The organism is Streptococcus sp. 29887, assembly GCF_032595075.1.
In the GTDB taxonomy this organism is placed as follows: domain Bacteria; phylum Bacillota; class Bacilli; order Lactobacillales; family Streptococcaceae; genus Streptococcus; species Streptococcus iners.
In genome coordinates this window covers 2050831-2166173 of sequence record NZ_CP118735.1, presented here as the reverse complement: position 1 = coordinate 2166173, position 115343 = coordinate 2050831, and the positions used below count along the sequence as shown (strand labels likewise).

Annotated in this window: 102 protein-coding genes, 2 tRNA genes, 1 other RNA gene, 3 pseudogenes and 2 CRISPR repeat arrays (2 of these 110 only partly in view); of the genes and pseudogenes, 87 read left to right on the top strand and 21 right to left on the bottom strand. The window is 43.6% G+C overall.

Features of this window, described 5'->3' with window-relative positions; genetic code table 11:
- From PW252_RS10485 to PW252_RS10425, 13 genes are all read left to right on the top strand, one after another.
- Nucleotides 1-27 carry the final stretch of a BglG family transcription antiterminator gene (locus PW252_RS10485; RefSeq protein WP_248049270.1) on the top strand. 1662 nt of this gene lie to the left of the window's left edge, so 27 of the gene's 1689 nt are visible here — the last part of the coding sequence; the start codon falls outside the window, past its left edge; its stop codon occupies nt 25-27.
- Nucleotides 28-158: 131 nt separating this feature from the next.
- A complete protein-coding gene (ulaG, locus tag PW252_RS10480; protein WP_029943848.1) occupies nt 159-1250 on the top strand; it encodes an L-ascorbate 6-phosphate lactonase in 1092 nt (363 codons plus the stop codon).
- A 102-nt stretch (nt 1251-1352) separates the two neighbouring features.
- Nucleotides 1353-3323: a transketolase gene (gene tkt, locus PW252_RS10475; protein ID WP_248049272.1), complete on the top strand. Its 1971-nt coding sequence runs from the start codon at nt 1353-1355 to the stop codon at nt 3321-3323.
- A 353-nt stretch (nt 3324-3676) separates the two neighbouring features.
- Nucleotides 3677-4198: a tRNA adenosine(34) deaminase TadA gene (gene tadA, locus PW252_RS10470; RefSeq protein ID WP_248049274.1), complete on the top strand. Its 522-nt coding sequence runs from the start codon at nt 3677-3679 to the stop codon at nt 4196-4198.
- A 41-nt stretch (nt 4199-4239) separates the two neighbouring features.
- An RNA gene (ffs, locus tag PW252_RS10465) (signal recognition particle sRNA small type) lies at nt 4240-4335 on the top strand.
- 213 nt (nt 4336-4548) lie between these two features.
- Nucleotides 4549-5091 carry a hypothetical protein gene (locus PW252_RS10460; RefSeq protein WP_248049276.1) on the top strand — a complete coding sequence of 181 codons (543 nt, stop codon included), beginning with the start codon at nt 4549-4551 and terminating at the stop codon, nt 5089-5091.
- Between the two features lie 81 nt (nt 5092-5172).
- Nucleotides 5173-6522: a glucose-6-phosphate isomerase gene (locus PW252_RS10455; protein WP_248049278.1), complete on the top strand. Its 1350-nt coding sequence runs from the start codon at nt 5173-5175 to the stop codon at nt 6520-6522.
- A 66-nt stretch (nt 6523-6588) separates the two neighbouring features.
- Nucleotides 6589-7329, top strand: a complete 741-nt coding sequence (locus PW252_RS10450) for a metallophosphoesterase (RefSeq protein WP_248049280.1) — start codon at nt 6589-6591, stop codon at nt 7327-7329.
- Nucleotides 7330-7443: 114 nt separating this feature from the next.
- Nucleotides 7444-8283 (top strand): hypothetical protein, encoded by an 840-nt coding sequence (locus tag PW252_RS10445; protein ID WP_248049282.1) that lies wholly within the window; start codon nt 7444-7446, stop codon nt 8281-8283.
- Between the two features lie 107 nt (nt 8284-8390).
- Nucleotides 8391-9089 carry a 2,3,4,5-tetrahydropyridine-2,6-dicarboxylate N-acetyltransferase gene (gene dapD / locus PW252_RS10440; RefSeq protein ID WP_024376132.1) on the top strand — a complete coding sequence of 233 codons (699 nt, stop codon included), beginning with the start codon at nt 8391-8393 and terminating at the stop codon, nt 9087-9089.
- A gap of 9 nt (nt 9090-9098) precedes the next feature.
- Nucleotides 9099-10226, top strand: coding sequence for an N-acetyldiaminopimelate deacetylase (locus tag PW252_RS10435; RefSeq protein ID WP_248049284.1), 1128 nt, complete (start codon nt 9099-9101; stop codon nt 10224-10226).
- Between the two features lie 41 nt (nt 10227-10267).
- Nucleotides 10268-10810: a 5-formyltetrahydrofolate cyclo-ligase gene (locus PW252_RS10430; RefSeq protein WP_248049286.1), complete on the top strand. Its 543-nt coding sequence runs from the start codon at nt 10268-10270 to the stop codon at nt 10808-10810.
- Complete coding sequence (locus PW252_RS10425) at nt 10794-11471, top strand: rhomboid family intramembrane serine protease (RefSeq protein WP_248049289.1); 678 nt, start codon at nt 10794-10796, stop codon at nt 11469-11471. Before PW252_RS10430 ends, PW252_RS10425 begins: the two co-directional genes overlap by 17 nt.
- A gap of 25 nt (nt 11472-11496) precedes the next feature.
- On the opposite strand, the gene galU is transcribed toward PW252_RS10425, so the two are convergent.
- Nucleotides 11497-12402: a UTP--glucose-1-phosphate uridylyltransferase GalU gene (gene galU / locus PW252_RS10420; RefSeq protein ID WP_248049290.1), complete on the bottom strand. Its 906-nt coding sequence runs from the start codon at nt 12400-12402 to the stop codon at nt 11497-11499.
- A 14-nt stretch (nt 12403-12416) separates the two neighbouring features.
- Nucleotides 12417-13433, bottom strand: a complete 1017-nt coding sequence (locus tag PW252_RS10415; protein ID WP_248049292.1) for an NAD(P)H-dependent glycerol-3-phosphate dehydrogenase — start codon at nt 13431-13433, stop codon at nt 12417-12419.
- Between the two features lie 226 nt (nt 13434-13659).
- Here PW252_RS10415 and PW252_RS10410 point away from each other — a divergent pair, with 226 nt between their 5' ends.
- Genes PW252_RS10410 through PW252_RS10400 form a run of 3 tightly spaced genes read left to right on the top strand, consistent with a single transcriptional unit; the run spans nt 13660 to nt 17593 of the window.
- Complete coding sequence (locus tag PW252_RS10410) at nt 13660-14109, top strand: MarR family winged helix-turn-helix transcriptional regulator (RefSeq protein WP_172013982.1); 450 nt, start codon at nt 13660-13662, stop codon at nt 14107-14109.
- Nucleotides 14102-15808 (top strand): ABC transporter ATP-binding protein, encoded by a 1707-nt coding sequence (locus tag PW252_RS10405; RefSeq protein WP_248049294.1) that lies wholly within the window; start codon nt 14102-14104, stop codon nt 15806-15808. The genes PW252_RS10410 and PW252_RS10405 overlap by 8 nt, the downstream gene beginning before the upstream one ends.
- Nucleotides 15809-17593 carry an ABC transporter ATP-binding protein gene (locus PW252_RS10400; RefSeq protein WP_248049296.1) on the top strand — a complete coding sequence of 595 codons (1785 nt, stop codon included), beginning with the start codon at nt 15809-15811 and terminating at the stop codon, nt 17591-17593.
- 88 nt (nt 17594-17681) lie between these two features.
- Here the strand turns inward: PW252_RS10400 and PW252_RS10395 are convergent, their stop codons facing one another.
- The 3 genes from PW252_RS10395 to PW252_RS10385 all read right to left on the bottom strand — a co-directional run bounded on the left by PW252_RS10395 (nt 17682) and on the right by PW252_RS10385 (nt 20722).
- Nucleotides 17682-18476, bottom strand: a complete 795-nt coding sequence (locus PW252_RS10395) for a formate/nitrite transporter family protein (RefSeq protein WP_105159328.1) — start codon at nt 18474-18476, stop codon at nt 17682-17684.
- A gap of 392 nt (nt 18477-18868) precedes the next feature.
- The gene (locus tag PW252_RS10390; protein ID WP_248049298.1) at nt 18869-20104 is read right to left on the bottom strand and encodes an NAD(P)H-dependent oxidoreductase; all 1236 of its coding nucleotides are present in this window, start codon (nt 20102-20104) and stop codon (nt 18869-18871) included.
- Nucleotides 20105-20119: 15 nt separating this feature from the next.
- A complete protein-coding gene (locus PW252_RS10385) occupies nt 20120-20722 on the bottom strand; it encodes an NADPH-dependent FMN reductase (protein ID WP_024391582.1) in 603 nt (200 codons plus the stop codon).
- Between the two features lie 127 nt (nt 20723-20849).
- Between PW252_RS10385 and PW252_RS10380 the strand changes: the two genes are divergently transcribed.
- Nucleotides 20850-21209, top strand: coding sequence for a YbaN family protein (locus PW252_RS10380; RefSeq protein WP_024384177.1), 360 nt, complete (start codon nt 20850-20852; stop codon nt 21207-21209).
- On the opposite strand, the gene PW252_RS10375 is transcribed toward PW252_RS10380, so the two are convergent.
- Nucleotides 21193-21357 carry a hypothetical protein gene (locus tag PW252_RS10375; RefSeq protein WP_248049300.1) on the bottom strand — a complete coding sequence of 55 codons (165 nt, stop codon included), beginning with the start codon at nt 21355-21357 and terminating at the stop codon, nt 21193-21195. The two genes, PW252_RS10380 and PW252_RS10375, sit on opposite strands and share 17 nt — an antisense overlap.
- Before the next feature lie 46 nt (nt 21358-21403).
- Between PW252_RS10375 and PW252_RS10370 the strand changes: the two genes are divergently transcribed.
- From PW252_RS10370 to PW252_RS10340, 7 genes and pseudogenes are all read left to right on the top strand, one after another.
- The gene (locus PW252_RS10370; RefSeq protein WP_248049302.1) at nt 21404-21940 is read left to right on the top strand and encodes a hypothetical protein; all 537 of its coding nucleotides are present in this window, start codon (nt 21404-21406) and stop codon (nt 21938-21940) included.
- Between the two features lie 18 nt (nt 21941-21958).
- A complete protein-coding gene (locus PW252_RS10365; RefSeq protein WP_248049304.1) occupies nt 21959-22945 on the top strand; it encodes a virulence RhuM family protein in 987 nt (328 codons plus the stop codon).
- A gap of 19 nt (nt 22946-22964) precedes the next feature.
- On the top strand, nt 22965-23408 hold the full coding sequence (locus PW252_RS10360) for a dUTP diphosphatase (RefSeq protein ID WP_002939955.1): 444 nt from the start codon (nt 22965-22967) through the stop codon (nt 23406-23408).
- A gap of 6 nt (nt 23409-23414) precedes the next feature.
- Nucleotides 23415-23948: pseudogene (locus PW252_RS10355) on the top strand (histidine phosphatase family protein).
- A 6-nt stretch (nt 23949-23954) separates the two neighbouring features.
- A complete protein-coding gene (radA, locus tag PW252_RS10350) occupies nt 23955-25322 on the top strand; it encodes a DNA repair protein RadA (RefSeq protein ID WP_248049307.1) in 1368 nt (455 codons plus the stop codon).
- A gap of 123 nt (nt 25323-25445) precedes the next feature.
- Nucleotides 25446-25940: pseudogene (locus PW252_RS10345) on the top strand (beta-class carbonic anhydrase).
- A gap of 201 nt (nt 25941-26141) precedes the next feature.
- Nucleotides 26142-26897, top strand: coding sequence for a TIGR00266 family protein (locus PW252_RS10340; protein ID WP_105118602.1), 756 nt, complete (start codon nt 26142-26144; stop codon nt 26895-26897).
- 1881 nt (nt 26898-28778) lie between these two features.
- On the opposite strand, the gene PW252_RS10330 is transcribed toward PW252_RS10340, so the two are convergent.
- The gene (locus PW252_RS10330) at nt 28779-32012 is read right to left on the bottom strand and encodes a midas domain-containing protein (RefSeq protein ID WP_316716742.1); all 3234 of its coding nucleotides are present in this window, start codon (nt 32010-32012) and stop codon (nt 28779-28781) included.
- A gap of 46 nt (nt 32013-32058) precedes the next feature.
- Here PW252_RS10330 and PW252_RS10325 point away from each other — a divergent pair, with 46 nt between their 5' ends.
- A complete protein-coding gene (locus tag PW252_RS10325) occupies nt 32059-32250 on the top strand; it encodes an LPXTG cell wall anchor domain-containing protein (protein WP_316716863.1) in 192 nt (63 codons plus the stop codon).
- A gap of 67 nt (nt 32251-32317) precedes the next feature.
- Here the strand turns inward: PW252_RS10325 and PW252_RS10320 are convergent, their stop codons facing one another.
- Complete coding sequence (locus PW252_RS10320; RefSeq protein ID WP_248043812.1) at nt 32318-33574, bottom strand: ISL3 family transposase; 1257 nt, start codon at nt 33572-33574, stop codon at nt 32318-32320.
- 269 nt (nt 33575-33843) lie between these two features.
- Here PW252_RS10320 and PW252_RS10315 point away from each other — a divergent pair, with 269 nt between their 5' ends.
- The 6 genes from PW252_RS10315 to mmuM all read left to right on the top strand — a co-directional run bounded on the left by PW252_RS10315 (nt 33844) and on the right by mmuM (nt 40310).
- Nucleotides 33844-34290: a LytTR family DNA-binding domain-containing protein gene (locus PW252_RS10315; protein ID WP_125265876.1), complete on the top strand. Its 447-nt coding sequence runs from the start codon at nt 33844-33846 to the stop codon at nt 34288-34290.
- Between the two features lie 4 nt (nt 34291-34294).
- Nucleotides 34295-34942 carry a hypothetical protein gene (locus tag PW252_RS10310; protein ID WP_172049843.1) on the top strand — a complete coding sequence of 216 codons (648 nt, stop codon included), beginning with the start codon at nt 34295-34297 and terminating at the stop codon, nt 34940-34942.
- Between the two features lie 86 nt (nt 34943-35028).
- On the top strand, nt 35029-36309 hold the full coding sequence (locus PW252_RS10305) for an MFS transporter (RefSeq protein ID WP_248049406.1): 1281 nt from the start codon (nt 35029-35031) through the stop codon (nt 36307-36309).
- A gap of 71 nt (nt 36310-36380) precedes the next feature.
- Nucleotides 36381-37835, top strand: a complete 1455-nt coding sequence (gene gltX / locus PW252_RS10300; protein WP_248049408.1) for a glutamate--tRNA ligase — start codon at nt 36381-36383, stop codon at nt 37833-37835.
- A gap of 138 nt (nt 37836-37973) precedes the next feature.
- Nucleotides 37974-39350, top strand: a complete 1377-nt coding sequence (locus PW252_RS10295; protein ID WP_248049410.1) for an amino acid permease — start codon at nt 37974-37976, stop codon at nt 39348-39350.
- Between the two features lie 12 nt (nt 39351-39362).
- Nucleotides 39363-40310: a homocysteine S-methyltransferase gene (gene mmuM / locus PW252_RS10290; protein WP_248049412.1), complete on the top strand. Its 948-nt coding sequence runs from the start codon at nt 39363-39365 to the stop codon at nt 40308-40310.
- 49 nt (nt 40311-40359) lie between these two features.
- On the opposite strand, the gene PW252_RS10285 is transcribed toward mmuM, so the two are convergent.
- Entirely contained in the window at nt 40360-40860 is a 501-nt protein-coding gene (locus tag PW252_RS10285) for an NUDIX hydrolase (protein WP_248049414.1), read from the bottom strand.
- Nucleotides 40861-40980: 120 nt separating this feature from the next.
- On the opposite strand from PW252_RS10285, the gene PW252_RS10280 reads away from it, so the two are divergent.
- From PW252_RS10280 to PW252_RS10205, 16 genes and pseudogenes are all read left to right on the top strand, one after another.
- Complete coding sequence (locus tag PW252_RS10280; protein ID WP_248049415.1) at nt 40981-41844, top strand: VOC family protein; 864 nt, start codon at nt 40981-40983, stop codon at nt 41842-41844.
- A gap of 42 nt (nt 41845-41886) precedes the next feature.
- Nucleotides 41887-42173, top strand: a pseudogene (locus tag PW252_RS10275) (argininosuccinate lyase); the annotation flags it as partial.
- Nucleotides 42174-42471: 298 nt separating this feature from the next.
- A complete protein-coding gene (rnpA, locus tag PW252_RS10270) occupies nt 42472-42831 on the top strand; it encodes a ribonuclease P protein component (RefSeq protein ID WP_105117249.1) in 360 nt (119 codons plus the stop codon).
- Nucleotides 42815-43627, top strand: a complete 813-nt coding sequence (locus PW252_RS10265) for a membrane protein insertase YidC (protein WP_248044077.1) — start codon at nt 42815-42817, stop codon at nt 43625-43627. The genes rnpA and PW252_RS10265 overlap by 17 nt, the downstream gene beginning before the upstream one ends.
- Nucleotides 43628-43651: 24 nt before the next feature.
- Nucleotides 43652-44638: an RNA-binding cell elongation regulator Jag/EloR gene (jag, locus tag PW252_RS10260; RefSeq protein ID WP_248049418.1), complete on the top strand. Its 987-nt coding sequence runs from the start codon at nt 43652-43654 to the stop codon at nt 44636-44638.
- Nucleotides 44639-44806: 168 nt separating this feature from the next.
- On the top strand, nt 44807-44944 hold the full coding sequence (gene rpmH / locus PW252_RS10255) for a 50S ribosomal protein L34 (RefSeq protein ID WP_002939016.1): 138 nt from the start codon (nt 44807-44809) through the stop codon (nt 44942-44944).
- An 84-nt stretch (nt 44945-45028) separates the two neighbouring features.
- Nucleotides 45029-45802: a TatD family hydrolase gene (locus PW252_RS10250; RefSeq protein ID WP_248049419.1), complete on the top strand. Its 774-nt coding sequence runs from the start codon at nt 45029-45031 to the stop codon at nt 45800-45802.
- A 16-nt stretch (nt 45803-45818) separates the two neighbouring features.
- Nucleotides 45819-47225, top strand: a complete 1407-nt coding sequence (locus tag PW252_RS10245) for a PIN-like domain-containing protein (protein ID WP_248049420.1) — start codon at nt 45819-45821, stop codon at nt 47223-47225.
- Nucleotides 47207-47809, top strand: a complete 603-nt coding sequence (gene rnmV / locus PW252_RS10240; RefSeq protein ID WP_248049421.1) for a ribonuclease M5 — start codon at nt 47207-47209, stop codon at nt 47807-47809. Before PW252_RS10245 ends, rnmV begins: the two co-directional genes overlap by 19 nt.
- Complete coding sequence (locus tag PW252_RS10235) at nt 47806-49959, top strand: AAA family ATPase (RefSeq protein ID WP_248049422.1); 2154 nt, start codon at nt 47806-47808, stop codon at nt 49957-49959. The genes rnmV and PW252_RS10235 overlap by 4 nt, the downstream gene beginning before the upstream one ends.
- The gene (gene rsmA, locus PW252_RS10230; protein WP_248049423.1) at nt 49950-50825 is read left to right on the top strand and encodes a 16S rRNA (adenine(1518)-N(6)/adenine(1519)-N(6))-dimethyltransferase RsmA; all 876 of its coding nucleotides are present in this window, start codon (nt 49950-49952) and stop codon (nt 50823-50825) included. Before PW252_RS10235 ends, rsmA begins: the two co-directional genes overlap by 10 nt.
- Complete coding sequence (locus PW252_RS10225; RefSeq protein WP_248049425.1) at nt 50822-51607, top strand: YdcF family protein; 786 nt, start codon at nt 50822-50824, stop codon at nt 51605-51607. The genes rsmA and PW252_RS10225 overlap by 4 nt, the downstream gene beginning before the upstream one ends.
- A 151-nt stretch (nt 51608-51758) precedes the next feature.
- A complete protein-coding gene (locus PW252_RS10220) occupies nt 51759-53489 on the top strand; it encodes a hypothetical protein (RefSeq protein WP_248049427.1) in 1731 nt (576 codons plus the stop codon).
- Between the two features lie 12 nt (nt 53490-53501).
- Entirely contained in the window at nt 53502-55946 is a 2445-nt protein-coding gene (locus PW252_RS10215) for an LTA synthase family protein (protein WP_248049429.1), read from the top strand.
- A gap of 142 nt (nt 55947-56088) precedes the next feature.
- Entirely contained in the window at nt 56089-57666 is a 1578-nt protein-coding gene (locus tag PW252_RS10210; protein WP_248049431.1) for an ATP-binding cassette domain-containing protein, read from the top strand.
- A gap of 19 nt (nt 57667-57685) precedes the next feature.
- Nucleotides 57686-59278, top strand: a complete 1593-nt coding sequence (locus PW252_RS10205) for an ATP-binding cassette domain-containing protein (protein ID WP_248049433.1) — start codon at nt 57686-57688, stop codon at nt 59276-59278.
- A 48-nt stretch (nt 59279-59326) separates the two neighbouring features.
- Here PW252_RS10205 and PW252_RS10200 read toward each other — a convergent pair.
- Nucleotides 59327-59408: transfer RNA gene (locus tag PW252_RS10200), tRNA-Leu, on the bottom strand.
- Nucleotides 59409-59531: 123 nt separating this feature from the next.
- Between PW252_RS10200 and rsgA the strand changes: the two genes are divergently transcribed.
- The 9 genes from rsgA to PW252_RS10155 all read left to right on the top strand — a co-directional run bounded on the left by rsgA (nt 59532) and on the right by PW252_RS10155 (nt 67079).
- The gene (gene rsgA, locus PW252_RS10195) at nt 59532-60407 is read left to right on the top strand and encodes a ribosome small subunit-dependent GTPase A (protein ID WP_248049434.1); all 876 of its coding nucleotides are present in this window, start codon (nt 59532-59534) and stop codon (nt 60405-60407) included.
- A gap of 14 nt (nt 60408-60421) precedes the next feature.
- Complete coding sequence (gene rpe / locus PW252_RS10190) at nt 60422-61081, top strand: ribulose-phosphate 3-epimerase (protein WP_248049436.1); 660 nt, start codon at nt 60422-60424, stop codon at nt 61079-61081.
- The gene (locus tag PW252_RS10185; protein ID WP_248049437.1) at nt 61074-61706 is read left to right on the top strand and encodes a thiamine diphosphokinase; all 633 of its coding nucleotides are present in this window, start codon (nt 61074-61076) and stop codon (nt 61704-61706) included. Before rpe ends, PW252_RS10185 begins: the two co-directional genes overlap by 8 nt.
- On the top strand, nt 61707-62945 hold the full coding sequence (locus PW252_RS10180; protein WP_248049438.1) for a DNA recombination protein RmuC: 1239 nt from the start codon (nt 61707-61709) through the stop codon (nt 62943-62945). It abuts the gene before it with no gap.
- Nucleotides 62935-63876 (top strand): 3'-5' exoribonuclease YhaM family protein, encoded by a 942-nt coding sequence (locus PW252_RS10175; protein ID WP_044669574.1) that lies wholly within the window; start codon nt 62935-62937, stop codon nt 63874-63876. The genes PW252_RS10180 and PW252_RS10175 overlap by 11 nt, the downstream gene beginning before the upstream one ends.
- A complete protein-coding gene (locus tag PW252_RS10170; protein WP_248049439.1) occupies nt 63876-64742 on the top strand; it encodes an aminoglycoside phosphotransferase family protein in 867 nt (288 codons plus the stop codon). Before PW252_RS10175 ends, PW252_RS10170 begins: the two co-directional genes overlap by 1 nt.
- A 101-nt stretch (nt 64743-64843) precedes the next feature.
- Entirely contained in the window at nt 64844-65656 is an 813-nt protein-coding gene (purR, locus tag PW252_RS10165) for a pur operon repressor (RefSeq protein WP_044674726.1), read from the top strand.
- Nucleotides 65657-66105: 449 nt separating this feature from the next.
- Nucleotides 66106-66546, top strand: a complete 441-nt coding sequence (locus PW252_RS10160) for a DUF3592 domain-containing protein (protein WP_248049440.1) — start codon at nt 66106-66108, stop codon at nt 66544-66546.
- A 17-nt stretch (nt 66547-66563) separates the two neighbouring features.
- Nucleotides 66564-67079 carry a DUF3592 domain-containing protein gene (locus PW252_RS10155; protein ID WP_248049441.1) on the top strand — a complete coding sequence of 172 codons (516 nt, stop codon included), beginning with the start codon at nt 66564-66566 and terminating at the stop codon, nt 67077-67079.
- 63 nt (nt 67080-67142) lie between these two features.
- On the opposite strand, the gene PW252_RS10150 is transcribed toward PW252_RS10155, so the two are convergent.
- Together PW252_RS10150 and PW252_RS10145 are read right to left on the bottom strand one after the other, a co-directional pair.
- Nucleotides 67143-68006 (bottom strand): RluA family pseudouridine synthase, encoded by an 864-nt coding sequence (locus PW252_RS10150; RefSeq protein WP_248049442.1) that lies wholly within the window; start codon nt 68004-68006, stop codon nt 67143-67145.
- A gap of 1 nt (nt 68007) precedes the next feature.
- Nucleotides 68008-68976: an NAD(P)/FAD-dependent oxidoreductase gene (locus PW252_RS10145; RefSeq protein ID WP_248049444.1), complete on the bottom strand. Its 969-nt coding sequence runs from the start codon at nt 68974-68976 to the stop codon at nt 68008-68010.
- A gap of 152 nt (nt 68977-69128) precedes the next feature.
- Between PW252_RS10145 and pbp2a the strand changes: the two genes are divergently transcribed.
- The 4 genes from pbp2a (at nt 69129) to nusG (ending at nt 72370) form a co-directional block, all read left to right on the top strand.
- Nucleotides 69129-71348 (top strand): penicillin-binding protein PBP2A, encoded by a 2220-nt coding sequence (gene pbp2a, locus PW252_RS10140; protein WP_248049445.1) that lies wholly within the window; start codon nt 69129-69131, stop codon nt 71346-71348.
- A gap of 33 nt (nt 71349-71381) precedes the next feature.
- Nucleotides 71382-71534: a 50S ribosomal protein L33 gene (gene rpmG, locus PW252_RS10135; RefSeq protein WP_002940258.1), complete on the top strand. Its 153-nt coding sequence runs from the start codon at nt 71382-71384 to the stop codon at nt 71532-71534.
- Nucleotides 71535-71543: 9 nt separating this feature from the next.
- On the top strand, nt 71544-71720 hold the full coding sequence (secE, locus tag PW252_RS10130; RefSeq protein WP_105124308.1) for a preprotein translocase subunit SecE: 177 nt from the start codon (nt 71544-71546) through the stop codon (nt 71718-71720).
- A gap of 110 nt (nt 71721-71830) precedes the next feature.
- Nucleotides 71831-72370 carry a transcription termination/antitermination protein NusG gene (nusG, locus tag PW252_RS10125; protein WP_002940254.1) on the top strand — a complete coding sequence of 180 codons (540 nt, stop codon included), beginning with the start codon at nt 71831-71833 and terminating at the stop codon, nt 72368-72370.
- A 180-nt stretch (nt 72371-72550) separates the two neighbouring features.
- On the opposite strand, the gene PW252_RS10120 is transcribed toward nusG, so the two are convergent.
- Nucleotides 72551-72621: transfer RNA gene (locus PW252_RS10120), tRNA-Cys, on the bottom strand.
- A gap of 179 nt (nt 72622-72800) precedes the next feature.
- On the opposite strand from PW252_RS10120, the gene PW252_RS10115 reads away from it, so the two are divergent.
- The 15 genes from PW252_RS10115 (at nt 72801) to cas1 (ending at nt 89611) form a co-directional block, all read left to right on the top strand.
- Nucleotides 72801-73958: a DUF6287 domain-containing protein gene (locus PW252_RS10115; protein WP_248049447.1), complete on the top strand. Its 1158-nt coding sequence runs from the start codon at nt 72801-72803 to the stop codon at nt 73956-73958.
- Nucleotides 73959-73968: 10 nt separating this feature from the next.
- Nucleotides 73969-74958 carry a DUF4767 domain-containing protein gene (locus PW252_RS10110; RefSeq protein WP_248049449.1) on the top strand — a complete coding sequence of 330 codons (990 nt, stop codon included), beginning with the start codon at nt 73969-73971 and terminating at the stop codon, nt 74956-74958.
- A 185-nt stretch (nt 74959-75143) separates the two neighbouring features.
- On the top strand, nt 75144-75920 hold the full coding sequence (gene rpsB / locus PW252_RS10105; RefSeq protein ID WP_105108254.1) for a 30S ribosomal protein S2: 777 nt from the start codon (nt 75144-75146) through the stop codon (nt 75918-75920).
- A gap of 130 nt (nt 75921-76050) precedes the next feature.
- Nucleotides 76051-77091: a translation elongation factor Ts gene (gene tsf / locus PW252_RS10100; protein WP_248049450.1), complete on the top strand. Its 1041-nt coding sequence runs from the start codon at nt 76051-76053 to the stop codon at nt 77089-77091.
- 589 nt (nt 77092-77680) lie between these two features.
- Nucleotides 77681-78394 carry a CRISPR-associated endoribonuclease Cas6 gene (gene cas6, locus PW252_RS10095; RefSeq protein WP_248049451.1) on the top strand — a complete coding sequence of 238 codons (714 nt, stop codon included), beginning with the start codon at nt 77681-77683 and terminating at the stop codon, nt 78392-78394.
- Entirely contained in the window at nt 78387-79544 is a 1158-nt protein-coding gene (locus PW252_RS10090; RefSeq protein WP_248049452.1) for a hypothetical protein, read from the top strand. The genes cas6 and PW252_RS10090 overlap by 8 nt, the downstream gene beginning before the upstream one ends.
- On the top strand, nt 79544-81058 hold the full coding sequence (gene cas10 / locus PW252_RS10085; RefSeq protein ID WP_248049453.1) for a type III-B CRISPR-associated protein Cas10/Cmr2: 1515 nt from the start codon (nt 79544-79546) through the stop codon (nt 81056-81058). Before PW252_RS10090 ends, cas10 begins: the two co-directional genes overlap by 1 nt.
- Nucleotide 81059: 1 nt before the next feature.
- A complete protein-coding gene (locus PW252_RS10080; RefSeq protein ID WP_248049454.1) occupies nt 81060-82148 on the top strand; it encodes a type III-B CRISPR module-associated Cmr3 family protein in 1089 nt (362 codons plus the stop codon).
- A gap of 6 nt (nt 82149-82154) precedes the next feature.
- Nucleotides 82155-82970, top strand: coding sequence for a type III-B CRISPR module RAMP protein Cmr4 (gene cmr4 / locus PW252_RS10075; protein WP_248049455.1), 816 nt, complete (start codon nt 82155-82157; stop codon nt 82968-82970).
- A 12-nt stretch (nt 82971-82982) separates the two neighbouring features.
- Nucleotides 82983-84182: a type III-B CRISPR module RAMP protein Cmr6 gene (gene cmr6, locus PW252_RS10070; RefSeq protein WP_248049457.1), complete on the top strand. Its 1200-nt coding sequence runs from the start codon at nt 82983-82985 to the stop codon at nt 84180-84182.
- 20 nt (nt 84183-84202) lie between these two features.
- Nucleotides 84203-85933, top strand: coding sequence for a hypothetical protein (locus PW252_RS10065; RefSeq protein WP_248044825.1), 1731 nt, complete (start codon nt 84203-84205; stop codon nt 85931-85933).
- Nucleotides 85930-86298: a WDGH domain-containing protein gene (locus PW252_RS10060; RefSeq protein WP_248044823.1), complete on the top strand. Its 369-nt coding sequence runs from the start codon at nt 85930-85932 to the stop codon at nt 86296-86298. Before PW252_RS10065 ends, PW252_RS10060 begins: the two co-directional genes overlap by 4 nt.
- Entirely contained in the window at nt 86276-87421 is a 1146-nt protein-coding gene (locus PW252_RS10055; RefSeq protein ID WP_316716741.1) for a hypothetical protein, read from the top strand. The genes PW252_RS10060 and PW252_RS10055 overlap by 23 nt, the downstream gene beginning before the upstream one ends.
- Before the next feature lie 10 nt (nt 87422-87431).
- Entirely contained in the window at nt 87432-87692 is a 261-nt protein-coding gene (cas2, locus tag PW252_RS10050; RefSeq protein ID WP_248049460.1) for a CRISPR-associated endonuclease Cas2, read from the top strand.
- Complete coding sequence (gene cas1 / locus PW252_RS10045) at nt 87689-89611, top strand: CRISPR-associated endonuclease Cas1 (protein ID WP_248049461.1); 1923 nt, start codon at nt 87689-87691, stop codon at nt 89609-89611. The genes cas2 and cas1 overlap by 4 nt, the downstream gene beginning before the upstream one ends.
- A 201-nt stretch (nt 89612-89812) precedes the next feature.
- A CRISPR array of direct repeats spans nt 89813-90561; the repeat unit is 29 nt; unit sequence ATTGCAGAAACCCTATAAGGAATTGAAAC.
- Between the two features lie 87 nt (nt 90562-90648).
- Nucleotides 90649-91869: a CRISPR direct-repeat array (repeat unit 29 nt; unit sequence ATTGCAGAAACCCTATAAGGAATTGAAAC).
- 324 nt (nt 91870-92193) lie between these two features.
- Here cas1 and PW252_RS10040 read toward each other — a convergent pair.
- Nucleotides 92194-92532 carry a thioredoxin domain-containing protein gene (locus PW252_RS10040; RefSeq protein WP_248049462.1) on the bottom strand — a complete coding sequence of 113 codons (339 nt, stop codon included), beginning with the start codon at nt 92530-92532 and terminating at the stop codon, nt 92194-92196.
- 275 nt (nt 92533-92807) lie between these two features.
- Between PW252_RS10040 and PW252_RS10035 the strand changes: the two genes are divergently transcribed.
- From PW252_RS10035 to PW252_RS10025, 3 genes are all read left to right on the top strand, one after another.
- On the top strand, nt 92808-93266 hold the full coding sequence (locus PW252_RS10035; protein ID WP_172097756.1) for a CtsR family transcriptional regulator: 459 nt from the start codon (nt 92808-92810) through the stop codon (nt 93264-93266).
- 3 nt (nt 93267-93269) lie between these two features.
- The gene (locus PW252_RS10030) at nt 93270-95720 is read left to right on the top strand and encodes an ATP-dependent Clp protease ATP-binding subunit (protein WP_248049463.1); all 2451 of its coding nucleotides are present in this window, start codon (nt 93270-93272) and stop codon (nt 95718-95720) included.
- A gap of 95 nt (nt 95721-95815) precedes the next feature.
- Nucleotides 95816-96307: an adenylyltransferase/cytidyltransferase family protein gene (locus PW252_RS10025; RefSeq protein WP_248049464.1), complete on the top strand. Its 492-nt coding sequence runs from the start codon at nt 95816-95818 to the stop codon at nt 96305-96307.
- 95 nt (nt 96308-96402) lie between these two features.
- On the opposite strand, the gene dusB is transcribed toward PW252_RS10025, so the two are convergent.
- The 3 genes from dusB to gshAB form a co-directional block, all read right to left on the bottom strand.
- Nucleotides 96403-97407, bottom strand: coding sequence for a tRNA dihydrouridine synthase DusB (dusB, locus tag PW252_RS10020; RefSeq protein WP_248049465.1), 1005 nt, complete (start codon nt 97405-97407; stop codon nt 96403-96405).
- A complete protein-coding gene (gene hslO, locus PW252_RS10015) occupies nt 97400-98266 on the bottom strand; it encodes an Hsp33 family molecular chaperone HslO (protein WP_248049466.1) in 867 nt (288 codons plus the stop codon). Before hslO ends, dusB begins: the two co-directional genes overlap by 8 nt.
- Nucleotides 98267-98335: 69 nt before the next feature.
- Nucleotides 98336-100576 carry a bifunctional glutamate--cysteine ligase GshA/glutathione synthetase GshB gene (gshAB, locus tag PW252_RS10010; RefSeq protein ID WP_248049467.1) on the bottom strand — a complete coding sequence of 747 codons (2241 nt, stop codon included), beginning with the start codon at nt 100574-100576 and terminating at the stop codon, nt 98336-98338.
- A 365-nt stretch (nt 100577-100941) separates the two neighbouring features.
- Here gshAB and PW252_RS10005 point away from each other — a divergent pair, with 365 nt between their 5' ends.
- The 6 genes from PW252_RS10005 to PW252_RS09980 all read left to right on the top strand — a co-directional run bounded on the left by PW252_RS10005 (nt 100942) and on the right by PW252_RS09980 (nt 108001).
- On the top strand, nt 100942-102234 hold the full coding sequence (locus tag PW252_RS10005) for an adenylosuccinate synthase (protein WP_029187714.1): 1293 nt from the start codon (nt 100942-100944) through the stop codon (nt 102232-102234).
- A gap of 110 nt (nt 102235-102344) precedes the next feature.
- Complete coding sequence (gene yajC / locus PW252_RS10000; protein WP_248049468.1) at nt 102345-102665, top strand: preprotein translocase subunit YajC; 321 nt, start codon at nt 102345-102347, stop codon at nt 102663-102665.
- A 158-nt stretch (nt 102666-102823) separates the two neighbouring features.
- Nucleotides 102824-103579: an isoprenyl transferase gene (locus tag PW252_RS09995; protein WP_172090902.1), complete on the top strand. Its 756-nt coding sequence runs from the start codon at nt 102824-102826 to the stop codon at nt 103577-103579.
- Between the two features lie 21 nt (nt 103580-103600).
- Entirely contained in the window at nt 103601-104395 is a 795-nt protein-coding gene (locus PW252_RS09990) for a phosphatidate cytidylyltransferase (RefSeq protein WP_248049495.1), read from the top strand.
- A 9-nt stretch (nt 104396-104404) separates the two neighbouring features.
- Nucleotides 104405-105664, top strand: a complete 1260-nt coding sequence (gene rseP, locus PW252_RS09985) for an RIP metalloprotease RseP (RefSeq protein ID WP_248049469.1) — start codon at nt 104405-104407, stop codon at nt 105662-105664.
- A 483-nt stretch (nt 105665-106147) separates the two neighbouring features.
- Nucleotides 106148-108001, top strand: coding sequence for a proline--tRNA ligase (locus tag PW252_RS09980; protein ID WP_248049470.1), 1854 nt, complete (start codon nt 106148-106150; stop codon nt 107999-108001).
- 156 nt (nt 108002-108157) lie between these two features.
- On the opposite strand, the gene gdhA is transcribed toward PW252_RS09980, so the two are convergent.
- The gene (gene gdhA, locus PW252_RS09975) at nt 108158-109504 is read right to left on the bottom strand and encodes an NADP-specific glutamate dehydrogenase (protein ID WP_248049471.1); all 1347 of its coding nucleotides are present in this window, start codon (nt 109502-109504) and stop codon (nt 108158-108160) included.
- Between the two features lie 316 nt (nt 109505-109820).
- On the opposite strand from gdhA, the gene PW252_RS09970 reads away from it, so the two are divergent.
- From PW252_RS09970 to PW252_RS09960, 3 genes are all read left to right on the top strand, one after another.
- Entirely contained in the window at nt 109821-110756 is a 936-nt protein-coding gene (locus tag PW252_RS09970) for a dihydroorotate oxidase (protein ID WP_248049472.1), read from the top strand.
- A gap of 240 nt (nt 110757-110996) precedes the next feature.
- Nucleotides 110997-112262, top strand: a complete 1266-nt coding sequence (locus tag PW252_RS09965; protein ID WP_248049474.1) for a CapA family protein — start codon at nt 110997-110999, stop codon at nt 112260-112262.
- Between the two features lie 10 nt (nt 112263-112272).
- Complete coding sequence (locus PW252_RS09960; RefSeq protein ID WP_248049475.1) at nt 112273-113100, top strand: Cof-type HAD-IIB family hydrolase; 828 nt, start codon at nt 112273-112275, stop codon at nt 113098-113100.
- Nucleotides 113101-113146: 46 nt separating this feature from the next.
- Here the strand turns inward: PW252_RS09960 and PW252_RS09955 are convergent, their stop codons facing one another.
- The 3 genes in view from PW252_RS09955 to PW252_RS09945 are tightly spaced (at most 1 nt apart) and all read right to left on the bottom strand, a layout consistent with a single transcriptional unit that may run on beyond the window.
- Entirely contained in the window at nt 113147-113929 is a 783-nt protein-coding gene (locus PW252_RS09955; protein ID WP_248049476.1) for an ABC transporter permease, read from the bottom strand.
- 1 nt (nt 113930) lies between these two features.
- Nucleotides 113931-114710, bottom strand: a complete 780-nt coding sequence (locus PW252_RS09950) for an ABC transporter permease (protein ID WP_012774940.1) — start codon at nt 114708-114710, stop codon at nt 113931-113933.
- On the bottom strand, nt 114703-115343 hold the 3' portion of the coding sequence (locus PW252_RS09945; protein WP_248049477.1) for an ABC transporter ATP-binding protein. It continues 343 nt past the right edge of the window; 641 of the gene's 984 nt are visible here — the last part of the coding sequence; its start codon lies off the right edge, out of view — the gene reads right to left on this strand; the stop codon is at nt 114703-114705. The genes PW252_RS09950 and PW252_RS09945 overlap by 8 nt, the downstream gene beginning before the upstream one ends.

Sequence of the window (115343 nt, the reverse complement as noted above, 5' to 3'; positions counted from 1 at the left end):
CGCGATATTGAAACAGATTTGTACTGATTTTTGCTTGCCTAAGCCTTAAAGTCCAAATGTGAACACAAGCCTGTGTTTTATTTGGTCTTTTTTTTGTGACCTGTTGAGCATATACTAGAAACATAGAAACACAATCAGCCTTATAGGAGGAATGAAAAATGGCTAAAGTTCAAGATATTACAAGAGAATCATGGATTCTTTCAACTTTCCCAGAGTGGGGAACTTGGCTTAATGAAGAAATTGAAGAAGAAGTAGTGCCAGAAGGCAACTTTGCTATGTGGTGGCTTGGTAACTGTGGTGTTTGGATTAAGACACCAGGTGGTGCGAACGTGGTCATGGACCTTTGGTCATCACGCGGTAAGTCAACTAAAAAAGTAAAAGACATGGTTTGGGGTCACCAAATGGCTAATATGGCAGGTGTCCGTAAATTGCAACCAAACTTGCGTGTACAACCAATGGTTATCGATCCATTTGCCATCAATGAATTGGACTACTACCTAGTATCGCACGTCCACAGTGACCACATGGACATCAGCACAGCCGCTGCTATCATCAACAATCCAAAATTGGATCATGTCAAATTTGTAGGACCAGTTGAAAGTGGCGACATTTGGGAAAAATGGGGTGTTCCAGCTGACCGTATCATCCGTATCGCACCGGGCGACAGCTTTGAATTCAAAGACATCAAGGTACACGCTGTAGAATCCTTCGACCGTACTTGCTTGGTAACTCTTCCAATCGATGGCTACGAAGAAAACGGTGGCAAGCTAGCAGGTCTTCCTGTGACAGATGAGCTCATGGCTCGCAAGGCAGTCAACTATGTCTTTGAAACACCTGGCGGAACCATCTACCACGGTGCAGACTCCCACTTCTCTAACTACTTTGCAAAACACGGCCGTGACTTCAACATTGACGTTGCTATCAACAACTATGGTGATAACCCAATCGGTATCCAAGACAAGATGACATCAATCGACCTTCTTCGTATGGCAGAAAACTTGCGTGCTAAGGTTATTATCCCAGTTCACTATGACATCTGGTCTAACTTCATGGCATCAACAGATGAAATCTTGCAGCTCTGGAAAATGCGTAAAGAACGCTTGCAATATGACTTCCATCCATTTATCTGGGAAGTTGGTGGCAAGTACACCTATCCACTTGACAAAGACCGTATTGAATACCATCACCCACGTGGCTTTGACGATTGCTTCTTGGAAGATTCAAACATTCAATTCAAGGCCTTGCTATAATAGATCACTCCGAGGGCGGGACGCAAGTCCTGCCTTTTGAAAATGACAAGCGAAAACGCTTTATGGTATAATAGAACTATGACTTTATTAAAGGAGAATAAGATGTCACAACTTTCAGTAAACGCAATTCGTTTCCTTGGTATCGATGCCATTGAAAAATCAAAATCAGGTCACCCAGGTGTTGTTATGGGTGCGGCACCAATGGCCTATAGCTTGTTCACTAAAGAACTCCGCATCAACCCAGCTCAACCAAACTGGATCAACCGCGACCGCTTTATCTTGTCAGCAGGACACGGCTCTATGCTGCTTTACGGACTTCTTCACCTTTCAGGTTTTGAAGATGTCAGCATGGACGAAATCAAAAACTTCCGTCAGTGGGGTTCAAAAACACCAGGTCACCCAGAATTTGGTCACACAGCTGGTGTTGATGCGACAACAGGTCCTCTTGGTCAAGGTATCTCAACTGCGACAGGTTTTGCTCAAGCTGAGCGTTTCCTTGCGGCTAAGTACAACCGTGATGGTTTCCCGATCTTCGACCACTATACATATGTAATCTGTGGTGATGGCGACTTGATGGAGGGTGTTTCTGCAGAAGCTGCTTCTTACGCTGGTCTTCAAAAATTAGAAAAACTCATCGTTCTTTATGATTCAAACGATATCAACTTGGATGGTGAAACAAAAGATTCCTTCACAGAAGATGTGCGTGCTCGCTACAATGCTTATGGCTGGCATACAGACCTCGTAACAGACGGTACAGATGTGGATGCAATCTTTGCCGCTATTGAAAAAGCTAAGGCAGCCGGTAAGCCATCTCTTATCGAAATCAAGACTGTTATCGGTCACGGTTCACCAAACAAACAAGGTACAAACGCAGTCCATGGTGCGCCGCTTGGACCAGAGGAAGCAGAAGCAACTCGTAAGGCACTTGACTGGAACTACGCTCCATTTGAAATTCCAGCAGAAGTCTATGCGGACTTCAAGGCAAATGTAGCAGATCGTGGTGCAGCAGCTTACGATGCTTGGGTGAAATTAGTAGAAGACTACAAAGTAGCTCATCCAGAATTAGCAGCTGAAGTAACAGCTATCTTGGAAGGTCGCGATGTAGTGGAAGTGAAACCAGAAGACTTCCCAGTCTACGAAAATGGCTTCTCACAAGCAACTCGTAACTCATCACAAGATGCCCTCAACGCAGCAGCTAAGGTCTTGCCAACCTTCCTTGGAGGCTCAGCAGACTTGGCTCACTCAAACATGACCTATATCAAGGAAGATGGTCTGCAAGATGCTGCGAACCCACTCAACCGCAACATCCAGTTCGGTGTGCGTGAATTTGCTATGGGTACTATCTTGAACGGTATGGCAGCTCACGGTGGACTTCGTGTTTACGGTGGTACCTTCTTCGTCTTCTCAGATTATGTGAAGGCAGCTGTTCGTTTGTCAGCCCTTCAAGGTCTTCCTGTGACTTATGTCTTCACTCATGACTCTATCGCAGTTGGTGAAGATGGACCAACTCACGAACCAATCGAGCACTTGGCAGGACTTCGTGCTATGCCAAACCTCAATGTCTTCCGTCCAGCAGATGCGCGTGAAACACAGGCAGCTTGGTACTTGTCATTGACTAGCAAATCTACACCATCAGCACTTGTCCTCACTCGTCAAAACTTGACAGTTGAAGAAGGTACTGACTTTGACAAGGTTGCCAAAGGTGCTTATGTGGTTTATGAAGCAGCAGGCTTTGACACTATCCTTCTTGCGTCTGGTTCAGAAGTCAACTTGGCTGTTAAAGCTGCCAAAGAACTAGAAGCAGCTGGTACAAAAGTTCGTGTGGTTTCTGTGCCATCAACTGAGCTCTTCGATGCTCAAGACGCAGCTTACAAGGAAGAAATCCTTCCAAATGCTATCCGTCGTCGTTTGGCTATCGAAATGGGTGCTACTCAAAGTTGGTACAAGTATGTCGGTCTTGACGGTAAAGTCCTTGGTATCGACACATTCGGTGCATCAGCTCCAGCACAAACAGTTATCGACAACTATGGCTTCACTGTAGAAAACGTAGTGAAATTGGTTGGAGAATTGTAATAGAAACTGTACAGACAGCCCTTCGGGGCTGTTTTCTATTTTCGAAATTTCTCTCTCTTAACAATCTGTGCATTTTTGTATAACATATAAGGACAGTAGAAGGAATACAGAATAAAGTGTTCCAGGTTTCGCTATTACTTTATCCAGCACTCCTATCTAGATTGATTTCTAGGACGGTTCAAATAGCTTGCAAATTGTTAATTAGCTCTTGACAACAAAATGATAATATATCATAATATCTTTTGAACAATCGATTGATCATTGCTCTCCCCCTACCTTCTCCAAGTGAGAAGGTATTTTTTATATTGGGAAAAAGTTTCAGGTTTAGACGCTATTTCTGTTATAATAATCCTATGAACTATACACAAGAAGAAAAAGAATATTTTATGAACCAGGCTTTGACTGAAGCCAAAAAATCGCTGGACAAGGAAGAAATTCCCATTGGCTGTGTCATTGTCAAGGATGGACAGATTATTGGCCGTGGACATAATGCCCGTGAGGAGCTTAATCAGGCTATTATGCATGCGGAGGTTATGGCTATTCAGGAGGCTAATCAAGTGGAGGGCAATTGGCGTTTGCTGGATACGACCCTCTTTGTGACCATTGAACCCTGTGTCATGTGTAGCGGTGCCATTGGTCTTGCCCGCATTCCACGGGTGGTGTACGGTGCTACCAATCAAAAGTTTGGGGCGGCAGGTAGCCTATACGACATTTTAACGGATGAGCGCCTCAATCATCGTGTGGAAGTGGAAACAGGGCTCTTGGAAGATTCTTGTGCCCAAATCATGCAGGACTTTTTTAGGCAGAGAAGAGAAAAACAAAAAGTAGAAAAAGAGGCCTTGAAAGCTCAGCAAGGGACAGTTTCGGATAGCTAGTTTACACTCTAAACTTGCACTTTCATTGATTTGTGTTATAATAATAAGTGGAGCAACATTCGTGCGTGAAGCGGGTCAGGGGAGGAATCCAGCAGCCCTAAGCGAAGTCGGGTGTGTGCTCTTTTTGCGTATAGTCTAAAAAAACGTTGAAGTCAAGCTTTTCAGAGGGTTTTCTTTGTCTAATTTTTAGAAATAAGGGCAACGGCCTTAGCAAGTACTTTTCTCTCCGTCTGGGGACTGATTTTTGGATTTTTCTATTGATTTATAGGGAAAAAGGAGTAAAATAGACTTCCACTTAAGAAAACTTTTTGTTAGCTCTGCTATTCTACAGGGGAAAAGGAGGAAGGCCTATGTTTATATTTGCTTTTCCAGGTATGGGGAAAACGACCCTGGCCAAGAGATATGCTCATGTAGTCGATTTGGAGATGTCTGATATTAAGTATGATAATAGCAGCGTCAGACATTTGACCAAGGAAGAACGGAAATCCACTCCCCGTCCCATTAAAGATAAGAACTATAAAAATGTATATGTGAACAAGGCCTATGCCTTACACGAAGAGGGAAAGACGGTCCTTGTAGCCCTCAATTTTTTGGTGAGGATGGTACTGACGGTCATTGTTTCTCAGGGCATTCCTTTTCATATCTATATTCCCCATCCTCGTCTAAAAGCGGAGTACAAACAACGCTATATTCATCGAGGAAATAATAATAAATTCATTTTTGAAGTGATGACTATTTGGTATCTCAGTTTGTTGCCACTTTATTTACTGTCTAAGCTATGTCCAGAATTGATAACTGTGACACAAAGCGGGGAGTACTTGGAAGACTATTATGCAAGGGTAAATTACAAACAATTTTCAGAAAACAACATTCAAACAAGCATGGTTTTATGAAAATAAATGAAAATTGATAAATTCCTTGAAAAAAACATGATAAAGCGTTATCATATTATGGTACATAAATGGAGGAATGACATGACACATATTACATTTGATTATTCAAAAGTCTTGGGCCAATTTGTTGGTGCTCAAGAAGTAGACTATATGCAACCACAAGTTACTCTAGCTGACCAAATGCTCCGTCAAGGAACAGGTCCTGGTAGCGACTTTATCGGCTGGTTGGATTTACCAGAAAACTATGACAAAGCAGAATTTGCGCGTATCAAGGAAGCGGCGGCTAAGATCCAAAATGAAAGCGAAGTTTTGGTGGTTATCGGTATCGGTGGTTCATACCTTGGTGCTAAAGCAGCCATTGATTTCTTGAGCAATGCTTTTGTTAACTTGCAAACTCGTGAAGAGCGCAAAGCTCCACAAATCCTTTACGCTGGAAACTCAATCTCATCAAGCTACCTTGCTGACTTGGTGGACTACGTGGCAGATAAGGACTTCTCAGTTAACGTGATTTCAAAATCAGGTACAACAACCGAGCCAGCTATTGCTTTCCGCGTCTTCAAAGAATTGCTTGTGAAGAAATACGGTCAAGAGGAAGCTAACAAGCGTATCTATGCGACAACTGACAAGGCAAAAGGTGCAGTTAAGGTTGAAGCGGACGCAAATGGTTGGGAAACCTTTGTAGTTCCAGACGATGTTGGTGGCCGTTTCTCTGTCTTGACAGCAGTTGGTCTTTTGCCAATCGCAGCAGCTGGTGCAGATATTGATGCCCTGATGGAAGGTGCAAACGCTGCCCGCAAGACCTATACATCAGATAAGATTGCCGAAAATGAGGCTTACCAATATGCAGCTGTTCGTAACATCCTTTACAGAAAAGGCTATGTAACAGAAATCTTGGCAAACTATGAGCCATCACTCCAATACTTCAGCGAATGGTGGAAACAATTGGCTGGTGAGTCAGAAGGTAAGGACCAAAAAGGTATCAACCCAACATCTGCTAACTTCTCAACAGACTTGCACTCACTTGGACAATTTATCCAAGAAGGAAACCGCAATATCTTTGAAACAGTAGTTCGTGTTGACAAACCAAGAAAAAATATCCTCATTCCTGACATGGCAGAAGACCTTGACGGTCTTGGTTACTTGCAAGGAAAAGACGTTGACTTTGTAAACAAAAAAGCAACAGATGGCGTACTTCTTGCCCACACAGATGGTGGCGTACCAAACATGTTTGTCACTCTTCCACAACAAGATGAGTTCACACTTGGTTACACCTTCTACTTCTTCGAGTTGGCGATTGCTATCTCTGGTTACCTCAATGCCATCAACCCATTTGACCAACCAGGTGTAGAAGCCTACAAGAAAAACATGTTCGCTCTTCTTGGCAAACCAGGATTTGAAGAACTCGGTGCAGAATTGAACGCACGATTGTAATAGAATAAAAACTGACCGGAAACGGCCAGTTTTTATTTCCATTAGAAATATGGTAGAATATTTTCTATGAAAAAAGAATTTTTTGTAGTAGGAGATGTTCATGGTAAGTTTGAACTCCTGCTTGATATTTTAAAGAAATGGAACGAGAAGCGACAACAGTTGATTTTCCTAGGTGATTTAATTGACCGTGGAGAAAACTCAAAGGCCTGTCTAGAGTTGGTTTGGCAATTAGTCCGAGAAAAAGATGCTATTTGTCTGACTGGGAATCATGAACGAATGTTTCTGGCTTGGTTACGTGATCCGGTTGACCGCTATGACCACTATCGGAGAAATGGTGGCGATACGACGATTAACTCTCTTCTTGGTCGTCCCTTGGATGCTCCTGTAGATGGATTGGTAGATGCTAATGCAGTGATGGAACAATATGGGGACCTGATTGATTTTGTCAAATCTTGTCCCTATCATCTGGAAACAGAAGGATATATCTTTGTACATGCTGGTGTGGACTTGACCTTACCGGACTGGCGCGAAACCAGCAATCATGATAAGGTTTGGTTACGCACCCCTTTCCATGAGGCTGAAAATACCACAGGGAAGATGATTGTCTTTGGGCATACTCCTGTTTATAACCTCTATCAAACAAAGCTCCGCATTAGCCAAATCTGGACCAGTTCAGATGGGAAAATGGGGATTGACGGAGGAGCTGTTTATGGTGGAGTTCTCCATGGAATTGTACTAGATGACACAGGTTTAGTTCAAGATTATATCGTTGGGGCTGTTAATCCCAGAAAAGAAATTGAAGATTAAGATAATACCAGAAAATTAGGAGGTAACACTTCTAATTTTTTTTGTTTTTCTACTTGACAACGCATATATATATATATATATAATGGTGTTGTACACAATTTTTTGGAGGATTATATGAAAAAACTAACATTAATAAGTATTGCTGTTCTTTCTTTTTTTAGTTTGGTAGCATGTACGAGTGGTTCGAGTAATTCAGTAGGAGTGGAGTCCACCAGTTCAACTTCCTCTGAGGATTCTACTGCTTCTTCAAGTTATACAAGCACAGCTGAGTTTGATTCCAACAAAGATAATTATTCTAATCTTACTTTATCTGATTATGATACTTGGAATCATGATTTGATGGAAAATGGGAAAAAGGTTAAAGTATCAGGTAAGATTGTTCAAGCTATGTATGATGATGGTGATACTATCGTTAGATTAGCGTTTGAGGGAAATTATGACAATATGATTCTCGCATTGATTGATGGGTCTCAGGTAACGGATACCATTTCAGAAGATGATTATATTACACTCTACGGTTATACCTATGGTAGATATACCTATGAATCAACATTTGGTGCAGAGATTACAATTCCATACATGGAAGTTGGACTGTATGAAGACTATCTAGGAAGTGATTACCAACCAAAAGTTTTATATGACCAAAATGGCATTAAATTAGAACAAACAAATTACTATACATTTAAACTAACGAATAGTGGTTCGATACCTATCCAATCAACTATTGAATCCATGGATGTTAATGGACAAGTGATTTCAAGCTATGGTTTAGGTGATTTATCTTATGCAGAACTATCTAGTGGTCAATGGAAAGAAGCGACTATGCGTGACTCGGACGGTTTGTTAAAAGAAGGAGCAACCGTCAATATTGTTCTTGAAATTATGAATGATGACTATGATGTTATTGCTACAATTCCAATTAGTTTTACTCTAGAAAAGACAGTGATTGATTAAAGTGATAGCCCCAGTGTTGGGGCTTTTTCATTTTTTTGCATTTCTTCCCAAATTTTCAGAAAATTTTGATATAATAGTAAAAATATTATTTTTAGATTGGAATCATTATGACTGCACAAAAAATGACTGCACAAGAAATCATTGCATTTATCGGTAATGCTGTGAAAAAGACCACTGTTAAAGTGACCTTTGAAGGAGAATTGGCAGGTCCTGTTCCTGCTGAAGTGACAAAGCTTGGCAATGTCCTCTTCGGTGACTGGAAGGACGTTGAGCCACTCTTGGCAAACTTGACTGAAAATGTGGACTACGTTGTAGAACAAGACGGCCGCAATTCAGCTGTGCCATTACTTGACAAACGCAACATCAACGCCCGTATCGAGCCAGGTGCCATAATCCGTGACCAAGTGACCATCGGTGATAATGCCGTTATCATGATGGGAGCGGTGATTAACATCGGTGCGGAAATCGGTCCAGGTACCATGATTGATATGGGTGCGATTTTGGGGGGACGTGCGACCGTTGGTAAAAACAGCCACATCGGTGCAGGTGCGGTCCTTGCAGGTGTCATCGAGCCCGCTTCTGCTGAGCCAGTGCGTGTTGGTGACAATGTCTTGGTCGGTGCCAATGCTGTTGTCATCGAGGGTGTGCAAATCGGTAGCGGCTCTGTAGTGGCAGCGGGTGCGATAGTGACCCAAGATGTCCCTGAAAACGTAGTGGTGGCAGGTGTGCCAGCCCGCATCATCAAGGAAATCGACGCTCAAACCCAACAAAAAACAGCCTTGGAAGAGGCTTTGCGGACACTCTAAGAGGTAGCTATGCTAGATTTGATCGCGACACGCCGGGCCCTCCACCAGATTCCAGAGCTGGGCATGGAGGAGTTTAAGACCCATGCCTTTCTCATGGAAACCATTGAAGGTGTACTTCAAGACTGTTCTTTTGCTCAAGTTCGTACTTGGAAGACAGGAATCTTGGTCTATTTGACGGGCTCTGCTCCAGAGAAAACGATTGGCTGGCGGGCGGATATTGACGGTCTTCCGATCGTGGAGGAGACGGGCCTGGACTTCAAGTCCCTCCACCCAGACCGGATGCACGCCTGTGGACATGATTTCCACATGACCATTGCCTTGGGGCTTTTGGAGAAAATGGCAGAGCAGCAACCGAAAAATAATCTTCTCTTCTTGTTTCAGCCTGCGGAGGAAAATCTAGCAGGTGGCATGCTTATGTATGAAGCGGGAGCTTTTGGGGATTGGTTGCCAGATGAATTTTATGGCCTCCATGTCCGACCGGACCTCAAAGTTGGTCAAATGGCCACCAACCGTGCGACCCTCTTTGCTGGGACCTGTGAAGTCAAGATACGGTTTACAGGAAAGGGTGGCCACGCAGCATTTCCCCATACCGCCAATGACGCCTTGGTGGCGGCCAGCTACTTTGTGACCCAGGTTCAGTCAGTGGTGAGTCGAAATGTCGACCCGATCGAGGGAGCGGTGGTGACCTTCGGCTCCATGCATGCTGGCACGACAAACAATGTCATTGCTGAAACAGCCTTTCTGCACGGGACCATTCGGGCCTTGACTCAGAACATGAGCCTCTTGGTGCAAAAACGGGTGCGGGAAGTGGCAGAGGGAATTGCCTTGTCCTTTGGAGTGGACTTGGAGATCGAGCTCAATCCAAGTGGTTATCTGCCTGTGGAGAACAATCCTCAACTGGCAGATGAACTGATGACTTACTTTGATGGTGTTGACGGAGTGGAGATGATTGATTGTCCACCTGCCATGACGGGTGAGGACTTCGGCTACCTGCTTAACAAGGTTCCGGGTGTTATGTTCTGGTTGGGTGTGGATACGCCTTATCCCCTTCACAATCCACGTCTCAGTCCCAAAGAGGAAGTGCTTACCTTTGCTGTGGATAAGTTGAGCGATTTTTTGAAAATGAAAGCAAACTAGACTGGTTTTTCCGGTCTTTTTCTGAAAAGAAAGGAGTTCCTGTGGATAAAAAAGAAATTCGGCAAGAGGTCTTGCAGAGATTGAAAGCCCTGACTAGTAGCCAGCGAGCAAGATGGAGTCAGCAACTAACAGAAAGGCTCCTTTCATCGGACACCTATAAGTGCTCAAAGTCGCTTGGGACCTACCTTTCCATGCCCCATGAATTTGACACTTCTTACCTGATTGAGCAGGCTCAAAAGGACGGCAAGCAGATTTTCATCCCTAAGACCTATTCACAAGGGTGTATGGATTTTGTAGAATATAATCCTGATGATTTGGTGAAATCTAGGTTTGGAGTTTGGGAACCAGGGACTTATTCACAACCTGTGGATAAGTCTGTGGTTAAGTTGATCCATGTGCCCGGTTTAGCATGGAACCATGCGGGTTTTCGAGTGGGCTATGGAGGTGGTTTTTACGACCGCTATTTAGCAGATTATCAGGGGAAAATGGTATCGACCTTGGCAGACTTTCAAGTCTATGATTTCGAACCAGATGTATTTGATATTCCAGTAAAGGAGTTGTTGATTTTTGAAGAATCTTTTTGATAAGCGCTACCCTGTGACCAATGGCTTGTTGGCAGCTACGGCTCTTGTTTTTCTATTTATACAAATATTTCGCTTTGGGCAGACCACTACAGCCTATACGATTTTTGAGTTTGGTGGCATGTATGGTCAAGTTGTGCGGTATGATCCAACTCAGTTGTGGCGCTTGATTTCCCCTATCTTTGTCCACATTGGTTGGGAACATTTTATCTTTAATAGCATCACCTTGCTTGGTTTGGGTTATCAATTAGAAGGACTGTTTGGAGCACGGCGCTTCTTTCTGCTGTATATCTTGTCTGGGATAATGGGAAATCTCTTCGTACTCTTCTTTACACCAGATGTAGTTGGTGCAGGTGCATCGACCTCGCTCTTTGGTCTTTTTGCTGCCATGGCACTCTTGAGGAAATTCAGTCGTAGTCCCTATCTGCAAGTTCTTGGTCAACGCTACATGGTCCTTTTGGGATTGAACTTGGTCTTGGGACTTTTCAATCCAACCATTAGTATGGCAGGGCATATTGGAGGAGCTGTTGGAGGTTGTTTGGTTGTGATGTTCCTTCCGCCTCTTGTGGAAAAAGATCTTTTTACAGGAAAACAGATTTTCTACAGTTTCATTGGTTATTGGAGCTTGATTGCCGTGCTATTAGGTATATTTTATGTGATATAAGAAAAAACTAGCGGTTGCTAGTTTTTTACTTTTCTTCTTCAGTTTGTAACTGTTTGGCAAGGTCGATGATATAGTCTTTGACATCATCTTTGACTTGTGGGTGGGTCAAGGCGTAGTCAATCGATGTTTTCATAAAGCCAAATTTATCTCCGACATCGTACCGTTTTCCTGTGAATTCACGAGCAAATACACGCTGGGTTTTGTTGAGGGTGTCAATGGCATCTGTCAACTGAATTTCGTTGCCTGCACCTGGTTCTTGATTTTCTAATATTTTGAAGATTTCAGGAGTTAGCAAGTAGCGCCCGATAATGGCCAAATCAGACGGTGCATCTTCTGGTTTTGGTTTTTCCACAAAGGTCTCCACACTATAGAGACCATTGATACCTTCGCCTTGAGGGGCAATGACACCATAAGATGATACTTCTTCGTGGGGAACAGGCATAACCGCTAGTGTTGAGGCATGGGTTGCTTCGTAGTCTTCAATTAGCTGTTTGGTAATTGGTTTGACAGTGTCGTCTGTGATGTCCATAAGGTCATCGCCCAGCATTACGACAAATGGCTCATTCCCAACAAAGGCCTTGGCCTGTAAGACTGCGTCACCCAACCCTTTTGGATAGCTTTGGCGAATGAAGTGTAGACGAATGGCTGTCGCATCATCAACCAATTTCAAAAGATCCTCTTTCCCTTTTTCCTTTAGGTTATACTCCAATTCAAAGTTTGAGTCAAAGTGGTCTTCGATGGAACGTTTGGATTTATTGGTTACAACCAAGATGTCTTCGATACCGGAACGAAGGGCCTCTTCAAAGATAAATTGAAGGGTTGGTTTATCTACAATCGGCAACATTTCCTTGGCAAGAGCCTTAGTAGCAGGTAGGAAACGGGTTCCTAAACCAGCAGCAGGAATAACGGCTTTTCTAACTTTTTTTGTCATCGTATCTCCTTTTATTAAGACCATTCATTTTCATGGCGGAATTCGCCGGACATGATATCTTTGATAGCGTCCTGGATGCTAGCTCCTTGGTAAATGACGCTGTAGATGGCTTGAGTGATTGGCATATAAACGCCCAATTCTTGTGCTAATTCGTAGGCTGCCTTGGTAGTAGAAATCCCTTCGATAACCATGCCCATGTTGGCTTCGATATCTTCGAGTTTTTCCCCTTTTCCAAGTAAATCCCCAGCTCTCCAGTTGCGTGAGTGAACAGAGGTTCCTGTAACAATCAAGTCGCCGACACCAGACAGACCACTGTAGGTTAGGGGATTGGCTCCCATGGCAACCCCAAGGCGGGTAATCTCAGTTAAGCCTCGGGCAATGATAGCTGCCTTGGCATTATCGCCAAATCCGAGTCCGTGAAGGGCACCAGCACCAACTGCGATGATGTTTTTAAGAGCACCAGCTGTTTCTACACCGATGACATCATTGTTGGTGTAAAGGCGGAAGTAATGGTTGCTGAAGAGGTTTTGCACATAGCCAGCTGTTTCCAAGTCTTTTGAAGCTGCAGAAATCAAGGTTAAGTCACGGACAATGGTTTCTTCGGCATGGCTTGGTCCAGAAACCACAACGATTTCTGAACGGAGATCTGCAGGAATTTCTTCTTCCAAGACCTCAGATAAGCGCTTGTGGCTATCTGGTTCCAACCCTTTGGAAGCGTGCATGACAACCACCTTGTGTTTAAGGGCTTGAGCAACTTGTTTGGCAACCAGGCGGGTCACCTTGGTTGGAACAACAAAGAGAACAGCGTCAACTCCATCTAGAGTTTCCGCCAAATCCTTGTAACCTTTGATATTTTCGTCTAAGACAATGTCCTTGAAGTAGCGGGTATTGGTATGGTGTTCATTGATTTCGTCAATCTGTTCGGGAATATTTCCCCAAATACGGACAGTATGACCGTTATCGTTGAGAACCTGAGCCAGGGCAGTCCCCCATGAACCGGGTCCCAAGATAGCAATAGTTTGTTTGGTCATAGAAAATCCTTTCTAGTTGAGTTAATTTCTTTACTATTATACCATAAGCAAAAAATAAAAGCTTGCAAGTCATGTCAAATATTGCTTTGATAAAGAAAAATGTTGACAGTAGATAGTATGAAAATAGGCACCATTTTCAGAAAATTGGAGATGAAATCATTGACAATAGTTCCTAAGAGAACTATAATAGTTCTCATGCTAATTAATTGATTGGAAAGGAGCTATTGTGGGACATACCATTGCAGATTTTCGGAACTTGCTCAATCAGATTGAACAAATCAGTGAAACCATTGCTAAAGAATACGATGTAGAGCACCTAGCTGGTCCACAGGGCTGGGCCTTGCGTTTCATCGCGGAGCGGTCAGACCTTGAAACCTTTGTCAAAGATATAGAAGCGGAATTAAAGATTTCCAAATCGGTTGCCAGCAATCTGGTCAAGAGAATGGAGAAAAATGGCTTTATCCAAGTCCTACCTTCTCAGGTTGATAAACGTTATAAGCAGTTGGTTTTGACAGAGAAGGGACAAGGGAAAATCTGTCACCTGAAAGCCTTCCATGAAGAAATGCACCATTCTCTATTTTGGGGTATTCAAAAAGAAGAATTTGATTTGGTTAGACAAGTAGCCGATCAATTAAAAGAAAATATTCAACACTATAAGGAGAAGAAACATGTTTAAAGAAGCCATTTTACGCTATAAATGGTACGCCTTAGCATCGGTCTTACTGACGTCGATTGTCGTAGCAACGACCTTAATGCAACCTAGTTATCTGCAGGATGTCTTGACAGCAGTCTTGGCCAATGACAAGGATGAAATTGTTCGTGTGGGTAAATTACTGCTGATTATTGCTGGAATTGGTCTTTTAGCAGGGCTTGTCAATACCATTTCAGCAGCTAAGATTTCTCAGGGAGTATCTGCGGATATTCGTGAGAAGACCTTTCGGAAGATCCAAAGCTTCTCTTATGCCAATATCGAAGAGTTTAACGCAGGGAACCTGGTTGTTCGGATGACTAACGATGTCAATCAAATCCAAAACCTTGTCATGATGCTCTTTACAGTATTGATGCGGGTTCCATTGCTGTTTGTCGGAGCCTTCATTATGGCAGTGCGGACCATGCCAGAACTCTGGTGGATGATTATTCTCATGGTGGTCTTGATTATGGCCATTATGGCAGTTGTCATGGGGCAAATGGGACCACGTTTTGGGATATTCCAGTCCCTTATGGACAAGATGAATAGCATTGCCAAGGAAAATTTGCGTGGAATCCGTGTGGTCAAGTCTTTTGTTCAGGAGAAAAATCAATACGCTAAATTCAAGGAGGTATCCAATGAACTCTTGGATCTCAATCTCTTTATCGGCTATGGTTTTGCTATCTTGCAACCCTTGATGATGTTTATCTCTTATATGGCGATTTTTGCGTCGCTTTACTTGGTGTCTGGGATGTTGAAAACCAACATGGAAGCAGTTGGTGGCTTTACTTCCTTTATGAGCTACCTCATGCAAATTATGTTTGCTATCATCATGACTAGTTTCATGGGGATGCAGGCTTCTCGTGCGGCGATTTCAATTAAGCGTATCAGCGAGGTCTTGGATACGGAGCCTGCTATGACCTTCAAGGATGTGGCGGATGAAGAATTGACTGGTAAGATTGTCTTTGACAATGTTAGCTTTACCTATCCACATGATACAGAGCCGACTTTGAAAAATATCTCATTTGAGATTGAGCCTGGGCAAATGGTCGGTGTGGTTGGTGCAACAGGTGCGGGTAAATCCACACTTGCCCAACTGATTCCGCGTTTGTTTGACCCGCAAGAAGGAACGGTGTCCATCGGTGGTCGGGACTTGAAAGAAGTCAGCAAGAACACCCTGCGTGATACGGTATCGATTGTCTTGCAAAAGGCTATTCTCTTCTCGGGGACCATTGCGGACAACCTGCGTCAAGGGGCACCTGGTGCTGATTTGCAACGTTTGGAGCGGGCCGCAGGTATTGCCCAAGCCAAAGAATTTATCGACCGCTTGGATGATACCTATGAGAGCCAAGTAGAAGAACGTGGAAATAACTTCTCTGGTGGTCAGAAGCAGCGGATGTCCATTGCTCGTGGGGTGATTGGCGAGCCTAAGGTTTTGGTCTTGGATGACTCAACTTCTGCCCTGGATGCCAGGTCTGAGAAACTAGTCCAAGAGGCTCTCAACCATGATTTGAAGGGGACAACCACTGTCATTGTTGCCCAGAAGATTTCTTCTGTTGTCAAGGCTGATAAGATTTTGGTTCTTGACGAAGGTCGTCTGATCGGCCAAGGGACCCATGCTGAGCTGGTAGCGACGAACGATGTTTACCGTGAAATCTACGAAACACAGAAAGGGAGGGAGGAATAGATGAAGACGTTACGTTTTTTCTGGTTTTATTTTAAACGCTATAAACTGTCCTTTGCTGTGATTTTTCTAGCCATTGTGACAGCGACCTACTTGCAGGTTAAGACACCTGTTTTCCTTGGAAATGCCATTGCGGAGATGGGGAAAATCGGGCAAGCTTACTTTGCTTCGGTGCAAATGGGTCAGTCAGATTTCAAACCTGACCTGTCTGATTTTAACGGGGTTATGCTCGATCTTTTCTTTGCCTATGCGGCGACGGTCGTGGCAACCTTGATTTACACCCTCCTCTTCACGCGCATCGTGGCTCATTCGACCAACCGTATGCGTAAGGGCTTGTTTGGCAAACTGGAACGTTTGACAGTTGCCTTCTTTGATAGTCACAAGGACGGGGATATTCTTTCTCGCTTTACCAGTGATTTGGATAATATCCAAAATGCTTTTAACCAGTCTTTGACCCAGGTAGTGACCAACATTGCTCTTTATATTGGTATGGTCATCATGATGTTCCGTCAGGATACTCGCTTGGCCTTGGTGACCATTGCTTCTACGCCAGTTGCCTTGATTGCCTTGGTCCTTATCATCCGCCTATCACGGAAATATACGGATAAGCAACAGGCTGCGGTATCTAAGCTCAATGCCTACATGGACGAGAAAATTTCTGGACAAAAAGCGATTATTGTACAGGGTGTGCAGGAAGAGACGATTGATGGTTTCTTAGAACTCAATGAAGAAGTTCGTCGCACAACCTTTAAGGGACGCTTGTTTGGTGGGATTCTCTTCCCATTTATGAACGGAATGAGCCTGGTTAATACTGCCATTGTTATCTTTGCAGGCTCCAGCATTGTTCTCAATGATAGCTCGCTGGAAACAGCTGCCGCACTTGGTCTGGTGGTGACCTTTGTTCAGTATTCGCAACAGTATTACCAGCCAATCATGCAGGTTGCTGCCAGCTGGGCAGAATTGCAGCTAGCTTTTACAGGAGCTCATCGTATTCAGGAAATGTTTGATGAGCCTGAGGAAGTTCGCCCTCAAAACGCTCCGCTATTTACCGAATTAAAAGAAGGTGTTGAAATCAAGGACATTGACTTTGGCTACCTGCCAGGTCAGAAGGTCTTGGACAAGGTATCTATCTCTGCTCCTAAGGGCAAAATGGTGGCGGTCGTTGGTCCGACGGGGTCTGGTAAGACTACCATTATGAACTTGATTAACCGCTTCTACGATGTCAATGGTGGTAGCGTGGCCTTTGATGGTCGTAATATTCGGGAATATGACTTGGACAGCTTGCGGGATAAGGTCGGTATCGTTTTGCAGGAGTCGGTGCTATTCTCGGGTACTATTGCGGACAATATTCGCTTCGGTGATGAGAGCATTTCGCAGGAAATGGTGGAAACCGCAGCTCGTGCCACCCATATCCACGACTTCATCATGAGCTTGCCAGAGGGCTATGAAACCTTTGTGACCGATGATGAGAATGTCTTCTCAACAGGTCAGAAACAGTTGATTTCCATTGCCCGTACGCTCTTGACAGATCCACAGGTCTTGATTTTAGACGAAGCAACGTCCAACGTTGATACCGTAACGGAAGCCAAAATTCAAAAGGCCATGGAGGCCATTATCGCAGGACGGACCAGCTTCGTCATTGCCCACCGCCTCAAAACCATTCTCAATGCGGATGAGATCATCGTCCTCAAAGACGGAAAGGTGATTGAACAAGGCAATCACAGCCAACTCCTCAAGCTCAACGGCTTCTATGCCGAACTCTACCACAATCAGTTTGTGTTTGAATAATATATAGAAAAATAAACAGCCAAGATAAGCAGACCACAATCCTTAAACGTTTAGGACGTGGTTTATCTTGGCTGTTTTTGTGATAGGCTTACTGCTCAATATGGTTGGTTTTGGTTTGATTGAGCCAAGCGTAGGCGATACCGATAAAGAGACCGGCTCCGAGCCAATTTCCAAAAAAGACCACAATCCATTGACGAAGGATATTGATCATATTGAAGGCTTCGACATTGCTTCGAGTAGCGTTAAAAGCTAGGAGCATGAAAGATGCGAAATTGGCGACCAGATGCTCATTGATGAGGAAAACGAACATAAAAATGGAGGAAATGATGACAAAGAACTTAGCAGACTGTTCCTTGATGAGCATGAAGCCAAGGATTGCCATATTTACAAACATATTAGCCGTGATCCCTTCAATAAAATTACTCCAGTCAGATTTTCCAAGTTTGATGGTAACGGCATTGACGACAAAGCTCTTATCAGAGAGATTGAGGTAGGAGAAGGACTGATTGAAGAGCCAGGCTAGAATAGTAGCGCCTACAAAGTTAAAGAAAGTACAGTATAGCAGCATCAGTGTCACTTTTTTCCAGCTAATTTGCTTATAGTAGGCACCAGTTGTGAGATACATCATGTTAGATGTGGCTAATTCACCACCAAAAAGAAGAACAAAAACCAGCCCAATAGCAAAGATGAAGGTAAAGACAAAGCGCGACAAACTTGGAAATTGACTGGCAATAACGTCTGCTCCGATAATACCGACAGCTGTTGACATAGTCAGGTAGGCTCCTGCATACATAGAACGCAAGGCATAGCGGCCTAGACTTTCGTCAAAAAGGGCTTCTTTTTTTGAAACTGCAGCTGAAATTTTTTCTTGAAATGGTGACATAGGAACTCCTTGTGAAATCATGATCAATGTTTTGTTTGAAAAATATGGGAGTGGGAAAGAACTCGACCAGTTTAAAAAGAGTTCCCCTCGCTTCCAAACAGTAGGTTCGGGCTAAAATAGTCCACTGGACTATTTTACTCCCACCCCCGTACAGCTCCAACTGTCTGGGAGACAGTTGGAGGTTGGAAATGAAGCGAACTCTGTTCGCACCAGTCGTAGAGGCTAGATTTGGAGTGTAAAAAACGAACTGCTGTGATTTGCTTTGCAAATCCTATCTCCAACCTTAAACAGTCCCCCAGACTGTTTAAGCCAATCAACTACTGCGCTGAGATGTTGACATGAACTCTGAGAAGAGGTGCTGGGCAGAAAGCCCAGCACCTATATGTGAACGATTAGTGAGCGGATGCACCAGAATCTGCATCTGTCGGTGTGGAAGTAGCAGGGGCGCTACCAGCATCTGATGCACCAGAGGTTGCGTCAACATGTGCAGGAGCTGCGGCAGTTCCCGAACCACCAACTAAGCGTTGACCAGTAGCTTCAAGATACCAATCTAGCCATGGTTTGAAATTAAAGATAATTTCATTGATACCAGCGTAGGATCCATCAGGATAGTACATAGCTTGGTAGTTGTGGGTATTGATAATTTCAGCAGGGGTACCGGGTACAATGGTACGAACATATTCTTGGTTACCATTACGCAAGGTACCGACAACCCATTCAACATTCTTCATGCGGGCAGGAGGTAGCGTACCGTGGACAGTTGATAGGCGATTTCCTACTTGAGCAAGTACCCGTTTACCCAACATGGTATTTGGCTCCTGGTGCTTGTTGTTGTAGTAGAGGAATTGGTTATTATCATCTGCATAGGTCAATTCAAATGGCATCGCATTGAGGAACATATTGAGTTGGTCTACGGTGAGGAGACCGTTGTCCAATTTCACATAGGTATTTCCCTCAACGGCATTGACCTGTTTGGCAGCTTTTTCCAACCAGTCTGGATCATCTGGATCCACACCTGTGATGGTCGTTGCGATTGGATGGTTACAGTCTAAATCTTCTGGTGCAATTGGCTTGGGTTGTTTCAATTTAGATACAACGCCGACATACTTGATAAAGTTGTCTAGACAGCTTTCCAAGAATTTCACAGTCCCTTCATTGATAATGTTCCCTTTATCATCAAAAGCTTCTTTCGCTTTACCAAGGAGGAATTCATTACCTGGCAACGTGTAGGCATTGACACCTGGAGCGTCCAAAATTTTTCTCAAGTGGACTTGAGCACGAGACGTTCCTTGGTCGTAGTAAGAAGCCCCGATAATCATAACTGGTTTATTTTCAAATGGATGTAAATTGAAACTGAGCCACTCTAGAGTACTTTTAAGAGCAGGTGTGATGGTGTGGTTGTGCTCAGGTGTAGCAATGATGACACCATCAGCACGTGTGATTTTGTTGTAAAGGTATTGGATCGCAAAACTATTAGACTGGTCTTCGTCCTGATTGAACATTGGGACATCTTTGATTTCCAAAAGCTCTAATTCAAATTTTACTTTAAAGTGGCGTTGAATAAATTGCAATAGCATGCGGTTATAAGATTGGTCTGCATTAGACCCGACGATTCCGACAAATTTCATGATTGTTCTCCTCTCTTACAAGTTTTCCCAGTCAAAGTTTTCAGCTTCTTTTTGAAGTAACTCTTTGGCGCTAGACAGTTTACTTGTCATCTTGACAAAGAGACGGAAGTCATCAAAAATGGCATCCAGTTTTTGACTGATTTCTAAATCAATGAGCTCACCGTTTGTATCAAAGGCTTTCATGGAATTAGATAGTAAGAACTCATCTGGTAAAACAGTAGCTTTGAGTTCAGGAGCATTGAGAATTTGGCGTAGTTGCAATTGAGCACGGGAAGAACCGAGTGTTCCGTATGAGGCACCTGTAATCATAACCGGCTTGTTAAGCATAGGGTAGACTCCATATGATACCCAAGCTAGTGCATTCATAAGAACAGCGGGGATCGAGTGGTCATACTCAGGTGTTCCGATGATGACACCATCAGCACTTTCAATCTTTGCAACTAATTCTTTAACACTTTCTGGCAGTTCACGATTAGCCGGTTTATTGAAGACTGGAAGGTCCTTGATTTCAACCAATTCAATATCTGCCTTGTCAGCGAAATGCTGTTTGATGTACTGCAAGAGTTTGCGGTTGGTTGAGCGAGCGGAGTTGGTTCCGACAAGTCCTAGAAGTTTCATAACATCTTCTCTCTTTTCTAAATGTAATATCCTTATCATACCAGTTTACAGGGCGAAAAGCAAGCGTTTTCCCAAATTGTACAGAAAATGTTCAAAAAATCACGAACTCTTTTGGTATAATAGTATTATGAAAAAAATTGTTTATCTAGTAGCTGGTTTTGTTAGCCTTGCTATTGGCATGATTGGGATTGTTCTACCTATCATTCCGACAACGCCTCTTTTACTTTTGGCTGGATTTTGTTTTGCTAGAAGCTCTAAAAATTTTGAAAAATGGCTACGCAATACAAAAATTTATCAATTTTATGTAGCGGATTATGCTGAAACCAAAGCCATTTCCCGTAAACGGAAAAAACAAATTATCTGGCAAATCTACATACTCATGGGGATTTCCATTTGGTTGGCTCCTGTACTATTTGTCAAAATTGGACTTGGCTTGCTGACAGTCTTTATTACTTACTATCTTTTTTGGGTTATACCAGAGAAATAGCTCCAGACTTACGGATGAAATCATCGTCCTCAAAGGCGGAAAAGTCATCGAGCAAGGCAACCACAGCCAGCTTCTTAAACAGGGCGGCTTCTACGCCGAACTCTACCACAACCAGTTTGTGTTTGAATAAATTCAAAATTCCAGCCATTAGGTTGGAGTTTTGCTTTACCCTGTATTTCCTGTATAATAGACCTATGAAAAGACAGAGCGTTCGAGTTGAATTATTTCCCCTAAAAAAAGAAGAAATCCCTGCCTACTTAGATGACAAGGGTGTTTTAGTGAATGACTATTTCAAGATCTACCTAGCTCACTCGGCATATCAAGTGGTGGAGGAGCAGCAAGAGTGCTTGGTTGAGATTGTCAGCCTAGCCGACATGGGATTTGATCGGGAAGCAACTGCTCCTCAGATAGAGGAGAGAGCCGTGGAGATGGGTTATCAATTACCACCAGCTCATCTGGGAGTTTATCTTCGCCTGGCCTTGTTGGAACAGGAAGTCAGTCAAGATGCCATACTCTCCCAAGGGAAATCACCAGACGGAGCCATTTGTCTGCTGTCGCCTCAGTTGGAAGAAGAATTCACCTTCCCTCGCAGTGTCTATCTTCGTAAGGTTGACCAAGACTTGTGGCTACGTGCGGCTCGCTTTGATGACGAGTATGCCTTTCCCTTAACAACGCTTTTTGCATTTGTGACGAAAAATGCGAATGAATTTGTAGAGGGGAGTGAGCCCTAAATAATTAAAGAGGCAAATATGAAGGAATTACAATTTTTAATTTACCGAGCAGAAAATGACCAAGAAAAGGCTAGTGTCATTGTCAGTGACGAGACGATTTGGGCTAGTCAGAAGGAAATGGCAAGATTGTTTGATGTTGGTGTACCAGCTATCAGCAAACATTTGAAAAATATTTTTGAAGAAGGCGAACTAGATGAGCATTCAGTTATTTCCAAAATGGAAACAACTGCAAGTGATGGTAAAAATTATCTAACTAGCTATTACAATCTCGATGCCATCATTTCCGTCGGTTATCGTGTCAATTCTCAAAAGGCTACTAAGTTTAGGCAGTGGGCAACAACTGTGCTTCGAGAATACATGATTAAAGGTTTTGCCATGGATGATGAGCGTTTGAAGCAAGGCGAAAACTTGTTGGAAAAAGACTATTTTCGCGAGCTCTTAGAACGAGTTCGTTCTATCCGTGCTAGTGAACGACGAATTTGGTTACAAATCACAGATATTTTTGCGGAGATTGCGATTGATTATGACGCTAATAGCTTGATGACTAAGCAATTCTATGCTCATGTGCAAAATAAATTTCATTATGCGATTACAGGTAAAACAGCTGCAGAAATTATTTATGAAAAGGCAGACCACACCAAAGCGAACATGGGGTTGGTAACCTGGAAGCACTCTCCTGACGGACGTATTTTGCAATCGGACGCTCTTGTGGCTAAAAATTATCTGAACGAAAAGGAGATTCGTTCGCTGGAACGTAGTATTTCGGGCTACTTTGACTATCTGGAGCGACAAATTGAGCAAGGAAAGACCCAGACCATGCAAGATTTGGCAGATAGCATTGATCGATTTTTAGCCTTTCAAGATTATGAGCTTTTAGAGGGGCATGGTCAAATTACAAGGCAGGTAGCCAAGGAGAAAGCTCGGTCAGAATATGCAATTTTTAATAAGACCCAAAAGATAAATTCTGATTTTGAAAAATTACTAGAAGACTTATCTTCAAAATAAGTACTCGAAAGGAAAACACATGAAAATCCGCGGATTCGAACTGGTTAGCCAGTTTACAGATGAAAACTTATTGCCAAAACGCGAAACAGCCCACGCAGCAGGTTACGACTTGAAAGCTGCGGAGACTGTTAGCTTGGAGCCAGGTGAGATTAAGCTGGTTCCAACGGGTGTCAAGGCCTATATGCAGGCCAACGAGGTCCTCTACCTCTACGACCGTTCGTCCAACCCTCGCAAGAAGGGGCTGGTTTTGATAAACTCGGTCGGAGTTATCGACGGTGACTACTACGGCAATCCAGCCAATGAAGGTCACATCTTTGCCCAGATGCGAAATATCACAGAAGAAACTGTCGTGGTGGAAGCTGGGGAACGAATCGTACAGGCTGTTTTTGCACCCTTCCTCTTGGCTGACGGCGACCAGGCCGATGGCGTTCGGACGGGCGGATTTGGTTCGACGGGGAAATAGACTACTATGCAGATTCTCTTTGCGCGGCATTCCGAGCCTGACTACAGTGTGTTTGACCAGCATGACAACCCTCGGCTGTACGCAGGTTTTGGACGGGATCTGGCTCCCCTGACTGAAAAGGGGAGGGCTTTGGCCCAGGAAGTTGCCAGCAGTCCTGTTTTTGCTCAGGCTCAGGTGGTTATCGCTTCAAGCGTCACGCGGGCCTTGGAGACTGCAACTTACATTGCTCATGCCCAGCAACTACCTCTTCTGGTCGAGCCCTTTTTTCATGAGTGGCGACCCGACCTGATGGGGAAAAATGCCAGTCAAGATGAGGCTGTCTTAGCTCATCGATTATTTTGGGAAAATAGCGGAGCGGTGCCTGAGTCTTCTCCTGTTCGTTATGAGACTGCTGCGGAGATGAAAAAGCGATTTTTATAGGCCCTTGAAAAATACAAAGCCTATGACCGAATCGTTATCGTCTGTCACGGTATGCTGATACGCCAGTTTGTCCCCAAAGAAACCATAGCCTACTGCGAAATCCTAGAATACACTCTATAGGAGGAAATCATCATCGCTAAGAAAAAAACAACCTTTGTCTGTCAATCCTGCGAGTATCACTCACCCAAGTATCTGGGCCGTTGCCCCAACTGTGGCTCCTGGTCTAGCTTTGTCGAGGAAGTGGAAGTCGCTGAAGTCAAGAACGAGCGGGTCAGCCTGACAGGTGAGAAGACCCGTCCCATGAAACTCAAAGAAGTTTCCTCCATTCAAGTGGCCCGTACCAAGACCAACATGGAGGAGTTCAACCGTGTCCTCGGAGGTGGCGTGGTGCCAGGCAGTCTGGTCCTGATCGGAGGCGATCCAGGAATTGGGAAATCCACCCTGCTTTTACAGGTATCTACCCAACTTTCGACCATTGGTACCGTCCTCTATGTGTCGGGGGAAGAGTCTGCCCAGCAGATTAAGTTGCGGGCGGAGCGTTTGGGCGACATCGACAGCGAGTTCTATCTCTATGCGGAGACCAATATGCAGAGCATTCGGACCGAGATTGAGAAGATCAAGCCAGATTTCCTGATTATCGACTCTATCCAGACCATTATGAGTCCGGACATCTCCAGCGTGCAAGGCTCTGTCAGTCAGGTCCGTGAAGTGACCAATGAGCTCATGCAGATTGCCAAGACCAACAATATTGCAACCTTTATCGTCGGCCATATGACCAAGGAAGGCACCTTGGCTGGACCGCGGACCTTGGAGCATATGGTAGATACCGTTCTTTATTTTGAGGGCGAGCGGCAGCACACCTTCCGTATCTTGAGGGCGGTCAAAAATCGCTTCGGCTCTACCAACGAAATCGGCATTTTTGAAATGCAGTCACAGGGCTTGGTCGAAGTTCTCAATCCAAGTGAGGTCTTTCTGGAAGAGCGTCTGGACGGGGCGACTGGCTCTGCGATTGTCGTGACCATGGAGGGCACCCGCCCTATTCTTGCGGAAGTGCAGGCTCTGGTGACGCCGACCATGTTTGGCAATGCCAAGCGGACCACGACAGGCTTGGATTTCAACCGCGCCAGCTTGATTATGGCGGTTTTGGAAAAACGGGCAGGCCTGCTCCTCCAAAACCAAGATGCCTACCTCAAGTCAGCAGGCGGTGTCAAGCTAGATGAGCCAGCTATTGACCTAGCGGTCGCAGTTGCCCTTGCCTCCAGTTACAAGGACAAGCCAACCAACCCACAAGAGTGCTTTATAGGCGAAATAGGTCTGACAGGGGAAATCCGCCGCGTCAATCGGATTGAACAACGGATTAACGAAGCCGCCAAATTGGGCTTTACTAAGGTCTATGCCCCTAAAAATTCCCTGACAGGAATCAAGGTACCCAAGGAAATTACTGTTGTCGGCGTGACAACCATTGGCGAAGTCCTACAAAAAGTGTTTAAGTGACGAAAATATTCGGGAGTGACAGCTAGTCGCTCCTCTTTTTGCTACAAATAGTCGGGAATGTGATAAGCTAGGTCTAACCTTTTTCTGAAAAATTCAGAAATTCTTATCAGACGAGGAGGTTCTATGTCTTATTTTCAAAACTTTATGAAGGCCAACAAGGCCTATGTTGACCTGCACGGTACCTAGCATCTGTCGCTCAAGCCCAAGACCAAGGTGGCTATCGTGACCTGTATGGACTCACGCCTTCACGTGGCGCAGGCCTTGGGCTTGGCTCTGGGTGATGCCCACATTTTGCGGAATGCGGGTGGGCGCGTGACAGAAGACATGATTCGTTCGCTTGTCATTTCCCAGCAACAACTTGGTACGCGGGAAATCGTTGTCCTCCACCATACAGACTGCGGTGCCCAGACCTTTACCAATGAAGAATTTGGGGTCCAACTCAGGCGGGATTTGGGAGTGGATGTGGCTGGTCAGGACTTTCTTCCTTTTACAGACATTGAAGAAAGCGTGCGGGAAGATATTGCCCTTTTGAAACAATCTCCGCTCATACCTGACGACGTTGAAATTTCAGGGGCTATTTATGATGTGGATACGGGCCGTATGACAGAGGTTATATGATGACAGGAGGAATCTAATTGTTTGGATTCCTTTATTTTTTTACAAAAATACTTGACAGGGTCTGGTTTTGGTTGTAGAATTGTGTTATAAAAACAATACAAAAAGGAGTTAATAATGATTTGGTTTGTTTTAGCTTGTTTTTGGTTTATTATAGCAATCCTGTGGTTAACAGGTACATTTCGTAAAAAATAGGAGGCAACTATGTCAGACAACCGTATGAAATACACAATCGACAGCAATATGCAATTTCCTTTAGTGGAAATCGCCTTGGAAGCTGGAGAATCAGCTTATATTCAACAAGGAAGCATGGTTTATCATACACCGAGTGTGACCTTGAATACCAAGCTTAATGCCCGTGGAGGCTCTGGTTTTGGTAAGCTCATAGGTGCCATTGGTCGTTCTATGGTATCAGGTGAGTCTATGTTTATCACGCAAGCCATTTCCAATAGTGATGATGGGAAGATTGCACTTGCGCCTTCAACGCCAGGTCAGGTCATTGCCTTGGAACTTGGGGCTGAACAATACCGCCTTAATGATGGCGCATTTCTTGCCCTTGATGGTTCAGCTCAGTATAAGATGGAACGCCAAAGTGTTGGTCGTGCCTTCTTTGGTGGTCAGGGTGGCCTCTTTGTTATGACGACTGAGGGTAAGGGTACCCTCTTGGCAAATGCTTTCGGGTCGATTAAGAAGATTGAATTGGATGGCGGGAGTATTACCATTGATAATGCCCATGTGGTAGCTTGGAGCCGTGACCTCAACTACGATATTCATATGGAAAATGGTTTCCTACAATCCATTGGTACTGGGGAAGGAATTGTTAATACCTTCTCTGGTTACGGAGAAATTTACGTTCAAAGCTTGAATATTGAAACCTTTGCTCAAGTCATCGGTAGCCATATCGTAACAGGTGGCGATGGTGGAGGAGGTAGTACATCCCTCCTTGATGCGATTTTCTAAATTTCTATAGATGAGGTGTAGTGTGAAAACTGCACCTTTTTAGTGTGCCTATTATAGTATAGGAAAATATATAATAATTGACAAATGTACGAGTAATCAGTAGTATAGAAATATTAGACACATTAAAGTAATGCTCTTTAAAAATTGAATGGCAGTATTCTTATTTCGATAGGAGACACTAACTATAGTTTTAAAACTGGTTCGATTTTCATTGAGTATAATAAATATAGAAGGCTGAATTGTGAGTAAAGAAACTATTAAGCAGACATCTATAGAAGTATCTCGTAAGACACGAGTTAGGATGCATAAGTCGGGGAAACACTGGGTCAGGTCCGTGTTATCTCAAATAGGATTTAAGAAATTATATCGCGGGAAGACATTAGGAACTATAAGAGTTTCAGAATCTTCTGTCCAAGGTAATCGTTCTAGTAGCGTCCTATTAAAAGCGGCAATGGTAGCGGGTACTTTTGCCGGTGGCTATGCGACAACAGGTACTGTATTAGCTGAGGATTCCTTGGTACAAACCCAAGAAACCAACCAGGAATTACTGGCAACGACAGACACTGTTGAACTAGGGGGAAGTACTAGTCTTGTTCAATATTCTGAGTCTGCTAGCCAGTCTATTTTGGAGTTGGTAGAGGAGTCGGTTAGTCTATCTTCGTCATCTTCAGAAAGTATCCCTGATTCTCAGTCCTTATCGTTGAGTGAATCAGAAAGTCAGTATGATTCCGTTTCGACCTCAGCAAGCGATTCGGAAAGGGTTACGTATTCAGAATCTCTTGCCTTGAGTGAGTCAGTAGTGGTTGTGGAGAACGAGGAAAACTCGCCAGCTTCAACAGGGGCAGAACTTTCAAGCTCTGTTTCGGAACAACCATCAGTAGATTTAACAGGTTTGAATCGTCAGCTATTTGATATGGCACTTGTTAGTCTAGAAGAAGCACGAAGTTTAGAGGTGCCAGATTCTTTAGATAAGACTACGACGAAATATCAACGGTATATAAGAGCAAAGGAAGCGGCAGACCAAGCTTGGCAATTGGTAGGGGAGATTCAAGCAGGAAAAATAGTGAGTCAGGACGAACTGGATGTTGCGAGTAAGCAAATTGCGCAGGCGGCAACTAATTTGACTGGACGTCGTACCCAACTTTTAGGGGGGGATGGTAGGGCTGGAACAAGTTTGAGATCGACGAGTGATAATACTATTTTGGTATTTTCAGAGTCGGATGCTAGCGCTAAATTAAATGGGACTCAAATTTCCCTTATTGAAGGTCGATTAGATACGGTTACGAATACGATTGATTGGAAAGTTATTTATAATCCGATTACTACCCTACCTGAGGCGTACGCAGGTTTATATGTGGCAACGGTGACTGAGATGGGAGAGCCTCAAAATGTGCTCGTCAATGGGGTTCCGTTACAACTAGATAATAGCTTTAATAGTCGTGAAACCCTAGGTGTAACGCTTCGGACGGTTGATTATTCTGGAAGATACTACGGAAAAAACTATTCTTTGGCTTCTAGCCAGATTTCAACTACTGGTCCAATCACATATACGTTTACGACTCGTGTCAGCTCCAGTTTGGCCAATATTGCATTGTATGTCCAGTCGGCAATCCACCCAACATCAAATGTGGTTCATGCAACTGTAAAGGAGCCGGAAAACCGTCAAAATTTAAGTGGAATGCTGATTGGATATAGGACATCTTTTGTGGCGGATGGAATGAATAGCTTTTTGCAATCGACTTCTGAGTCTATTCAAAACTCATTGAGTATTCGATTGTCCTTGAGTCAGTCCCATTCTCAATCAGTATCAGTTTCTAACAGCCTATCGCAGTCAGGGTCTAAATCCCTTTCAATGTCATTGTTGACATCACATTCCGAGTCTCAATCGGTCTCATCCTCTCTTGCGACCTCAGTCAGCGAATCATTGTTTGAGTCTCTTTCTGACTCAACAAGTGCATCTGAGTCCACATCAGGTTCAGAGTCAGCTAGTGCCTCTGTTTCGGCCTCTGTTTCTGAGTCGGTCAGTGAATCTATTTCGGCATCCGTTTCCGAGTCAGTCAGTGCTTCTATCTCAACGTCCGTATCAGAATCGGATAGCGCGTCCGTTTCGGCCTCTGTCTCTGAATCGGCCAGTGAATCAATCTCAATGTCCGTTTCCGAATCAGTTTCTGAGTCAGTTAGTGAATCTGTCTCTACATCCGTCTCTGAGTCGGTCAGTGCGTCTGTTTCAACATCTGTTTCTGAGTCAGTCAGTGCGTCCGTTTCGGCATCTGTCTCTGAATCAGTCAGTGCGTCCGTTTCGGCTTCCGTCTCTGAGTCGGTCAGTGAATCCATTTCAACATCTGAGTCGGTTTCAAGTTCAGAATCTGTTTCAACATCCGTTTCTGAATCAGTCAGTGCGTCCGTTTCGACATCTGTATCAGAATCGGTTAGTGAATCAATCTCAATGTCCGTTTCCGAATCAGTTTCTGAGTCAGTTAGTGAATCTCTCTCTATATCCGTCTCTGAGTCGGTCAGTGAATCTGTTTCGACATCTGTATCTGAATCGGTCAGCGGGTCAGTCTCAAGTTCCGAATCAGTTAGTGAGTCTGTTTCAACATCTGTATCTGTATCTGAGTCGGTTAGTGAATTAATCTCAATGTCCGTATCAGAATCGGATAGCGCGTCCGTTTCGGCATCCGTATCAGAATCAGTTAGTGCCTCTGTCTCGACTTCCGTTTCAGAGTCAGCCAGCGCGTCCATCTCGGCCTCCGTTTCCGAATCGGATAGTGCTTCAGTTTCTATATCCGTATCAGAATCGGATAGTGCCTCAGTTTCAACATCCGTTTCTGAGTCAGTCAGTGAGTCTGTTTCAACATCTGTTTCCGAATCAGCTAGTGCCTCCGTTTCGGCCTCCGTTTCCGAGTCAGTCAGTGCTTCTGTCTCAACATCTGTTTCCGAGTCGGTCAGTTCCTCAGTTTCGGCCTCCATTTCCGAGTCAGTCAGTGAGTCTGTTTTAACATCTGTTTCAGAATCAGTTAGTTCCTCAGTTTCGACGTCAGTTTCAGAATCGGATAGTATTTCAGTTTCTACATCCGTTTCCGAGTCAATCAGCGCATCCGTTTCAGCGTCTGTTTCCGAGTCAATCAGCGAATCTGTTTCAACGTCTGTTTCTGAGTCAATCAGCGCGTCCGTTTCGACTTCAGTTTCTGAATCGGTCAGTGAATCTGTTTCAACATCAGTTTCTGAGTCAGTCAGTGCGTCCGTTTCGGCATCTGTCTCTGAATCGGTAAGTGAATCGATTTCAGAATCCGTATCAGAGTCAATTTCCGAGTCAGTCAGCGAATCGATTTCAGAATTCGTATCTGAGTCTATCTCCGAGTCTCTTTCAGAATCCGTATCAGAGTCAATTTCCGAGTCAGTCAACGAGTCTCTTTCTGAATCTATCTCTGAGTCGGTAAGTGAGTCGATTTCAGAATCCACATCAGAATCTATCTCCGAGTCGGTGTCTGAATCAATCTCTGAGTCTGTATCTGAATCAGTTTCCGAGTCGGTCAGTGAGTCTGTTTCAACGTCTGTATCTGAATTGGTCAGCGCGTATGTTTCAACGTCAGTTTCTGAATCGGCCAGTGAATCCGTTTCAACATCTGTCTCTGAATCGGTCAGTGAATCCGTTTCAACGTCAGTTTCTGAATCGGTCAGTGCCTCAGTTTCAACATCCGTTTCCGAGTCAGTCAGTGCCTCAGTCTCGACGTCAGTTTCCGAATCATCTAGCGCCTCAGTTTCGACTTCTGTCTCTGAGTCGGTCAGTGAATCTGTTTCAACGTCTGTATCTGAATCAGTCAGCGCGTCCGTTTCGACATCTGTTTCTGAATCAGCTAGTGCCTCAGTTTCGGCCTCTGTATTAGAATCAGTTAGCGCCTCAGTTTCGACTTCCGTTTCCGAATCAGTCAGTGAGTCTGTTTCAACATCTGTTTCCGAATCAGCTAGTGCCTCAGTTTCGGCCTCCGTATCAGAATCAGTTAGTGCCTCAGTCTCGACGTCAGTTTCCGAATCGGATAGCGCTTCAGTTTCAACATCCGTTTCTGATTCAGTTAGTGAATCCGTCTCTACATCTATTTCTGAGTCAGCTAGTGCCTCAGTTTCGGCCTCCGTTTCCGAGTCTGTGAGTGCCTCAGTCTCAACGTCAGTTTCCGAATCGGATAGTGCCTCCGTTTCAACATCCGTTTCTGAGTCAGTCAGCATGTCCGTTTCAATATCCGTTTCAGCGTCTGTTTCTGAGTCGGTCAGTGCCTCAGTTTCGGCTTCCGTTTCCGAGTCAGTCAGTGAGTCTGTCTCAACATCTGTTTCCGAGTCAGCCAGCGCGTCCATCTCGGCCTCCGTTTCCGAGTCGGTCAGCGGTTCCGTTTTAACGTCTGTTTCTGAATCAGTTAGTGAGTCCGTTTCGGCTTCCGTTTCTGAGTCTGTGAGTGCCTCAGTTTCGACCTCTGTCTCTGAATCGGTCAGTGCCTCTGTCTCGACGTCAGTTTCCGAATCAGCTAGTGCCTCAGTTTCGGCTTCCGTTTCCGAGTCAGTCAGCGAGTCTCTTTCAGAATCAGTTTCTGAATCTATCTCTGAGTCGGTAAGTGAGTCGATTTCAGAATCCACATCAGAATCTATCTCCGAGTCGGTCAGCGAATCGATTTCAGAATCCGTATCAGAATCTATTTCAGAGTCTGTATCTGAATCAGTTTCCGAATCCCTTTCCGAATCCCTTTCAGAGTCCGTCAGCGAATCAGTTTCAGAATCCGACTCAGAATCTATTTCCGAGTTGACCTCGATTAGGCGTTCGGAAGAAACCCGGACATCAGAATATACACCGTCTGAAGAAGAATCTCTACTGACTTCAATCTCCCATCTAGTCTCAATTAGTGAATCAATAATTGCGTCCGTCTCAGAATCGGTATCCGAGTCAGTTTCAGAATCGATATCTGATTTGATGAGTGGGTCCACTTCTGTCTCTCTTTCTGATTCGATGAGTGAGTTGGTGTCAGAGTCCATTTCTGATTCTGTAAGCGAGTCTCTCAAAGAGTCCCCTTCAGAGTCTGTCTCCGATTCGGTTATCAAGTCAATTTCAGAATCAGTAAGTGAATCCATTTCAGAATCTATTTCGAATTCAGTTAGTTGGTCACAGTCACTATCTATGAGTGAAGAAGGTTCTACTTCTCATTCAGAATCCATTTCACTGAAAGGTATGAGTGGTAAGCAGCTACAACGAAGTGGTATCCTACCAAATACTGGCGAAGAATCATCTGCTTGGACTAGTCTGCTTGGAGCCTTCTTGCTCTTTGGAGGCTTGTTTAAACAACACAAGAAAAGAAATGGTGATGAGTGAGAAGAGTAGCTCTGCCATTTCCAAAAGAAAAATGGCTCTTTGTCAACTGTAGTGGGTAGATGAAAAGCTAACACCTAGAGAGGACGAACTTCGTTCTCTCTTTCTTTATGTTCAAAGCAATCAAAATGCGTTTTTTAAAATTTTCAAAGTTCCTAAAACCAAAGGCATTTCTCTTAATGACTTTGATGAGATTGTTGGTAGCTTCCAGTTTGGCGTTGGAATAAGGCAATTCCAGGGCGTTTAAAACCTTGTCTTTATCCTTTAGAAATGTCTTAAATACCGTCTGGAAAATAGGATTAACATTGGCCATTTCCTGTTCAATAAGGTCAAAGAAATGAACTGAGTTTTTCTCTTGGAAATGGAACAAGAGAAATTGATAGAGTTCATAGTGCTGTCGGAGTTCATCTGAGTAGGATAGGAGTTTTTCTAGAATTTCCTTGTTAGTCAAGTGCATGCGAAACATAGGGCGATAAAATCGTTTATCGCTGAGTTTACGGCCATCTTGTTGAATCAATTTCCAGTAACGTTTCAAGGCTCGGTATTCGTGCGATTTTCTGTCGAATTGATTCATGATTTGAATGCGGACACGGTTCATAGCACGGCTGAGGTGTTGTACGATATGAAAGCGGTCAAGGACGATTTTAGCATGCGGAAAAAGCTGTTTAGCCAATTGGTAGTATGGACTAAACATGTCCATAGTGATAACTTTAACGCGGTTTCTAGCCTGTCTGGAATAGCGTAGGAAGTGGTTTCTAATCGTGGCTTGCGTGCGTCCATCGAGGATAGAGATGACTTTTAGCGAGTCGAAATCCTGAGCGATGAAACTCATTTTTCCCTTCTTGAAGCCGTACTCATCCCAGCTCATATTCTCAGGCAACCAATTCCAGTCGGATTTAAATTGGAACTCATTTAGCTTGCGAATGACGGTTGAGGTAGAGACGGCAAGGCGCTTAGCGATATCGGTCATAGACTGTTTTTCAATGAGAAGTTGAGCGATTTTCTGGTGAACGATGTTTGCGATTTGGTGGTTCTTCTTGACCAGAGGAGTTTCAGCGACAGCCATTTTTCCGCAGTCTTTGCACTTGAAACGGCGCTTTTTCAGGCGAATGAGAGTTCGGTAGCCAGCACACTCCAGATAAGGGATTTTAGAAGCTTTCTGGAAGTCGTATTTGTCCATCTGTCCCTTGCAGGCAGGACATTTAGGAGGCTCGTAATCCAAGTAACCATGAAGTTCTTTGTGCGTTCCCATATTGTATTCATCAGTGATAATAATATTTTTGTCTTTTATTCCGAGAAAATTTGTGATAAGATTTAGTTGTTCCATATGAGTCTTTCTAATGAGTTGTTTAGTCGCTTTTCATTATAGGTCATATGGGACTTTTTTTCTATACTCAAAAAAGCTCCATAATTTCCATGGTGGATTTACCCACTACAGAAATTATAGAGCCAGAAAAATAAGTCCCTTGTCCATGCAAGGGGCTTTTGTGTGCTTGATTGAACCACTTACTGGCATTTTTTGACCACTTGCTGAAATGCCCTTGCAAAATTCGAGTAAGTTGATATAATAAAACCAGAAAAAGCAAAGGAGGTCTTATGAAAGTTCGGATTGAATTAGATGATAGCTTAGAGCAAGTCGAAGTGATTATCAGAAGTAGCCAACTAGGACCAGAGTTGGAACGCATCCAGCAGGCTTTGCAACAGGTTAGCCGTCCCTCGCTTGTCTTTTACAAAGGAACCAGTGAATATTTCTTGAAATTGGAAGACCTGCTCTTTTTTGAAACGGATGGGACCAAGCTGATGGGGCATACTAGAGATGACGCCTATGAAGTCAAGATGAAACTCTATGAACTGGAAGACTGCCTCCCTGCTTATTTTTGTCGGGTTTCCAAGTCAACCATTGCAAATAGCAAGGCCGTTTATTCGCTGGATAAATCCTTTTCAGGAACTAGTCGGATTTCCTTCTATCAGACCCACAAGGAAGTCCATGTGTCGCGGCACTATTATCATTTATTAAAAGAAAAGTTACGAGAAGTGAGGTAGAAAAATGAAAAAAAATGGTTTAGGAATTGCTCTGCTGGTCTTGGCAGGCTTGGTCTTGTTTCAAGACTACTTGCCGGCTATTGAGCTTCCTCTTTGGAAATTGGCACTGGTAGTCGGTTGGAGTTATCTTCTCCTAAAAGCAATAATTAGAAGACAGTTAGTTACAAGCTTTGTGTGGGGAACTTTGGTCTTTATTATTTTGAACAACCACTTTGACTGGGTGGACATCGATACTTGGACACTGATTGTGGGTGCAGGCCTAGCCTGTGCGGGTTTGCAGCTCTTATTCAAGCCCAAGAGACCAGATGTGAGCAGTACAGGAGTGATTGGCGATAAGGGACGGGAAATAGCTTTTGGCTCCTCTACTCGCTACATTCATGAGGAAAATTTTACCTACGATAGTGTGGAAGTGGCCTTTGGCTCCAGTATGGTTTATTTTGATCAGGCGGTTATTCTGGGAGATAAGGCTGAGTTTCATATAGATGCAGCTTTCTCATCAGTTAATCTTTATCTGCCGGCAAATTGGCAGGCGGTCGTGGAGCTAGACAGTTCCATGTCTGCTGTCAATAACTATGCAACTGGTATAGGAGAAAAGATGCTGCATATCACAGGAGATATGGCCTTCTCTACTTTGAATATCTATTACACCTAGAGTGAACAGAGAGCAGTCTATTCAGGCTCTTCTGCAAGACAAAAATTCAGAATATTCTGGAAATTATTCAAAAGAAAGGGATTATCATGAAAAAGATTTTGAAAAATGCTACCTATCTATGGGTACTGACTGCGGATATGTTGTCCAATTTTGGCGATGTGGTCTATTACCTAGCCCTGATGAACTATGTTTTGCTGGTACCCAACAGCCGTCTGGCACTGGCGATTGTGACCTTCTCGGAAATCTTTCCTAGCTTTATGGGGCTCTTTACAGGCTATCTGGCAGACAAGACGGTCAACAAAATCAGCACTATCAAGCTGACCCTTCTCTTTCGTGTCCTTCTCTACCTCATCCTCGGCTTCTGCATGGGCTTTGAGCCAGCTCTCTGGATTGTCGTGGTGGCTGCAACTTTCAATGTCTTTGCAGACTTTGCTGGCTTTTATGAAAACGGCCTCTATACACCTCTGGGATTACGCGTAGCGCCCAAGGAAGAGCGGGAGCAGTACTCGGCCTTTCGCCAGACCGTGACCAGCCTCCTCAATATCGCCTTTCAGGCCCTCTCTGCCCTCTTGGTCGGCCTCCTCTCCTACCAAAACCTGGCCTTTCTCAACGCCGGTACCTTTTTAGCCGCCCTCCTCATCATGCAGCTGCTGACGCCAGCCTTTCGCAAACTTCTGACGGAGCAGCCTTTGAAAATAGCAGAGCAGCCGAGCCAGACTGAGCAAAAAACCAAGAGACCAGGCATTCTAACTTCCTTCAAGCAAGCCATCGTGGAGCTGCGCAAGATACCCGAGTTCCGTCTGGTCCTGATTACCAACCCTCTTATCAACGCCTGTGGAGCGATTCTCTATCCTATTCTGGTCCTCTTGATTAGCGAAGACCCAGGCCTTGTCTTCCTCAATGTTGAAACAACCCTTGCCCTGACCATTCTGATTTTCTTTGTTGGCAATATTCTGGGCTCGACCTTAGTCTTTACCCTTTTCAAAAAGACCAGCATGGTGACGCTGGAAGTGGCAGCCACTTTCTCTCTACTTGGCGTGTTTGTCGGAATGTTGCTACATCAACTGCCAATTATTTTCTTCTTCCTTACTACAATGGGAATTAGCTTTGGTGCCAGCGGTCCTAAGTTTAACGCTAAGTTTGTCAATTCTATGCCAGAGGAGCAGTTGGCGACCATTGGCGGAGCGGTATCAACCTATTTTATGCTAGGTCAAGCCTTTACTCGACTGTTGGTTTCGGGTTTGGTCTTGGTATTGGCTGTCGATCAGATTAGCGGTCTTTTCCTAACGACAACTGGTTTGTTAGTCCTCTATGTTCTCTACTGGCTGGCACACAACCAAAAAACACCTCAAAATCAGTCTGTTTAGACTGATTTTTCTGTTATCTGGGGGTGTTCTATGCTATAATGTTCTTGATTGAAATTTTACAGGAGAGAAACATGACCAAACCAATTCGTGTGCGTTACGCACCAAGTCCAACAGGACTGTTGCATATCGGAAATGCTCGTACAGCATTGTTTAACTATCTTTTTGCCCGTCATCATGGCGGTACTTTCCTTATTCGTATCGAGGACACAGACCGCAAGCGCCATGTGGAAGACGGAGAGCGTTCTCAGCTGGAAAACCTGCGTTGGTTGGGCATTGATTGGGATGAAAGTCCAGAAACCCATGAGCAATACCGTCAATCAGAGCGTTTGGGCATTTACCAAAAGTATGTTGATCAGCTCTTGGCAGAAGGTAAGGCCTACAAGTCTTACGTGACAGAAGAGGAATTGGCGGCGGAGCGTGAGCGTCAGGAAGCTGCGGGCGAAACACCTCGTTATATCAATGAATACCTTGGCATGTCTGAAGATGAAAAAGCAGCCTACATCGCAGAGCGTGAGGCAGCTGGCATTGTCCCAACTGTCCGTTTGGCTGTCAATGAAGCTGGTATCTACAAGTGGAATGACATGGTTAAGGGTGAGATTGAGTTTGAAGGTGGCAACATCGGTGGTGACTGGGTTATCCAGAAACGTGACGGCTATCCAACCTATAACTTTGCTGTGGTCATTGATGATCATTTGATGGAAATCTCGCACGTTATCCGTGGGGACGACCACATTGCCAATACTCCTAAGCAACTCATGGTCTATGAAGCACTTGGTTGGGAAGCGCCAGAATTTGGCCACATGACCTTGATTATCAACTCTGAAACTGGTAAAAAGTTGTCTAAACGTGACACCAACACCCTTCAGTTTATCGAAGATTACCGTCGTAAGGGTTATATGCCTGAAGCTGTTTTCAACTTTATCGGTCTTTTGGGTTGGAACCCTGGTGGTGAGGAGGAAATCTTCTCCCGTGAGCAATTTATCCAACTCTTTGACGAGAACCGTCTCAGCAAGTCACCAGCTGCCTTTGACCAGAAGAAAATGGACTGGATGAGCAATGAGTACATCAAAAATGCTGATTTAGAAACTATTTTCAACCTTGCTAAGCCATTCTTGGAAGAAGCAGGGCGTTTGACAGACAAGGCAGAAAAATTGGTGGAATTGTACAAGCCACAATTATCATCAGCAGACGAAATCGTTGGTTTGACAGACCTCTTCTTCTCTGATTTCCCAGAATTGACAGACGAGGAAAAAGAAGTGATGGCAGGCGAAACGGTTCCAACTGTTCTCAATGCCCTCAAGGAAAAATTGGAAGCCATGACGGACGAAGATTTCCAACCAGATAATATCTTCCCACAAATTAAGGCTGTTCAAAAAGAAACAGGCATCAAGGGCAAAAACCTCTTCATGCCAATCCGTATCGCCGTTTCAGGCGAAATGCACGGACCAGAGTTGCCAAATACTATTTACCTGCTCGGCCGTGAAAAATCCATCCAGCATATTGAGAATATGTTGAAGAGTTTGTAAGATAAATAATCCCCGCTGTCCTGTGACAGCGGGGATTTTGCTATAACTGATAACTATAACAGTTGTATTGAAAATGGTATAACGATTTTCTGAAAATCCATGATATGATAGAATAATCACAAGAATTTAGGAGAGTGCATGGAAAATCATAATTTTGAAAATCAGGGTACTTTTAATCGAGAGATGAACAGTCGCCATTTGCAGATGTTGTCTATCGGTGGGGTTATCGGGACAGGTTTGTTCTTGAGTTCAGGCTATACCATTGCACAGGCTGGGCCTTTCGGAGCGGTTGCTGCTTATCTTTTCGGAGCTGTCATGGTCTATCTGGTCATGTTCTCTTTAGGTGAATTGTCGGTTGCTATGCCGGTGACCGGCTCTTTCCATACCTATGCCACCAAGTTTATCAGTCCAGGTACTGGTTTTATGGTGGCCTGGATGTATTGGCTCTGCTGGGTCGTTGCTCTGGCCACGCAGTTTGTTGGGGCAGCCCAGCTCATGCAACGCTGGTTTCCTAGTGTACCGATTTGGATTTTTGCGACGATTTTTGCAGTTATTGTATTTGGTTTGAACACCCTATCAGTTGGCTGGTTTGCCAAGGCGGAGGATGCGCTCTCGTCTATCAAGGTCTATGCCATAGCAGCCTTTATCGTGCTTGGGACTTTGGCTATTTTTGGTATTTTGCCATTTGAAGGAACCAATGCTGCGCCGCTATTTAACAATATCACAAGTAACGGCTTACTTCCTCACGGTCTGGTTGGTTTTATCACGGTCATGCTGTCTGTTAACTATGCCTTTTCAGGTGTGGAAATGATCGGAATTGCCGCAGGGGAGACAGATAATCCTAAGAAAGCCGTGCCGCAAGCTATTAAGTCAACAATTGGTCTCTTGGTTATCTTCTTTGTCTTAACTATCGTTGTTTTGGCAGCCCTACTTCCTATGTCAGAAGCAGGAGTGACAGAAGCGCCATTCGTACTTGTCTTGGACAAGATTGGCTTCCCTTATGCTGCTGATATTATGAACTTTATTATCTTGACGGCTATTTTATCGGCCTCTACATCAGGGCTATACGCTTCAAGCCGTATGCTGTGGTCTTTGGCCAATGAAGGCATGATTAGTAAGGAATTGGTGAAGATTAACAAGCATGGTGTGCCTATGCGGGGCATGATCTTGTCCATGATTGGTGTTGTCATCGCCTTGATTGCATCAATTTATGCAGAAGATACCATCTTCTTGGCCTTGGTTTCTATCGCTGGTTTTGCAGTTGTCATTGCTTGGTTGGCTATTCCGCTTGCACAAATCGGTTTCCGTCGTGAATTTTTGAAAACTCACAGTGAAGAGGAATTGGAATACAAGACGCCATTTTCACCGACCTTACCATGGATTACCGTTATTCTGCTAGTTATTTCCATCATTGGAATCGGCTGGGATCCTTCACAGCGTGCCGGTCTATACTTCGGTGTTCCTTTCATGATTGGCTGCTATATTTATCACTATATCCGCTTTAAAAAGTGGTAGGAGGGGTCGAGTATGGGTCGTTTTAAAGAACTATTAGAACAAAAGGAATACATCATTTTACACGGTGCTCTCGGAACAGAGCTAGAGTTTCGTGGTCATGATGTATCGGGCAAGCTCTGGTCTGCCAAGTATCTATTGGAAAATCCCCAGTTCATCAAGGATATTCACAAGGATTATATTCGTGCCGGGGCAGACTTGGTGACGACTTCAACCTATCAGGCAACCTTTGAAGGATTAGCAGAAGTTGGCTTGTCACAAGCAGAGGCAGAGGACCTCATTCGCTTGACCGTTGATTTGGCTAAGGAGGCTCGAGACGAGGTCTGGGCAGAATTGTCTGAAACAGAGAAAACACAACGAACCTATCCCCTTATTTCAGGTGACGTGGGTCCATACGCAGCCTATTTAGCCAACGGTGCTGAATATACAGGCGATTATGGCAACATTAGTCTGTCAGAGTTAAAAGACTTCCACCGTCGCCGAATTGAGCTTCTCTTAGAACAGGGTGCGGAACTCTTGGCATTGGAAACCATTCCAAATGTTCTTGAAGCTCAAGCCTTAGTAGAGCTGTTGGTAGAGGATTTTCCAGAGGTAGAGGCCTATATTAGCTTCACCTCGCAGGATGGTCAGTCGATTTCTGACGGAACATCAATTGAGAAAATAGCAGAGCTGGTCAACAGCAGTGAGCAGATTTTGGCGGTTGGTCTTAACTGTACGGCTCCCTCGCTCTATCCAGCCTTTCTCAGTCAGTTGAGAGAGAAAACGGATAAACCATTTGTCACCTATCCAAATTCTGGAGAAGTCTATGATGGAGCCACTCAAACTTGGAAGGAAAAGGCAGACGACAGCCATTCCCTTCTGGATAATACACTTGAATGGCACAAACTGGGGGCCAAGGTAGTTGGAGGGTGTTGCCGCACCCGACCAGCTGATATTGCAAGTCTAGTTGCTGGATTGAAATAAATGAATCCCCGCTGTCCTGTGACGGCGGGGATTTGTCTGTTAGGGGAATTTAGCTTTGTAAAAACAACCCCTCCACATAGTCTTTCTGCCTAGGAATGACCAGTTCAGTTTCTAGGAAGTCTTTCAACTTTTCTTGTGGGACCCAGATGTAGTTGCTGGTTTCGTCGGCTTGGAGTTGGATGGTCGATTTGTCCCAATTGGTTTCGGCCCAGTAGCAGTGGAAAATGCACTGGTCGTCATGGGCGACAAAGTGTGTATGGTGGCGGAGTTGGTCAGCTGTTAGCTCAATGCCAGTTTCTTCGCAGACTTCGCGCAAAATGGCCTGCTCTGCTATTTCCCCAAACAATGCCGAACCTCCTGCTGTCGCTTCATAATAGTCAGGGTAGGAGGGTTTGGTGCTGTCGCGTTTCATGAAGAGGGTGCTGCCGTCGTGGTGGCGGATGATGCACTCGACGACTAGGTGGTAGAGACCGTCGGGAATGGATTCTCCGCGTGTGAGAGTGTGGTCGGTCAGCTGCCCGTCGGCTGTGTAGGCGTTCCAGATTTCCATTTCATTCTCCTGTCGATTTTGTAGTTATTCAGTATAGCACATCTGTAAGTGTAAGGCAACATGTTTTGTTTTTGTACGGACAAGTGTTATACTGGGGCTACTAACTCAAAGGAGAAATTTATGCAAACCATTATCCCTCATCTCTGGTATGATACAGAGGCAAAAGAAGCGGTAGCTTTCTATGTAGAACTCTTCGGAGGCAAGCTGGACTGGACCTACACCATTACGGATACACCTTCGGGTGATTCGGATTTGATTCAGTTTCAACTGGGCGATATGACCTTGGCGGCTATTAGTGCGGGTCCATACTTTAAGCTCAATGAGTCCATGTCCCTCATGGTCAATGTAGCCAGCAAGGATGAAGTGACACGTTTGTACCAAGCCTTGTCAGAAGGCGGTCGTATTCTCATGCCTTTGGGAGAATATCCTTTCAGCCCGTACTATGTCTGGTTGGAAGACCGCTTTGGTCTGTCTTGGCAACTGTCTTATACACCCGACTTGGACAAGCCTTATCAGTTTGACATCTGCCTGCTCTTCTCGCAGGAACAGGTAGGTTTGGCCCAGCCAATGTTGGACTACTACAAGGACAAGCTCCCTCAGGCTAGTGTCGGTCAACTTTCCTACTACGGTGAAGGAGAGGCTGCCAAACTGAACTATGCGGAACTTCTTGTCGCTGGACAGAAACTGATTGTCATGGACCACGGTTACGGTGGCGAAGCGTCTTTCAACGAAGCCTTCTCGCTCATGGTCTATGTGGATAGTCAGGACGAACTCAATTTCTATTATGACCTCCTGTCAGCAGTGCCAGAGGCGGAAATGTGCGGTTGGGTCAAGGACCAGTTCGGTATTTCTTGGCAGATTGTACCGCGTATTTTGATGGAAGCATACGATACGGCTAGCCCAGAAACCGTCAAGACTGTTAATGATGCCGTTCTGCAAATGCGTCGTCTGGATTTTGACCAGATTAAAGAGATTTTATCCTAAAAAGCTGACTTCGGTCAGTTTTTTTTCTTGTGGACAGTCAACAGAGAAGGTTTTTCAAATGCGACTGAGTTGGCAGATTATTTGGCTAGCAAGGGAATGCCCTTTCGCCAGGCTCATGAAATTATTGGAAAACTGGTCTTGGAATGCAGCAAGGCAGGCTACTATTAACAAGATGTGCCCTTGGAACGCTACCAAGAAATTTCTGATTTGATTGAATTGGTCATCTACACGGCCCTTCAATCAAAAACAGCAGTCCACCGCGTCAATCGCTTGGCGGAGCAGTTTTTGATTACTTTATCTGCGAATGCAACAAGCAAAAGAAAATGTAGCAGTATCAAAAAGCCTCTAAAGGCATGACAGATGCATGAAGAACATCTTGTTTTCAGAAATCATGTTTTCAAGGCATCGTCAGTTTTGGGTCAAAAATGTGATATAAGACCTCGGAAATAAGGGATTAACTTCGCTGAAGTGTAAGTTTTTTGAAAATATTTTGAAAAAATGTATGCAACCAGAAAATAGTTACATACATTTTCTTTCTGTGTATGACCTGCCTATAAACGTGATGTTTATTGGCTTTTTTGAATTTTATGGTATAATAGAGGTAATTTTGAAAGATGGAGTGACGGTTTGAAGAAAAGCTATCGTGTCAAGCGTGAACGAGATTTTAATGACATTTTTACAAAAGGAAAGAATGTAGCCAATCGGAAGTTTGTGGTTTACTGCTTACCCAAGGACCAGGCTCATTTCCGAGTAGGGCTATCTGTCAGCAAAAAATTGGGAAACGCTGTCATGAGAAATCGCATTAAGCGAAGACTTCGCCATGTCCTGATAGAATGCCAGCAAGAGTTGGTGACGGATGACTTTGTAATCATCGCTCGTAAAGGAGTTGAAGAGCTGTCCTATCAGGAAATCAAGAAAAACCTCATCCATGTTTTGAAACTAGCTAAATTATACCAGGAAGGTGTTGCGATTGAAAAAGAATCTTAAGTGGGCTGGGCTACTGACCACAACTCTACTCGTGCTAACCGCTTGTGGAACAGGAACAGCCTCCAGTCAGTCTTCGGGCGCATGGAATGGATTGATTCATTGGTTTGCTAGCATTATTCAATTCTTGTCCATCAACGGTCAGATTGGTATCGGGATTATTCTCTTTACGATTATCATTCGGACGATCTTATTGCCTTTGTTCCAAATTCAAATGAATTCTTCGCGTAAGATGCAGGAACTTCAACCCCAGCTACGTGCTTTACAGGAAGAGTATGCTGGAAGTGATATGGATACTCGTCAGAAATTATATGAGGAAACAAGAAAACTCTATAAAGAGAACGGTGTCAGCATGACCTCATCCATGTGGCCACTCTTAATTCAGATGCCGATTTTGATAGCTCTCTATCAAGCTCTGATAACGGAGGAAGCTCTCAAGGTTGGACAGTTCCTCTGGGTAAATCTTGGTGAATCTGACCCCTATTTTATCTTTCCGGTTTTAGCAGCAGCCTTCACTTTCTTAAGTACTTGGTTGGCCAATAAAGCAGCCATTGAGAAAAATGGTGCCATTACAGCTATGATGTACATCATGCCAGTACTGATTTTCTTCTTTGCTGTTACAGCCGCTAGTGGTGTGGCCTTGTACTGGACGGTATCTAACGCTTATCAAGTGGTTCAAACCTTGGTGTTTAATAATCCTTTTAAAATCATAGCAGAGCGTCAAGCTAAAATTGATGCTGAAAAAGAGCGTCAAGCTAAAATCAGACGGGCTCAGAAAAAGGCTCGCAAACAGAAGTAGGATGAAACGAATAGGAGAGAGAAAATGAAATTTACAGGTGCAAATGTTGAAGAAGCCATTCAAAATGGTCTAGAAGAATTGAATATTCCCCGTAAGAAGGCGCATATCACTGTTGTAGCGCGTGAGAAAAAAGGTTTCTTCGGTTTTGGTAAAAAACCAGCCATCGTAGATATTGATGTTATCAACGAAACAACGGTTGTCAAAGCCAATCAAAAAGCAGTTCGTGGCGTTCCAAGTGAAATCAATGAACTCAATGAGCCAGTCAAGAGTGTTTCAGAAGCTACGATTGACCTTGGGAAAGTTGTTGCGGCAGTGAAGGAATTTGAAAAGTCTGGTCAAACGCTTGATGATGAGATCAAGGCCCAGATTTTGAAAAATGAAAAAGAAGCGACAACCATTCTTGAAGAAACTGGTCGTATTGAAATTCTTTCTGACGAATTATTAGCAGGCGTTAGCCAGACAACCACTCAAGAAGAAGTTGTTAGTCCAGAGCCAGTTGCCAAGGATGAATTTGCTGATTTAAATATTAAAATTGAGCCGCAGTATGACATTGAACAGGTTGTTGCAGAAGTTTCTACCTACATCCAAGAAATTTTGGATGATATGGATGTGGAAGCAAGTATTGAAACCAGTCACAGCCGTCGCACCATCAACATCCAAGTGGATACCAATGAACCTGGACGTGTCATCGGCTACCATGGTAAGGTCTTGAAAGCCTTGCAACTCTTGGCACAGAACTTCCTTTACAATCGTTATGAGCGCAATTTCTACATCACCATCAATGTGAATGACTATGTAGAACACCGTGCAGAAGTTCTTCAAGGCTATGCGCAGAAATTGGCAGAACGTGTCTTGGCTGAGCAGGAAGCCTACCACACAGACCCTATGTCAAGCAGTGAGCGTAAAATCATCCACCGCATTATTTCTAAGATGGATGGTTTGACTAGCTATTCAGAAGGTAGCGAACCAAACCGCTATGTAGTGGTAGATATTGAAGGACATCGCGATTAAGAAGAGGCTCAGCCTCTTTTTTTCAATGTTTTTTCTTAATCTGATTGAAAATAGAACAGAATAGCTTGACAAACCCCCAGATTTTATATAAAATAGTTTGGTATGTTTAGTAACTGATCAAAACTAGCCGGCTAAACGAATACAAGAATCTAAGAGGAGGTATTCATCGTGAAACGTACTTTTCAACCAAGTAAAATCCGTCGCGCACGTAAACACGGTTTCCGTAGCCGTATGGCAACTAAAAACGGCCGTCGCGTGTTAGCAGCTCGTCGCCGTAAGGGACGTAAAGTTCTTACAGTAGCATAAGAATACGACTAAAACCAGCAGAAACTCGAGTCTGCTGGTTTTTTCGTTGGAAAAGAATAGCTTAAAATATGGTACAATAGAACCATGATAGAAATTTTTGATACACACACCCACCTCAACGTAGAGCAGTTTGACGGTCGGGTCCAAGAAGAATTAGACTTTGCCAAGGAGATGGGAGTCACCCTCCACAATGTGGTCGGTTTTGACCGAGCAACCATTGACAAGGCTATGGAGCTTGCTGACCTGCACCCTGAAATTTATCTGACATTGGGCTGGCATCCGACGGAGGCTGGCACTTATGATGAGGAAGTTGAACGTTATCTACTCAAGGCTCTCGAACATCCCAAGGTCATTGCCTTGGGCGAGATTGGGCTGGACTACTACTGGATGACGGCGGATAAGGAAACCCAAGCTCGTGTTTTCAAGCGACAGATGGAGTTGGCCAAGCAGTTGGACTTACCCTTTGTGGTTCATACTCGCGATGCTTTGGAAGATACCTATCAGATTATAAAGGAAGTCGGTGTCGGTCCGCGTGGAGGCATCATGCACTCCTTCTCTGGAACGCTGGAGGAGGCTCAGGCCTTCATGGACTTGGGGATGCACATCTCCTTCTCGGGAGTAGTGACTTTCAAAAAAGCTGTCGAACTTCAAGAAGCGGCGCAAGCATTGCCCCTAGAAAAAATCCTGGTCGAGACGGATGCACCCTACCTGGCCCCAGTTCCCAAGCGTGGTCGGGAAAATCGCACCGGCTACACCCGATATGTGGTGGATATGCTGGCCCAGCTTCGCAACCAGTCGGTCGAAGAAGTGGCGAGAGCGACCTACGAGAATGCAAGGAGTTTGTTTGGTCTTGACTGAAAGCAGGAGGAGTTTTATGAACATTATAAAAAAAGTTAATAAACATTATGCAGAAACTAGAGAACTAATTAATAAGGAGAAGTTTGTAAAAGATATTTTTCCTAACTCAGTAATTGTGTTTGATAATAATGCATTGCTAGATCCGTTACGTGTATACATGCTTAATAAAGATGTTTTCTCTATGTTGGAACAAATTAGAAATAGGACCTATATTCCATTTATTACTCAAATTGAATATATGAATAACGAAAGGACGATTCTAGAAGGTGTAAGACGAGATATACAAGCATCAACGGAAGCTGTTGAAGAATTAACAAAAATCCAACAACATGTAATCTCGAAAGCTGATTTTATAAGGGAGATAGAAGGAAGACTGCTTTCTAAACGTAATAAGAAGTTTACGGATAGAAATGAAAAGAATGAAGATTTTTTTGATAAAACAGATGAATATGCTAATGCAATTACTGGGCAACTTTCGGAAGTATTAGACAAAATTGAAAAAGAACTTACATCTGAAATTAAGAAAATAAAGAAAAATTTGAACAAAGAGTTTTATTGGGGGAATGTCAATCCGGTAGCGAAATTTGATCAATCTATTCAAGAGGAATTATATAAGTGGATTGACTTAATCTCTAAAGGGGAACCATATTCATATGAGAAGTTGACTGAATATGAAAATAAGATAGTTGAAAGATATGAAGCGGAAATTTCTCCAGGTTATAAAGATAAAAATAAAGATGAAAATCGTAATCCTCAAGAAAAATTTATCAAATTGGGAAGTTTGAGAACAAAACGATCATTTGGAGATGCAATTTTTTGGTTAGATACCTTGGACTATATAAGGTCAAACGAACTAGAAAGGTCCAAATTTTTAATTATTGTTTCTAACGAAACAAAAGCAGATTGGGTTGAAAAAAGTGAAGTACATAGGCTTAACAAGGACATGATAATTGAATGCTTTACAGAAACAGGGCTTTTACCAATAAAAGTTTCTTTTACAAATCTATTGAAATTTTTAACAGATGTGTCTGAAGATGATATTAAGAAAGCGGAGATACAGTTGGAGCCTCGCTTATATTCATTTTATTTGTATGGTGAGGAACACTTTGCCTCAAAACAATCAGAAATGATGGAAAAGGTTTTTCGCATTATATTACCGAAAGTTGATGCCTCTAACTATGGTATTCCGTGTATGATAGATAATAATATTGAGTATCTTAATACGAACTTTGATAGTAACTTTTCTGTATCTGATATGTTGGGGAATCAGTACCGAGTAGGCACGAGTTTAAATTTTGAGCAGAAGCTACGTTACATTTATGATTTATTGGATAATCATGATAAAGGAAGTGCTCCACAGTTGAAGTTTATTGATAAAAAAAATCAAGATATATGGCGAGAGATATGTCGCAGAAAAAAATAAAAATACAAGAAGTCCTCGTTGTTGAAGGCAAGGACGACACGGCAAACTTGAAGCGGTTTTACGAGGTGGATACCTACGAAACCAGAGGCTCTGCCATATCAGACGATGACTTGGAACGCATCGAGAAACTCCATGACCTGCGTGGCGTCATTGTCTTTACTGACCCAGACTACAATGGGGAGCGGATTCGGAAGATGATTATGCAGGCAATTCCCACGGTCAAACACGCCTTTTTACAGCGGGACGAGGCCAGGCCCCAGTCCAAAACAAAAGGGCGGTCCTTGGGCATTGAGCACGCCAGCTTTGAGGATTTGGAAAAGGCTCTGGCAGGCGTGCGTGGTTACTACGATGATGAAAATAACTTTGACATCACCAAGTCAGACCTGATGCGCCTAGGGCTCCTTATGGGCGGCGACAGTCGCAAGCGGAGGGAATATCTGGGAGAGAAGCTGCGCATCGGCTATTGCAACGGCAAGCAACTGCTCAAACGCTTGGAGCTGTTTGGGATAAGTCTGGCGGAAGTTGAGGAGGCTATGGAGGAGTATTTATCTATCATAAAACTAGAGAGGAGTGAAAAAGAATGATAATAGGATTGTTTTGTACACATTTAAAAGCTTATAAAAATCAAAATTTTATTCCAATAACAGAGGATGTCGAAAAGCCATTTAGCCTGTTACTGGGTGCAAATGCAGTAGGAAAAAGTGCTGTTTTGGAAGGGTTAGATATTTATTTTAATAGCAAAAAATTTAATAAAACTTTAGATACTAAATCCCAAGAAGCATACGTAGCACCCGTTCTATTAATTTCCAAAGATAAGATACGTAAGTCTGAAAAATTAGAGCGGTATTTAGAAGACATAAACAGTACATTCAGAAATGAAGAATTTAAAACAAAGACTGACTCCCGAGCATATCAAAAATTTGAAGAATTTAGAAAAAGAATAAATGCTAAGTATCCAGAAGATAAGTATTACTTTTTGACAGTGGGGATTTCTTTAGATGGGAGTATACACTATGGCCCAATTGACCGAGAGTTGACGGGGGAAAAAAGGAATGAAGTGGATAAAGTAATTCGTGAATACTATAACTACATTTACATTCCAGCAGAGTCAAATATTTCTGATATTACTCAAATAGGTAATATGTATATGCAAAAACTCATGGATATGGAATTGAAAGATGAATTACGTAAAATCTTAAATTCTGAAAAGAGCAAGAAAAGTATTATGTTTGATTTGAATAATGCGTTGAAGAATCAAGTTGAGCAAGTCAATAGTGTGATAAAGGAGTTTGATTCTTCATATGAGTATCAATCACGAAAACAAAACTTGCAAGCGAATGATATTATACAAAGTATTATTGAATCATACTTTTCGATTAAATCTTTATCAAAAGACAGAAAAAGTATCGAACAATTAAGCTCAGGAGAGCAACGAATCGCTTTATTGAATTTATTAATTGCATTTTCTAAACAGAAGGATACGATAAACAAGCAACTTGTCTTAGCGATAGATGAGCCAGAAATTTCATTGAATTTTGAAAAAATATTTGAACAGTTTGACAAGTTACTAGATGTTGCTTCATCTGTTACCCAAGTAATTGCTACAACTCATTGGTATGGGGTATTACCTTTGCTTCAGGAGGGAAATATCTGTTATGTTTCTAAAAATGAAAATGGAATTATCGAACACTATTTATTTGAGGGAAATTCTTTTCAAGATCAAGATTTTCAAAAGTTCAATAGAAGCATTGAATTAAAAAGCTACCATGATTTAACATCGTCGATTCTAAGTGCACTTAGATTGGGGATGAATTGGATTATTTGTGAAGGGGTAACAGATAAAAAATATCTAGAGTATTATCTTCCGAATAAGACATCTGTTAGAGTATTGTCTGTAAAAGGCGCTGGCAATGTCGCCAAATTATTTCAGTACTTGGCGACTCCTATGATGTTCAATGAATTTGATAAGTCTGACTATGGTAAGATAATTTGCATCATTGATACTGATTCTAATGCCGCTGTGGTTAATAATATTTCGGAAAATCTTTCGTCTAAGCACAAAAAAATAAAGAATTTAAAAATTAAGAGGGTTTCTCATTATCACGAAAATTCACAGCTTGTAGCGATTGATGGTAGCGAAAAATTCTTACCTTCTTCAATTGAGGATGTTCTAGATCCGGAACAATTTTTTAGATCCATTAAACAAGTATTTCAAGATGAAAATCCCGAGATTGCAAATAAATTGAAGTACAATAAAAAAAGAAAACAGAACTTCCATTCTAATGTTAGAGATGAATTTGATAGTATTATAGATAAAACTTTACTAACAAGAGATGAAATTGAATTGATTTATCAAAAATTATCTGAAGGTGTTTATAAAAATAAGATAGCCGAGCACTATACATCTCATCCAATTAATAGTTTTCCGAACTTTTTCAGATATGTAATTGATAAAGAGCTTGATATCGCTTTAGATGTTTCAAATTTTGATAGTACTGAAGAGGATAATTTGAAAAGATTAGCAGAATTTAAAATTAGTACTTTGAAGGATAAAAGAGAATTTTTGAAATTATATTGGGATGCTATTCGGGAGTGGAAACCCATAGTTAATTATGAAACAAAAAATAAGTTAACAAAATTTATAGCTGGGACCAGAACACAAACATTTGAGGAATTGGACGAATCTATAGAAATAATAAAACAATCATTGAAAGAACAAACATTATGCACATAGCAGACAAAAACGTTACTCGTGCCGTCCTTGAACGCCACGGGTTTACCTTTAAGAAATCTTTCGGTCAGAACTTTTTGACCGATACCAATATTTTACAGAAGATTGTGGACACGGCAGAGATTGACCAGCAGGTCAATGTCATCGAGATTGGTCCTGGAATCGGGGCCTTGACCGAGTTTTTGGCGGAAAATGCTGCCGAGGTTATGGCTTTTGAGATTGACGACCGCCTGATTCCGATTTTGGCGGACACCTTGGGTCGCTTTGACAATGTGACCGTGGTCAACCAAGACATCTTGAAAACCGACCTGCAGAACCAGATTCAGAATTTCAAAAACCCTGACCTGCCTATCAAGGTCGTGGCCAACCTGCCTTACTACATCACCACCCCCATCCTCATGCACCTGATTGAGAGCAAAATTCCCTTCAGCGAGTTTGTGGTCATGATGCAGCGGGAGGTGGCCGACCGCATTTCTGCCGAGCCAAACACCAAGGCCTACGGTAGCTTATCCATTGCGGTCCAGTACTACATGACTGCGAAGGTGGCTTTCATCGTGCCTCGCACCGTCTTTGTGCCCGCACCAAACGTGGACTCCGCTATTCTCAAAATGGTCCGCCGCGAGCAACCCCTGGTGAGCGTCAAGGACGAAGATTTCTTCTTCCGAGTGTCCAAGGCCAGCTTTGTGCACCGCCGCAAGACCCTGTGGAACAACCTGACCAACCATTTCGGCAAGTCCGAAGAGGTCAAGGACAAGCTGACGCAGGCACTTGGCATGGCAGAGCTGGAAGCCAGTGTCCGTGGAGAAGCACTTTCCATGGCTGACTTCGCACGTTTGTCTGATAGCCTCCAGGAAGTAGGTTTATCATGAAACTATCGCAGGCAATCAATCAATTAGCCCAATTTTGTGGACCGCGGGATCTGTCCTCTCTGACAAAACAAGCTCTCCAAGCCGAGCAAGGACTAGAACAAGTAGATGTTCTAGCCTTTTTTGGCGGTTCCATTCTAGCTGGTGGTGACCAACTGGCAGAGGCTATTCAAAATAAGCTCGCCAAGACCTACATCATCGTAGGTGGGGCAGGTCACACGACTGACGGACTTCGCCAACAGGTGCGGGACCATTTTCCCCAGCTGGATCCGACTGGCTTGACCGAGGCGGAGATTTTTCAAACCTATTTGAAGCAAAAGTATGGTCTGTCAGCTGATTTGCTAGAAACCCTGTCCACCAACTACGGTAACAATGTCACCTACCTACTGGACTTGCTGGCTGAGAAGGGCATTGATTTTCAGTCCATTCTGCTCATGCAAGATGCCACCATGCAGCGTCGGATGTGGGCAACGATGAAGAAGTACGCAGCGGGTAAACTCTTGCTCAACTACGCTAGCTACCAAGTGACTGTCAGGGAGGAAGAGGGCCAGCTCCAGTATGAAGATGCTCCCTTGGGTATGTGGGACATGGACCGCTACCTCAGCCTGCTTTTAGGCGAAATTCCCCGCCTGCGAGATGACGAAGAGGGCTACGGACCTAGAGGAGCCGACTATCTGGCTCATATCGACATTCCAGAAAAAGTCCAAGCCAGCTACCAACTGGTCCAGGAAAAGACAGGTCTAGCCAGTCGTAAGGCCAATCCTAAATTTGCCAGTCCAGAGTGAAATCGGAATGACCTTGCCTTGTTCGTTGACAGTGGGTGGAAAGCTTGCTATACTGAAAAGTGACTAACTTTTGAAAAATATTGTCTGCAAATTGGCAGAATATTTACAAAAACAAGAGAGGGTTTCCCTCTTTTTTTATGAAGGTATCTATATGTTAAAAACTATGCTGAAAAAGCATCCCCATTTAGTAGCCCTGGGCCTATTTGTGGGCTTTTCTTTATTATTATTGGTTCCCCACTTGCTAACTAAGGGCATGGTGACAGGTGCGGACTTGATTTTCCACTACAACCGTTTCTATGATGCGGCTATGCAGATGAAGGAGGGGAATTTCTCCTATATTATCAGTTTGTATGGCTATCAGCAGTCAGGACGGATTGTCAATGCTCTCTATGGGCCTTATTTTGCCTATCTACAGGGGGCGCTAGTTCTTTTTAGTGGGACCTGGTTTCGTTATCAGATTTTATCCAATCTTCTCTTGGGAACTCTGAGTGCCACCTCTCTCTATCTCCTCATGCGTGAGGTCAAGGTCAAGTATGCTCATTCCATTCTCTTGTCCATGTTCTTTGTGACCACCTATTCCATTCAGTATTGGTGGGCAACCCAAGGATTTACCAGCTGGGGAGTGGCTCTCTTTCCGCTTTGTTTAATCCCTACAGTCCGTTTCTTGCAGACCAAAAAAGTACCGATATTCCTCATGGCAGGAGCTGTGGGGCTTATGTTACAGGTCCATATGCTATCGACCTTATTCTTGGTCATTGCCTATGGCATTCTCTTTTTCATTGGTTGGTGGAAATCAGACCAAAAAATGAAGATTATTGGACAGGTGGCTCTGTCGGTAGGGATTTTTCTGCTCCTGACCATCAATATCTGGTTACCACTGGTTTATATCAACGCGACCAACAGTTTGGTGCCACCATTTGTAAATAAGAAATTCGTTCAAAATACAGTAACATGGCTGAAAACAGCCTTTCTCTACTATCCATATCCACTTCCTCTTTTCTTTGGAACCTATCTCTATTTCTTGGTGAAAAATTGGAAGAAACAATCGCTGGTTCTAGGTGGTCTTGCTATTACCTACGCAGTATTTTTGATTTTATCAACCAACCTTTTCCCTTGGCAATTAGTAGCTGGCAAGGGGATCGACTTAGTTGAGTTGATCCAATTTCCTTTCCGTTTCTTCCTATATGCCAATGCCTTGTTATTAGGAGTGGTAGGTCTACAAGTATCTGGCTTGTCAGACAAAATGCAGAAAATTTTTTCTGGTTTGACTGTTATTTCTTTGCTTGTTTCGGTTGGTTTTCACTGGAATGAAAGTTATAAGGAAATCAAAGGACATTACTATAGCGATACCTTCCTACAAAAACGAATTCATACGACCTTGTACGGGACGACGGAGGAGTTACGGGCTTCGTTCTATTCCAAAGACTTGGGTGAATTTGTCCACATTGCTCAGAAATCCACGCCTGACTATGTACCAGATCTATCAGAAAAGACGGGACATCTGACCAATGAAGAGTCGGACAATACCTATTTTACCTATCGTGACCAAGTGATTTTACCAAATCAAGAATTTACCAAAGAAGTTGATGGTAATCAGCTGGTGGTGACTTGGACGGCGTCAGAAGCAGAAGAAACTGCGGTACCAGTTATTGTCTACCAAGACAGTCAGCTTGTTTTGAATGATACCGTTTTAGATAGGGAAGATGTGGAGCTCTCCACAATCGGTGTGCCAACAGTTACCAGCCAACCGGGGCAAAATACCCTTGTCCTATCCTACAAACAACAATGGTGGTTACTGCCTGTTATCGCGATTAGCTTGACTGGATGGCTAGTCTGGTCGATATACTACATCTTTATTTACCGAAAATCAAACCTTTCCTAAGAGAGAAATGTTATGAAACAAATCAATCCAAAGGCAAGCAAGCAATTTATTCTAGTCATGATTATGACCATTTTGCTTGCGATGGGTCGGGCTCTATTGCTAAGTGGAGTTTCTTTCCCGCTCTGGTTTATTCCCCTGCCCTTACTTGCCTATCTTATTTTTACTTTTTATATCTTGGTCCTGCTGGATAAGTACGAACAGTTTATCAAGACCAAGAGCTTTGCCAAGTATGTTGGCTATTTTCTAGGCTTTCTGTATCTGGCCAATCTGGTTTATCGGCTCAATGCCAAGAAATATCAACCCTGGAATATTTTCCGTAATAATCTCTTTCAGTTTGAACTGCTTCTGATGTTGGCTCTTCCCGTATTGTTGGCAGTTTTATGGCGGAAGAAGACGGGTATTCGAGAAAAATTAAGCCAGTGGTCAGCCAATCACTTGGTACCAGATGGCTATTTGCTCTTGACCAGTTTGCTTTCTCTCAGCCCTCTCGCCATATCTTACTGGAAAGACAGCCATTATGAGAGTTTGGTTGAGAAAGGTTCTTACATAGAGTTTTTCAGCCAGACACCGCTGTTTGCACCTATTCATTTTATAGGGACCTACATATTTCTCCGCTATCTTTTTAAGGCATTTGTAGAGTTTAAGGCCAATCGGACCAACGTTCACAGTATGCTCTTTATCAGCCTGGCTCTGGCTATGTTGTCGCATATCGGTTATCAGGCTTCAATGGCTGGAGCGACTGGTTCTTATTTCACACGTCACCTCTTTCCTGGAGCCATTGTCTTTCAGATTGCCTGCCTCTTTTTCCTAAACATTATCATTAGCTTGGTCATCAACCGTCAAATCCTATCGGTTGCTGTGATTGCTGGTCTAAATGTGACCTTGATAGCGGCTAATTTCCTAAAATTCCGCTACCGTTCGGAGCCATTGACCCCCAATGATTTCAAATGGGTCGGGAACTTGGGGATGATTCTCAGCTTTATCAGCCTGCGTGTTGTGCTCATATCTTTATTCTTTTTGGTTCTCCTGTTCTTTCTTTATCGGAAAATTCATAAGAACTACTTCCAAGGAAGGATTGTCGCTTCTATCTGGAAACGTTTGGCAGGGATTTCAGTCATTGTGTCCTTGATTTTGGGAATGGGTTGGGCGATTCGCAATGAAAAAGACCATAAGATTGCTGGCTGGTTACCTATTCTTTCTCAGGTCAATAACTGGCGGAACGTAGATTGGAAGGGCTACGCCTTTGTGGCTCGCTATCGGACTCTTTCATTCCTCTGGTTGCAGCAGCTCAGCAAGACCAGTATGGAAATGCCTGAGAATTACTCTGAGAAGACCATGAAGGCCATTGTGAAGAAATACACCGCTCTGGCTGAGGAAATCAATGCAGAGCGGACAGGTCAATTGACTGACCAGACGGTAATCTACATTCTTAGTGAGAGTTTGGCTGACCCGCGTCGGATTCCAGGCGTAACCCTCAGCCAAAATGTCCTTCCAAATATTGAGTACATCATGAGTCAGACTACCAGTGGCTTGATGAAGAGTGACCACTATGGTGGTGGGACTGCCAATATTGAGTTTCAGGTTTATAGTGGTTTACCACTTTACAATTATAATTCTTCTATTTCATCTGTCTATCTGGATGTGGCACCAAATATGAAGAAGTTGCCAAGTATCAGCGACCTCTATCCTGCAGATAGCCGTGTGGCTATTCACCCCTACTTCGATACCAGCTACAATCGTAATTCGATCTATAAACAGTTGGGGATTGAGCAGTTCTATACGCTCAATAGTGCCAACTATCCACTTGTAGTGACGGCTGAAGATTATCAAGGGAATTTTGTCAGTGACAAGAAGACCTATGACTTGATTTTGGAGCAGGTGCGTTCAGGAACAAATACATTTGTGTCGGCCATTACCATGCAAAACCATGTGCAGTGGAACTCTGCTGAGCCTGCAAGTATTACGGCTTCGGGTGAAGGCTTCACGGCGGAAGAAAATGCCAACCTCAATAGCTATGTTCGTTTGCTGTCCTTTACGGATCAGGCAACCAGAGATTTTCTGGATCAGCTTAAGACCTTAGACAAAAAAGTGACGGTCGTCTTTTACGGTGACCACCTACCAGGTTTGTATCCAGAGTCTGCTTTCGTGACGGACCCAAGTGCGCAGTACAAGACAGATTATTTCGTTTGGAGCAATTTTGATACAGAGAAATACAATTATGAGCTAGTTAACTCTAGTGACATGAATGCTCTCATGTTGGAGACGACCAATAACAAGGTCAGCCCTTACTATGCGCTCTTGACAGAAGTGCTTCATAAGGACCGAGTAGGACAGGCTGAGCGAGATGTGAAAGTTGCAGAAGAACTCAAACTGGTCCAGTATGACCTATCCACAGGAAAAGGCTACCTTTTGAAATACAAAGATTTTTTCAAAGTTGCGACTGAAACGACAGAATAAAAATAAACCAAGTCAGATAGCTGGCTTGGTTTCTTCTTTATGTGAAAACATACACAAACATGGGGAGTTGTGGTATAATAACGGTGTTTAATGCAGATTTTTTATTGCTTTGTTTAGAAATCTATCAAACGGTGGAGGGGAAATGAAAAAGAGGAATTTTTGGCTAACCTTATCTTGTATTTTTGCAGTAGCCCTGCTAAATGTTGGCTTTCTGTACCAATATCGCTATATTATTGATGCTATTGCAGCTGGAGATAGACAGGCCTTTGTGTCTTATTTTGTACTGATGGGGCTAACTGTCCTTGTCATGCTGGTCTTTGAATACATTCGTCAGATTGCCAATGTCAGCTATCTCAATCAAGTAGGTTTCCAATTACAAGCGACCTTTATTGGGAAAATGTTTGATTTGTCTTTTAGAGAGTTCGTTGAGCAAGGGGCAGGGGCCTATATTTCCCAGCTCAATAATGATTTGGAGACGGTGAAAGAAGATTATTACGACGCTTTCTTTACGATTTTTCAAGGGGCTTGTACCTTTGGTATTGCCAGTTTGGCCCTTCTTAGCTTGGATGGTCTGACCGCTATTTTCTTGATTCTGATCTCATTCTTGCCAGTTGTGATTCCCTATTTGTTTAAAAAGCGGAGGAGGCTCAATCAGGAGGCGATTTCGGACAGTCAGCAGGTCTATAATACAAGGGTTTCAGATGTCTTTCTGGGTTATTTGCAAGTGAAAAATAGCCGCCAAAGACAGCAAGTTTTAGATGGGCTGAATGATCGCTATCAAGCAGTCAATGACAAGGTCAATCAGGCCAATCGAACGACAGTAACCATGCAGATCTTAGTCGGTTTTGTCTTTTATCTGACCACGCTTTCGATTATCTTTATCGGTGGTTTTCAGGTCTTTTCTGGGGCCTTGACCATCGGTGGCTTGACAGCTATTCTGACCATTTCAGAGCAGTTGGTGGATCCCATTAACAGCATTGCGGCAGCCTTTTTGGACAGGCATGCCGTTAAGGAATTGAAGCAAGAGTTTGAGCTATCTACTTTGGGTCAAGAAACGAAGGGACAGGAACTAGCTTCAGCTTTCCAGAGCATGCAACTGGTCAAGGCTAGTTATGCCATCGGTGAGAAACAGGTCTTTGAAGACTTGACCGTAGCGTTTGAACGTGGTAAGAAGTATCTAATTCTTGGGGAAAGTGGTTCTGGCAAATCTTCCTTGGCTCTTATTTTGACCAAGAATAGCCAACTGCAAGCAGGGGATATTTACTTTGATCAAATCTCTCTTTCAGACTTATCCTACCAAGCCATTCAAGACAAGATTGCCTATCTGCCACAAGAGGGAGCCCTTTTCCATGATACGGTTCTTTACAACTTGACCATGGGACGGGAGGTTTCAGAAGATAGGCTGATGTCACTCATTAAGACCATGAACCTTGACAGTCGTTTCCCAAGTTATGCTTCTTTGAGAGAGGAAATTAGTGATGATAGCGGACTGTCTGGCGGACAAAAGCAGCGCCTGCTCTTGATTCGTGCCTTGCTGCAAGATAAGGACATCTTGTTGCTGGATGAAAGTCTGTCTGCCTTGGATCAGGAAACCTATACAGTAATTGAAGCCTACCTTACCTCACTAGCTGATAAGACGCTCATTCATATTTCCCACCGTGTATCTGATGAGGTTCTTAGCCGTTATGATGGGGTGGTACGGATTGGGGAGAGTAATTAAGTTCCTATCTGGAGGAGTTATGAAAAAGATTATCTATCAATTGAAACCAGTTATTGCCATCCAGTTGATTTTCCATATCTTATATAGTTTGACAAATGTTGCTTTGCCGGAGTTAAATAAGTGTCTTTTTGATCATATTTTTCAGATGGGCTGGACAGGACTTGTCTGGCTCTTGTTGGCCTACGCTTTGACCATCATTGCCAATTCAGTCTTTCAGTACATTTCTCAGGTTTATGAGTGGAAGGTGTCTCAGGGATTCTATGTCACGGCTAAAAAAGGTCTGGCAAACAGCTTGTTATCACAGCCTTTAGCAAAATTTTCAGAGAAGAATGTCTCTGCCTATCTATCCATTTTTGACAACGATTTGGAAACCATTGAGGAGAGTTACCTGAGTCCCCTCATGGACATTATCCGCTCTAGTTTGAGCATGGTCATCTATGCGGTTTCCCTCTTTCTCTTTGTTCATCCGCTGGTTGCGGTAGGCATTATTTTGTCATCTGCCTTGGCGGTTTTCATTCCCAAGTGGATTTCGGGTCCTCTTTCTCAGCGTCAGCGGTCATTTTTACAGAGTTTGGAAGGCTATTTTCAGGTGGTGACTGACCTCTTTTCTGCTAAGAACCGTGTCAATCCCGAAACATTTAGTTCCATCAGTCGTGTCCACCATCGGTCAGTAGAAGAAAGTGAACAGGCCCGTTTTCGCTTTGGGCAATTCAAAACCCTGGCCAATGTTGTCAATGGATTTTCCATGTTTTTGGTGCAATTAACGGCTTTTGGCTTGGTCGGCTATCTCTTGCTGCAAAAAGAGTTGACCATCGGTGCTGCCATTGCAACCTTCAGCTATGTTGAAAATTTCATCTATCCTATGAAATACATCCTCTTGGATGTCAATTATATCCATTCGACCAAGGAAACGGTCGCCAATTTAGAAGGTTATCTTGCTGGTCAGGTCTTGTCTGAGCAAGTACCAAGCTATCCCAATGTGACAGCCTTGGAAGTCAGGGATGTGGCCTATCATGTGGGGGAATTAGTGGTAGCAGATTTTTCCTATCGGTTTGATAAGGGGAAAAAGTATGCCATCATTGGTCCGTCAGCTAGCGGAAAATCAACTTTTCTACGAGTGTTGGCAGGAGAACTGGCTCTGGACAAGGGAAGTGTTTCCTATCTGGAAAACGATGTTTTGCATGAAATGGAAGCAGCTACCGCCTTCTATCTCAGCCAGTTTGAGCATCTTTACCATACCGATTTTGAAAACAATGTATCTGTTTTTGGAACCTATGAGAAGGGAAGAGATGTCATGCTTGGCTTGTTAAGGAGCTTGCCAATGAGATTACAGGACACCTTGCGTACAACAACAGACCCCAGTCTCTTGAGTGGAGGTGAGAAAAATGTCCTGTGCCTGCTCCGTGCCCTGATGAGTGGCAAGGATGTCATGCTCTTGGATGAACCGACCGCCCATTTAGACTCTGCCCTGACCAAGCAGGTTTTGACAAACCTCTTGCAGCTGGAGGATAAACTCATCATCACCATCTTGCATGAATCAGACCCTGCCATCCTAGACATGTTTGATGTGGTTTTGGAAATGCGTGATGGGAAACTGAGCGAGAAGATATAAAAATAACCCCAAGCCAATAATTCTGACTTGGGGTCTCTCCATTTATCATGCGGAGGAAGGGATTTGAACCCTCACACCCGATGGGCACATGCGCCTGAAGCATGCGTGTCTGCCGTTCCACCACCTCCGCTTGTTTTTATTATACTATTTTTTATTTGAAATGACTAGAGTAAAGTGTAAAATCGAAACCGCTTGCGGTTTTTTTGTAGGAAATTTGGTATAATAGGAACAAGTACACACAAAGGAGTCTTCATTGCAAGGAAGAATTATCAAGGCCTTGGCTGGTTTTTACTATGTCGAGGCGGATGGACAGATTTATCAAACCAGAGCCAGAGGAAATTTTCGTAAGAAAGGCCAAACGCCCTACGTGGGTGATTTTGTGGACTTTTCTGCCGAGGAAAACTCAGAAGGCTATATTTTAAAAATCCACGAGAGAAAGAATAGCTTGGTTCGACCTCCTATCGTCAATATCGATCAGGCAGTGGTTATCATGTCGGCCAAGGAACCTGATTTTAATGCCAATCTACTGGATCGTTTCCTAGTTCTCCTTGAACAGAAGGATATGGATCCCATTATCTATATCTCTAAGATGGACTTGGTGGAAGATCGGGCGGAAATGGATGACTTTAAGGCTATCTATGAGAAAATTGGCTATCCATTTGTCTATCATTTGGAGGAATTGACGCCATTATTGCAGGATAAGGTGACGGTCTTTATGGGACAGACAGGGGTTGGCAAATCGACTCTTCTCAATCGCATTGCACCAGAATTAGCCTTGGAAACAGGGGCGATTTCAGATAGTCTGGGGCGTGGTCGCCATACCACTCGTGCGGTCAGTTTCTACAATGTCTTCGGTGGGAAAATTGCGGATACGCCAGGTTTTTCATCCCTAGACTATGAAGTCAAGGAGGCGGAGGCTCTGACAGATTGTTTCCCAGAGATTGCGGAAGCCAGCCAGAACTGCAAATTTAGGACCTGTACCCACACCCATGAGCCGGATTGTGCGGTCAAGGAAGCTGTTGCCAGCTCTGCCATTTCCCAAAGTCGCTTTGACAATTATCTCCAATTCCTCAGCGAAATCCAAAATCAGCGTGAAACCTATATCAAGGTTAGTAAGAAATTCAAATAGAAAGTTGGTACTCTATGTCACATTATAAGATTGCACCGTCTATTTTGGCGGCAGATTATGCAAATTTTGAAAAAGAGCTCAAGCGTATTGAGCAGACTGGTGTGGAATACGTTCATATTGACATCATGGACGGTCATTTTGTGCCAAATATCAGCTTTGGGGCGGATGTGGTTGCGGCCATGCGTCCTCATAGCAAGCTGGTCTTCGATTGCCACCTCATGGTGTCCAATCCTGAAAACCATATCGAAAGCTTCGCCCGCGCTGGTGCGGATATCTTGACTATTCACGCAGAAGCAACGGTTCACCTGCATGGGACCCTGCAGAAAATCCGTGCTGCTGGTATGAAGGTGGGTGTGGTCATCAATCCAGGTACGCCGCTTGTGACCATTGAGCCTGTGCTCAACTTAGTGGATCAGGTGCTTCTCATGACGGTCAACCCAGGTTTTGGTGGTCAGGCCTACATTCCAGAAGTGGCTGAGAAGATTGAGGCCTTGGTCAAACTTCGTGAAGCTAAAGGCTTGAACTTTGACATCGAAGTGGACGGCGGGATTGACGACAAGACCATTCATTCAGCCAAAAATGCGGGTGCCAATGTCTTTGTGGCAGGTTCCTACCTTTTCAAAGGCGATTTGGATGCCAACGTTGTCAAATTGAGAGCTGCCCTCCATGACTAAGGTTGCTGTTATTGCAGGCGGTTCCTTTGACTGCCTTCCTGAGCCTGCCGACCTCTATGTGGGGGTAGATGCAGGCTCTCTTCGTCTATTGGAAGCTACTCTACCTCTTGATTGGGCCATCGGTGATTTTGACTCGGTGACCTCTGAGGAGCTGGGGCAAATAAGGGAGATGGCAGAGCGTTTTTTGCAAGCTCCTGCTGAAAAAGATGACACAGATTTGGAGCTGGCTTTAAAGGAAATCTTCAAGGCCTATCCGCAGGCTCAGGTTCGTATATACGGAGCCTTGGGTGGTCGCATGGATCACATGATGGCCAATCTCTTTTTACCAGCTGAACCAGACTTGGCAGCCTATATGGAGCAGATTGAATTGGTTGACAGTCAGAACGTCGTCCGATTTCGACCTGCAGGTCAGCACCGTTTGTCACCGATTGCTGGTATGAAGTACATTTCCTTTATGCCGTCGGACCAAAGCCGCCTGACCATTCGTCATGCCAAGTACCCGCTGGATGCCAGCAATTATTTTTTCAAAAAATGCTATGCTTCTAACGAATTTATAGATAGGGACATAGACATTCAACTGGATCAGGGCTACGTGGTCCTGATCTACAGTAAGGACAAGAATTAGATGGATATTGTACTACTTATTTTGCTGATACTGGTCTTGCTTGCCTTGGTTTTTCTTTATGGAAAATGGCAGAGCTTGGCCCTGCTTTTGCAAGATCAAGCCGAAGATACAGCAGACAACTTGTCTGATCAGCTCAGCTATCAACTAGAAAATGCAACTCTCAAACAGCAGCAGGCCATTCATCAGGAGGTGGAAAGACTCCGCACGGAGCTTTACCAACAGCTAACCGACATCCGTCAAGAGCTGAATAAGAGCCACTTGGAAAATCGAGATGCCACTGACCGTCGTTTGCAGGCCATTCAGGAATCTAATGAAAAACGCCTAGAAGAAATGCGACAGACAGTTGAGGAAAAGCTGGAGAAAACCCTACAAACCCGCCTACAAGCCTCCTTTGAAACGGTGTCCAAGCAATTGGAATCGGTCAATCGTGGTCTGGGTGAAATGCAGACGGTGGCGCGTGATGTAGGTAGTCTTAACAAGGTGCTGTCTGGCACCAAAACCCGTGGCATCATGGGTGAATTGCAGCTGGGACAGATTATCGAGGATATTTTGACACCTAGCCAATATGAGCGAGAGTTTGCCACGGCTTCAGGCTCGAATGAGCGCGTGGAGTATGCGGTCAAGCTACCGGGACGGACGGAAGGCGACTATATCTACTTGCCAATCGATTCCAAGTTTCCGTTGGCGGACTATTATCGCTTGGAAGATGCCTACGAAAGTGGGGATAAGGACCAGATTGAACTCCATCGCAAAAATCTCTTAGCGGCTATTAAACGTTTTGCCAAAGATATTCAGAGCAAGTACCTCAATCCGCCTGAAACCACCAACTTTGGAGTATTGTTCTTGCCAACCGAGGGACTTTATTCAGAAGTGGTTCGCAATCCGATTTTCTTTGATGAGCTTCGCCGTCAGGAAAATATCGTAGTAGCTGGACCGACCACCCTTTCTGCCTTGCTCAATTCCCTCTCCGTCGGCTTTAAGACCCTCAACATTCAACGCTCTGCTGATGATATTTCCAAGGTCTTGGGCAATGTCAAGCTGGAATTTGGCAAGTTTTCTGACCTCTTGCTTAAGGCTCAGAAACAACTCAATCAAGCCAGCAGCAATATTGACAAACTCTTAACCACTCGCACCAACGCCATCGAGCGTAGTCTTCGTACCATTGACCTGTACGAAGATGACCAAACCAAGGGACTGCTTGGCCTGTCCCCATTAGATGAGGAAGATAATGAAAATTAACCAAATGAAAAAAGATGAATTCTTCGAAGGATTCTATCTGATCAAGACAGCTGAAGTCCGTCAAACACGAGCTGGCAAAGACTACCTAGCTCTGACCTTCCAGGATGATACGGGCGAGATTGAAGGCAAGGTTTGGGATGCCCAACCAGGGAAAATCAAGGATTTTACTGCTGGGACAGTTGTTCACATGCAGGGACGCCGTGAGGTTTACAACAACACACCTCAGGTCAATCAACTGGTTCTGCGTTTGCCAAAAGCCGGTGAGCCAAATGATCCTGCTGATTTTAAGGAAAAACCACCTGTTGATGTCAAGGACACCAAGGAATATCTGAGCCAGATGATTTTCCGCATTGAAAATGCCACTTGGCAGCGGATTGTCCGTGCCCTTTACAGCAAGTACGACAAGGAATTTTATTCCTATCCAGCAGCCAAGACCAATCACCATGCCTTTTATTCAGGCTTGTCCTTCCATACAGCGACCATGGTCCGCTTGGCGGATAAAATTGGTGACATCTATCCCCAGCTCAACAAGAGCCTGCTTTTCGCAGGGATTATGCTCCATGACCTAGCCAAGGTGATCGAACTGACAGGTCCTGATAACACTGGCTATACGGTGCGTGGCAATCTGATTGGGCACATTTCCTTGATTGATGAAGAGATTACTAAGGTCTTGATGGAATTGGGCATCGATGACAGTCTGGAGGAAGTGACTGTTCTGCGCCATGTCATCCTCAGCCACCACGGTTTGCTGGAGTATGGAAGCCCTGTCCGTCCGCAGATTATGGAGGCGGAAATCCTCCACATGATTGACAACATCGATGCGGAAATGATGATGATGCTATCGGCCTTGGACAAGGTCGGCCCAGGCGAGATGACCAATCGCATCTTTGCCATGGATAACCGTGCCTTCTATAAGCCCAACATCGACTGATGGCAGTTGGGATTGTATCTCGTCAGCCCCTCACCAAAGGCTGGTCCACGGACCAAAAGTACAAGGTCCAACTAGAAGATGGCCGCTTTGGTCTTTTGAGAATAGCAGAGCGGCCAGCCTATGAGGCTAAGCGATTAGAATTTCAATTAGTTGAAAACCTGTTTGGTCTAGGTTTGCCTGTGGCAGAGCCACTAAGTTTTTGGGCGGATGACTTGTCAGTCTATACCCTTTATGAATGGGTGGAAGGTCAGGAGATGAATGAAGTGGCTTCTAGCCTGTCTGATTCTGTCTTATATGAACTGGGCTGTCAGTCAGGTCAGTTCTTGCGAACCTTACATGCCCTGCCTATTGACCAAAACCAACGGGACTGGAACAACTACTATCAGTCCAAGATTGACAGTAAGTTAGAAGCCTATCGTACATGTAGTCATTCCTATCCAAATGGTCAAGCCATGATAGACTTTGTCCAGGCCAATCGTCACTTGCTTGCAGGAAGACCAATTGCCTACCATCATGGAGATTTTCACACAGGGAACTTTCTACGGGGCCAGGATGGAAGACTGAAAATTTTAGACTTTGATCGCTACGATATAGGAGATCCTTGGGAGGAGTTCAACCGTCTGATTTTCACGGCAGACTTGTCGCCAGCCTTTGCGCGTGGTCAGGTGGATGCCTATTTTGCAGGAGCTATTCCAGAGGAATTTTGGAGGCTTTTAGCCCTTTATCTGACCGTGAACAGTCTGGGGGCTCTTTCTTGGGCGGAGCAGGTGGATCCCCTCCAAATCCCCTTGATGAAAGAACAGGCTGATGCTGTTTGGACTTGGTATCAAGGCTATAGCAGGCTTCGACCATCATGGTATTTGTGAAAAATGAACAAAATACGAAAAAAGCGGACTTTTTAAAATAAAAAAGTTCGCTTTTTGCATAGATTGTGCTATAATAGGAAAAAGCCAAAAAGGAGAACGATATGAAATTAAGAAGAAGTGAACGAATGGTTGTCATCTCCAACTACCTCATCAATCACCCTTACGAATTAACAAGCTTGAATACCTTTGCGGAAAAGTATGAGTCTGCCAAGTCTTCGATTTCAGAAGATATTGCAATTATTAAAAAAGCCTTTGAAGAAAGTTCGATTGGTCAGATTGAAACCATTACTGGTGCCAGTGGAGGTGTTGTATTTACGCCATCTATTTCTAAGGAAGAGTCCATCGAGATTGCTCAAACTCTTCGTGACCAGATGGCTGAAAGTAACCGAATTTTGCCAGGTGGTTATATTTACTCATCTGACCTTCTTTCAACCCCTCATGTCTTGAAAAATGTTGGTCGTATTATTGCCAATGCTTTTAAGGAAGAAAAGATTGATGCTGTCATGACGGTTGCGACAAAGGGTGTTCCCTTGGCCAATGCCGTTGCCAATGTACTCAATGTTCCATTTGTTATTGTTCGTCGGGATCTTAAGATTACAGAAGGTTCGACCGTTTCGGTTAACTATGTGTCAGGATCTAGCGACCGCATTGAGAAAATGTTCCTATCCAAGCGTAGCTTGAAGGCAGGAAGTCGTGTCTTGATTGTCGATGACTTCTTGAAAAACGGTGGTACCATCAATGGTATGATCAGCCTACTCTCTGAGTTTGATTCAACCTTGGTTGGCGTAGCTGTCTTTGCGGAAAACCAAAAAGGTGATCGCAACGTTGCCAACTACAAATCGCTTCTAGCCGTGACCGACATCAATGTCAAAGAAAACCGCGTGGACGTTGAGTTGGGTAATATTTTTGAGTAACTTTTACTGGTCAGCACTTCAAGAGATGTAAGCTGCCCCCTATTTAGATTATGCGTGCATAAAAAAGCTGAGTGTTCAGCTTTTTTTGGTGGCTTCAAACTCATATCTGAACGACATTTTTAAATATGTAACATTATCTAGAATTTTGGTATAATGGATAGGTATTATGTAGAAGTCAGCGGTGTATATTCAGAAACGCTGTTTGATGTGGACTTATAGGTGATTTGTTAGTGATCGTAGTGCTACCTAGGTTAATCTCAATTTTTAGAAAGTGAAAAGATATGAAGAAAATAATTGTTATCGTCACAAGCATGTTCTTAAGGCTGACCGTGTAATGTAGGAAGGAGGTTCTGGAATAAACTATGGACATGCTATATATTTTTTACTTAGTGACGACACTCTATTTGATACCACTTTTTGTTATTTTTCGCTATTTTTGGAGAAAAGAAATGGATATTCAACAAAATAGTACAGAAAGTACACAGGGAGTAGTTGTAGATTATAAAAGTTGGACTGGGGTTAAGACGCCGATAGTGGAATATGTTGTAGATAATATAAAGTATCGAAATTTCTTATCTTATTCTACGCATATTTCAGCGCCACTTGGAATGGATTACCCTAGAGAGAAAGAAGAGTTGAGAAAAACACTTTTAATTTTAACAGTTATTTATAATGTAAATACCCTCCCGTACTCTTTTCAGTCACTTTGGCCACTAGGGACTGAAATGACGGTCTATTATAATCCTAATAATCCAAAGCGTAGTTATGTGGAGCGTTATGCAGGGATGGTGAATTATTTTAAAAATGCAACCTTACTTTGTGGCTCGGCGCAAGTAATTCTGACACTAATAGTGGTGGGGATATCACTATTTAGGCTATTAAATGCATAAGTGGAAAGGAGTAAAGGATGAAAGAATCAACTTTGGGCTATGTTATTTTAACATTCGTATGTTGGCTTCTAGGTTTGGTCTTTTTCTACAACTGGTGGCGCCAAGTGACAATTAGAGATAAGAGTTCGGTAAAAATCAAAGGGATTGTCATTGGTCATAAAATGTTTCAACGATTTCATACACCGATAGTTGAATACTATGTTGATGGAAAGAGGTACAGACAACACTTACGTTACTATATGCGTTATATAGATAAAGGTAATGTTTACTTTACCTATGAAACCGAAGAAGAACTGAAGCGAGAAATACTAAAAGATAGATTAACAATCTATGCAAATGGTTTAAAATGCGATTATAGAAAACATTGGCCTGTTGGCTCGACTATGGCAGTTTACTATAACCCCAACAATCCAAAATTGGCCTATGTTGAGCGGTATGCAGGAACGATACATTATTTCCGTAATCTAACTATACTAATCTTTGTAGTTTGGCTTCTCGCTATGTCAATTATTTACTTCTTAATAGGTTTTTAATATAGATATTCACCATAAAAACACCCTCAGAGCATGAGAACTCTGGGGGTGTATTTGTTTATCTCATTTTTTCATCACCTTCTCAAAACTCTCCGACCTTGCTTCCACGCGGATTTCTTCCAAGGTCAGCGGGTGGGTCAGGCTGAGTTTTTGGGCGTGGAGCATGAGGCGGGTGGCGGAGACTCGACTGTACAGCGGATCGCCGATTAGAGCATGACCGTGATGGGCTAGATGGACCCGGATTTGGTGAGTCCGTCCTGTCTGGAGGCGACAGGAAACTAGACTATTTTTGCCAAGGGCCCTCAAGAGGTGGACCTGGGTAAGAGCAGTCTGCCCTTTGCGGTTATCGACCACCCGCTTTCTACGGTCGTGCCTGTCCCGTCCAATCTTATCGGTAATAGTCCAGTCTGTCTTTCTGAGCTGGCCTTGGCAGAGGGCGAGATAGTCACGGTAGATGACTTTGTCCTCCAAAAGCCGATTGAGAATGGGCAGGATAAAGGGATTTTTGGCGAAGAGAATGGCTCCACTGGTTTCCATATCCAGCCTGTGGACCACATAGCAGGTCTGACCGACATAGGCAGATACATGGTTGAGCAGGGCAATTTCCGTCGGCTCATTGCCGTGGGTCTTCATGCCTTCAGGCTTGTTGACGATAATCAAGTGCTCATCTTGATAGAGTTCCTCCACCAAGTTCGCCTGTCCTAGAGGAATGCTTTTTTCAGGATAATCTTCCTGGTCAAAGGTCAATTCTAGCAGGTCGCCTGCGGCAATCGGACTCTGCCAGTTTATCAGCTCACCGTTGACGCGGACATGCTTCTTGGTGCGGAGGAAGTGGCGGATTTTTCTGGGAATGAGAAAATAATCTTCCAAGACTTCCTTGACAGTCAGTTGGGGAAAGGCTTGGGGAATACGAATATCAATTTTCATCTTATAGGCTGGTCGAGTGCTTGGGTTGCACTTTTTCGTTTGGATTGAGGTAGTTCATGGCATTGTTAACAGCGGTTGGGGCTTCGCCCAGTCCAGTCGCAATCAGGTCAACTTTGCCTTCGTAGAAGCAACAGTCACCGATGGCATAGATACCAGGGACAGAGGTTTCTTGCTTGCTGTTGACAATGATTCGGTGGCGATTGAGTTCCAATCCCCATTCTTTTAGCGTACCGACAGATGACTTGAAACCGTAGTTGACAAAGAGGTGATCGAAAGACAGGGTCAGCTTGTCCTCGCTCTTTACCTTGTCAAAATCAATGCTAGAAGCTCTGCCATTTTCCCCAGAAAGCCCTTTAGGGATAAAAGGTGTGTGGATGGTGACGCTGGACTGCTTGAGCTCCTCTACGCTGTGCTCGAGGGCTCGGAAATTGTCACGACGGTGGACGATTTGGGTAGTTTTGGCGATTTTTTCAAAGGCCAGTGACCAATCGACCGCAGAGTCGCCGCCCCCCAAAACGACGATGTCCTTGTCGGCATACTGCTGGATGTTAGAAACGTGGTAGTGGACGTTGTCAAAGCTATCGGCACCGTCAATCTCCAGCGGACGAGGCTTGAAGGCCCCGCCACCCATGGCGATAATCAGGGTCTTGGTTTGGTGACTGCCCTTGTTGGTTGTTAGGGTAATGGTTTCCCCAGGTTCGATAGCAGTCAGGGTTTCATTGAGGCAGATGGTGGTGTCAAAGGGTGCCAGTTGGGCAAGGAGGTTGTCGGTCAATTCCTGTCCTGTCAGGCTTGGAAAGGCCGGAATGTCCAAAATGGCCTTTTCAGGATAGAGAATGGCTGGCTGGCCCCCTAGTTGGGGCAGGGAGTCAATGATTTTGACCTTGGCTTGGCGGAGGTGGGCATAGAAGGCGGCGAAGAGACCGACTGGTCCGCCACCGATGATGGTAATATCATGTACTTGTGTCATGGAATATCCTTTTCTTGTTCAGAATGACCTTATTTTATCATATTTTTGGAAAATTTTCTCTGTCTGTTGTCACAAGTGGCCGCAGGCTTTTTTCTGCTAGTTTTTAGGAAATGGTGTATAATGGTACAAAATTCATTAGAAAGAGGTATGTAATGGACAGAGATGATTTACAGTATCAACCGATTGATGTACCAGAGGATTTTCAGGCTGAGCAGGAAGAATATCCTCGTCGTAGCCGTCGAGGAAGTGGTAAATCTTTCGAAAAAGCAAAGAAGAAGTCACGAATTCCAGAGCCGATTCGCAAGTTTTGGCGTCGCTATCAGTTGACTAAGATTTTAATGATTGTGATTGGGGTCATGGTGTTGACCGTTGGTGGCTATCTCTTCTTCCTAGCCAAAACAGCCAATGTTGGGGATTTACAGGAAGCTCTCAAGGCTACCACCATTATCTATGATAAGGATGGAGTAGAGGCTGGCACTCTGTCAGGTCAAAAAGGGACCTATGTGGAGCTGGATGCGATTTCGGATCATATGGAAAATGCGGTCATCGCGACGGAAGATAGGAGTTTTTATAAAAACTCAGGGATCAACTACCAGCGGACTATCCTAGCGGTCTTGACCTTGGGGCGTTCAGGTGGTGGTTCAACTATTACTCAGCAGTTGGCCAAGAATGCCTTTTTGACCCAGGACCAAACCATTAGCCGTAAGGCTAGAGAATATTTCCTTGCCCTTGAAATCAATAAAAAATATAGCAAAGAGGAAATCCTGACCATGTACCTCAACAATGCTTATTTTGGCAATGGGGTCTGGGGGGTGGAAGACGCCAGTCAAAAATACTTTGGGATTTCAGCTAGTGATTTATCGATTGAGCAATCCGCTCTACTAGCAGGCATGTTGAAAGGTCCTGAGCTTTACAATCCCTATTACTCAATTGAGAATGCGACTAATCGTCGCGATACTATTTTGCAAGCCATGGTAGATGCTGGAGTCATTGATCAGGCAACGGCTGATGCAGGTTTTCAGGTCGATTTAGCCAGTCAATTGGCGGATACCTATTCTGGCAAACAGAGTAATTATTCCTACCCATCCTATTTTGATGCGGTCATTGCAGAGGCCATTGACAGATATGGTTTGAAAGAGTCGGACATCATCAACAACGGCTATCGGATCTACACGGAGATGGACCAAAATTCTCAGGCAAGCATGCAGGTCATTTTTGATGATGAAAGTATGTTCCCATCCTCCAGCTATGATGGGACCTATGCCCAGGCTGCCAGCGTGGCTCTTGATCCTAAGACGGGTGGCGTACGCGCCTTGGTTGGTCGTGTTAACAGTGCAGAGGATGCAGACTTTAGAACCTTTAACTTTGCAACCCAGGGGCAGAGAAGTCCTGGGTCAACCATTAAGCCTCTTGTAGCCTATGCACCTGCGGTGGCTGCGGGCTGGTCTACAGATATGGCTTTGGATAACCATACGGAAACCTATGGCGATTACACTTTACATAACTATGATCGTTCTACCTCGGACACTATTCCAATGTATCAAGCTTTGGCTCTTTCCTACAATTTGCCAGTAGCCTACATAGTCAACACCTTGGGTATTGACAAGGCCTTCGAATATGGGAAAAAGTTCGGTCTGAACATGGATGAAGTGGAAAAAGTTTTGGGTGTGTCGATCGGCTCGGGTGTGGAAACCAATCCTCTGCAGATGGCTCAGGCTTATGCTGTTTTTGCCAATGAGGGTGTGATGAAGGATGCCCATTTGATTACCCGGATTGAAACGGCAAGTGGCAAGGTTTTGGCGGAACATCGTGAAACCAGTACCAAAGTTCTTGATCGGTCGGTGGCTGATAAGATGACTTCAATGATGTTGGGAACATTTACAAACGGTACAGGTGTAACGGCAGATGCGGCAAATTACTACTTGGCTGGTAAGACGGGAACGACGGAAACCAGCTTTAATGTGGATTTGGTCAATGACCAGTGGCACATTGCCTACACGCCAGATTTGGTTATTAGTCAGTGGGTTGGTTTTGAGCAGACGGATGAAAACCACTATATTGACAGCGGCAGTTATTGGATGGCGCCAGCAGTTTTTCAAACAGTGGCCAATTCCATACTTCCCTATACTGCGGGAACGCCTTTTGATGTAGAGAATGCCTATGTGCAAAATGGGATTGTCGAGGTGGCAGAAGAACCGGCGGCACAGTCGGAGGTTGGCATTAGCCAGGAGCAGGTACAGGAGATTTCTGATCAGGCTCGTAATCTGATTGAGCAAACCAAGCAAAATCTGATTGATGCCCAGTTGCCAGAGAGGGCTAAATCTCTTTGGGATACGGTTACAACTTGGTTTGAGGAGTTGTCAAATCCTTAGAAACATGATAAAATGAGAGAGATGGAGGGCTTTATGGCACTAAAAAAAGCAAGCCTAGCCTGTACTGTTTGTGGTTCTCGCAACTATTCGATTAGTCTGTCGAGTAATCCCAAGCCAACACGGTTAGAAGTAAATAAATTTTGTAAACATTGTGGACAATACACCGTTCACAAGGAAACCAGATAGGAGTAGCGCGTGAAATTTTTGAAAGATATTTTCCAGATTTTAAAAAAGACCGCCTGGCCAACTCGTAAGCAGAGCTGGAAGGACTTTGCCTCTGTTGTACAATACACAGCATTTTTCGTGGCAATTGTTTATCTCTTTGATTTGATTTTGTCACGTGGGATCATGAGTTTAATCAATCTTTTCTAGAAAATACTTGCCATTTGTAAAATGGAAGTGATATAATAAAGAAAAGCGAAAGCCTTCGGGCTTTTTTTAGCGTCTAAAAATGCAGTGGTTCCATAGAAAGGAAGATAAAAATGTACGATAGTTTTGATAAGGGCTGGTTTGTCTTGCAAACCTATTCAGGGTATGAGAACAAGGTTAAGGAGAACTTGCTCCAACGCGCCCACACTTACAATATGTTAGAAAATATCCTTCGTGTAGAAATTCCTACTCAGACCGTTCAAGTTGAGAAAAATGGTGAGGTTAAGGAAGTAGAAGAAAACCGTTTCCCAGGTTATGTCTTGGTGGAAATGGTCATGACCGACGAAGCTTGGTTTGTGGTCCGTAACACACCAAACGTTACAGGTTTCGTTGGCTCCCACGGTAACCGTTCAAAACCAACTCCCCTCTTGGAAGAAGAAATCCGTCAAATCTTGGTATCTATGGGTCAAACCGTGCAAGAATTTGATATTGATGTCAAAGTTGGCGACACTGTGCGTATCATCGATGGTGCCTTCACCGACTACACAGGTAAAATCACAGAAATCGACAACAACAAGGTCAAAATGGTCATCTCTATGTTTGGTAATGATACCATTGCTGAAGTTAACTTGAGCCAGATTGCTGAGTTGTAATTCATTCATGCTCCTCATGGCGACAAGCTGTGGGGAGTTTTTGGTGGTTTGAAAAATTCTTGTTCAAAATTTGCCCATCAACTATTCCATATCTAACCAAATTTAACCGAATTAAAAATCAAAAAAGCCCGAAAAATCGGGCTTTTGACTTGTATAAATTCGGATAAAATCCTATAATAAAGGCGGTAGACGGATTTGAACCGACGATCAAGCTTTTGCAGAGCCGTGCCTTACCACTTGGCTATACCGCCATAACAAAGAATATTGTACCTTAAATAGTGAAATTGGTCAAGTGGAAAAATAAACATTTACAGATAATGTGTCTGGTAAAGGGCGGTGAAAATTGGAAATGCTAGTCGGAGCAACTGTTGGTATGTTTAAGAATAACCATACTTCCACTTTAGATCTATTTTTCATTATGGAGGTTATTATGAAAAAATATCTAGCTTTAGCACTTGTCTGTGTGGCAACTTTAACAGCTTGTAGCAAGTCACGTGTTCAGACGGAACAATCCTCAAGCTCGTCATCCAATCAACAAAGTTCGACTAGTTCATCAACGAAACAACAAAGTTCAACTAGTTCGAGCCAAGTCAAGAAGGACGATAAGGAACTGTATCAGTCCGTCTTTTCGGATTACCAGGCAATCATAGACTTTGCGAATAGTGCTGACAAAGAAAATGTAGAAAAAATGCTGACTGTCCTACAAGGTTTACAGCTTCAAATGAATTCTTGGGTTATGGAAAGTGCGGTAAAATCTGCTCCCCATTTAAGATATGCCTTTTATGATCTTAATCAGGATGGTCAGAATGAACTGTTTATCGGTTCTGAAAATTCGGATGGCTCAGTATTTGTAAAGGGCTTTTATGGGATTATTGATGGCCAAATTTCTTTGTTAGCAGAAAATTTTGTAGCTGGAGTTGGTGGTGGGAGAAGCGCCCTTGTCTTGTTCCAGAGTGGAGAATATGTTAGTTATGGATGGAGTTCAGGGACAGGAGATGCCGTAGGTACGCTTAATAAGTTAGATGCAAATGGTCAATTGATTGAGGGAGTCGAGCAAGATTTTCATATGAGAGATGAACTTGTTTCTGTTTTTGGAAAGACAGAGTCAGAAATTCTAGATCCTAATCAATTTGACTGGGAAGAATTTGAGATTGACAGAACAGAATCAGAAACAGAAATGAGCAGTTCAAATCAAACAGATGGTGTCCAGTCCATGAATTTGGAACAAATCCTAGCTGGAAACTTTTCTAGTTTGGAAGGAGAATGGGTCAATGCGCGTGGCGATCGAATAGAGATTGATAGTCAGGGGAATGTGGCTGTAAATGGGGAGGGCTACACTGTCTTTGTTGATGTACAATTTGCCAAGTTTGAAGGTGAAGTTCTTTTAGCAGGAATTACCAATCCAAATGCTATGGCTTCACCTACCATACCAACTTTGCTGATTCCAAAAGGGGTACAGAATACTTATGGATTTCTAGAAGGGCATAGCGACCAGACGGACACCAGCAAGGATAGGATTTTTACTACCCAGAGTGTCGCAACGACAGAAAGTTTTAGCCAAGGTGTCTTTTATCGAGTGGATGATTAGGAGAGATGGGATGAAAAAGAATAGAATGATATCAGGCTTACTTTTGGGAGCCAGTGTCTGCTTGCTGGCGGCCTGTGGCAGTCAGAAGCGAGAAGTAACCTCGACATCTTCATCTACTTCTATAAGTTCGACTAGTTCTAATTCCAGCACATCAACCACCTCTTCGACCACCTCTGTAGTCAGTAGTTCAAGTAGCCAAACGGGTTTGTGGGATGCTGGTAAAGCAGAAGTGCTGAGAAGTTTTGTGATAGACCAATGGGGGCCATCATTCTCGCCTTCCCAATACTATGTATCTTATGGCCCAAGTCGTCAAGGTAACTTTTTTGGCGTGACCTTGCCCTCAGGTATTCTCAGTGGCCCGGGGCAACAAATGACGCCAGATTTTCTAGGAGAAACTCCTGACCTAGTTTGGAGTGAAAATGGACAAGTGGCAGCAGGAAAAACAGCAGTAGTTGGGATCTATTCGGATATTGAAAATACAAAATACCCAAGTGCCCATCTCTATCTCTTTACCATTAAGGATGGTCAGGTGATTGCTTGGATTACCGAGCAAAATCAGGGTAATCCAGAAAATCGCTTGTATTTCAGACCAACTAAAAACCAGGAATTACAAGCTTTCTTTGAAAACTTGGTCCTCGGTGAAAGTTCAGCAGTGGCAACTGAAACTAGCTCAGCAACTGTTCCTAATACGTCTGTAGACACCAAGAATTTGACCGTCGAGCAGGCAGCTAATTGGGCCAAGGCACATGCAGCTTCTCGTTACGGGGCTCCTTTTACCAAAGCGGATTTTCTAGCCCAAGTGGTTACCAATGTGCAATCTTCGGATGGCTTGGTCTATATTGAGGTAAGAGAAGACCACAGCAGTCCAAATATGAAAGGGACAGATCCCAATGTTGCTCCATCAGCAGGTTTTTATAGAATAAATGCCAGTGGACAGTTAGAAAGAATGGATGTTGTGGCAGGGTTCTATTCTGTTGTCGCAGAAACATACTTTGAATAGAAAAAGTGCCGATTTTTGACGAATTTCTCTACTATTTTGCTTGAAAATAGACAGGTATTCTGATATACTAATAGAGTTGCTGTGCAACAAATACTCATCTCGGACCAATTGTGGTCTTGTTGCCGAAAGGTTGGGCTGCAAGTCGAAGTTCGGGAGAGGAGAAAAAACAAAAAGGAGAAATACTCATGGCAGTAATTTCAATGAAACAACTTCTTGAGGCTGGTGTACACTTCGGTCACCAAACTCGTCGCTGGAATCCTAAGATGGCTAAGTACATCTTCACAGAGCGTAACGGTATCCACGTTATCGACTTGCAACAAACTGTAAAATTGGCTGACCAAGCTTACGAATTCATCCGTGACGCTGCAGCAAACGACGCAGTTATCTTGTTCGTAGGTACTAAAAAACAAGCTGCTGAAGCTGTTAAAGACGAAGCTATCCGCGCTGGTCAATACTTCATCAACCACCGTTGGTTGGGTGGAACTCTTACAAACTGGGGTACAATCCAAAAACGTATCGCTCGTTTGAAAGAAATCAACCGTATGGAAGAAGAAGGCGTCTTTGAAGTCCTTCCTAAGAAAGAAGTAGCATTGTTGAACAAGCAACGTGCTCGTCTTGAAAAATTCTTGGGCGGTATCGCTGATATGCCACGCATTCCAGACGTAATGTTCGTAGTTGACCCACATAAAGAGCAAATCGCTGTTAAAGAAGCTAAAAAATTGGGTATCCCAGTTGTAGCGATGGTTGACACAAACACTGATCCAGATGATATTGATGTTATCATCCCAGCTAACGATGACGCTATTCGCGCTGTTAAATTGATCACAGCTAAAATGGCTGACGCTATCATCGAAGGTAACCAAGGTGAAGACAGCGTAGCAGCAGTTGAAGCTGAATTGGCAGCTGAGCCAGCATCTACAGAATCAATCGAAGAATTGGTTGAAGTTGTAGAAGGTAAATAATAAGTAACGAGGACGATTTAAAATCTATATGGTTTTAGCTCGTGTACAATTCTAAACAACAAAAACAATCCTAGAGGGGCAGGGCTGAGCCCGCTCCTCTATTTTATAAATACAAACAAGGAGAATAGACATGGCAGAAATTACAGCAGCTCTCGTTAAAGAATTGCGTGAAAAATCAGGTGCTGGCGTTATGGACGCTAAAAAAGCATTGGTTGAAACTGAAGGTGATATCGAAAAAGCGATTGAATTGCTTCGCGAAAAAGGTATGGCTAAGGCAGCTAAGAAAGCTGACCGTGTAGCAGCTGAAGGTTTGACAGGTGTTTACGTTGATGGTAACGTAGCAGCAGTTGTTGAAGTTAACGCTGAAACAGACTTCGTTGCGAAAAACGCTCAATTCGTTGAATTGGTAAACACTACTGCTAAAGTAATTGCAGAAGGTAAACCAGCTGACAACGAAGCAGCTCTTAAATTGGTTATGCCTTCAGGTGAAACCCTTGAAGAAGCATACGTAAACGCAACTGCAACAATCGGTGAGAAAATCTCATTCCGTCGCTTTGCTTTGGTTGAAAAAACAGATGCTCAAGCATTTGGTGCTTACCAACACAACGGCGGCCGTATCGGTGTTATTTCAGTTATCGATGGTGGCGACGAAACTCTTGCTAAACAAATCTCAATGCACATCGCTGCGATGAAACCAACTGTTCTTTCTTACACTGAATTGGATGAGCAATTCGTTAAAGATGAGTTGGCACAAATCAACCACAAAATCGAACAAGACAACGAAAGCCGTGCAATGGTTGACAAACCAGCATTGCCACTTTTGCAATATGGTTCAAAAGCTCAATTGACTGACGAAGTGATTGCTGCAGCTGAAGAAGCTATCAAAGCAGAATTGGCAGCTGAAGGCAAACCAGAAAAAATCTGGGACAAAATCATCCCAGGTAAAATGGATCGCTTCATGCTTGATAACACTCAAGTTGACCAAGCTTACACACTTCTTGCACAAGTTTACATCATGGACGACAGCAAAACAGTTGAAGCTTACTTGAACTCAGTAAATGCTTCAGTTGTAGAATTTGCTCGTTTCGAAGTGGGTGAAGGTATCGAGAAAGCTTCAAACGACTTTGAAGCAGAAGTTGCAGCGACTATGGCAGCAGCTCTTGGTAAATAATTGGTAGTCTTCATTTTATCTTTTATTACTTCGTTAACTCGCCTTGCCGTACTTCAGTACAGCCTACGGCTCGTTGCCTCGTACTAAAACCAAACTGAAAAACTACTCGACAATTCAAGAACTTCCGAATGGGAGTTCTTTTCATATTGAGAGGTGTACTTCACGAATGTGACTTGCTTTACAAGCTGTACGGCTCTTTTTGAGGCGAACTTGGTTCGCACTATCTCCAGCCTTCAAAGGTTCCCCAAACCTTTGAAGCGAGTACTAAAAGCAAACTGAAAAACTACTCGACAATTCAAGAACTTCCGAAAGGGAGTTCTTTTTGTAATATCGGTCTTAGGGCGGATATCGGCTATGTTTGATTCGGTTATACTAGTATCAATCCTAAATATTTTTCATAATCTCCTTAAAAAGCACCGGCCTTGTGGTCGGTGTTTTTTGCTATCTGTCTAAAATGTAGGTATCCCAGCTGGAGATGATTGTGAGGAGGTCTGCTGTTGTATTTGATAAAGGGCTTACATGCATAGTTGAAGTAGTTGTCTATAACTGATATAATAAAGGTATTAGTACTCAAATAGAGGGAGGTAATATGCGATTTAGAGTGGATGTAGATTTAAATGGAAATAGTTTGGTGCTTCCGATACATTATCAGCAGCTTATCCAAGGGATTCTCTATCATGCCATGCCACGCGCTGTGGCTGATAAGGCTCATTATCAGGCCAAAGGTGTCAGAAATCTCCCTTTGTTTACCTTTAGTCAGCTGTTTGGGGATGCTTCGAAAGACGATAAAAAGGGAACCTTGCTATTTAGAAAACTATATTTTTATGTATCCTTTAGAGATGATGTCTTGGGATATGAAGTAGTAAAAAAACTGATGAGGGGGATACAAATTTATGGTGAAGAGTATGCCTGCCAAATTCGCCTGTTGCCGACCTATTCAGAAGGACATTGGATTGAGACTCTCTCTCCGATCCTGGTTCGAAGAACAGACCCAGCCACAAAGAAAGTAACTTTTTTTAAACCAAACACAGTAGATTTTACCCTAGCTGTTTATAACAATTTAAAAAGAAAGTATTTGCATTATTATGGTAAGGAGTATGTGGGGGAGTTTGCGCTCTCAGCTACTCCAGAATCCATACAGTCGGTTTCTGTGCGTTATAAGAATACTTATTTGAAGGGTTATACTGGAAAATTCTATTTAGTCGCCAGTCCTCAAGCAATGGAAATGGTCTATGATATGGGTCTTGGTGAAAAAAATGCCCAAGGCTTTGGAATGTTTAAAATGGAGGAAGAAGATGTATAAACTAGTCTATAAGTTAGAAGCTTTATCTGAAATGGTTCATTTTCAGATTGAAGATGCGACAAGTGCGACGATTCGTGCTAGTGAGTTGAAACCGATGTTTGACAGGTATTTGACAGCCTATTTGAAGCGCTCGAAAAAAATGGAGGATTTTTCAGATTTAATCTTAGACTCCAATGAGTCTGACGATGCTGGTCAAAGAGAGGTAGGTAATCAAGATGACTATCTTCATTTTGATTATCAGGTGCGGATAGAGGTTGACCATCCTTATTCGAATAAGATTGTACAGTATGATAGGAGCGAATTTTTCTTTAGGGATAATAAGACAAAGCAGGAAAAATTTGTTCTACTAAAGACCGAGCCGGTCGTTCATTTTTTGACTCCCCATGCCACACTAGCGAGCTTGATCCATGAAAATTTTGAGTATTTTATTGCGATTTCATTTTTTGGTTATCGTAAGGGGAAATATTATGGACAGTTTATCGTGAAGGAACCAAGGTCCAAGCTCAGAAGAGAAGATGTACTAAAATTAGGATTTAGTCGGATTGGAAGAGAGGTCAGCTTTGTAAATATTGGGATGAATGACGCTAAAGAAGTGACCCCTCAAATTATCAGCAATATCAATAAAAATATAAAAACGGTCTTACTGGATGTGATTGAACGACCAGATATTTTGAAAGGGAAGTCACAAATTTTGCGCAAGGAAGAGAATATTGATACGGTTATAAAGACCCTTAAGAATTATCCACTTTTTGATCAGATCAAGCGAGAAAAACATTTAGAAAATCCAGGTGACCTATCTGTCATCCGCTACGTTAGAGGTATTCTGGGGCTGTCGACAAGTGTAGGTGGCTATGAGATTGAGGGTGAAGGGATTTCCCGAATTCCAAATCCAGTCAAGTATTATTTAGGTAATCGGTTTAACGGTAAGATTCGTAGAATTCACTGTCTGTTGGATATTGAATCTGTTAAAGAATTGACAACCTTTGCAGAAGATAAAAAAGTTAACTTTCATTTCAAAGGAGATGAAAACCACCAGTTGATGTTGCCGAGCGAAAAAGAATTTAGCTATTCTCGTCTCTGGGGAATTTTGAAATACCTAATTCCCAAAATGAATCCAGACTATCAAAATGTAAAAAGGGGTAAAAGATAATGACTTATTATGGAATTACAATTGGTCCGGTTGTTGAGACCTTGATGATGTCTTCAAAACCGCTAGGTTTGTGGTATTCGAGCTATCTCTTTTCAGAATTTTCACGAAGGATTTGTCAAAAAGTTCATCAACTAGAAGGAACTGAATTACTTGTGCCTTATTTTTCAGCTGAAGAGATGTCTGAGCCATTTACTGCAGTTGGGATGTTCCCGGATCGAATAATTTTTTCCAGTTTGGCAGATGAAGCTACCATTAGAAGTCTGGTAGAGATAGTTCGTCTAGAGTTGGAAGGCTTGCTATTTGGTGTATCTGGTAAAGAGGTGTCTTCGCGATATTTGTACTACCATTTGGTGAAACTTAATAGGTCTGATTTAGAAGGTCAAGAACTCATTCGATTGGTTTCTTCTGCCTTGGATTCGATGGAGTTGAATGCTCCATCTGTTGATGGGTTTTTGGTCACAAGGGTTAGAAAAATTGTTAGTGAAAATGATGTTATTAAAAGATCCTCCTTGTTTTCTGCCTGTCAATCCTCTCTTAAAGAAGATTTATGGCTTTTGGGAGAGAAGGACAGGGTGCGGAGCCTGGAGCAAATTTGCCAGAATAGTTTTGGAGATGCAGCTAATCAAAAAACGAGCAAGTATTATGCCATTATCCAAGCAGATGGTGATGGTGTTGGCAAGTATATCGGAAATCTGACAACCAATCAAGATATAAAAGAATTTTCGAAAAAGATGTTCGATTATGCAAGTGGCTTGACAGAGGTGGTGAAAGCCTACGGAGCTAGTTTGATCTATGCTGGTGGTGATGATTTATTGGTTCTGGTACCGATGGAACAGCCGGAAGGTCGAACGATTTTTGACTTGTGTAAGGAGATAAATGCTGCTTTTCGTGAGGCATTTGATGATCGAGTGTCAATTAGTTTTGGGGTAAGCATCTTCTACTACAAATATCCCTTGTATGAGGCCTTCAAAAATGCCCAATACCAACTATTTGGACAAGCGAAACAAGTGGAGGGCAAAAAATGTATCTCCCTTTATTTGCAAAAACACAGTGGACAAAGTGTTCAACTCTTGATTAAGCATGATTGGTCAACTGTCAATCTGTCTGACTTGTCAAATAATGATGAGGCTCTACATCATTCTGTAGTAGCTACTTTCCAGGCCCAGAATTTATTTGATTTCTTACTGGCTCAGGCAGAAGAGGGGGCTTCTGATGAGGAAGTCAATCGCTCTATTTTGTTCCATCTATTACATAATCGGTTTGCCTTTGAGTTTGCCCTCAAACAATCGATGGAAACAAGTGACAATCGGTATGTGAACAACTTCATTTCCAATTATTTTAATCATTACACACAAAAACAGGGTCCAGCTCAACAAATGATTCAATACCTTCAGGTCTTGATAGCTAGCTTGCTGGAGCTTCCTGACTATCAGTCGGATGAGCAGAAAATATATGATTTTCTTATCAATTTGCTTCGTTTTAGAAAATTCTTAGTAGAAAAGGGGGCGGAATAATATGGGAACTAAATGGTATAAGATAGGCCTGACCCCCGTAGAGTATTATTATCTGGGGAGTGAGCAAAATTTTAGACGGGATGAGAGTCTTTATTTTGCTGAATCAGAGCAAATCCCCTCGCAGACGACTGTATTAGGGATGCTTCGTTATTATATGTTGAAGTGTGCTAGGGATACCGCTGGTGAAAATCTATTGGGATTTGATGATGCTAAGAAAGCTGACCGGGAGTTATTGATTGGTAGTCGTTCCTTTGATTTTTCTAGTCGTGAGGCACAAGATTTTGGCAAACTCAAGCGTTTGACCAGTGTACAGCTTGTCAATCAAGATGGACATGTCTTTCTCAAACGTCCGTACAATTTGGTTTGCAATGAAAATGGTCCAGAATTAAGTGAAAATCGGAATTTCAAGACCTATAAGCTCGAAAAAGACGGTGGCAATCAGGCCTATTTCACAGCTTTTTCTGCAAAGAACAATGGGAGAGGCCAAGGCTATTTGGAAATCAATCCAGCAAATAAACAAGTGACATTGGTAGATGAGGCAACCTTATTTTCTCGTTCTATTCGGACGCGGGTCAACAAGGGAAAACGGACACGAACGGGCGGAAAAAATGATGATGCTTTTTTCAAGGTGGAAATGTATCGCTTACGTCCTGGCTATCATTTTCAATTCTTTGCAGAACTAGAGGAAAATGTTGAACTAGATAGAAGCGATATTGTTTTCCTAGGTGGCTATAAATCAGCATTTAAGCTGAGTGTGTCACCTTCCACCGAGAAAGAAGTAACGGATTTTAAAGCAGATATAGCTGCTAGCTTGAACCAGTCTATTGTGACCGAGAATAGATTTTACTATGCCCTGTCTGAGATTTATGTGGAAGGACTAGCTGATGTAGATTTTTCTGTCAATCAGAAACGGTATTTCAGAAATCTGGAAACCCAATATAATAAACAGCGATATAAAAAGCGGGAGAATCTAGGGGTCTTGTATGATCGGGCAAGTGTTTTTTATACAACTAACAGATTTGAGATTGACCATGAAAATAGTAGCCAGATTGGCTTAAATGAATGGATTGAAGTAGAGGGGAAGGAGTAGGGACAAATGACAGTTTTTTATACCATGAAATGCGTAACCAACCTCCATGTTGGTAGCGGAGAGACCAACTTTAGTACGGTTGATAAACAGGTGGAGCGTGATGAAATTACAGGTTTTCCGATGATTTATTCAACCAGTTTGAAGGGAGCATTGAGAGAGCATACCAATAAGTATGCTCAAGAATTAGTAGAATCACTTTTCGGTCAAGAAGGTGATGGCGATGGTGCTGGGAAGGTCAAGTTCTTAGATGCCCATCTCTTGGCTAGACCCATGCGAGCAAGCCAGGGGCAGCAAGTGTTCTATATGGTGACGACCAAGCAAATGCTCCAGGATTTTTTAGACTTTCTTTTGCTAGCCAATCAAGTTGATGCTCAACTTTTAACCGAACTTGATAGCCTTCCTGATGAAACTATCTGCTTGTACAGGGAAACTGGTGAGGATGTAGTTGGTGTGGAAGGGATAAACGTTTCAAAAGCACTTGAAGATGACCGGTTTACCGAAATCATTTCCCTTTTCAAAAAAGCTTTAGGGGAGCAGTATAAAACGGTTATTCTGCTAGATGAGAATGACTTTAATGACAGTAGCTTACCAGTCAGAGCCCGCAATAAGGTCAAGAAGCATAAGGATCAGAACAGCAATCTCTGGTATGAAGAGCATGTCCCCTATAAGAGTGTTTTTTATACCATGGTCTTGGAAACAGGGGAAAAAGATTCTGCTCTGGCCCTTTCCCAGCTCACTGAATTACTAGAAAATCACCAGCTTGTGCAAATCGGTGCCAATGCAACAGTTGGATTTGGTTTGGTGAGTATGAACAAATGGTAAAAGGGGGCAGTTATGAATGAAAGAGAAATGCGAAACTGGGTCCTTCAGGCTTTTGAATTATTAAAGGAATACGCAGTTGAAGACCGCTATTCCCTGTTTGCTGTGCAACTAGCTACACTTGGGGCAGCGGTTGCGATGGGAAATATTGCCATGGCTAATCGGCACTTTGCTGCAGGTTTGACCAAGGGCAAACCTGTCGTAAAACAGGTCTATACAGTCCGTCGAGATATTTTGATTGTCTGGAATGATTTGGTCGAAAAAATGAAAACGGGAGCTCAGCCGACCAAACGAGAATATTTGCTAGCTATTGAAGCTTTGAGGGTGGCCTTGCTTTACTACGGACCTACATCTACGGACAAAAATGATCCCATTCAGGAGAAAGGTTTTGAACCAGAAAAGTTGCTTCGGGACATTGAACAAGGACATAAAGCGACAGAAAGTAGAAATTTATCCTATCGCTTTTATGCGGGGAATATGGATACCAGTCGGGAAATATTGAGCAACATTGATCGAAAGGTAGACTATCCCTACCAAGAACTCCTGGACTTGTGTAAGCAACAGAAGGTTGTGGACGATATCTACTATGATGCACAGACTGGTTTTGGAAGCTTTAGTCTAGCAGTAATCTATCCCGGTCTGACGACAGGTTTGGGGATATTATACGAAAATGCTTCGGAGGGAGGTATCAAGAGTGGCTTCAGTCTAGACTACAATACAGGACTTCCTTTTATTCAAGGTTCTAATGTCAAAGGCCGTTTGAGGAGTATTATGGAGAAATTAGTTCAAGTAGAAGCAGTAGATGTGGAATTGCCAGCCTCCATCAAGCAAGAAAGCCTGCAGACCTATCTAGCTAGATTTGAGCAGGAATTAGGGGGCGTGGAACCTACGGAGCTGATAAGAGCTATCTTTGCTGGTCAGGAAGATTGGGAGCAGGGAGATGATATTTTCTTTGATGCTTTTGCAGAAAGACCAGACTGTTTGGCAGAGGATTTTGTGACCAAGCACCATAAGGATAATTTTCAAGAGCCAGTTCCTGTACGCTTTTTGCGTATTAAACCAGATACAAGGATCACCTTCTTGTTTAAGGTTTGTGATTATGAACAGGGAGCAATCCGTATTTCAGCCTTGACAAAACTAAAATTGTTTAGAAGTCTGCTGATGGAGTACGGTATTGGTGCTAAGACCAATAAGGGTTATGGTTATTTGAAGTAAGCTAGTGATGAAGGAGAAACATGCAGAAAGTAGAGAGAGCAAATCTTTTGCCAACGAGGGCAGAAAACCCATATAGCAAACATATTTTTATTCTTCCATTTGTCATTAGTAATGACAAGGGGCTGGAGCCTCAGGCGAATGTCTGGGGTAAAATCTCTGATATGAAGGACCTGCCCTATCTGGAGGAGGACCGTTATTGCTATGCCTATGAAAAATTCCTCAACCAAGAGGTACATGATGCCATTCGCGATTACAGTCGTACCTATCGGTACAAGGGAGGAGAGCGCTACTACCAAGTACATTGTTATCGAAAGGAAGAAGATTCATCAGTTGCTGAGAATGACACACATATTCAAAGCTACCAACTAGATATCAACTATATCTTGATGCGACTGATTCAAGATGATGCCAAAGATGATACGGATAGTAGGATACCTGCAAGGACGGGGTTTCTCATTATTGCGGCAGATAACTACTACTATGAGGATTTAGAGTCTATTCGGGCTATCAATCAATACGGTCGTCGAATCTATGATCCCTTTTTGACCCCTGTTTTATATTATCGCGAATCGCCTTATGATATTACCTTATCAGACCAATCTTTGACGGAAGTCACCAGTCCGATAGCTGAGCCTAGGGATGATTTTAGCGTTGGAAAGGTAAAGGTCAAGTCTGCGATTAAAGACCTCTTCCACTCTTTCTTTGGTCAAAATATCCTCCTCTTTCCTCAGGGATTTAGGGAGAAAAATGACAAGCAGTTGCTGGAAATCAATCGCATCCTTGATGATCGGATGTTTGTTTTGTCAGATTACCAGCTTGAGAAGAGTGACTTTGATGAGTTGAGTTTAGCTATTAGGGAAACATCCGATCCACAGTTTCAGAAATTCTGTCAGGCAAGTGATGGAGATGGGCAGTTGGAGTTGGTCTATAACCAACAAAAACGGCTTTATAGTTATATTTACATTGATAACGGAGATTCAACCTGTCAATCAGCGCGTGCTATTGTTCCTCTTTTACAACGGTCTATCTATGATCGCTGGCTAGACTATGGAACTATTTATGGGGTCACCCAACATTCTATGATAATGCTGACTACCAAGGGGGTGCCAGACTTCCTGCTGACCTATTTCTATACCGAATACCTGGAAATGATTTTGTTTGTCCTTACACAACGGGTTCGTATTCTTAGTTTCTCAAGTGATGCAGGGGAGCGGGCCAAAAACAGTGAGAATACGGACGCCATCCTACAACTACAGAAGCGCTATGTCATTTTTAAAAACCAATTTCTTTTGCCAGAGTTAAGTTCGCAGGAACAGGCAGTGGAACTCTATCAGATGATGCAGGAAAACTTTTTCATCCTCTCGCAGAAGGAGATTTTGGACGATCAGATTACATCTCTCTATGAAATCAGTCAAGCGGAGTCAGCTGTGGAGGAGAAGAAGCGTGATGAGAAGTTGAATAATGTTGTGTTGGCTCTGACCATCTTTACCATTTTTACAGCTCTTGGTGATTTCGAGTCTTCTATCAATGTAATCTTGTCAGGAGTGTTTGAAGTATCTGGTGTCCAAGATTTGACTAAGGTAGGCCTATTTGGACTGAGCGGATCTCTTCTGGTTAAAATAGTAGTTGTTTTCCTATATATCCTCTGTATCGTGCGCCTGATAAAAGCCAGCGAGGTTTCGTATGACTACCCTAAGATTTTCAGGGATATGTTGGCCTATATATTTGGATGGAAGCGGGGGAAAAAATGACGGTTGACAAAATAAACGAAGAAATTGCGGCTTTAGCAGATAAGGGGGCGATTTTTGATGGGTTTCATACCTTTGAAGAACTCTACTATCATCGGATGGTTCTCTTTTCTGTCATCAGCAATACCTATCCTGATAGGGCTTGGAAGAGCAAACAACACCATGACGGGTCCATGTATGACGGATTTTTTATAGTGGGGATGTCAACTCCTGAGGGGCAATATAGTTACCACTATAAACTGGATTACTGGGATTGGTTTAGAGTGGAGGAACTGGAACGAGCTCCCCAATGGGATGGGCATCAAGCGGCGGATGTTGTCCGCTTGTTGTCACTGCTGGGAGGAAATGATGAAAAAACTATTGATTGAATTATATGAGCCCTTTGAATTTGACAAAAATGTCTATCAAGCTTTTTTAACGGATGCTGAACATCTCCTCTATCTCAGCCCTGAAAAAGTGGACAGCCGGGAACGAACTTGTTTGAGCCAATTTATTCGCGATGAGCTTCCTCATATCCAGACGGTTGCCTTTCGTCAACTGGACTTTGTTGACTTGGAGAGAGAGCTAGACAAGCTAGTGGAAGGCTATGATGAGGTGGTTGTGGATACCTTTGGTGGAGATAGCTTGCTGGCGGTTGCTCTATATCGTTATGCTATCCAGCGAGGGATGGCTGTCATTGCCATGGATGTGGATAAAAATGTAATCTATCAGTGGTTATCAAGTGGGATTGACAAGACCAAGTGTCAGGTTCCTTCTCTGACTATATCCCAGCTGATTGCCCTCCATGGCGGAAAAATCTTGCGTTACCATCAGAATCCAGTGGCAAAACACTATTTTTCCGCTGTCAAGGAATTGGCTAGCTATGCTCTTCGCACCCCACGTAAATGGTTGGATGCTATCCAATTCTTTTCCATGGCGGATACGGTGGACCTGAACGCTGATACGGCAAAGGTCTTTACATGGAGCGGTCGAACCTATCGCTATCCCCAAAACTTGATTCCTCTCTTACGGGCTGCAGGCATGCTTCATGTGGAGATGGAAGATAAGAAACGGGTTCGCTATCTCTATCCCAACCCAGAAGCACAGTTGCTTTGTCGGACCAAAGGCTATATTTTGGAGCTTTATCTCTATATATTGGCTGAAGAATCTGGTCTATTTGATGAATGCTATCTTGGAGTGGAGATTGACTGGAATGGGATTTTTCCAGAGGTTGCCAATGTGCAAAATGAGATTGACTTAATTTTACGCAAGGGAAGAAGGACGGTCTTTGTGTCTTGTAAGATGACGGATTTGACTGCTGAAGCGGTCAATGAGTTGGATCTCTATGCAGAACATTTTATGGGGGATGACTGTCTGAAAGTGATGGTCTGCACAGGAAAGATTTCCCCAACCATCTACCAGCGCTGCCAGGAATATGGGGTTTTGGTCATAGGTCTGGCAGAAGTGGAGAACTTTGTCGTCCAGCTCAAACGGCATTTGAGGGCTGGGTAGGGAACGGATTATGTTTGTGATTTTAGTCTATGATGTCAATGTCAAACGTACTGCAAAGGTATTAAAGACGGTTCGCCCCTATCTATCCCACTTGCAACGATCGGTTTTTGAAGGAGAATTGACGGAGAAAGAATTGGAAGAATTGAAGAGCGAGCTAGAAGATCTGATCAAGCCTAGCGAAGATACGGTTCTTATCTATACTTTCGATTCTTTACGCTATAGCCATCGACATAGGATTGGTCGGCAGTTAGAGGATAGGGATATCATATGAAAAAAATAAGTCTGAGTGATATTTTTGAGCCAAGCAATATTCGTTTGGCTCTTTTGGACCTTTCGGAAAAGAAGGATAGTGCTGGTCTAGATGGGATGTACTTATCTGATTTATCGGATTTCTTACTACTAAATCCGAATTGGAGTTTGAATGAAGAAGGTAATATTTCCTATTCATGTGGACCTGTAAGAGAGTATGTTGTCTGGAATAAGCGACGGAAACAGCGGGCAATTTATCAATTCAATGCTTTGGATAGGTTGGTTGCACGTGCGACGGAGCAGGTTTTAGAACCCTATTTAGAACCTTTTTTGAGTGACAATTGTTTTTCCTATAGAGAGGGAAAGGGGGTTCTCGATGCGGTCATTCGGATGAAAGAATTTGTAGAGAAGGGCTATGATACTGTTCTGGAGTTTGATGTGGATGATTATTTTGAGTCCATTTCTCACCAGCGTTTGTTAGGGGATTTAAGTCCCTTAGTTGATGATGGGGTATTGTCCCTTTTGAAGAGTTTTATGAAGGTGACGATTGTCCCAGATGACAAAGAAGGGACCTACACCAAGCGGAAGGGTTTGATTACGGGTTCGGCGATTTCGCCTTTGCTGAGCAATTTTTATCTTCGGTCTTTCGATGCCTATATTGATCAGATGGCGATTCCCTATGTGCGTTATGGGGATGATTATTTTCTGTTCTTTCAGCAGCATATTGATGCGATTCCAGTTTGGAAGGATCTGGAAGAGAGAATTTCGGAGTTTGGACTTGCGGTCAATATTGGAAAATCAGGTATCTTTTCACCTTTTCGGAAGAGAATTCTAGGCTATTATTTCACCAAGACCAAACAAGGGATTATGGTGGAACGCCCACCTAGTGACTACACAGTGCTAGATACATGGCGGGTCGATGCAACCAAGCCGGTCGATAGCAAATTTGATATTATCAGCGATGGTATTTTGACCCAGCGACACTGGAATCTGTTGTTTGATAGCGAAAAGGGGAAGGTTCATCTTCCTACAAATATTGTGGATTATATAAATGTCTATTCGGATGTTGTGATTGATAGCCGTGTAGTTGAGATTTTGAGCCAACGTGGAATTCGAATCAATTTGATGGATAAGTTTGGAGAGAAGATTGCTAGTATTGAACCTGCGGAAAGGCATTTTGATGTTTCGGTAGCCATGAAGCAGTTAGAGGTCTATAGCAGTGAAGACTTGCGTATGTTAGTCGCGACAGAGATGGAAAAATCGATTCTTCATAACTTGAGGAGTGTCTTACGTTACTATGCTAGTAGAAGGGAGGATCAACTTCTGGTTCGGGAGATAGAAGAGATAAGTGCTATTATCAAGGGGTTATCCGCTGCAGGATCGATAAATGATTTGCTGATGATGGAAGCGCGTGGTCGGCAAGCTTATTTTCGAGCTTATTCTTCGATTATTCAAAATAATGACTTTCGTTTTATCAAACGGAGCCGTCGTCCGCCAAAGGATGCTATCAATGCTATGATTAGTTTTGGCAACACTTTTCTTTATAACTACGTTGCCTCCTTGATTCATCGTAGTCCCTTGGATATTCGTTTTTCGTTTTTGCATTCAGCTAATCGGAGAGAAGAGAGTTTACAGCTGGACATTGCGGATATTTTCAAACCCATTTTAGTAGATCGAACGATTTTTTCTCTTATCAACCGGCAAGAAATCCGCTTGGATAAGCATTTTGAGGTCGTAAGTCTTCATCATGAAGAGGGAATCTATCTGAATGCCCAAGGGAAACGTATCTTTCTGCGAGCCTTGAAGGAGAAACTGAGGACAGTCATTACTTTGCACGGTCGACGTGTTCGTTATAGTGGCGTTATTCGTTCAGAAATCTATAAACTTCATTCTTTTTTAGTGAATGGGGACAAATATAAGGGTTATCGCTATACGACCTAGGGGGTCGAACGGAAATAGGGGTTGTGATTGCAAGAACATCCCAAGATTTCCGTTCGACTTTTTTGCTGTGTTCAAAAGTAGCTGAAAAGCTTGCTAGAGTAGGATTTGCTAAGAAGAGGTCGAACGGAATTTTAGTTGAAAAACCCCTGATTTTATGCTATAATGACTGTAATCTGCTAACAGAATGGCTTATTTCCTGTTATTGCAGAAACCCTATAAGGAATTGAAACTTTTTCGATTTCGTTGTGCATAATAATTCTCCTAATTTCAAATCAATTGCAGAAACCCTATAAGGAATTGAAACCTGCTTTGTTTTCTAAGATTTGCACATCGCGTGTAATACGGCCTACATTGCAGAAACCCTATAAGGAATTGAAACATGCCAACGCAGTTCCGAAAACTAACAGTACAAATGGTAGTACATATTGCAGAAACCCTATAAGGAATTGAAACTGTTTGATGGTTAATCCGATGAGAATGCTATTTAAATTGCAGAAACCCTATAAGGAATTGAAACGCTGACTGAGTAGTCACAATCATTGCAGTGATGATTGTGGCAATAATTATTGCAGAAACCCTATAAGGAATTGAAACATACACCTGTTTGCAAATTGTTGTTTAAGTCTGTTTGAATCATTGCAGAAACCCTATAAGGAATTGAAACCTTCCCTGACTTGTTGTCAAGGATTTGGATATCACGTGTTAAGCGTATTGCAGAAACCCTATAAGGAATTGAAACTGACTTGTTTTCCAAGATTTGGATATCACGTGTTAAGCGTCCATTGCAGAAACCCTATAAGGAATTGAAACTTTCAGTCGCTTGACCTTTAGCGCGCTCAAGCAAGGTGATTCCAAATTGCAGAAACCCTATAAGGAATTGAAACATAAAGTCTACCGGGCGTTTGCCTTCAGCGTCTTTGTATTGCAGAAACCCTATAAGGAATTGAAACCAACAACGTCGAGACCGTATACAGTTTCGCCGTCTTTTTCGTATTGGCTAGAGCGGAGCTCAGCCTCAATGGCAATGAGTTGTCCCTTATTGCAGAAACCCTATAAGGAATTGAAACCGTTTCTAATTTTTTTAACAAGTGCGTGTTTGATTTCAATCTCACGTAGAGATTGCAGAAACCCTATAAGGAATTGAAACATGCCTCAGGGTTTATGTACGGTACTGCCAAGGACTCCGACGATTGCAGAAACCCTATAAGGAATTGAAACAATTGGCAGGTCAAAAGGTTCGATGTTTTTGATACTCTTTATTGCAGAAACCCTATAAGGAATTGAAACGACTTAGGAACTACGTTAAAGAAACGTTGAGCTTGAGCCTGATTGCAGAAACCCTATAAGGAATTGAAACCCTACGTTGGCTGCGTATAGCGCCTCCATTTGGTCAATGGTCTCCATTGCAGAAACCCTATAAGGAATTGAAACAAGACAGTTTTGCCTGACTTGTTTTCAAGAATTTGTGGGTTACGTGTGATACGATTGCAGAAACCCTATAAGGAATTGAAACAAATTGAGATTTCAGAAGCAACTTCTTCAACAGGAGCTTCATTGCAGAAACCCTATAAGGAATTGAAACCAGACGCGCTCAAATCTCTCCCGATTAAATCTGAGTATTGCAGAAACCCTATAAGGAATTGAAACCCGTCCTTGTCTTTGTAGCTGCGCTCAACAGCTACTGTGAAAAGCACATTGCAGAAACCCTATAAGGAATTGAAACTCATCAAAATAGTAATGATCATATTCCGTACCTCCGAAGAAGAAACCTTCTACAGTAGGATTGCAGAAACCCTATAAGGAATTGAAACCATATTGTGAAGAACGTAGTTCAGCTTCGATAGCCACCAATATTGCAGAAACCCTATAAGGAATTGAAACGTGTAGTGCTATTTCTATGAGTACGATGATAATATCTACAATTGCAGAAACCCTATAAGGAATTGAAACGAAAGGTCAGTGAGACCTGCTGGTTTGTTCTCCGCGATGTAGTCGATTGCAGAAACCCTATAAGGAATTGAAACACAGTGAACAAAACAGTTTTTCCTGCTTTGTTTTCAAGAATGTTAACGTCATATTGCAGAAACCCTATAAGGAATTGAAACGAGTTGACCTTTCTTCATGTAATCGAAAGGCCCGTTTGATTTTGCTTTATATTGCAGAAACCCTATAAGGAATTGAAACTAGTAGGTAATAACTTTCGTACCTTCTTCCACAGTACCTGTCTCAATTGCAGAAACCCTATAAGGAATTGGGAGTGGGATAGAACTCGACCAAATAAAGGAGTTCGTCAACAATTTTTCGTTTTAAGTTGTTGAGCTAAAACGCCCTATCCCCAGACTGTTTTAGTCCATCTATATTAGAGAGTGCAAAAAAACAACTACCTAAATTTTCAGGTAGTTGTTTTCTATTAGGGTGATCTTTTCATTTATCCCTTCCGAAAGGGAGTTCTTTTTTGGTAAAATCGGTCTTGGGGCGGTTGTGGGATGTGTTTGATTAGGTTATACTAATACCAATCCTAAATATTTTTCATAATCTCCTTAAAAAGCACCGGCCTTGTGGTCGGTGCTTTTGTCTGTCTATTAGTTCTCAATAAAGGCCGCAATTTCTTCTTCAGTCATGCTGGAGTCGCAGCGGACTTGGACGCCAGTAGGTTTAGCGACGAGGAGACCTGGGACGGTAGGAACTTGGTAGTGGTCGCGAAGGGTCTGGAGTTGAGGGCTGACTTGGCTAGAGTCGAGGAAGTGAGCGGTCACTTGCTTGTCTTGGGCTACCTTGTGGAGTTTTGGTGCGAAGCGGTTGCAGTAAGGACAGGTTGCTCGTCCGATGAAGAGAACAGCTCCCTCTTTGGCAGCTAGAAGGTTCTGTGCCTGCTCCACGGTTACGCTAGTAAAATCTTTAATGTAGTCTTGGAAGTTCATGGTATAAGATATAAAGGGCCTTAAGTGGACACAGACAAAATAGGAAGCGAAAAGACGACTAGTTCTCGTTTATCTTTTTGGCTCAGTCCATAGCACGTACTCAGTTCAACCAAATACGGCAGCCCTAGTCCTTTCTGTTTTTTTCTTTTATTATAGGATAAAGCAGAGCAGATTTCAAAAATTAGCTACATTTGTGTGGAAGTGAGGCTTTCGCTTTCAAAATGTAAACAAAAATAGTATAATGGTCAAAGATAGTCAAAGAAAGAGGCGATACTATGGCGATGAAAAATACATCTGATTATATCGAAGAGCATATCAAAGCCATCCTAGAGCAAGTCAGCGTGGCAGAATTGCGCCGGAGCGAATTAGCCAGTCGGTTTGAGGTGGTTCCCAGCCAGATAAATTATGTCATCAAGACACGATTTACAGCCAGTCGTGGCTATATCGTGGAAAGCAAACGAGGTGGCGGTGGCTACATCCGCATTGGTCGGATCACCTTTTCAGACAAGCATGAACTAGTCCATGATTTATTAAACAATATGGGCGAGCAACTGTCTGCGACGGTCTATGCAGATATTCTGCAGTTGCTATTTGATGAGGGTTTAATGACAGAAAGAGAGGGAAATCTTTTTCTGGCAACTGGTTCTGATGAGGTATTGGGTAAGGATGCATCAAGCATTCGTGCTCGAATGATGCGTCAAATTTTACGACGTTTAGATAGGAAAGAGGATTAATTCATGAAGATTTCAACTGGTTTACAAAGGGTATTTGAAGACGCTCAGTTGGTTGCCCAGCGTTATGCCTGTGAGTATTTAGAAACCTGGCATATTCTCCTGTCCTTTGTCATCAATCATGATACGGTTGCTGGAGCTGTTTTAGCAGAGTATCCAGTTTCTATTTCTGATTATGAGCATGCGACCTTTGTTGTGACAGATAAGGTCTATCGTGAAGACTTGGAGAACTTCCGTATCTTGCCGTCTTCTAAACGTTTGGATGAAACAGCTAGTTTGGCAAAAAAGATTGCGGAAGTGGTCAAGGCCAAGGAGTTGGGAACGGAACATCTTTTCCTAGCCATGTTGCTGAACAGACGTTCGACTGCCAGTCTGATTTTGGACAAGGTCGGTTTTCATTTGGAAGATTCCGATGACAAGATTCGTTTTGTAGATTTGCGCAAAAGCTTAGAAAAACGTGCAGGATTTACCAAGGAAGATATGAAGGCTGTTCGTGGCTTGATGAAGGGTGGAAAAGCCAAGCCAGCCAATGCGGGACAGATGATGGGGATGCCTCCTGGTCCCCAAACGGGTGGACTAGAAGACTATACCCGTGATTTGACTGCACTAGCCCGAGAAGGAAAGATGGAACCTGTTATTGGCCGGGATGCTGAAATTTCACGTATGATTCAAATCTTGTCCCGAAAAACAAAAAATAATCCTGTCCTAGTCGGTGATGCGGGTGTCGGAAAAACGGCTCTTGCTTTGGGCTTGGCTCAACGTGTCGCTTCAGGTGATGTGCCTGTTAGCCTATCTAAGATGCGAGTACTAGAACTTGATTTGATGAATGTAATTGCAGGAACTCGTTTCCGTGGTGACTTCGAAGAGCGGATGAACAATATCATCAATGACATCGAAGAAGATGGTCAGGTGATACTCTTCATCGATGAGCTGCACACGATTATGGGGTCTGGTTCAGGGATTGATTCGACCCTGGATGCGGCCAATATCCTCAAGCCAGCCCTGGCTCGCGGAACTCTTCGGACAGTTGGGGCGACGACCCAAGATGAGTACCAAAAGCATATCGAAAAAGATGCGGCCTTGGTACGTCGTTTTGCCAAAGTGATGATTGAAGAGCCGACTGTGGAAGATAGCATTGCCATTTTGTCTGGTCTAAAAGGGACTTTTGAGAAATACCATAGGGTCCGTATTGGAAATGCAGCTGTTGAGACTGCCGTAACCTACGCTAAGCGGTATTTGACCAGTAAAAACCTGCCAGATTCAGCAATCGACTTGCTAGATGAAGCCAGTGCAACCGTGCAAAATCGTATAAAAGGCCAAGTCTTAGAAACTGGTTTGACAAGTATTGATAAGGCACTGATGGCTAAAAAATATAAAACCGTGAGTAAGCTATTGCTTGAGGCTAAGGAAGCAACCAAAGCTAGTCAAATCTATGATATAGAAGTAACGGAAGAAGATATCTTAGAAACCCTCAGTCGTCTGTCTGGTATTCCAGTGACCAAGCTCAGCCAGTCAGATGCCAAGAAGTATCTGAATCTGGAAGCAGAATTGCACAAGCGTGTGATTGGGCAGGAAGAAGCCATTTCTGCAGTCAGCAGAGCTATTCGTCGTAATCAGTCAGGTATTCGAACAGGTCGCAGACCGATTGGTTCCTTCATGTTCCTGGGTCCAACTGGTGTCGGTAAAACGGAGCTAGCTAAGGCCTTGGCAGAAGTCCTCTTTGATGACGAATCAGCCCTTATCCGTTTTGACATGTCTGAATACATGGAGAAATTCGCAGCCAGCCGTCTAAATGGTGCTCCTCCGGGCTATGTGGGCTATGAAGAAGGTGGCGAATTGACGGAGAAAGTCCGCAACAAACCTTACTCTGTTCTACTCTTTGACGAGGTTGAGAAAGCCCATCCAGATATTTTCAATGTGCTCTTGCAGGTCTTAGATGATGGTGTTCTGACGGACAGTAAGGGACGTAAGGTTGATTTCTCAAATACTATTATTATCATGACGTCAAACCTTGGAGCAACAGCCCTTCGTGATGATAAGACAGTTGGTTTTGGTGCCCTTGATTTATCTAAGGACCACAAGGAAGTGGAGAAGCGCATTTTTGAGGAATTGAAAAAAGCCTATCGTCCAGAATTTATCAACCGTATTGACGAGAAAGTTGTCTTCCATAGCTTGACGGAAACTCATATGCAGGATGTTGTCAAGGTTATGGTTAAACCGTTGTTAGCTGTAACAGCTGAGAAAGGAATTAACCTTAAACTGCAAACGTCCGCCCTTAAGTTACTGGCTAAACAAGGGTATGACCCAGAAATGGGGGCTCGCCCACTTCGCAGACTCTTACAAACCAAATTGGAAGATCCTTTGGCAGAGATGTTGCTCCGTGGGGAGTTACCAACTGGTTCAACCTTGAAGATTGGGGTTAAGGGCGAAGAGCTCAAGTTTGATGTGGTCAAATAGGTGGAAAAATGCTAGAACTAAGACTGCTTTTAGAAGCAGATTGTGAGGAGTTTATCTGCCGCAATCATATAGTTTTCGGATGTGAAAGGTAAGTTATGAAACAAACCGTAGCAGTCGTTTTCGGAACCTTTGCTCCCATGCATAAGGGGCATTTGGATTTGATTGAACGAGCAAAGTTGGCTTGTGGTCAGGTTTGTGTGGTGGTTTCAGGATATGACAAGGATCGTGGGGATAGGATAGGTTTAGACCTGGCCAAACGTTTTCAATTTGCTCAGGAGCAGTTTAAGAAAGATGATTTGGTGAGAGTTTATGCGCTTGATGAAACCGACTTGCCAGCCTATCCAGATGGTTGGGATCTTTGGTTAGACCGCTTGCTTGCTTTGTTGGACTTGTCTGAAAATCAAGTGCCAGTCTTCTATGTATCCGAGGAAGAATACGCTCAGGAACTGCATAGGCGAGGTTATCAAGCCTATTATAGTCCTAGAAAATTTGGTATTTCAGCTACCCTCATTCGTGAACATCCTCAACAATACCATGATTACATTGCCCCTGCCTTTCTGGCCTTTTTTGGAAAGGAAAGCATGTAAAACAGTATAGAAAAAACGCATAAAACCAGGTCATAACCTTGGTTTTATGCGTTTTTCTGTTTCATTGTTAGCGAGTTTTAACCTGCCAGTTTATCTTATTTAGCAATCCGTTCTTGATAGGCTTCTCGTGCCTGGTCAAATAGTTCTTGGACCTGCTCAATGGTTTCTGCCTTGGCAACGGCTCCACGGATCTTGGCAGCCCCTGCTGAACCACGGAGATAGTGGGGAGCAAGACCACGGAATTCGCGGACGGCAACTGACTCGCCCTTGAGATTGGTCAATCGGGTCAGGTGGTCGAAGGCGACATTGAGTTTGTCATCGAAGGAGAGGTCGGGCAGGATTTCTCCTGTTTCAAGATAGTGGTTGATTTGGTTGAAGATATAAGGATTTCCCATAGCAGTCCGGCCGACCATGACAGCATCGGCTCCGACTTCCTCAATTCGATGGCGGGCATCTTCGACATTGCGGATGTCGCCGTTTGCGATGAAGGGAATCTTGGTCAGGCTGCCAGCCACCTTGGTTAAGGTTTCCAGGTCTACGGTTCCTGTGTACATCTGCTCGCGGGTCCGTCCGTGCATGGCCAGGGCAGCCACACCGCCACTTTCTGCGGCCAGGGCATTTTCGACCGCCAGGTCGGTATTGTTCCAACCGGTCCGCATCTTAACGGTCAGGGGAATATCGAGGACCGAGGTCACTTCCTTGATGATGTGGTAGATCTTGTCAGGGTCCTTGAGCCACTTGGCACCAGCCTCGTTCTTGATGACCTTGTTGACAGGGCAACCCATGTTGATATCTACGATATTAGCTTTGGTGTTCTTCTGGATGAAGTCGGCAGCCCGTTTCAGTCCTTCAGCGTCGCCACCGAAAAGCTGGATGGACATAGGGTATTCGTTGTCGTCAATATGGAGCATGTGGAGGGTCTTCTCGTTGTTGTAGAGAAGGCCTTTTTCAGAAATCATTTCCATAACGACCAGACCTGCGCCCATTTCTTTGGCAATGGTACGGAAGGCCGAGTTGGTCACGCCAGCCATTGGCGCCAGCACGCAGCGATTGGGGATTTCCACATCACCAATCATGAAAGGGGTATTGAGATTAGCCATTGATGAGTTCCTCCAAATCGTTTTCGTCAAAGTGGTAATGGGTCTGGCAGAATTGACAGGTGATGTCCACGCCCTTGTCTTCCTCTTTCATCTCTTGCAGATCCGCTTTTGGCAGGCTGGCCAGAGCATCGAGGAAGCGGTCTTTAGAGCAGTCGCAGACAAAACCGATTTCTTCTTCTGACAGGCGTTTGAAGTCGTCGTCGCCATAAATGGCGGATAGCAGAGCTTCTATATGGTTTTCAGAAGCCAGCAAACTCGAAATGGCAGGCATTTCTTGGATGCGTTTTTCGAAGCGAGCAATTTCAGCCTCAGTCGCACCTGGTAAAACTTGCAGCAAGAATCCGCCAGCTACCTTGACCTTGTCTTCTTCGTCCAACAAGACATTCAGTCCGACCGCAGAAGGTGTCTGCTGGCTGTCTGTTAAGAAATAAGCAAAGTCTTCACCGATTTCACCAGAAATCAAGGGAGTCATGGAGTTGTAAGGGTGGCCTGTTCCGTAGTCTGTGATGACTAGGAATTGGCCATTGCCCACAAGAGGTCCAACGATGACGTCACCAGTCGCTGTCCGTTTGTAGTCCAAGTCTGGATTTTGAATGTAGCCCTTGACCTGCCCTTTGGTATTGGCAACGGAAATGATAGCCCCAACAGCACCGCTAGCTAAGATTTTCAGGGTAATCTTGGTGTCGCCTTTTTCATTGGCAGCCAAGATCTGATTGGCAATGAGGGTGCGCCCCAGAGCAACGGTGGATGACGCCATAGTGTCGTGTTTTTCTTGAGCCGTTTTTACGGTTTCTGTGCTGTCTAGCACAAAGGCACGGAAATGCCCGCTTTTTGATAGTGTTTTAATAATTTTATCCATAAGGATTATTATAGCACAAGTGGGGAAAATGGGGAAAGGGAGTGACCGAAAGAAAAAAACTGACTATGACTAGCCAGTTTTCAGTTGAGGAAACAACTTCCGCAATATCTTCGGTGTAATACTCTGTCCAGGTCCTGCGTAGGTATAGGTATGCAGGTACATGGCTGGGTTGAAATTAAGCTCGATACAGGTGCAGTTTGGATCTTCCTTGCTGGCTGGCTTGGTGCGGTTGGGGATAATCAAATCTACCCCGCAGGCCCAAGCTCCCATAGCAGTTGCCATATCGGCGGCCAGTTGCTTGTAGGACTGGCCCATCTGGTCGGTCATATCGATGGAGTCACCACCCGTTGAGATATTGGAATTGCCACGCAGAAAGGTTTGAACGCCCTCAGGCAAGATGGTGTCAGGTGTGTAGCCCTGTTGTTCCAACATGAGCAGTTCGATGTCGCCCAAGTTAATGATTTCAAGCGGTGAACGGTGGTCACGGCCCCGCAGGGGATCTTGGTTTTTTTGTTCTACTAATTCACGGATGGTTGACTGCCCATCCCCTACGACATTGGCTGCGACGCGGAGCAGGACAGCCTCGCACTTGCCGTCCAAGATGAAGAAGCGGTACTCAGTTCCCGCTACGAACTCCTCCACCAGCACATGATTGTCTTCCGAAAAGGCGATGTCCAGAGCTTTTTCATAGTCTGCTTGGCTGGCTGGCTCTTTGAAGATAGAGATGCCTAGGCCGAAGTTGGTGGATTTTGGTTTGACAACAATAGCAGAGCTGGCTACCTGTCCATAATACCGCAGGGCCTCTTCCTTGTTAGAAAATTCAGCTCCCGCAGGCACTGGAAAACCAGCCTGGTTCAGTATCTTCTTGGTCACGACCTTGTTAGCCATGGCTAGAGGAATGACGTAGTTGTCCTTGGAGGTCATGTTGCCATTTTTGATGTACTCGACATGGTCACCATGCCAGAGTTTGAGAAACTGGTCTTCTTCATCCAAAATCTCGACATGCAAGCCCAGCTGAATGGCGTCAAAGAGAATCATCTGGGTGGAGAGTTCCATGTTTTCATAGCCCTTGAGGGCGTATGGAGCTGTCCAAGCATAGTCATGAAAGAGTCGACCTTGCTGCTGGCCAAAGTGTTCCAAAGACCCGTCTTCAACCTGCTCTGCTATTTTTCCAGAAAGGGTCAGACGAGGGTCTTGAAGGGCTACCTCTACCTGAGCAATGAGCTGACTGTAGTAATCATCCAGTCCGAAATGCTGAACGATAGACTTCATGGCAGTCAGGATAGGGTTGGCGTCTGCCTCTGCTGGTAGAGGTGTGTGTGGATGACTGAGGGCGATGCGGTTGTTGAGGTCTGCTGCCTGGGCCAATTCCTTGTCAACCTGCTCCATGTCATCAAGCCAGAGTAGTGCTAGGGCAAAGAGGTGGGTGGTGTCAAGTGTCTCTTGGCTAATGGCCAGAGTCTCGAAGGGGTTGAGGTCGAAGTTGCGGAACTCCAAGTAGGTAATGCCCTTGGTCAAGAAGTCCCGGCTGGTCTTGGCACCGCGGAGGCGAACCGCAGAGTAAAATTCCTTTTCGGCAGACAGCTGACCGCTAGCAACCGCCTGCTCGATGTCGGTCACATATTGCTCCAAAGAAGAGAAGGAGATGTGGACATCAGGGGCGTTGACATAGCCGTAGTTGGAATTGCGAATGGACCGCACGCAGCCAATTTCCTCTGTCAAAAATCCTTTTTCTGCCAGACTGCTAACTCCGTAGAGGTAGGTCAAGAGCCAGCGGTAGCGTAGGAAATTCTGAGCCAGCTTGAGATAGAGGGCGTTTTTGAAGGTGATGAGGTCGTCGTAATCGCTCACTTCAAAGAGTTGCTGGGTCAGGTCCTTGCCGAGCTCGAAGTTGTAGTGGATGCCTGACATAGACTGGAGCAACTTACCATAGCGTTCTGCCAAACCAACACGGTACTGATACTCATAGTCACTTTCCAGCTGAGCAATCTGAATTTCATCCGCTGAAATCACAGGTGGCATGGACAGGGGCCATAGGTATTCCGTTTTTTCCATAGACCGCACCGCTACATCCGTGATGGCTCCGAGGAAACGACGGGCTTCCTTGGTCGAATGAGCCACTGGTGTAATCAGTTCTAGTTGTGGCTCGCTGTAATCGGTCTGAATATAGGGGTGAAAACTGCGTGAGCCCAGTTTTTCAGGATGTGGTGTCTGAGCCACGCGGTTGTCGCTATTTATTCGTAAGGATTCCCGTTCCAAACCAAAGGTGGCTTGGAGGATGGGACTATTTGGGGATAATTTCTGTAACATATGCAATCCGTCCAATTTCTGATAGTGTCTTACACCAATTTTATCTAGTTTATAAAACAAATACAAATTTCTGCTACGTTTTGAAGGAAAAAATGAAGTTGGTAAAAGGAAAGGATTGAGAGGCTTCGGAAATTCCTGTCAAAAACAACTTTAAAAATGTTTGGGATAATCATTTGTTCGTATTTTTTGAGACTAAAAGCAATGAAACAGTAAATAACATCCGATATAAACGAAGATATTGGAATTTCTTGAAAAAATGTTCGTTTTTTGATAGAATAGTGTGTAAAACGAAACTTGCAGGTGAGATTCCTGCCAGAAGTAGAAGAAAGGCTGGACTGGTCAGCCAGTTCAGAGAAAGAGTGAATATGACATCAGTAGTTGTTGTAGGAACCCAATGGGGCGACGAAGGTAAGGGTAAAATTACAGACTTCTTGTCTGCTAATGCTGAAGTAATCGCGCGCTATCAAGGTGGAGATAATGCAGGACATACTATCGTTATCGACGGTACCAAGTATAAGTTGCACTTGATTCCGTCTGGAATTTTCTTCCCAGAAAAGATTTCGGTTATCGGAAATGGCGTAGTTGTCAATCCAAAATCTTTGGTGAAGGAAATCAACTACCTCCATGATTCAGGTGTGACGACAGATAATTTGCGTATTTCAGACCGCGCACATGTCATCTTGCCTTATCACATCAAATTGGACCAGTTGCAGGAAGAATCCAAAGGTGAGAACAAGATTGGTACAACCAACAAGGGTATCGGTCCTGCTTACATGGACAAGGCAGCGCGTGTTGGTATCCGTATCGCAGACCTCTTGGACAAGGAGATTTTTGCAGAGCGTTTGAAAACAAACTTGGCTGAGAAAAACCGTTTGTTTGAGAAAATGTATGAGTCAACGCCAATCGAGTTTGATGAAATTTTTGAAGAATACTACGCTTACGGTCAAGAAATTAAAAAATATGTAACAGATACCTCTGTTATCTTGAACGATGCCCTCGACCAAGGCAAACGTGTCTTGTTTGAAGGTGCCCAAGGGGTTATGTTGGATATTGACCAAGGTACCTATCCATTCGTTACTTCTTCGAACCCTGTTGCTGGTGGTGTGACGATAGGTAGCGGTGTCGGCCCAAGCAAGATTGACAAGGTTGTTGGTGTATGTAAAGCCTACACTAGCCGTGTTGGTGACGGACCATTCCCAACTGAATTGCACGATGAAATCGGAGACCGTATCCGTGAAATCGGTAAAGAATACGGCACGACAACAGGCCGTCCACGCCGTGTCGGTTGGTTTGACTCTGTTGTCATGCGCCATAGCCGCCGTGTGTCAGGTATTACCAACTTGTCCCTCAACTCGATTGATGTCTTGTCAGGTCTTGAAACTTTGAAAATCTGCGTGGCTTACGATTTGGATGGTGAGCGTATTGACCACTACCCAGCAAGCTTGGAACAGCTCAAACGCTGCAAACCAATCTACGAAGAAATGCCAGGTTGGTCTGAAGACATCACAGGTGTGCGTAGCTTGGATGAATTGCCAGAAGCGGCTCGCAACTATGTTCGTCGTATCAGCGAATTGGTCGGCGTACGTATCTCAACCTTCTCAGTCGGACCAGGTCGTGAACAGACCAACATCCTTGAGAGTGTGTGGAGTTCGAAATAAGATGGATAAAGGCTGAACGGGAGTTCGGTCTTTTTTGCGCGACCGAATTTTGCTTTCTAGGCTGGAATTTGGTATAATGATGTTCATAAACTAAAAGAAGAGGTAAAAAAATGCCAGATTTACAAGGATTGTTATTTCCTGTTTTGATGCTTGCTATGATTGGTTTTATGTTCTATAGCCAGCGCAAACAACAAAAACAGCGCCAAGATGCACTCAGCCAAATTAAAAAAGGTGATGAGATTGTTACTATTGGTGGTCTGTTTGGTATTGTTGATGAAATCGACGAGAAGAAGGTTGTCTTGGACGTGGATGGGGTTTACCTGACCTTTGAACGTGGGGCTATTCGCAACCGTGTAGCCGGGGCTCCGGTAGCTTCAGCTATCGTGGAAGAAGCAAGTCAAGAAAAAACAGAAACAGCTATTGAAGAATAGATGATTGAAAGCCGAGGGGACCCTCGGTTTTTTGCTTGACTGTGCTAGCTGATTTTTGCTTAAATCCCTATAAATATGGTATAATAGGCTGATTATATCCTTATTTTTTGTCAGTATGACGGAGAAAATAGAGTAAATAATATCTTAAGGAAACTACCATGTTCAAATTTCAATTTAAAAAGAAGGAAAGCATTGAAACAGCTATTGAGGTACCCAAGCATATAGCGGTCATCATGGATGGCAATGGTCGCTGGGCCAAGAAGCGGATGCAACCTCGGATTATGGGGCACAAGGCTGGAATGGATGCCCTTCAAAAAGTGACCAAGACAGCAGCAGATTTGGGTGTGAAAGTCTTGACGGTCTATGCTTTTTCAACAGAAAATTGGTCCAGACCAGAGAAAGAAGTGAAGTTTATCATGAACTTGCCTGTGGAGTTTTATGATAAATATGTTCCAGAACTTCATGCCAATAATGTTAAAATCCAGATGATTGGGGATCATTCTAAGCTTCCAGAGGCTACTTTGAATGCCTTGTACAAGGCAGAGCAAAAAACCAAGAATAATACGGGTTTGATTTTGAATTTTGCCCTGAACTATGGTGGGCGTGATGAAGTGACCCGAGCAATAAAGGCCATTGCACAAGATGTCTTGGATGCCAAGTTTAATCCAGGGGATATTGATGAGAAGCTGATTGCAGATTATCTCTATACTGGAAGTCTATCGCCTGCTCTTCGTGATCCTGATTTGGTTATTCGGACCAGTGGAGAATTGCGCTTGAGTAATTTCTTGCCTTGGCAGACAGCCTATAGTGAGCTGTATTTTACAGATGTTGCCTGGCCAGATTTTGATGGTGAGGCACTGAAATTAGCTATTAAAGAATACAACCGTCGCCACAGGCGTTTTGGTGGCGTGTAAGGAGAGGTTATGACAAACGATTTGCAGAAACGAGTGGTATTTGGAGGGATTGCTTTTGCGGTCTTCCTTCCCTTTTTATTGCTAGGAGGAACTGCCTTTCATTTCTTCGTAGGCCTATTAGCGATGATTGCTACGGCTGAATTGATTAAGATGCACGGTTTAACTCCCTACTCTATTGAGGGGACTTTGGCCATGTTGGCAAGTTTGGTTTTGACCTTGCCCTTGCAGAATTACCTGACTTTTTTACCAACTGACGGCAACTACACAGCTTATGCCATTGTCGTATTCCTTCTTCTCGGAACGACCGTTTTTAATTTGGGAGAGTACAACTACTCGGATGTGGTTTTTCCGATTGCATCTAGTTTTTATGTAGGGATTGGTTTTCATAATTTGCTGTTGGCACGGACGGATGGCTTGAATAAGGTGTTCTTTGCACTTTGTATTGTATGGGCAACGGATATTGGGGCTTATCTGGTTGGTCGCCAATTTGGTCGAAGAAAGTTATTACCAAAAGTATCACCCAATAAGACGGTGGAAGGATTTTTTGGTGGGATTGGCTCCGCTCTCGTCTTGTCGATTATTTTCTTATTGGTTGATAAAAGTCTTCGAGCAGGTTATCCCTTCTTCTTGATGTTGGTATTGGTGGTCATCTTCTCTGCTTTTGTTCAATTTGGTGATTTAGTAGAAAGTGCTATTAAGCGCCACTTTGGTGTTAAGGATTCTGGCAATCTGATTCCAGGTCATGGTGGTATTTTAGACCGCTTTGATGGTATGATCTTTGTCTTTCCTATCATGCACTTCTTTGGATTGTTTTAAGGAGGGACTATGAAGGGAATTTTAGCCTTTATCTTTATATTTGGTGTGATTGTGGTTGTTCATGAATTTGGGCATTTCTACTTTGCCAAAAAATCGGGAATCCTTGTCAGAGAATTTGCTATTGGTATGGGTCCTAAAATCTTTGCTCACATTGGTAAAGATGGGACGGCTTATACTATTCGTATCCTTCCGCTCGGTGGCTATGTTCGTATGGCTGGTTGGGGAGAAGATAAGACAGAAATTAAGACGGGGACGCCAGCTAGCCTGACCTTGAATGCAGATGGGGTTGTTACTCGTATCAATCTTTCCGGCAAACAACTTGATAATCTGAGTTTACCTATGAACGTGACCGGTTTTGATTTTGAGGAAAAACTAGAAATCACAGGCTTGGTGTTAGATGAAAACAAGACTTACAAGGTTGACCACGATGCTACGATTGTAGAGGAAGATGGAACGGAAGTTCGGATTGCTCCGCTGGATGTTCAATATCAAAATGCGACTGTCTGGGGGAAGTTGATAACCAACTTTGCTGGTCCTATGAATAACTTTATTCTAGGTACCTTTATTTTCATCATGCTTGTCTTTGCTCAGGGTGGTGTTGCAGATCCAACAAGTAATGCAGTCCGTATTACAGACGGCGGCGCTTTACAGGCAGCTGGTCTAGTGACTGGTGATAAGATTTTGTCTATCAATGGTCAAGCAACGGACAATTACACAGAGATTGCTGACATCATCAGCCAGGCAGCTTCAGAAGCTACTACAGCTCCAAGTTTTGAGTTGGTCGTAGAGCATGAAGGAGCTGAAAAAACAATCACAGTGACCGCTGAAAAGGCTGAGGATAGTTACCGAATTGGCGTTTCACCCATTCTAAAAACAGGTTTCTTTGATAAGATTGTTGGTGGTTTCCAGCAAGCAGGTGGGACAGCCCTTATTGTTGTGACTGCCTTGAAGAACTTGATTGCCAACTTTGATGTCAAGCAGTTGGGAGGACCTGTCGCTATTTATTCTGTCAGCAATCAAGCTGCTGCAAATGGCTGGTTCTCAGTCTTTAACCTGATGGCTATGCTGTCGATCAATATTGGTATTTTTAACCTTATCCCTATTCCAGCCTTGGACGGTGGTAAGATTGTCATGAACATTCTAGAAGGCATTCGCAGAAAACCGCTCAAACCAGAAACAGAATCCTATATCACTCTGGCAGGAGTTGCTATTATGGTCGTCCTCATGCTGGTTGTGACTTGGAATGATATTATGCGTGTATTCTTCTAAAATCTCGCTAAGAAAGGAATTGAATGCGTGCTTTACGCAGGATGTTCTGAAAAATACGAAAAAGAAAGGAACAGAGAGTTTTCAGATTTGAACTCGAGCGTCAGCGAGGAGTTTAGAAAAACAATATCTGTGATTTCTAATCAAGTAAACTACGAAAGGAATTGAACACGGGCTGAAACCTGTGTCTTCCTAACAACCAATGATGAAAGGAATTAAGGAGGTTCGTAATTGAACTCGGTCTAAAAACTCGGAAAATAGATTGAGAGCTACGCCTCTGGATTTCTAATCAAGTAAACTACGAAAGGAATTGAACACAGGCTGAAACCTGTGTCTTCCTGACCAACAAACGATGAAAGGAATTAAGGAGGTTCGTAATTGAACTCGGTCTAAAAACTCGGAAAATAGATAAACTGACTGATGTGCAAGCACATTGCGCCAGTTTCCTAATTTTCAGTCGTTTTTTTACGACCTCCGTATCTTAATATGAAACAGTCTAAAATGATTATCCCTACTTTGCGGGAGATGCCTTCGGATGCGTCGGTGATTAGCCACGCTTTGATGTTACGTGCGGGTTATGTCCGTCAGATTTCTGCTGGTATTTACAGCTACTTGCCATTGGCTAACCGTGTGATTGAAAAAGCAAAAACAATCATGCGTGAGGAGTTTGATAAGATTGATGCTATTGAATTTTTGGCACCAGCTCTCTTGTCAGCGGATATATGGCGTGAGTCAGGTCGTTATGAAACCTATGGTGACGACCTCTACAAGCTCAAAAACCGTGAGGGTTCTGACTTTATCTTGGGTCCAACCCACGAAGAAACGGTGACACTATTGGCGCGTGATGCAGTGCAATCTTACAAGCAGTTGCCACTCAACATCTATCAAATCCAGCCAAAATACCGTGATGAAAAACGTCCTCGTAACGGGCTTCTCCGTGGTCGTGAGTTTATCATGAAAGACGGTTACAGCTTCCACGCCAGCTATGAGAGTTTGGATCAGACCTATGACGACTACAAGGCAGCTTATGAGGCTATTTTCACTCGTGCAGGCTTGGAGTTCAAAGCTATTATCGGTGATGGTGGTGCCATGGGCGGTAAGGACAGCCAGGAATTTATGGCTATTACCCCAGACCGTACTGACCTCGACCGTTGGGTTGTCTTGGACAAGTCGGTTGCTTCTTTTGATGAAATTCCAGAGGATGTTCTTGAAGCGATTAAGGAAGAACTCTTGGCTTGGTCTGTGTCTGGCGAAGACACCATCGCCTACTCTAGCGAATCTGGTTATGCTGCCAACCTAGAAATGGCAACTAGTGAATATAAACCAAGTACAGCAGTTGTCGTCGAAGAAGACTTGGTTAAAGTTGCTACACCAGATGCTAAAACCATCGACGAAGTTGCTGCCTTCTTGAATGTCGCTGAAGAGCAAACCATCAAAACCATGCTCTTTATGGCAGATGGCGAGCCTGTTGTTGCCCTCCTTGTCGGCAATGACCAGGTCAACGATGTCAAGTTGAAAAACCACCTTGGCGCAGATTTCTTTGATGTTGCTAGCCCAGCGGATGCTGAAAAAATCTTCGGTGCAGGCTTTGGTTCTCTTGGACCAGTTGGTTTACCAGAAAATATCAAGATTATTGCAGACCGCAAGGTGCAAGATGTGAAGAATGCTGTAGTCGGTGCCAACGAAGATGGTTTCCACTATACAGGTGCCAATGCAGGTCGTGATTTCCAAGTGACTGAGTATGTGGATATTCGTGAAGTCAAGGAAGGTGAGCCTTCTCCAGACGGACACGGGGTTCTCAACTTTGCCCGTGGTATCGAGATTGGTCACATCTTCAAGCTGGGTACTCGTTATTCAGATAGCATGAATGCCAACATCTTGGATGAAAATGGTCGTTCTATGCCGATTATCATGGGATGCTACGGAATCGGTGTTAGTCGTCTCTTGTCAGCCGTTCTTGAGCAACACGCTCGCCTCTTTGTTAACAAGACGCCAAAAGGTGAATACCGTTACGCTTGGGGGATCAACTTCCCTAAAGAATTGGCTCCGTTTGATGTGCATCTAATCCCAGTCAACGTAAAAGACGAAGAAGCTATGGCCTTGACCCAGTCCATCGAAGCCAGCTTGGTTGGCGCAGGCTACGAAGTCTTGACAGATGATCGTAATGAGCGTGTCGGTGTGAAATTCTCTGACAGTGACTTAATTGGTTTGCCAATCCGTGTGACAGTTGGTAAGAAAGCTGCTGACGGCATTGTTGAAGTGAAAATCAAAGGTACAGGTGATACGGTTGAAGTCCACGTGGATCAACTGCTTGAAACCTTACAAATTTTGACTAAGTAATAGTAAATTAAGCAGATAACCTGTCCAGTTTAGTTTGGGCAGGTTTTTGCTTGTATCGATCAGGACTTATATATTTTCAGAGCAAAGAAAAACTCCCAAATTGGCACGTCAATCTGGGAGTCATTTTCATTATAGTAAGGGAAACTAAAGGTTTCCTTACACTAATCCTTGAGCAATCATTGCGTCAGCAACTTGCTCGAAGGCTGCGATGTTGGCACCTGCAAGGTAGTCAGTACCAAGGTTGTATTTTTCAGCTGTTTCTTTGGCTGTGTTGAAGATATTAGCCATGATGTCCTTGAGGCGACCGTCCACTTCCTCACGAGTCCATGACAAGCGGAGGCTGTTTTGGCTCATTTCAAGAGCAGACACAGCTACACCACCAGCGTTGGCTGCTTTTGCAAGACCGTATAGAACGCCGTTTTCTTTGTAGACTTTGATAGCGTCAAGGTCAGATGGCATATTGGCACCTTCAGCAACACAGTAAACACCATTTTTTACGAGGGCAGTAGCTTGTTTACCGCTGATTTCGTTTTGAGTTGCACATGGAAGGGCAATATCAGCTTTTCCATCGTAGTTCCATACAGAACCTTCGAAGTATTGAGCAGTTGCTTTTTCAGCAGCATATTCTGTCAAACGAGCACGACGGTTGTTTTTGATGTCGCAAAGAAGGTCAAAATCGATACCTGTTTCGTCAATGATGTAACCATTTGAATCAGACACAGAGATAACTTTTGCTCCAAGTTCAGTGGCTTTTTGTACTGCAAATTGAGCTACGTTACCAGAACCTGAGATAAGTACAGTTTGGTCTTTGAAGGATTTACCGTTTGCAGCCAACATATTGTCAGTGAAGTAAACCAAGCCGTAACCAGTTGCTTCTGGGCGGATGAGTGAACCACCGAAGCCAAGAGGTTTACCAGTCAAGACACCTGCATCAAACTGACGAAGGCGCTTGTATTGACCGTACATATAACCAATCTCGCGACCACCAACACCGATGTCACCGGCAGGAACGTCAAGAGAAGGACCGATATGTTTTTGCAATTCTGTCATAAAGCTTTGGCAGAAACGCATGATTTCAGCATCAGTCTTGCCTTTAGGGTCAAAGTCTGAACCACCTTTGCCACCGCCGATTGGGAGACCAGTTAAAACGTTTTTGAAGATTTGCTCAAAACCGAGGAACTTCAAGATAGATTGGTTAACAGTTGGGTGGAAGCGAAGACCGCCCTTGTAAGGACCTACTGCTGAGTTGTATTGTACACGGTAGCCGCGGTTCACCTGTACCTTACCGTCCTTGTCAGTCCATGGTACACGGAAGCTGATGATACGCTCAGGTTCTATAATACGAGCTAAGATATTTTCTTCAATGTACTCTGGGTGAGCCTCAATTACAGGCTCAAGAGTGTTGAAAAGTTCTTCAACAGCTTGAAGGAACTCAGTTTCATGTGGGTTGCGGGCTTTGACTGCTTCAAAAGAGGCTTGGATATAAGCTTTTGCGTTTGACATTGGGTCACCTGATTTCTTTTTTATTTATAGTCATCCAGTTTTTCTTTTATTACTTCGTTAACTCGCTTTGCCGTACTCCGGTACTGTCTGCAGCTCGTTGCCTAGTACTAAAAGCAAACTGAAAGTCTAGATTAAATTATCAGACAATTTAATTTATCTGATAATTATTATAGCACTCGATTTTTTTCTTGTAAAGTAAAAAATGCACTATTAAGAAAATTGTTGGAAAAATTCCGAACATTGACAGCAATCTATTGGGTTGGATACCAAGATGTGATATAATCAGTCAAAATGAGCAATTACTTAGGAGGAAATCATGGTTTCAACAGCAACAAGACTAGGCGGATTTTCGTTTGACAACTGCTTGATGAATGCGGCAGGGGTTTGGTGTATGACTAAGGAGGAATTGGAAGCCGTCAAGAATTCTGCGGCGGGGACCTTTGTGACCAAAACAGCAACCTTGGACTACCGAGCTGGCAATCCAGAACCGCGTTATCAGAATGTGCCACTTGGTTCTATTAACTCAATGGGCTTGCCAAATCAGGGCTTGGCTTACTATTTGGATTATCTACTAGAATTACAGGAAACTGAACCAAATAGAACCTTCGTTTTGTCCTTGGTAGGCATGTCGCCTGATGAAACACATGAGATTTTGAGAAGGGTGGAAGCTAGTGCCTTTAATGGATTAATTGAGCTAAATTTATCCTGTCCAAATGTACCAGGTAAGCCGCAGATTGCCTATGATTTCGAAACGACAGAAACCATCTTGCATGAGGTATTTAGCTACTTCACCAAGCCTCTGGGTATCAAGTTGCCGCCTTACTTTGATATTGTTCACTTTGATCAGGCTGCAGCTATCTTCAATCAATTCCCACTCAAGTTTGTCAATTGTGTCAACTCTATTGGGAATGGCTTATATATTGAAGATGAGCAGGTGGTTATCAAGCCTAAAAATGGTTTTGGTGGCATCGGGGGTGAATATATCAAACCGACTGCCTTGGCCAATGTCCATGCCTTTTATCAGCGTTTGAAACCAGAAATTCAGATTATCGGAACAGGTGGCGTTTTGACGGGACGTGATGCCTTCGAACATATCCTTTGTGGCGCCAGCATGGTCCAAATCGGTACAACTCTTCAAAAGGAAGGGCTAGCTGCCTTTGAGCGTATCACTGAGGAATTGCAGGCTATCATGACAGAGAAGGGCTATGAGAAAATCGAAGATTTTCGTGGGAAGTTGCGCTATATGGACTAATAAGAATGGGAGGCTGGGCTCAAGCCTAGCAGCACTTTTCAGAGTTCGTGTCAACACCTCAGCGCAGTGGTTGATTGGCAGATTTGTTCGTATTTTACACTCCAAATCTGACCTAATCAACTGTGCGGGGGTGGGAAGACGAACTCTTTTTTAACTAGTCGAGTTCTTTCCCACTCCCTTTTCTATAGATTTTTGAGGGCGAAAGGCGTATAATAAATGTAAAGATATGGAGGTGATTGGATGTCACGGTCTAGAACCTATAGCCGTTCTAAGAGGGTATCTTCAGCAAGAAGTCAAAAGCAGTTGATAGGAATTGCTTGCCTAGCCTTGTTTTTGTTGGCTCTTATTGTACTCTTGGAGTTGTTGGCACCGAGCGCGGTAAGTCAATTACAAGACGAAGCTAGTCAGACTAGTCAAACAGGTCAGAGAGAGAATGAGGTAAGGACCGCTCGTATTATGGCCCACGGTGATTTGCTCTATCATTTGCCTATTCTTCGTGGGGCAGAGCAAGTAGATGGGAGCTATGATTTTTCTGAGAACTTTACCTATGTCAAGCCTTGGATTGAGCAGGCTGATTTTGCCATAGCAGATTTTGAGGGGACTATTTCTCCAGATATGGATCTGGCGGGTTATCCGCTCTTCAATGCTCCCAGTATCGTGGTTAGTAACATCCGTGATGCAGGATATGATTTGGTCGATTTGGCCCACAATCATATCTTGGACTCCCATCTGTCTGGCCTGGTTTCCACGGTCCATACATTCAGAGAAGCTGGTGTGGATACAGTCGGTGTCTATGCCGAAGGCAATCGCTCAACTGCGCCGCTCTATATCCGAGAGGTCAATGGTATCCGTATAGCTGTTTTGGCCTATGCCTATGGCTTCAACGGCTTGGAAGTCTTACTTAGTCAGGAAGAATATGATGGCTACCTATCAGATTTTAATCTTGAAAAGATGCAGGCTGAGATTGAACGAGCAGAAAAAGAGGCGGATATTACTATTGTCATGCCTCAGACGGGTGTGGAATATCAGTTGGAACCAACGGAGGAGCAGACCAGTATCTACCATCAAATGATTGATTGGGGAGCTGACATTGTTTTGGGAGGTCATCCCCATGTGGTAGAGCCGGCAGAAATTCTTGAGAAAGATGGTCAGAGAAAATTGATTATCTATTCTATGGGGAATTTTCTATCCAATCAGCGTATCGAAAGTATGGAAGATACTCCAAATGCCCAGTGGACAGAAAGAGGTGTCTTGATGGATCTTACTATTCAGAAAGAGAATGGGCAAACAAGTATTCAAACGGCTCAAGCCCATCCGACCTGGGTCAATCGTTGGTCTAAGGGGACTTACTCGTCAGAAGGCTATGAGCAATTTGCTTATCAGACCTATATTCTGCAAGATTGGATAGCAGGTGGACAGTATTATGGACAGCTGGACCCATATACCCAGGCGCGTGTGGATCTAGCCTATCAAGAAATGAAGGATTTTGTAAATCTGAATTGGTAAGGAGTGACCTATGACAGTTCGATTAGTAGCAACAGATATGGATGGGACTTTCTTAGATGGTCAGGGAAGTTTTGACAGGGAACGTTTTGCATGGATTTTGGATAAGCTAGAGGAGAAAGGCATCCCATTTGTCATCGCCAGTGGCAATGGAATAGGTAGATTACTTCAACTCTTTAAAGGATTTGAAGAACGTTTGATTTTTGTAGCAGATAATGGTTCCCATGTCTATCAAGCTGGCAAAACCATCATTCGGCGAAGCATTCAGCAGGAAGAAATCAGAGCAGTTTTAGACTATTTCAAAGGCCGTTGGGCAGAGGTCTGCCTGATGTTGTCGACGGAGAAGGACATTTATATGCAGGCCGGTGCAGGCATGCCTTTTGAAGGTACAGGTTTACCGATTGACCCTGCACAAATGGCAGCTTTTCAAAGTCGGGTAAAATACCTAGATGACCTCAGTGCCTATCCAACCTTTGAACCTATTTATAGGCTTGGTCTTTGGGTTCCTGAAGCGCAGGTAGATAAGATAACGGAAGAGTTTAATCAGGCTTTTCACGGTCAGTTGGTGGCTGTAACCAGTGGTTATGGTTCCGTTGACATTCTACCGCAGGGTATTCATAAGGCATGGGGCTTGGAACAGGTTTTGACGAATTTAGCAATCACGCCAGATCAAGTCCTGGCCTTTGGGGATTCGGATAATGATATCGAATTGTTGGCCTATGTTGGCTATTCCTATGCTATGGAAAATGCGACAGACAAGGTCAAGGCAGTTGCCAAATACATAGCCCCTAGCCATTTGGAAGCAGGTGTGTTACAGGTGCTTGAGGAACTTGTTTTATAGGTATATAAAAAAACTAGCATTCTCTGGATGGAGAATGCTAGCTTTTTTAATTTCCAACACTGGTGAACTTGGTCATACCATAGCGGAAGAGCTTATAATTGATGGAAAATAGGACCACTACAACCAGTGGTAGAGCCAGGCCCCACATGGACAAGTCTAGGAAGTAGAGAGCAGGGAAGTAGGCGGTAAAGGCGTAGGGGAAAACAAATATCAGCAGGATTTGAATGAGTTTTGGATAGATGTTGAGAGGATACTGAGCCATTTGATTGAGGGAGAAAATCCCCATGGTCAGAGGGAAAGACTCTACAATCCAAAAAGCTAGAGCAGTTGGACCAAGTTGAATAACGGCATAGAGTAGGCCGATACAAATGGCCACAAAGATTAGTAACATCAGTTTTCCCAAGCTCCACTCTAAGCCTAGTTCACTGGAAGCTTGTACAAGAGCGATAGAGCCGATAAGTGTGGTTCCGATTCCTTGAGGTTGAATTCGTTCACAGATGAGCTGAAAAAGAGGATTGACAGGCATGAGGAGGAGGCGTTCAAATTCGCCTTGTCGGATGTAGCGACTGCCAAACATCCAGAGATTGTCAAAGAATATCAGGTGAATGGAGCGTCCGACGGTCGCTATTCCATAGATAAAAAGCATTTGACCGTAGTTAAAACCAGCGATTTCCTTGATATTTCCAAAGAGAATATTGAGGAAAATCAGGTAGACAATTTGTTCAATCAAAGAGGAGAAAAGCCCGATGAAGAAGTCCACCCGAAAGGACATCTGGGCCATCATGTAGACCTTGATGTTATATAGATAGAGGCTGATATATTTCTTCATGTTAACCTCCAAAAATGACAATACGACGCTTGGCCTGAGACCAAAGAGCAGCGATGAAGCAGGCTAGAATGGGTATCCATATAACTTGCAATCCCAAAGCAGTTAGATCGCTTTCCTGTCCCAATAAAATGGAAACTGGAACGTTAACTGCATAATTATAGGGAAGGAGTTTCAAAAAGTTTTCCACAGCCTGTGGATAGAAGCTGAGTGGCAATAGTGCCCCCGAGGCTAGATTGAAGAGCCCCATTCGGAGCAACATCACTCCCCAAGCATTGACCGTAAAAAATGCTAAGAAGCCAAAAGCCATATCCAGTAATTGAACGATAAACATCCCTAGGATGGAGCTGACTAGAAAGAGCAAAATAGTTTTTCCATCAGGTAGATAAAAATCCTGATGAACAAGCAAGATACCGATAAATACGATAGCAAATTTTATCAGTTCCAAGAGCTTATTTCCAAGGTCTTTGAAAAAGAGGGCTAGGATAAAGGAATAGGGTCTGAGAAATTCCCCCGCAATGCTCCCTTTCAAAATGCTATAGGACAAATCTTCACCAAGTGAGAAAGAATTCAAACTGGCTAGTAGATTGGCAAAGATGATGTAGGTGGTAAAGGTTTGTAGGGTAAAGCCATTGACTTCTGATTGAGTGAAGAAAATGGTTTTCCAGACATAGAGAGCTACCAAAATCTTCACTGCCAGTGAAACGAAGGTAGCCAGAAAGAAAGCCTTATACTGCATAGCATTCATCATGGTCAGGCGGGTCATGTAGAGATATTTACGCATGGATACCCTCCTCATAAATTTGGCGGACCATGGTTTCAATTTCCAATTCCTTCATGGTAACATCTTCAATGGCATAATGATTGAAGACTTGTTCAATCACCTGGGCACTGGTCCATACCTTGCTTTGATAATGGATTTCAAAGTGGAAGTCATCCAACTGCTCAAACTCCCAGCCATCCACTTGCAAGGCTTTTTCAATTGGTTTTTCTGTTGAGAAGAGAATGGTCTTGACTGTGGAAAAGCGTTCTTTGAGGACGGTCAGAGAACCATCGTAGACTTTCTTGCCCTTATCAATGATAAAAATCCGCTCACAGAGGCTTTCGATGTCCTTCATATCATGGGAAGTAATCAAAAAGGTGGTCTGGTATTCTTGATTCATATAGCGGATGAAGGAGCGAATGATCTCCTTGACGCTGGCATCCAAGCCGATGGTTGGTTCGTCCAAAAAAACAACGGCAGGCTGGTGGATAAAGATAGCCGCAAATTCACAGCGAACCCGTTGGCCGAGTGACAGATTACGGATTGGTTGCTTCATAATATCAGCCAAGTCCAATAGATCAATCAAGACAGCCAATCGCTCTTTGAATACCTTATCTGGAACATCATAAATTTTTGCGTGAAGGATAAAAGATT

What these genes read in the sequence shown, in the direction of transcription:
- ulaG (WP_029943848.1), top strand. Translation starts at nt 159, where the DNA reads ATGGCTAAAGTTCAAGATATTACAAGAGAATCATGGATTCTTTCAACT.
- tkt (WP_248049272.1), top strand. Translation starts at nt 1,353, where the DNA reads ATGTCACAACTTTCAGTAAACGCAATTCGTTTCCTTGGTATCGATGCC.
- tadA (WP_248049274.1), top strand. Translation starts at nt 3,677, where the DNA reads ATGAACTATACACAAGAAGAAAAAGAATATTTTATGAACCAGGCTTTG.
- PW252_RS10460 (WP_248049276.1), top strand. Translation starts at nt 4,549, where the DNA reads ATGTTTATATTTGCTTTTCCAGGTATGGGGAAAACGACCCTGGCCAAG.
- PW252_RS10455 (WP_248049278.1), top strand. Translation starts at nt 5,173, where the DNA reads ATGACACATATTACATTTGATTATTCAAAAGTCTTGGGCCAATTTGTT.
- PW252_RS10450 (WP_248049280.1), top strand. Translation starts at nt 6,589, where the DNA reads ATGAAAAAAGAATTTTTTGTAGTAGGAGATGTTCATGGTAAGTTTGAA.
- PW252_RS10445 (WP_248049282.1), top strand. Translation starts at nt 7,444, where the DNA reads ATGAAAAAACTAACATTAATAAGTATTGCTGTTCTTTCTTTTTTTAGT.
- dapD (WP_024376132.1), top strand. Translation starts at nt 8,391, where the DNA reads ATGACTGCACAAAAAATGACTGCACAAGAAATCATTGCATTTATCGGT.
- PW252_RS10435 (WP_248049284.1), top strand. Translation starts at nt 9,099, where the DNA reads ATGCTAGATTTGATCGCGACACGCCGGGCCCTCCACCAGATTCCAGAG.
- galU (WP_248049290.1), bottom strand. Translation starts at nt 12,402, where the DNA reads ATGACAAAAAAAGTTAGAAAAGCCGTTATTCCTGCTGCTGGTTTAGGA.
- PW252_RS10415 (WP_248049292.1), bottom strand. Translation starts at nt 13,433, where the DNA reads ATGACCAAACAAACTATTGCTATCTTGGGACCCGGTTCATGGGGGACT.
- PW252_RS10405 (WP_248049294.1), top strand. Translation starts at nt 14,102, where the DNA reads ATGTTTAAAGAAGCCATTTTACGCTATAAATGGTACGCCTTAGCATCG.
- PW252_RS10400 (WP_248049296.1), top strand. Translation starts at nt 15,809, where the DNA reads ATGAAGACGTTACGTTTTTTCTGGTTTTATTTTAAACGCTATAAACTG.
- PW252_RS10395 (WP_105159328.1), bottom strand. Translation starts at nt 18,476, where the DNA reads ATGTCACCATTTCAAGAAAAAATTTCAGCTGCAGTTTCAAAAAAAGAA.
- PW252_RS10390 (WP_248049298.1), bottom strand. Translation starts at nt 20,104, where the DNA reads ATGAAATTTGTCGGAATCGTCGGGTCTAATGCAGACCAATCTTATAAC.
- PW252_RS10385 (WP_024391582.1), bottom strand. Translation starts at nt 20,722, where the DNA reads ATGAAACTTCTAGGACTTGTCGGAACCAACTCCGCTCGCTCAACCAAC.
- PW252_RS10380 (WP_024384177.1), top strand. Translation starts at nt 20,850, where the DNA reads ATGAAAAAAATTGTTTATCTAGTAGCTGGTTTTGTTAGCCTTGCTATT.
- PW252_RS10375 (WP_248049300.1), bottom strand. Translation starts at nt 21,357, where the DNA reads ATGGCTGGAATTTTGAATTTATTCAAACACAAACTGGTTGTGGTAGAG.
- PW252_RS10370 (WP_248049302.1), top strand. Translation starts at nt 21,404, where the DNA reads ATGAAAAGACAGAGCGTTCGAGTTGAATTATTTCCCCTAAAAAAAGAA.
- PW252_RS10365 (WP_248049304.1), top strand. Translation starts at nt 21,959, where the DNA reads ATGAAGGAATTACAATTTTTAATTTACCGAGCAGAAAATGACCAAGAA.
- PW252_RS10360 (WP_002939955.1), top strand. Translation starts at nt 22,965, where the DNA reads ATGAAAATCCGCGGATTCGAACTGGTTAGCCAGTTTACAGATGAAAAC.
- PW252_RS10340 (WP_105118602.1), top strand. Translation starts at nt 26,142, where the DNA reads ATGTCAGACAACCGTATGAAATACACAATCGACAGCAATATGCAATTT.
- PW252_RS10330 (WP_316716742.1), bottom strand. Translation starts at nt 32,012, where the DNA reads ATGGATTCACTTACTGATTCTGAAATTGACTTGATAACCGAATCGGAG.
- PW252_RS10325 (WP_316716863.1), top strand. Translation starts at nt 32,059, where the DNA reads ATGAGTGAAGAAGGTTCTACTTCTCATTCAGAATCCATTTCACTGAAA.
- PW252_RS10320 (WP_248043812.1), bottom strand. Translation starts at nt 33,574, where the DNA reads ATGGAACAACTAAATCTTATCACAAATTTTCTCGGAATAAAAGACAAA.
- PW252_RS10315 (WP_125265876.1), top strand. Translation starts at nt 33,844, where the DNA reads ATGAAAGTTCGGATTGAATTAGATGATAGCTTAGAGCAAGTCGAAGTG.
- PW252_RS10310 (WP_172049843.1), top strand. Translation starts at nt 34,295, where the DNA reads ATGAAAAAAAATGGTTTAGGAATTGCTCTGCTGGTCTTGGCAGGCTTG.
- PW252_RS10305 (WP_248049406.1), top strand. Translation starts at nt 35,029, where the DNA reads ATGAAAAAGATTTTGAAAAATGCTACCTATCTATGGGTACTGACTGCG.
- gltX (WP_248049408.1), top strand. Translation starts at nt 36,381, where the DNA reads ATGACCAAACCAATTCGTGTGCGTTACGCACCAAGTCCAACAGGACTG.
- PW252_RS10295 (WP_248049410.1), top strand. Translation starts at nt 37,974, where the DNA reads ATGGAAAATCATAATTTTGAAAATCAGGGTACTTTTAATCGAGAGATG.
- mmuM (WP_248049412.1), top strand. Translation starts at nt 39,363, where the DNA reads ATGGGTCGTTTTAAAGAACTATTAGAACAAAAGGAATACATCATTTTA.
- PW252_RS10285 (WP_248049414.1), bottom strand. Translation starts at nt 40,860, where the DNA reads ATGGAAATCTGGAACGCCTACACAGCCGACGGGCAGCTGACCGACCAC.
- PW252_RS10280 (WP_248049415.1), top strand. Translation starts at nt 40,981, where the DNA reads ATGCAAACCATTATCCCTCATCTCTGGTATGATACAGAGGCAAAAGAA.
- jag (WP_248049418.1), top strand. Translation starts at nt 43,652, where the DNA reads ATGAAATTTACAGGTGCAAATGTTGAAGAAGCCATTCAAAATGGTCTA.
- PW252_RS10250 (WP_248049419.1), top strand. Translation starts at nt 45,029, where the DNA reads ATGATAGAAATTTTTGATACACACACCCACCTCAACGTAGAGCAGTTT.
- PW252_RS10245 (WP_248049420.1), top strand. Translation starts at nt 45,819, where the DNA reads ATGAACATTATAAAAAAAGTTAATAAACATTATGCAGAAACTAGAGAA.
- rnmV (WP_248049421.1), top strand. Translation starts at nt 47,207, where the DNA reads ATGTCGCAGAAAAAAATAAAAATACAAGAAGTCCTCGTTGTTGAAGGC.
- PW252_RS10235 (WP_248049422.1), top strand. Translation starts at nt 47,806, where the DNA reads ATGATAATAGGATTGTTTTGTACACATTTAAAAGCTTATAAAAATCAA.
- rsmA (WP_248049423.1), top strand. Translation starts at nt 49,950, where the DNA reads ATGCACATAGCAGACAAAAACGTTACTCGTGCCGTCCTTGAACGCCAC.
- PW252_RS10225 (WP_248049425.1), top strand. Translation starts at nt 50,822, where the DNA reads ATGAAACTATCGCAGGCAATCAATCAATTAGCCCAATTTTGTGGACCG.
- PW252_RS10220 (WP_248049427.1), top strand. Translation starts at nt 51,759, where the DNA reads ATGTTAAAAACTATGCTGAAAAAGCATCCCCATTTAGTAGCCCTGGGC.
- PW252_RS10215 (WP_248049429.1), top strand. Translation starts at nt 53,502, where the DNA reads ATGAAACAAATCAATCCAAAGGCAAGCAAGCAATTTATTCTAGTCATG.
- PW252_RS10210 (WP_248049431.1), top strand. Translation starts at nt 56,089, where the DNA reads ATGAAAAAGAGGAATTTTTGGCTAACCTTATCTTGTATTTTTGCAGTA.
- PW252_RS10205 (WP_248049433.1), top strand. Translation starts at nt 57,686, where the DNA reads ATGAAAAAGATTATCTATCAATTGAAACCAGTTATTGCCATCCAGTTG.
- rpe (WP_248049436.1), top strand. Translation starts at nt 60,422, where the DNA reads ATGTCACATTATAAGATTGCACCGTCTATTTTGGCGGCAGATTATGCA.
- PW252_RS10185 (WP_248049437.1), top strand. Translation starts at nt 61,074, where the DNA reads ATGACTAAGGTTGCTGTTATTGCAGGCGGTTCCTTTGACTGCCTTCCT.
- PW252_RS10180 (WP_248049438.1), top strand. Translation starts at nt 61,707, where the DNA reads ATGGATATTGTACTACTTATTTTGCTGATACTGGTCTTGCTTGCCTTG.
- PW252_RS10175 (WP_044669574.1), top strand. Translation starts at nt 62,935, where the DNA reads ATGAAAATTAACCAAATGAAAAAAGATGAATTCTTCGAAGGATTCTAT.
- PW252_RS10170 (WP_248049439.1), top strand. Translation starts at nt 63,876, where the DNA reads ATGGCAGTTGGGATTGTATCTCGTCAGCCCCTCACCAAAGGCTGGTCC.
- purR (WP_044674726.1), top strand. Translation starts at nt 64,844, where the DNA reads ATGAAATTAAGAAGAAGTGAACGAATGGTTGTCATCTCCAACTACCTC.
- PW252_RS10160 (WP_248049440.1), top strand. Translation starts at nt 66,106, where the DNA reads ATGGATATTCAACAAAATAGTACAGAAAGTACACAGGGAGTAGTTGTA.
- PW252_RS10155 (WP_248049441.1), top strand. Translation starts at nt 66,564, where the DNA reads ATGAAAGAATCAACTTTGGGCTATGTTATTTTAACATTCGTATGTTGG.
- PW252_RS10150 (WP_248049442.1), bottom strand. Translation starts at nt 68,006, where the DNA reads ATGAAAATTGATATTCGTATTCCCCAAGCCTTTCCCCAACTGACTGTC.
- PW252_RS10145 (WP_248049444.1), bottom strand. Translation starts at nt 68,976, where the DNA reads ATGACACAAGTACATGATATTACCATCATCGGTGGCGGACCAGTCGGT.
- pbp2a (WP_248049445.1), top strand. Translation starts at nt 69,129, where the DNA reads ATGGACAGAGATGATTTACAGTATCAACCGATTGATGTACCAGAGGAT.
- rpmG (WP_002940258.1), top strand. Translation starts at nt 71,382, where the DNA reads ATGGCACTAAAAAAAGCAAGCCTAGCCTGTACTGTTTGTGGTTCTCGC.
- nusG (WP_002940254.1), top strand. Translation starts at nt 71,831, where the DNA reads ATGTACGATAGTTTTGATAAGGGCTGGTTTGTCTTGCAAACCTATTCA.
- PW252_RS10115 (WP_248049447.1), top strand. Translation starts at nt 72,801, where the DNA reads ATGAAAAAATATCTAGCTTTAGCACTTGTCTGTGTGGCAACTTTAACA.
- PW252_RS10110 (WP_248049449.1), top strand. Translation starts at nt 73,969, where the DNA reads ATGAAAAAGAATAGAATGATATCAGGCTTACTTTTGGGAGCCAGTGTC.
- rpsB (WP_105108254.1), top strand. Translation starts at nt 75,144, where the DNA reads ATGGCAGTAATTTCAATGAAACAACTTCTTGAGGCTGGTGTACACTTC.
- tsf (WP_248049450.1), top strand. Translation starts at nt 76,051, where the DNA reads ATGGCAGAAATTACAGCAGCTCTCGTTAAAGAATTGCGTGAAAAATCA.
- cas6 (WP_248049451.1), top strand. Translation starts at nt 77,681, where the DNA reads ATGCGATTTAGAGTGGATGTAGATTTAAATGGAAATAGTTTGGTGCTT.
- PW252_RS10090 (WP_248049452.1), top strand. Translation starts at nt 78,387, where the DNA reads ATGTATAAACTAGTCTATAAGTTAGAAGCTTTATCTGAAATGGTTCAT.
- cas10 (WP_248049453.1), top strand. Translation starts at nt 79,544, where the DNA reads ATGACTTATTATGGAATTACAATTGGTCCGGTTGTTGAGACCTTGATG.
- PW252_RS10080 (WP_248049454.1), top strand. Translation starts at nt 81,060, where the DNA reads ATGGGAACTAAATGGTATAAGATAGGCCTGACCCCCGTAGAGTATTAT.
- cmr4 (WP_248049455.1), top strand. Translation starts at nt 82,155, where the DNA reads ATGACAGTTTTTTATACCATGAAATGCGTAACCAACCTCCATGTTGGT.
- cmr6 (WP_248049457.1), top strand. Translation starts at nt 82,983, where the DNA reads ATGAATGAAAGAGAAATGCGAAACTGGGTCCTTCAGGCTTTTGAATTA.
- PW252_RS10065 (WP_248044825.1), top strand. Translation starts at nt 84,203, where the DNA reads ATGCAGAAAGTAGAGAGAGCAAATCTTTTGCCAACGAGGGCAGAAAAC.
- PW252_RS10060 (WP_248044823.1), top strand. Translation starts at nt 85,930, where the DNA reads ATGACGGTTGACAAAATAAACGAAGAAATTGCGGCTTTAGCAGATAAG.
- PW252_RS10055 (WP_316716741.1), top strand. Translation starts at nt 86,276, where the DNA reads ATGATGAAAAAACTATTGATTGAATTATATGAGCCCTTTGAATTTGAC.
- cas2 (WP_248049460.1), top strand. Translation starts at nt 87,432, where the DNA reads ATGTTTGTGATTTTAGTCTATGATGTCAATGTCAAACGTACTGCAAAG.
- cas1 (WP_248049461.1), top strand. Translation starts at nt 87,689, where the DNA reads ATGAAAAAAATAAGTCTGAGTGATATTTTTGAGCCAAGCAATATTCGT.
- PW252_RS10040 (WP_248049462.1), bottom strand. Translation starts at nt 92,532, where the DNA reads ATGAACTTCCAAGACTACATTAAAGATTTTACTAGCGTAACCGTGGAG.
- PW252_RS10035 (WP_172097756.1), top strand. Translation starts at nt 92,808, where the DNA reads ATGGCGATGAAAAATACATCTGATTATATCGAAGAGCATATCAAAGCC.
- PW252_RS10030 (WP_248049463.1), top strand. Translation starts at nt 93,270, where the DNA reads ATGAAGATTTCAACTGGTTTACAAAGGGTATTTGAAGACGCTCAGTTG.
- PW252_RS10025 (WP_248049464.1), top strand. Translation starts at nt 95,816, where the DNA reads ATGAAACAAACCGTAGCAGTCGTTTTCGGAACCTTTGCTCCCATGCAT.
- dusB (WP_248049465.1), bottom strand. Translation starts at nt 97,407, where the DNA reads ATGGCTAATCTCAATACCCCTTTCATGATTGGTGATGTGGAAATCCCC.
- hslO (WP_248049466.1), bottom strand. Translation starts at nt 98,266, where the DNA reads ATGGATAAAATTATTAAAACACTATCAAAAAGCGGGCATTTCCGTGCC.
- gshAB (WP_248049467.1), bottom strand. Translation starts at nt 100,576, where the DNA reads ATGTTACAGAAATTATCCCCAAATAGTCCCATCCTCCAAGCCACCTTT.
- PW252_RS10005 (WP_029187714.1), top strand. Translation starts at nt 100,942, where the DNA reads ATGACATCAGTAGTTGTTGTAGGAACCCAATGGGGCGACGAAGGTAAG.
- yajC (WP_248049468.1), top strand. Translation starts at nt 102,345, where the DNA reads ATGCCAGATTTACAAGGATTGTTATTTCCTGTTTTGATGCTTGCTATG.
- PW252_RS09995 (WP_172090902.1), top strand. Translation starts at nt 102,824, where the DNA reads ATGTTCAAATTTCAATTTAAAAAGAAGGAAAGCATTGAAACAGCTATT.
- rseP (WP_248049469.1), top strand. Translation starts at nt 104,405, where the DNA reads ATGAAGGGAATTTTAGCCTTTATCTTTATATTTGGTGTGATTGTGGTT.
- PW252_RS09980 (WP_248049470.1), top strand. Translation starts at nt 106,148, where the DNA reads ATGAAACAGTCTAAAATGATTATCCCTACTTTGCGGGAGATGCCTTCG.
- gdhA (WP_248049471.1), bottom strand. Translation starts at nt 109,504, where the DNA reads ATGTCAAACGCAAAAGCTTATATCCAAGCCTCTTTTGAAGCAGTCAAA.
- PW252_RS09970 (WP_248049472.1), top strand. Translation starts at nt 109,821, where the DNA reads ATGGTTTCAACAGCAACAAGACTAGGCGGATTTTCGTTTGACAACTGC.
- PW252_RS09965 (WP_248049474.1), top strand. Translation starts at nt 110,997, where the DNA reads ATGTCACGGTCTAGAACCTATAGCCGTTCTAAGAGGGTATCTTCAGCA.
- PW252_RS09960 (WP_248049475.1), top strand. Translation starts at nt 112,273, where the DNA reads ATGACAGTTCGATTAGTAGCAACAGATATGGATGGGACTTTCTTAGAT.
- PW252_RS09955 (WP_248049476.1), bottom strand. Translation starts at nt 113,929, where the DNA reads ATGAAGAAATATATCAGCCTCTATCTATATAACATCAAGGTCTACATG.
- PW252_RS09950 (WP_012774940.1), bottom strand. Translation starts at nt 114,710, where the DNA reads ATGCGTAAATATCTCTACATGACCCGCCTGACCATGATGAATGCTATG.